74 protein-coding genes (2 of these 74 running past the window's edge) are annotated in these 115,343 nt (G+C 42.6%); 35 read left to right on the top strand and 39 right to left on the bottom strand.

What is annotated here, in order from left to right:
* The 8 genes from KSX81_RS11160 to KSX81_RS11125 all read right to left on the bottom strand — a co-directional run.
* A protein-coding gene (locus KSX81_RS11160; protein WP_217725751.1) for a DEAD/DEAH box helicase crosses the window boundary here: on the bottom strand, positions 1–1,835 show its 5' portion. Its footprint begins 103 nt before the window's first position; the window shows 1,835 of its 1,938 coding nt (coding positions 1–1,835); its start codon is at positions 1,833–1,835; the stop codon falls past the left edge of the window.
* Positions 1,836–1,950: 115 nt separating this feature from the next.
* A complete protein-coding gene (locus tag KSX81_RS11155; RefSeq protein ID WP_004322548.1) occupies positions 1,951–3,018 on the bottom strand; it encodes a tyrosine-protein phosphatase in 1,068 nt (355 codons plus the stop codon).
* A 165-nt stretch (positions 3,019–3,183) separates the two neighbouring features.
* On the bottom strand, positions 3,184–4,650 hold the full coding sequence (locus KSX81_RS11150) for a glycoside hydrolase family 125 protein (RefSeq protein WP_004298055.1): 1,467 nt from the start codon (positions 4,648–4,650) through the stop codon (positions 3,184–3,186).
* Between the two features lie 35 nt (positions 4,651–4,685).
* On the bottom strand, positions 4,686–5,849 hold the full coding sequence (locus KSX81_RS11145; RefSeq protein WP_004298056.1) for a glycoside hydrolase family 76 protein: 1,164 nt from the start codon (positions 5,847–5,849) through the stop codon (positions 4,686–4,688).
* Positions 5,850–6,063: 214 nt separating this feature from the next.
* Positions 6,064–7,680, bottom strand: a complete 1,617-nt coding sequence (locus KSX81_RS11140; protein WP_004298058.1) for a DUF6377 domain-containing protein — start codon at positions 7,678–7,680, stop codon at positions 6,064–6,066.
* A 152-nt stretch (positions 7,681–7,832) separates the two neighbouring features.
* On the bottom strand, positions 7,833–8,753 hold the full coding sequence (locus KSX81_RS11135; protein ID WP_004302990.1) for a carbohydrate kinase family protein: 921 nt from the start codon (positions 8,751–8,753) through the stop codon (positions 7,833–7,835).
* Positions 8,741–9,346 (bottom strand): SIS domain-containing protein, encoded by a 606-nt coding sequence (locus KSX81_RS11130; protein WP_004298060.1) that lies wholly within the window; start codon positions 9,344–9,346, stop codon positions 8,741–8,743. Before KSX81_RS11130 ends, KSX81_RS11135 begins: the two co-directional genes overlap by 13 nt.
* 6 nt (positions 9,347–9,352) lie before the next feature.
* A complete protein-coding gene (locus KSX81_RS11125) occupies positions 9,353–9,886 on the bottom strand; it encodes a TIGR00730 family Rossman fold protein (protein ID WP_004298061.1) in 534 nt (177 codons plus the stop codon).
* A gap of 105 nt (positions 9,887–9,991) precedes the next feature.
* Here KSX81_RS11125 and KSX81_RS11120 point away from each other — a divergent pair, with 105 nt between their 5' ends.
* From KSX81_RS11120 to KSX81_RS11110, 3 genes are all read left to right on the top strand, one after another.
* Complete coding sequence (locus KSX81_RS11120; RefSeq protein ID WP_004298062.1) at positions 9,992–11,212, top strand: M16 family metallopeptidase; 1,221 nt, start codon at positions 9,992–9,994, stop codon at positions 11,210–11,212.
* Between the two features lie 85 nt (positions 11,213–11,297).
* Complete coding sequence (locus KSX81_RS11115) at positions 11,298–12,866, top strand: ATP-binding protein (protein ID WP_004298063.1); 1,569 nt, start codon at positions 11,298–11,300, stop codon at positions 12,864–12,866.
* Between the two features lie 13 nt (positions 12,867–12,879).
* Positions 12,880–13,977 (top strand): SGNH/GDSL hydrolase family protein, encoded by a 1,098-nt coding sequence (locus KSX81_RS11110; RefSeq protein ID WP_004298064.1) that lies wholly within the window; start codon positions 12,880–12,882, stop codon positions 13,975–13,977.
* 106 nt (positions 13,978–14,083) lie between these two features.
* Here KSX81_RS11110 and KSX81_RS11105 read toward each other — a convergent pair whose 3' ends face one another.
* The 7 genes from KSX81_RS11105 to KSX81_RS11075 all read right to left on the bottom strand — a co-directional run bounded on the left by KSX81_RS11105 (position 14,084) and on the right by KSX81_RS11075 (position 24,388).
* The gene (locus KSX81_RS11105) at positions 14,084–14,983 is read right to left on the bottom strand and encodes a glycerophosphodiester phosphodiesterase family protein (RefSeq protein WP_004298066.1); all 900 of its coding nucleotides are present in this window, start codon (positions 14,981–14,983) and stop codon (positions 14,084–14,086) included.
* Positions 14,984–15,049: 66 nt separating this feature from the next.
* Positions 15,050–16,015 (bottom strand): glycerophosphodiester phosphodiesterase family protein, encoded by a 966-nt coding sequence (locus KSX81_RS11100; RefSeq protein WP_004298068.1) that lies wholly within the window; start codon positions 16,013–16,015, stop codon positions 15,050–15,052.
* Positions 16,016–16,085: 70 nt separating this feature from the next.
* Positions 16,086–17,756, bottom strand: coding sequence for a PQQ-binding-like beta-propeller repeat protein (locus KSX81_RS11095; protein WP_224440830.1), 1,671 nt, complete (start codon positions 17,754–17,756; stop codon positions 16,086–16,088).
* Between the two features lie 29 nt (positions 17,757–17,785).
* Positions 17,786–19,180 carry a RagB/SusD family nutrient uptake outer membrane protein gene (locus KSX81_RS11090; RefSeq protein ID WP_022199965.1) on the bottom strand — a complete coding sequence of 465 codons (1,395 nt, stop codon included), beginning with the start codon at positions 19,178–19,180 and terminating at the stop codon, positions 17,786–17,788.
* A gap of 10 nt (positions 19,181–19,190) precedes the next feature.
* Positions 19,191–22,436 (bottom strand): TonB-dependent receptor, encoded by a 3,246-nt coding sequence (locus tag KSX81_RS11085; protein WP_004298072.1) that lies wholly within the window; start codon positions 22,434–22,436, stop codon positions 19,191–19,193.
* Between the two features lie 294 nt (positions 22,437–22,730).
* Positions 22,731–23,672, bottom strand: coding sequence for a FecR family protein (locus tag KSX81_RS11080; RefSeq protein WP_128858141.1), 942 nt, complete (start codon positions 23,670–23,672; stop codon positions 22,731–22,733).
* A 149-nt stretch (positions 23,673–23,821) separates the two neighbouring features.
* Positions 23,822–24,388 (bottom strand): RNA polymerase sigma factor, encoded by a 567-nt coding sequence (locus KSX81_RS11075; protein WP_004298079.1) that lies wholly within the window; start codon positions 24,386–24,388, stop codon positions 23,822–23,824.
* Between the two features lie 394 nt (positions 24,389–24,782).
* On the opposite strand from KSX81_RS11075, the gene KSX81_RS11070 reads away from it, so the two are divergent.
* The 4 genes from KSX81_RS11070 to KSX81_RS11055 all read left to right on the top strand — a co-directional run bounded on the left by KSX81_RS11070 (position 24,783) and on the right by KSX81_RS11055 (position 30,039).
* The gene (locus KSX81_RS11070; protein ID WP_008648950.1) at positions 24,783–25,406 is read left to right on the top strand and encodes an HU family DNA-binding protein; all 624 of its coding nucleotides are present in this window, start codon (positions 24,783–24,785) and stop codon (positions 25,404–25,406) included.
* A 257-nt stretch (positions 25,407–25,663) separates the two neighbouring features.
* Positions 25,664–26,764 (top strand): AraC family transcriptional regulator, encoded by a 1,101-nt coding sequence (locus KSX81_RS11065; RefSeq protein WP_022199964.1) that lies wholly within the window; start codon positions 25,664–25,666, stop codon positions 26,762–26,764.
* Positions 26,765–26,973: 209 nt separating this feature from the next.
* Entirely contained in the window at positions 26,974–28,647 is a 1,674-nt protein-coding gene (locus KSX81_RS11060; RefSeq protein ID WP_004298086.1) for a leucine-rich repeat domain-containing protein, read from the top strand.
* Positions 28,648–29,154: 507 nt separating this feature from the next.
* Positions 29,155–30,039: a D-isomer specific 2-hydroxyacid dehydrogenase family protein gene (locus KSX81_RS11055; RefSeq protein ID WP_004298088.1), complete on the top strand. Its 885-nt coding sequence runs from the start codon at positions 29,155–29,157 to the stop codon at positions 30,037–30,039.
* Here the strand turns inward: KSX81_RS11055 and KSX81_RS11050 are convergent.
* The gene (locus KSX81_RS11050; RefSeq protein WP_004298089.1) at positions 30,022–30,810 is read right to left on the bottom strand and encodes an aspartate dehydrogenase domain-containing protein; all 789 of its coding nucleotides are present in this window, start codon (positions 30,808–30,810) and stop codon (positions 30,022–30,024) included. The genes KSX81_RS11055 and KSX81_RS11050 overlap by 18 nt on opposite strands.
* A 278-nt stretch (positions 30,811–31,088) precedes the next feature.
* On the opposite strand from KSX81_RS11050, the gene KSX81_RS11045 reads away from it, so the two are divergent.
* The 20 genes from KSX81_RS11045 to KSX81_RS10950 all read left to right on the top strand — a co-directional run bounded on the left by KSX81_RS11045 (position 31,089) and on the right by KSX81_RS10950 (position 65,466).
* Positions 31,089–32,738, top strand: a complete 1,650-nt coding sequence (locus KSX81_RS11045) for a DUF6377 domain-containing protein (RefSeq protein ID WP_004322527.1) — start codon at positions 31,089–31,091, stop codon at positions 32,736–32,738.
* 218 nt (positions 32,739–32,956) lie between these two features.
* Positions 32,957–34,129, top strand: a complete 1,173-nt coding sequence (locus KSX81_RS11040) for a glycerophosphodiester phosphodiesterase family protein (protein WP_004322526.1) — start codon at positions 32,957–32,959, stop codon at positions 34,127–34,129.
* A 31-nt stretch (positions 34,130–34,160) separates the two neighbouring features.
* On the top strand, positions 34,161–37,157 hold the full coding sequence (locus KSX81_RS11035) for a SusC/RagA family TonB-linked outer membrane protein (protein ID WP_004322525.1): 2,997 nt from the start codon (positions 34,161–34,163) through the stop codon (positions 37,155–37,157).
* A 13-nt stretch (positions 37,158–37,170) separates the two neighbouring features.
* Positions 37,171–38,946, top strand: a complete 1,776-nt coding sequence (locus tag KSX81_RS11030; RefSeq protein ID WP_004298096.1) for a RagB/SusD family nutrient uptake outer membrane protein — start codon at positions 37,171–37,173, stop codon at positions 38,944–38,946.
* Between the two features lie 55 nt (positions 38,947–39,001).
* Positions 39,002–40,453 (top strand): right-handed parallel beta-helix repeat-containing protein, encoded by a 1,452-nt coding sequence (locus tag KSX81_RS11025; protein ID WP_004322524.1) that lies wholly within the window; start codon positions 39,002–39,004, stop codon positions 40,451–40,453.
* Positions 40,454–40,472: 19 nt separating this feature from the next.
* The gene (locus KSX81_RS11020; protein ID WP_004298099.1) at positions 40,473–41,366 is read left to right on the top strand and encodes a fimbrillin family protein; all 894 of its coding nucleotides are present in this window, start codon (positions 40,473–40,475) and stop codon (positions 41,364–41,366) included.
* A gap of 18 nt (positions 41,367–41,384) precedes the next feature.
* Positions 41,385–43,535, top strand: a complete 2,151-nt coding sequence (locus KSX81_RS11015; RefSeq protein WP_004298101.1) for a fimbrillin family protein — start codon at positions 41,385–41,387, stop codon at positions 43,533–43,535.
* Positions 43,536–43,592: 57 nt separating this feature from the next.
* Entirely contained in the window at positions 43,593–44,495 is a 903-nt protein-coding gene (locus tag KSX81_RS11010; RefSeq protein WP_004322521.1) for a glycerophosphodiester phosphodiesterase family protein, read from the top strand.
* A gap of 17 nt (positions 44,496–44,512) precedes the next feature.
* Positions 44,513–47,020 (top strand): family 20 glycosylhydrolase, encoded by a 2,508-nt coding sequence (locus tag KSX81_RS11005; RefSeq protein ID WP_004298104.1) that lies wholly within the window; start codon positions 44,513–44,515, stop codon positions 47,018–47,020.
* A 123-nt stretch (positions 47,021–47,143) separates the two neighbouring features.
* Entirely contained in the window at positions 47,144–48,787 is a 1,644-nt protein-coding gene (locus KSX81_RS11000) for a DUF6377 domain-containing protein (RefSeq protein ID WP_004298106.1), read from the top strand.
* 209 nt (positions 48,788–48,996) lie between these two features.
* Positions 48,997–52,002 (top strand): SusC/RagA family TonB-linked outer membrane protein, encoded by a 3,006-nt coding sequence (locus KSX81_RS10995; protein WP_004298107.1) that lies wholly within the window; start codon positions 48,997–48,999, stop codon positions 52,000–52,002.
* The gene (locus tag KSX81_RS10990; protein WP_004298108.1) at positions 52,002–53,537 is read left to right on the top strand and encodes a RagB/SusD family nutrient uptake outer membrane protein; all 1,536 of its coding nucleotides are present in this window, start codon (positions 52,002–52,004) and stop codon (positions 53,535–53,537) included. The genes KSX81_RS10995 and KSX81_RS10990 overlap by 1 nt, the downstream gene beginning before the upstream one ends.
* 31 nt (positions 53,538–53,568) lie before the next feature.
* Positions 53,569–55,059: a glycoside hydrolase family 30 protein gene (locus KSX81_RS10985; protein ID WP_044919071.1), complete on the top strand. Its 1,491-nt coding sequence runs from the start codon at positions 53,569–53,571 to the stop codon at positions 55,057–55,059.
* A 22-nt stretch (positions 55,060–55,081) separates the two neighbouring features.
* Positions 55,082–57,079, top strand: coding sequence for a DUF5125 domain-containing protein (locus tag KSX81_RS10980; RefSeq protein ID WP_004322519.1), 1,998 nt, complete (start codon positions 55,082–55,084; stop codon positions 57,077–57,079).
* Positions 57,080–57,259: 180 nt separating this feature from the next.
* Entirely contained in the window at positions 57,260–59,512 is a 2,253-nt protein-coding gene (locus tag KSX81_RS10975) for a glycoside hydrolase family 3 C-terminal domain-containing protein (RefSeq protein ID WP_004298111.1), read from the top strand.
* A 419-nt stretch (positions 59,513–59,931) separates the two neighbouring features.
* Positions 59,932–60,336 (top strand): hypothetical protein, encoded by a 405-nt coding sequence (locus KSX81_RS10970; RefSeq protein WP_004298116.1) that lies wholly within the window; start codon positions 59,932–59,934, stop codon positions 60,334–60,336.
* The gene (tnpB, locus tag KSX81_RS10965; RefSeq protein WP_004296723.1) at positions 60,324–60,674 is read left to right on the top strand and encodes an IS66 family insertion sequence element accessory protein TnpB; all 351 of its coding nucleotides are present in this window, start codon (positions 60,324–60,326) and stop codon (positions 60,672–60,674) included. The genes KSX81_RS10970 and tnpB overlap by 13 nt, the downstream gene beginning before the upstream one ends.
* 86 nt (positions 60,675–60,760) lie before the next feature.
* The gene (gene tnpC, locus KSX81_RS10960; protein WP_004296722.1) at positions 60,761–62,326 is read left to right on the top strand and encodes an IS66 family transposase; all 1,566 of its coding nucleotides are present in this window, start codon (positions 60,761–60,763) and stop codon (positions 62,324–62,326) included.
* A gap of 969 nt (positions 62,327–63,295) precedes the next feature.
* Positions 63,296–63,784, top strand: coding sequence for a hypothetical protein (locus KSX81_RS10955; RefSeq protein WP_004298120.1), 489 nt, complete (start codon positions 63,296–63,298; stop codon positions 63,782–63,784).
* 233 nt (positions 63,785–64,017) lie between these two features.
* Positions 64,018–65,466: an ATP-binding protein gene (locus KSX81_RS10950; protein WP_004298122.1), complete on the top strand. Its 1,449-nt coding sequence runs from the start codon at positions 64,018–64,020 to the stop codon at positions 65,464–65,466.
* Between the two features lie 92 nt (positions 65,467–65,558).
* Here KSX81_RS10950 and KSX81_RS10945 read toward each other — a convergent pair whose 3' ends face one another.
* From KSX81_RS10945 to dapB, 4 genes are all read right to left on the bottom strand, one after another.
* Positions 65,559–66,197: a WbqC family protein gene (locus KSX81_RS10945; RefSeq protein ID WP_004298125.1), complete on the bottom strand. Its 639-nt coding sequence runs from the start codon at positions 66,195–66,197 to the stop codon at positions 65,559–65,561.
* Between the two features lie 80 nt (positions 66,198–66,277).
* The gene (gene lepB / locus KSX81_RS10940) at positions 66,278–67,219 is read right to left on the bottom strand and encodes a signal peptidase I (protein WP_217726085.1); all 942 of its coding nucleotides are present in this window, start codon (positions 67,217–67,219) and stop codon (positions 66,278–66,280) included.
* Positions 67,220–67,261: 42 nt separating this feature from the next.
* Positions 67,262–68,746: a signal peptidase I gene (lepB, locus tag KSX81_RS10935; RefSeq protein ID WP_004324267.1), complete on the bottom strand. Its 1,485-nt coding sequence runs from the start codon at positions 68,744–68,746 to the stop codon at positions 67,262–67,264.
* Between the two features lie 35 nt (positions 68,747–68,781).
* Positions 68,782–69,546, bottom strand: a complete 765-nt coding sequence (dapB, locus tag KSX81_RS10930; protein WP_004298130.1) for a 4-hydroxy-tetrahydrodipicolinate reductase — start codon at positions 69,544–69,546, stop codon at positions 68,782–68,784.
* 83 nt (positions 69,547–69,629) lie between these two features.
* Between dapB and KSX81_RS10925 the strand changes: the two genes are divergently transcribed.
* Together KSX81_RS10925 and KSX81_RS10920 are read left to right on the top strand one after the other, a co-directional pair.
* A complete protein-coding gene (locus tag KSX81_RS10925) occupies positions 69,630–70,913 on the top strand; it encodes a DUF2851 family protein (RefSeq protein ID WP_004298132.1) in 1,284 nt (427 codons plus the stop codon).
* A gap of 111 nt (positions 70,914–71,024) precedes the next feature.
* Positions 71,025–71,585: a hypothetical protein gene (locus tag KSX81_RS10920; RefSeq protein ID WP_004298133.1), complete on the top strand. Its 561-nt coding sequence runs from the start codon at positions 71,025–71,027 to the stop codon at positions 71,583–71,585.
* A gap of 82 nt (positions 71,586–71,667) precedes the next feature.
* On the opposite strand, the gene KSX81_RS10915 is transcribed toward KSX81_RS10920, so the two are convergent.
* From KSX81_RS10915 to KSX81_RS10895, 5 genes are read right to left on the bottom strand one after another with little or no spacing between them, the layout of a single operon-like run.
* Positions 71,668–72,183, bottom strand: a complete 516-nt coding sequence (locus KSX81_RS10915; protein WP_004322513.1) for a DUF1573 domain-containing protein — start codon at positions 72,181–72,183, stop codon at positions 71,668–71,670.
* A 38-nt stretch (positions 72,184–72,221) separates the two neighbouring features.
* Entirely contained in the window at positions 72,222–74,375 is a 2,154-nt protein-coding gene (locus KSX81_RS10910) for a DUF4838 domain-containing protein (protein WP_004313845.1), read from the bottom strand.
* Positions 74,350–77,319, bottom strand: a complete 2,970-nt coding sequence (locus tag KSX81_RS10905) for a hypothetical protein (RefSeq protein ID WP_004298137.1) — start codon at positions 77,317–77,319, stop codon at positions 74,350–74,352. The genes KSX81_RS10910 and KSX81_RS10905 overlap by 26 nt, the downstream gene beginning before the upstream one ends.
* Before the next feature lie 30 nt (positions 77,320–77,349).
* Positions 77,350–78,825 (bottom strand): glycosyltransferase family 2 protein, encoded by a 1,476-nt coding sequence (locus tag KSX81_RS10900; RefSeq protein ID WP_004298138.1) that lies wholly within the window; start codon positions 78,823–78,825, stop codon positions 77,350–77,352.
* A 5-nt stretch (positions 78,826–78,830) separates the two neighbouring features.
* A complete protein-coding gene (locus KSX81_RS10895; protein WP_004298140.1) occupies positions 78,831–80,003 on the bottom strand; it encodes a HEAT repeat domain-containing protein in 1,173 nt (390 codons plus the stop codon).
* A 325-nt stretch (positions 80,004–80,328) separates the two neighbouring features.
* Here KSX81_RS10895 and KSX81_RS10890 point away from each other — a divergent pair, with 325 nt between their 5' ends.
* From KSX81_RS10890 to KSX81_RS10875, 4 genes are all read left to right on the top strand, one after another.
* A complete protein-coding gene (locus KSX81_RS10890; protein WP_217726084.1) occupies positions 80,329–81,699 on the top strand; it encodes an LruC domain-containing protein in 1,371 nt (456 codons plus the stop codon).
* 115 nt (positions 81,700–81,814) lie between these two features.
* The gene (locus KSX81_RS10885; protein WP_004322512.1) at positions 81,815–82,507 is read left to right on the top strand and encodes a DUF6250 domain-containing protein; all 693 of its coding nucleotides are present in this window, start codon (positions 81,815–81,817) and stop codon (positions 82,505–82,507) included.
* 35 nt (positions 82,508–82,542) lie between these two features.
* The gene (locus KSX81_RS10880) at positions 82,543–85,614 is read left to right on the top strand and encodes a chondroitinase family polysaccharide lyase (protein ID WP_217726083.1); all 3,072 of its coding nucleotides are present in this window, start codon (positions 82,543–82,545) and stop codon (positions 85,612–85,614) included.
* Between the two features lie 602 nt (positions 85,615–86,216).
* Positions 86,217–87,224 carry an IS110 family transposase gene (locus tag KSX81_RS10875; protein WP_004307071.1) on the top strand — a complete coding sequence of 336 codons (1,008 nt, stop codon included), beginning with the start codon at positions 86,217–86,219 and terminating at the stop codon, positions 87,222–87,224.
* On the opposite strand, the gene KSX81_RS10870 is transcribed toward KSX81_RS10875, so the two are convergent.
* From KSX81_RS10870 to KSX81_RS10830, 9 genes are all read right to left on the bottom strand, one after another.
* Positions 87,206–88,126 carry an IS3 family transposase gene (locus KSX81_RS10870; RefSeq protein ID WP_004322510.1) on the bottom strand — a complete coding sequence of 307 codons (921 nt, stop codon included), beginning with the start codon at positions 88,124–88,126 and terminating at the stop codon, positions 87,206–87,208. The two genes, KSX81_RS10875 and KSX81_RS10870, sit on opposite strands and share 19 nt — an antisense overlap.
* Before the next feature lie 35 nt (positions 88,127–88,161).
* Positions 88,162–88,542: a transposase gene (locus KSX81_RS10865; protein WP_004322509.1), complete on the bottom strand. Its 381-nt coding sequence runs from the start codon at positions 88,540–88,542 to the stop codon at positions 88,162–88,164.
* A gap of 313 nt (positions 88,543–88,855) precedes the next feature.
* Positions 88,856–90,091, bottom strand: a complete 1,236-nt coding sequence (locus KSX81_RS10860; RefSeq protein ID WP_115484896.1) for a DcaP family trimeric outer membrane transporter — start codon at positions 90,089–90,091, stop codon at positions 88,856–88,858.
* 54 nt (positions 90,092–90,145) lie between these two features.
* A complete protein-coding gene (locus KSX81_RS10855) occupies positions 90,146–91,090 on the bottom strand; it encodes a tRNA-dihydrouridine synthase family protein (RefSeq protein ID WP_115484893.1) in 945 nt (314 codons plus the stop codon).
* 144 nt (positions 91,091–91,234) lie between these two features.
* A complete protein-coding gene (locus KSX81_RS10850; protein ID WP_004298363.1) occupies positions 91,235–92,335 on the bottom strand; it encodes a DUF5017 domain-containing protein in 1,101 nt (366 codons plus the stop codon).
* Positions 92,336–92,365: 30 nt separating this feature from the next.
* Complete coding sequence (locus KSX81_RS10845; protein ID WP_004324280.1) at positions 92,366–94,138, bottom strand: RagB/SusD family nutrient uptake outer membrane protein; 1,773 nt, start codon at positions 94,136–94,138, stop codon at positions 92,366–92,368.
* 27 nt (positions 94,139–94,165) lie between these two features.
* Positions 94,166–97,324, bottom strand: coding sequence for a SusC/RagA family TonB-linked outer membrane protein (locus tag KSX81_RS10840; protein ID WP_004298361.1), 3,159 nt, complete (start codon positions 97,322–97,324; stop codon positions 94,166–94,168).
* A 159-nt stretch (positions 97,325–97,483) separates the two neighbouring features.
* Positions 97,484–99,019, bottom strand: a complete 1,536-nt coding sequence (locus KSX81_RS10835; protein WP_004298359.1) for a sulfatase-like hydrolase/transferase — start codon at positions 99,017–99,019, stop codon at positions 97,484–97,486.
* A gap of 292 nt (positions 99,020–99,311) precedes the next feature.
* Positions 99,312–103,370, bottom strand: a complete 4,059-nt coding sequence (locus tag KSX81_RS10830; protein WP_217725834.1) for a two-component regulator propeller domain-containing protein — start codon at positions 103,368–103,370, stop codon at positions 99,312–99,314.
* Between the two features lie 112 nt (positions 103,371–103,482).
* Between KSX81_RS10830 and KSX81_RS10825 the strand changes: the two genes are divergently transcribed.
* The gene (locus KSX81_RS10825) at positions 103,483–104,124 is read left to right on the top strand and encodes a carbohydrate-binding family 9-like protein (RefSeq protein ID WP_004298355.1); all 642 of its coding nucleotides are present in this window, start codon (positions 103,483–103,485) and stop codon (positions 104,122–104,124) included.
* Positions 104,125–104,285: 161 nt separating this feature from the next.
* Here KSX81_RS10825 and lpxA read toward each other — a convergent pair whose 3' ends face one another.
* From lpxA to KSX81_RS10800, 5 genes are all read right to left on the bottom strand, one after another.
* Positions 104,286–105,056 carry an acyl-ACP--UDP-N-acetylglucosamine O-acyltransferase gene (gene lpxA / locus KSX81_RS10820; RefSeq protein WP_004298353.1) on the bottom strand — a complete coding sequence of 257 codons (771 nt, stop codon included), beginning with the start codon at positions 105,054–105,056 and terminating at the stop codon, positions 104,286–104,288.
* An 18-nt stretch (positions 105,057–105,074) separates the two neighbouring features.
* Positions 105,075–106,466, bottom strand: a complete 1,392-nt coding sequence (locus KSX81_RS10815) for a TolC family protein (RefSeq protein ID WP_004324284.1) — start codon at positions 106,464–106,466, stop codon at positions 105,075–105,077.
* Between the two features lie 11 nt (positions 106,467–106,477).
* The gene (locus KSX81_RS10810) at positions 106,478–109,909 is read right to left on the bottom strand and encodes an efflux RND transporter permease subunit (RefSeq protein ID WP_004298349.1); all 3,432 of its coding nucleotides are present in this window, start codon (positions 109,907–109,909) and stop codon (positions 106,478–106,480) included.
* A gap of 16 nt (positions 109,910–109,925) precedes the next feature.
* Entirely contained in the window at positions 109,926–111,101 is a 1,176-nt protein-coding gene (locus KSX81_RS10805) for an efflux RND transporter periplasmic adaptor subunit (RefSeq protein ID WP_004298346.1), read from the bottom strand.
* A gap of 183 nt (positions 111,102–111,284) precedes the next feature.
* Positions 111,285–114,392 (bottom strand): glycoside hydrolase family 2 TIM barrel-domain containing protein, encoded by a 3,108-nt coding sequence (locus KSX81_RS10800; protein WP_004298344.1) that lies wholly within the window; start codon positions 114,390–114,392, stop codon positions 111,285–111,287.
* Positions 114,393–114,876: 484 nt separating this feature from the next.
* Between KSX81_RS10800 and KSX81_RS10795 the strand changes: the two genes are divergently transcribed.
* Positions 114,877–115,343, top strand: partial view of a SusC/RagA family TonB-linked outer membrane protein gene (locus KSX81_RS10795; protein WP_004298342.1) — the start only. The gene runs 2,659 nt beyond the window's last position; the window shows 467 of its 3,126 coding nt (coding positions 1–467); it begins with the start codon at positions 114,877–114,879; its stop codon lies beyond the right edge, outside the window.

The following is a 115,343-nucleotide window of genomic DNA, read 5'->3' as shown; positions in this document are numbered from 1 at the left end:
GCATCAGAGTATCCCCGATCAGCAGCACGACTAGGTTTATCTTTTTTTGTTGACTTTGAGTCTTTTGCAGAAGCATCTTTCGGTTTTCTATCCTTATTCTCATAGCGCGGTGCACGTTCGTCGCTTTTGCCGCCGAATCGTTTATTTCCCTTGCGCTCATTTGAACCGTTTCCACGTCCTTTTCCGCTTTCTTCACCGGCGCCGGCAATCTCAACAACTACCTTGCGTCCGTTCCATTTAGCCCTATTCAGCGCCTTGATTACATTTGTCGCTTCCTTTTCCGGTACCTCAAAGAAAGAATAGTTCTGCATTAGGTCAATGCGTCCCAACTCGATACGTCCCCGTGTGTTGCTGTTCAATAAGCCGATAAGGTCGCTGGGGAAGAAACTGTCTGTTTTACCCAAATTGATAAACAGGCGGTTAAAGCCCGGTGCAGCTTGGCGGCTTCTTTTTTCGAAACCACCTTCTTTGCGGTCACCCCGTCCGGTACGTTCTCCTCTGATGTCAGTCGGTACTTCTATTTCTGCACGGTTGCGATAATACTCGGCGAAACGGTTGAATTCGTGAGAAACCATTCGTTTAATCAGGTCCTCTTTGCTCAACCATTCCAGTTTACGGTAGATTTCCGGCATAAAGTCAGCAATCTCTTCCTCGTTTACTTTTACTTTTTCGAGATCATCAATAACCTTAATCAGCTGCTTCTGACAGATTCCTGCTGCTGTTGGCATTTCTCCGACAATGAATTTTTTGCTGATAATCCGTTCGATATCTCTCATCTTTCCTTTTTCACGAAGATTGATGATGGCTATGGAAGTTCCTGTCTTTCCGGCACGTCCTGTACGTCCGCTGCGATGTGTATAACTCTCTGTATCGTCTGGTAATCCGTAATTGATAACATGTGTCAGATCGTCTACATCAAGTCCGCGGGCAGCCACGTCAGTTGCCACGAGCAGTTGCAAATTGCGGATGCGGAATTTCTGCATAACAGCATCCCGTTGTGCTTGAGAAAGTTCACCATGCAAAGAATCGGCATTGTAGCCTTCTTGCATTAATTTGTCGGCAATTTCTTGAGTTTCTTTACGGGTACGGCAGAAAATAATACCGTATATTTGTGGGTAGTAATCGACGATACGCTTTAAAGCTTCGTATTTGTCCTTAGCCTGTACGGTATAAACAACGTGTTTAACGTTGTTGGTGCTTTCATTCTTGCGGCCAATAGTGATTTCTTTCGCATTGCGTAGGTAATTTTTGGAAATGCGTGCGATTTCCGGACTCATTGTTGCGGAAAACAATAGGGTGTTGCGCTCCTGCGGTACATCAGCCAGAATGGCGTTGATGCTTTCTGTGAATCCCATATTAAGCATTTCGTCGGCTTCATCCATTACCACATTGTGGATGGTAGATAGAGATACGGTTTTGCGCTCCATCAGGTCCAGCAGGCGTCCGGGGGTAGCTACAATGATGTGTACCCCTCGTTTGAGGCTGCGTATCTGGCTGTCAATGGAAGAACCACCATATACAGGTAATACTTTTAGTCCGTCAATGTATTTGGAATAGTCATTCAAATCTCCTGCTATCTGGAGACAAAGCTCGCGGGTAGGGCAGAGGATAAGCGATTGTGGAATTCTGTTTTTTACGTCAATCTGTTGGAGCAAGGGCAAACCGAATGCGGCTGTTTTACCTGTTCCTGTCTGTGCAAGAGCTACTACATCATTATTTTCTCCTAAAAGGTACGGAATCACTTCTTCTTGTACCGGCATGGGATTCTCGTATCCCATTTCTTCAATTGCTCTACGTATCTCCGGAGAAACGCCAAGCTCTTCAAATGTCTTCATTAAATCTCTGTATATCTTTTATTTCGGCTGCAAAGATAGTTAATTTAGTTGATAATGAATGATTGATAGTAGATAATTATTATAGACGCCACCCTATTTTATCACTTATCAACTATTAATTATCAGTTAATAAGATGCTGCGTAACTGTTCAATTTCTTCTGCAGAAAGTCCGATTCCCTTTTTCAGATAGGTCTGTACGCTCCCGTATTCAGCCTCAATCTGTTCTTTGGCAGCGTTCAGGAAATCTTCTTTTGCAGAGTAGATGGTTGTAATGGCTTCTTGCGAATTGACCGATAACTTATATGCATATTGAGAAGCTTTGGGAATATTAAAATAGTCATTACTCAAACGATAGTCTTCCATAATGACGTCTTCGTTGACTCCAAGAGCGGCAAGCAATAAGGCGGAAACGACCCCTGTACGCCCTTTCCCGGATGTACAATGAATCACAACCGGATAATGAGTACGGTCGAGAAGGACGGTGAACAGCTTTTTGAATTCCTTTTGGTAGTTTATAACTAATTCCCGATTCATTTGTTCTACCAAACGATAAATAGTGTCACTTTTTATCTTCTCTTCCTGAATTCCTTGCAGAATTTCTTCCATGTTCCCTGTGAGAATAGGGATATGTATGATATTAAATTCATCATCATGCAATTGCGGGTAGTTGTGGCGTTCATTTTCAGAACGTAAGTCTATGATTGTCCGTATCCCCATATTCTTAAGTTCCTGGCGTGAGCAGGGAGGAATGCTGTCTATTTGTGCGGAACGGTATATCATTCCCCAGCGAAGAGATTTGCCAGTACCGGCAGATTCATATCCTCCTAAATCACGGAAATTCTGTATGCCGGGGATATTAATGTTGCGGGTAGCCACTTTGATTCGGTATTTGTTATTAAATACCATCAAGTAGTAATAGCGTTGGGACGGATCATTGGTTACGATGGTCATTTTACCACTGGAAATGTTGGTTATTGCAATGGGAGAATTTTCCGGAATAGTTTCAGGAGAAGTGGAAGTGTATACTTTTACCTGCCCTTTTAATATTGGTGCTGTTTCCCATTTGATAATACAGTTTCCTACGTTGTTTTCTTCACATACCACAGATATAGCAGGTGATGTGCCGGAACATGATGGGAGCACTAATAAAACAGTAAGCCAGCTTAACAGGTTTTTATACATAGTTTCTTTGCCTTGAATCGTATACTGCAAAGATAAGAATTACCCGAAGATGTGGTAATTCCTTTGCGATAATTAGCCAAAGTTAATAGTAATTTACGTGTTAAAAAAGGGCACATCTTCTGATGGAAGAGTGCCCTGAATGAAAAATTGTATAAATCAGCTTTATTAGATGCTGTTCAATAAATCAGTTTTTCCTTCATTTATTAACTTTAAAATTAGTTCGCCGAACAAGGTATTTTGCCATGCAAACCAAGCACGGGTGAAGTTATTGGGATCATCTTTGTGAAAAGATTCATGCATAAAGCCTGTCCCTGCGTCTGTGTTGATTAGCATTTTTACACACTCCTTGATCTCCTGGTCGTCCTGACTGGTAAATGCTTTCATCATGATACTCATAGGCCATACCATGTCATAGCCGATGTGAGGACCACCAATTCCTTCTCCTGCTTTTCCTTTGAAGAAATAAGGATTATCCTTGCTCCATACAAAACGGCGTGTATTCTGATAGATAGGATCGTTAATATCTACATCGCCAAGATAAGGCATTGCCAATAAACTTGGTACATTAGCATCATCCATTAAAAAATGATTTCCGAAACCATCTACCTCAAAAGTATAAATTGTACCATATTTAGGGTGATTGTAAGTTGCATATTTTTTTAGTGCAGTCTCTACTTCTTTTGCCAGATCTGTACATTGTTTTGCCATTTCTGCATTTTGATTTACAGTATTCAGAATTTCAGCAGCTTTCTTTAACGAAGAAACAGCAAAGAAATTAGACGGCACGAGAAATTGCAAGGTTGTAGCATCGTCAGATGGACGGAAGGCTGAAACAATTAGTCCGACAGGATTCACAGGAGCACCTAAACCGTTGTTGTTTAATGTATCGAGTGCACGTTCCGTTTTGCGTTGAAATTTATAAGGTCCTACTCCCTCCTTACGTTGTTGCTCCTTAAAAGTAGACAGGATGTTGGTGATGGCTTGTATCCATTCACTATCAAAAATACTGGCATCACCGGTCTCTTTCCAATATTGGTAGGCCAGACGTAGTGGGTAACATAGAGAATCTATTTCCCATTTTCTTTCATGTAATTCCGGTTTCATATCGGTCAGGTCGGACATCCAATCTCCTCCCACAGCCCCATCATTGAAAGCATTGGCGTATGGATCGATATTTATACATTTAAATTGTCTGCGTATCACTCCTTCGAGCATTTTCTTCAATTCCGGGTCTTTATTCGCTAATTGTATATAAGGCCAAACCTGTGCTCCTGAGTCACGTAACCACATGGCATGGATATCTCCTGTGTAGACGAAAGTATCAGGCTTACCGTCTGTTGTACGGTAATGAACTGTTGTCTCAAGGGTATTTGGAAAACAATTCTCGAACATCCATGCCAATTTTTGATTAGTAAGTAGCTTTTTCACCCTGATGATTTCTGCTTCCACGGCTTTTGATTTAAAAAGCCGCTTGTTTACGGGTGGACGATTACTTTTATAAGCGGCAATTTCAGCTGCTTGATTGACCACATTGGTATGATCCTTAGCCAGGATAAGTTCTGTAGCTTTGGCAGGACCTCCCATTAATAGGGTGGTCGTGATGATACATATTCCGATATTTCTTTTCTTCATATCTCTATTGTTTTTAAGAGGGTTATTAAAAGTGATTATTGTAAATCGATTCCGCCTAGTCTTCCATACATTTCTATGAAAGCAGCTTGTGTCAAGAGCCATTTTTTCTCGTTTTTATCTGTGCCGCTCCAATCTGTCTGGAACAAGCCTCGTTCATCTCTGGCATGATGCCATGCGTAATCAAGACTTCTCTGGAAATCGGTTAGATAAGTCTTGTTATGGTCTATCTGATAAAGTTCAATAAAGCCTCTAAGCATAACGGCTGTGAACCAAATATTTCCTTTTTTCAGTAATTGGAATGTTTGTCCGTCTGGAGAGGTGAACTGAGTGAAGAAGTGCTTGTGACACGCTTCTGCTATATTTTGTGCATCTTCCAGATAACTTTTCTGTTTGGTAATTTGATAGAGTAGGGCAGCTGCCTGCATCATTTGTCCACTGTTATAGGCAAATTTGGCACGACCGGTTTTCTTGTTGAGTGAGATGTTGTCAAAGTATAGATGATCTTTTGAGTCTTCCAGGTTCTTTTTAGTCCATTCGTATAACTCTTTTCCTTCTTTTAAATAGGCATCATCTTGAGTAGCTTGAAATAGTTTGAGAGCGAATACGGCTCCCGGTGCATTAGAACAAGTATTTTTAGATTCCTTCTTTTGTTCGCACCAGTAGACTCCTCCGCCGAGTACGTCATCTTTACCACTAAGGATAAACTTCCATATTAGTTTAGCTTTCTCCAGATAAGCTTGTTTTCCTGTCATTCGATAAAAATCGGTAAAATCGATACCTAACCAGACGTTATCATCATAAAAACGATCGGAGAGAGGTTGGCTGCTGATATAAGATGAGTAAGCGAATGGTTCTCTTCGTGTGTCGAAGTATTCTTCCAATCCTGGTAGTACTTTGTTTTCCAGAAGCTTTTTATACTTCTTATTTCCAGTGCTCTCCAGTAATGCATTTACTGCAGAGAATGTACCCGAATACGGCCAAAGGTAGGAATATTCATTGCGTCTTTTTGCTTGTTCTTCTGATGCTAGATAAGTTGCCTTACTGTCTTGGTCAAAAGGATAATTCTCACGTAAAAGACAGGTGTTGGGTGCTGCATAGTTTTGGTAAAGAGCATCCAAAGTTTGCTGTGCTTTTTCTATGTTAGGATTTGTGTTTGCAATGGTGAAAGCACAAATAACATTAAGTAATAGGCCGTTCATAATTTTTTATTTAAGTGGTGTTTATATAAATAGTAATTTGAATTAGTTCGCAGGTTTTATTGTGACCCTACAAAAATACCTTATTTCGGTTACTTTTTAAAAGGGGAGTGAGCAGATTGTAAATGATTGTTTAGGGTATGTTGTTGATAATCAGGGAATATTTGGTCAGGGAATCTCTGATAAATGTAAATGATGCTGTATGATTAATGCACTGTTATTCCCGGATTTGTTGTCCGATTCGAGCTACTTTTTCTTCAAATTCATTCCGGTCTCCATTTGCTTTGATCCGCATTTTTGAGCGGTAATTATAGATGGTCGATAATGAGTACTGTAAGAAATGAGCTATTTTCACACTGTCTGTAATTCCCAGTCGGATAAGTGCGAAGATCCGTAATTCGGGTGTTAAGAGTTTGCCGGGTCCTGGAATGATTGCATTTTCCGGTAAAAGCAATGCGTTAAAATCTTCGACGAAATTCGGAAAGAGATTCAGGATTGCTTTGTCGAAGTTATTATAAAATTCAGCCAGATCTTCTTCTGTATTGAGAGAGGAGTGGAGGAAAGAGGTTACTTTCTTTATATCTTCACTTTTGGCTATTTTGAGTGCTCTTTTCTTAAAATTGGCAATTTTACTGATATAACTGGTATATTGTTCCATATACAGCCCTACATATTCTTCTTTGATTTTATTGTTATCTGCCAATATTGAGTTCATTTGTTGTATTTCGTAAAGATGATAAGACAAACTCTCATTAGCTTGTTCCACTTTACCTTTTTGTTTTTTCAGTTGTACGGACAGGATGAATAGCAGAATGCAGACAATGCATAATGCAATGAGCAATGCCGTTATGATGATAAATTTATGTTTCTCCTTTTCTTGAAATGCCTTATCTATGAAAAGATACATATCTGAGGCTTCGATGGTGTTAATTCTCGCATTACATAGGATAGCGTCCTCCATTGCATTTTTCATATATTTAGATGCCCGGTCTATGTCCCCACTCTCAAAGATTAGTTTGGCTAATATTTTTAAAGAGAGGTTTTCTCTAGCTCCATTTAATACATCAGAAATGGCGGATATTGCGAAATACTTAATCGTATTCTCATGATCATTTTTACCTTGATAGGCAGATGCCAGAGAATATGCTATGATTCCGGCATTTCTTGAATAGGGTGTATAACTTTGATAAGTGCTGTCCAGTATATGAATAGCATCATCATACTTTTTATGGAAAAGAAGAGTTGGTGCGGTTATAAAAGCTCGTACGTTTGATGGGACTTCTTTGCATTGGAGCAGCGAATCGCGATATATTTGTGCTATCAGATCATTTTCTTGTGAATCGTCCTCGTTGGAAGCAAAAGCTTTCTGGTGATTGTAGATCGTGACTTGTCCGAGAAAATATTCAGCTTTGAGTTTAGGAGATAGTTGCTTTTGTTGCATCGAATTGGTAATTGCCAAAGCTTCTTTGAAAAAGCCCATCGAAGATAATATTCTTGAATAATCCAGTTTAGCTTCAATTAAAAGTTCTTTGTCATTACTTTCTTGAGCGAACCTGTTCATGTGGATGGCATAGGCTAAAGCGGAATCTTTTTGGAAAGATGAATACTCAAAACAAAGAGACTGTGCTGTCCCAACTTTCTTTCGAATATCCCTGGATTGTCTTAATATTATTTTCAGGCTGTCTATCTGTCTTTGCTTTTGTTGGGTATAACTAGCTTTGTTTTGTAGAGATTTATCTAATACTTTTAACAATGTTTTTACTTCATCGTTTGCTTTTGCTGGTAAACTGATGAAGATAAAGATTATCAATAGAGGTAAAATAAATCTTTTCATATATTAAGTAAGATTGCTTATTGAATATGGTTGTTTGCAAAGATAAGGAAATCCATATTAAGTTAAGGTTGACAGATTAACTTAATATGGATTTTATGAAAATAGGGATTTCGCTGGATGAATTACTTATATCCAAATCCTTATTTGTAATATCACTTGTATTTTTGTGCAAACTCCACCGAAACCGAATTGCTGAAACTTCGGCAAACTTCAGCTGCGAAGTCTTTCCCGCATTGGATTATTTTATCCCAGATCTCTTCATTCAAGTTATTTAGATCGCGGTATCGGACATCGTATTTGAGTAATCCGTAGATCAGCCCTGCATTGAAGTTATCACCAGCTCCAATAGTACTGACTGCTTGTAATGGTTCTATCGGATAATCTTTATTGACCAGATTAGTGCGTAACGCTACCTTTTCCGCACCTGCAGTACAGATGAACCGGGGACAGTAGAATTTGATTTTATCCTTGTAAATCTTGTCTATATCCTGCATGTTATACATATATAGAAAATCCTCTAAAGAACCGCGTACAATATCCGCATATTCCAGATTTTCAATAATGGTCGGAGCCAGTTTCATGGCTTCATTCTTGTGTGAAGAACGGAAATTCGGGTCATAATAGATGATGGCTTTCTTTTCACGTGCCTGATCTAGTAATTCGAGAATCTTCTCCCTCAGAACCGGATTCAGTGCGTAATAAGAACCCACCATGACAATGTCGTCTTCCTCTAGTTTCGGAAACAAAACATCCAGACGTTGCTTCGGGTAGTCTTTGTAGAAGATATATTCGGCATCACTCTGCTCGTTCAGGAAGGCTAAAGATACGGGTGATTTTCCATCCGGGAATACATTTACATGATCGGTTGGAATATGATTCTCACGCATGAACTGCAGGATAATATTGCCTACACGATCATTTCCGGTTTCACTGATGAAGCCGACGTTTATTCCCATTCGTCCCAATGAGACAATACCGTTGAATACAGAACCTCCCGGTACGGCTGCGGAAGGCTGGTCACCTCGAAAGATGATATCGAGGATGGTCTCTCCGATACCGATTACTTTTCGCATAGTGATCTTGATTTTTCTCCCAGATAACCGCCATGGTGACGTTTTGAATATTCAGCGATAGTAAATCCTGTTTCCTTCATGGTTTGTACTACCAATATATCTCCGATCACTGTCATGGCAGTAGTGGATGTAGTAGGAGTCATCCCTAACACACAGACTTCTGCAGGCTTGCCGGTACTTAGACAGACATCCGATTCTTTTGCCAGCGGACTATCCGGATTTCCGGTGATAACGATAAACTTCAGATCCGGGTCCAGATTATGGGCTAAGCGGGTTAATTCCACAATCTCACGTGTCTTGCCAGAGTTAGAGATCAGCAGGAGTAGATCGTTTTTTTGTAAGATACCCAAATCCCCGTGTTGCGCCTCGCTGGGATGCAGAAAGACGGATGGAATACCGGTGGAACAGAAAGTCGTAGCAATGTTCATAGCAATCTGCCCGGCTTTTCCCATACCGGAAGTTACCAGTTTTCCCTTTTTCTGATGTATTTGTTCTACAATCAGTTTCACCGCTTTTTCATAAGCGTCTGTTACGGGGATGTTGAGCACAGCTTGTGCTTCCTGTTGCAAAAGTTGTTTGATGGAGTCTATCATATAGGATCAGTTTATTTTTTCTTTTAATTCATTTAATGTGTTTGCTACTTCGTAATAGGTTGAGAAAGGCTGTCGTGCAAAACCTTTGTTCTCCAGGGTGTGGAGTGCTTTTAATAGCTCGTCGTAAAAACCATATTCATTGTAGAAAATGACCTTCTTCCGGTGATATCCGATAGAGGCAGCGGCTATTACGTGGAAAATCTCATCAAGAGTACCGACGCCTCCGGGGAGTGCAACCAATACCTCCGACTTCTCCGTTATGATATCTTTGCGGTCACTCAAGTTACGGGTATGAATTTCTTCATCTAACAGACTGCTTACCTTGCCATTCTCTTCCAGTTTGGCAGGAACTACTCCAATGACCTTACCGCCATTTTCTTTCACGGCACGAGCTATGCATTCCATTAATCCGAGGCTGGCTCCTCCATATATCAAGGTTTTGCCTGTCTGCCCCATCCATTTGCCTATTTGGCTGGCGCTTTCGAAGTACATTTTGTCAATGTTATCGGAGGCGGAACAGAATATTCCTATCTTTTCCATATACGTTGTTGCTGTTATAGTCCACAAATATCTGCAATTTTCTATAAACAGCAATAAGTTTTATTGTATTTTTGTGGCATTAATTCAATAAGGAAGTATAAAACGATGCAAGGTAACGAATATACATTGCCAAATGGCCTGCGTATTATCCATGAACCAACCCTCTCAAAAGTAGCTTATTGTGGTTTTGCGATTGATGCCGGAACCCGTGATGAGGCAGAGAATGAGCAGGGAATGGCCCATTTTGTAGAACATCTGATTTTTAAGGGAACGGAGAAGCGGAAAGCCTGGCATATCCTCAACCGGATGGAGAATGTAGGTGGTGACCTGAATGCTTATACAAATAAGGAAGAAACTGTCGTCTATGCCGCTTTCCTGAAAGAACATCTGGAACGTGCGCTTGAGTTGTTGGGGGATATTGTATTTCATTCAACCTTTCCGCAGCATGAGATAGAAAAAGAAACAGAGGTCATTATCGATGAAATCCAGTCGTATGAAGATACTCCGTCGGAACTGATATTTGACGATTTTGAAGACATGATCTTCCGCAATCATCCATTGGGAAGAAACATTCTTGGTAAGCCGGAACTTCTGCGAAGTTTTCGCACGGAAGATGTTCTATCGTTTACCCGCCGTTTTTACCAACCGGGAAATATGGTGTTTTTTGTTCAGGGGCAGTACGAGTTCAAGAGAATCATCCGCCTGGTAGAAAAATACCTGTTGGATATTCCTGATGTGAAGGTAGAGAATCGGCGTACACCTCCGCCTCTGTATGTGCCGGAACATTTGACGGTGGCTAGAGATACGCACCAGGCACATGTCATGATCGGTAGCCGTGGCTATAATGCGTATGATGACAAGCGTACTGCACTCTATCTGCTGAATAATGTCCTTGGAGGTCCCGGAATGAATAGTAAACTGAATGTGTCCCTTCGCGAACGCAGAGGACTGGTCTATAATGTCGAATCCAATCTGACTTCCTATACGGATACGGGAGCTTTCTGTATTTATTTCGGGACGGATGTGGATGACATGGATACTTGCCTGAAATTGACCTATAAGGAATTGAAGCGGATGCGCGATACAAAGATGACTTCTTCCCAGTTGGCGGCAGCGAAAAAGCAGTTGATCGGGCAAATCGGAGTAGCGTCCGATAACTTTGAGAATAATGCGTTAGGGATGGCGAAAACATTCCTTCATTATCATAAGTATGAATCATCCGAGCTTGTTTTTAAGCGTATAGAAGAGCTAACAGCAGAGATGTTGTTGGAAGTTGCCAATGAGATGTTTGCAGAGGAATACTTATCTACGTTGATTTACAAATAATTGATTGACAGATTTGCTTTCATTGCCAGAATTCGTATTTTTGTAGCAGATACGTATGTGATAACAATCTAATAGTAGAAATTGTATGTTGGTGACGGGCAGAAAACTCCCTATCGGGATTCAGACTTTCGAAGATATCCGCAATGACGGATACTTGTATGTAGATAAGACCGCATTGATGTGGACTATAGCAAACATCGGTAAACCTTTTTTTTTAAGCCGTCCGCGCCGATTCGGAAAGAGTTTGTTAATTTCTACGTTTGAAGCCTATTTCAAGGGACGGCGTGACCTTTTCACGGGACTTGCCGTGGAACAATTAGAAAAGAAGTGGGAAGAATATCCCGTACTGCATCTGGATTTGAATGCCGAGAAATATGATTCACCGGACAGATTGGATGCTATTTTAAGTAACCAGTTAACTCAATGGGAAGCTATATATGGCAGGGGAGAAGATGAAACCACTTTGTCTTCCCGCTTCTTGGGTGTCATTCGTCGTGCCTCCGAACAAGCAGGCAGGGGTGTTGTAGTCCTGGTGGATGAGTATGATAAGCCCTTACTACAGGCTATTCAGAATGAACCGCTTCTCGATTCTTACCGTTCTACTTTGAAAGCTTTCTACGGTGTGTTGAAGAGTGCAGACCGCTATCTTCGTTTTGCTTTTCTGACAGGTGTCACCAAATTCTCGCAAGTAAGTGTGTTTAGTGATCTGAACCAATTGAATGACATCAGTCTGAATTATGACTTCTCTACTCTTTGTGGAATCACCCGCGAAGAACTTCTTGCTAATTTTGAACCGGAGATTGCGGCTTTATCACAAGCGAATGATATGAGTACGGAAGAAGTTGTAGAAACAATGACCCGACAGTATGACGGCTATCATTTTCATCCTAATGGAGAAGGAGTGTTCAATCCGTTCAGTGTGCTGAATGCGTTTTTTAGTAAAGAGTTCGGCAATTACTGGTTTCAGACCGGAACTCCTACTTTCCTTGTGAAGTTATTGAAAGAGAGCGATTATGATCTTCGCTTGCTGATGGATGGTATAGAGACAGCTGCTTCCGCTTTCACTGAATATCGTGCTGATAGGAAAAATCCTATTCCATTGATTTATCAGAGTGGTTATCTGACTATTAAAGATTATGACAGAGAGTTTAGACTTTATCGTTTAGGCTTTCCTAACGACGAAGTACGTTATGGCTTTCTTAACTTTTTACTCCCATTTTATACGGCAGTCACGGATGAAGAACGAAGCTTTTATATAGGTAAGTTTGTTCAAGAACTACGTACAGGCAATGTTGACGCTTTCATGCACCGCTTTGAAGCTTTCTTTGCAGATTTTCCTTACGAGTTGAATGACCAGACTGAACGTCATTATCAAGTCATCATATATTTAATATTCAAACTGATGGGACAATTCACGCAGGCAGAAGTACATAGCTCACGGGGACGTGCAGATGCGGTTGTACGAACCCCGAAGTTCATCTATATTTTCGAATTCAAGCTGAATGGGACTGTTGAGCAGGCCATGGAGCAGATTGAAGAAAAAGGTTATGCTTTTCCTTATACGGCAGAGGATCAACAAGTGATAAAAGTTGGTGTAGAGTTTAGCGCAGAGAAACGAAATGTAGAGCGCTGGATGGTAGCGAAAGAAATTTAATATAAAATTGATTATGAAAAACTTAATACGAAATGTCTGGGTTTGCTTGGGGCTGATGGTGCTTCCCTTCACAGCCTCCGGACAACAAAAGGATAACATTACCTATGTGCCGGCTCAAGAGCTTTTACTGGTAGGCAAAGCAACTACCGAAGGCGAATACTTCCATCGGGTAGATACAGCCAAGTATCGTACAATGCCTCCCACAGTGAAGAAACTATTCACAAACTCTGCCGGTCTGGCTATCTCTTTTACAACGAATAGCCCCGTCATAAAAGCCAAATGGATGGTTCCTGATAATTACCAGTTACCCAATCTGACCAGAGTTGCTCAGAAAGGTCTGGATTTATATATCAAACGGGATGGAAAATGGCAATTTGCCGGAGTAGGGATACCGGGTGGTGTGACTACGGAAAAAGTGCTTGTTGATAATATGGGTACGGAAGAGAAAGAATGTTTGTTATATCTGCCTTTATATGATGAACTGAAAAGTCTGGAAATAGGTGTTTCTTCTGATGCACACATACGTAAAGGAGAAAATCCGTTCAAAGAAAAGATAGTGGTATACGGGTCCAGTATTTTGCAGGGAGCATCTGCCAGTCGTCCCGGGATGGCTTATCCGGCTCGTTTGTCCCGTAGCAGCGGATATAATTTTATCAATTTAGGATTGAGCGGAAACGGCAAGATGGAGAAAGAAGTTGCCGAGATGTTGGCGGATATTGATGCGGATGCTTTCATTCTCGATTGTATTCCTAATCCTTCTCCCAAAGAGATAACCGACCGGACTGTTGATTTTGTAATGACGTTGCGCCAGAAGCATCCGGATACGCCTATTATTGTGATACAGACATTGATACGTGAAACAGGTAATTTCAACCAGAAAGCTCGTGAGAATGTAAAACGACAGAACGAGGCCATCGCTGAACAGGTAGAAGTATTGCGAAAGAAGAATGTCAAGAACCTGTATTTCATAAAAGAAGATCAATTCTTGGGAACAGACCATGAGGGGACTGTAGATGGGACCCATCCGAATGACTTGGGATTCGACCGAATGTTGAAGAAATATAAACCGGCTATCAGTAAGATTCTGAAGATCAAATTCAAGGCTGAATAACAGGAATGAAAGATTATAACAGAGACAGATAGAAAAAATAAAGGTCAATTCATGGGGGTGAATTGGCCTTTTTCTTTTGCAAATGTGTTAAGTTGCTGTTGGTATTTTATAGTTTCCTTAAACCTTTATCTTCTAAGTATTTGATTAATTCTTGGGGACGATCAGTTTGTATCATAGTTGCCTTATGTTCCAGTATCCATCCCCAATGCTTATCTTTACCTTCTAATAGGGCGTTTTCGTCATCATGTCCACCGCATAGACTATCCCATAGAGTATTCATCCATACCCGGCTACCAGATTGTACAATTTTATCAATAACCTTTAAATTTGAAGTCTGTTCGTCTTTGAAGCAGAGTTCATAGGCTATTGGCGTAAAGTCTTTAATAAAACTTTCGGTCGCTTTTATATCTTCTTCTTTCCATAAATGAATGATAGGCATATAGAGCATACTGGTATTGGTTCCATATTCCTCTTGAACTTTCTCGACAGGATACCTTCCTTTTATAATCACTTGTTTTTCCATTCCACATTTTCGAATGATGGGAAGAATCTCCTTTATATATGTTCCGCCTTTATCTATATTGACCAGAATACGATCTTTACATGTCATTAACGCTTCTTCTAAAGTGGGTATGGATCGGCGGGTCTTTATACCGTTTCCACTTTTCAGCACAAATTGTTTTAGTTCTGTTGTCGTATAGTTTTTAATGGCGCCTTTTCCTGTTGAAGTGCGGTCTAGCGTTGCGTCATGCATACAAATAAAGTTGTTGTCTTTGGTTTGCTGAATGTCAAGTTCAACCATGTCTGCTCCCATAGCGATGGCATTCTCTATACATTGTATGGAGTTCTCCGGAGCATTCCTCCAGTCGCCACGGTGAGCTATAACAAATACATATTGAGAATTCTTGTCGTGAAGATTCCTCAATAGTTTATCAATTCTGGATTCTGCTTCAGCAGATAATGAAACCAGAAGAACTGATAATAGAAATATAATTTTCCTTGTCATACGTGCTTTTCTTAAATAAAATGTTTTGATCTATATTGGGTACCTATGAAAAACTATCCTATAAAGTTATCTTAATCCTTTTTCTTTTAAATAAGAGTTGACAAGATCAGAGTAATCAGTTTGCACAACTTCTATTTTGTTATCTATAAAAGTTTGAAGGTGCGAATATTTACTATTCAGTAGATCGCTATCCCAATCTAAATGATTGGCATAACCTACTAACTTGGCATCTTTAATAGCTCCCATTAGTTCAGTGAGAGATGCATTGTCTATTCCGAATTGTACCATTTGTACTTTACTGTAATATTTGGCGAGGACTTTTACTTCTGCCGCAGTGGATACCCATGGAAAAGGAATGGCTCCAGGGTTAATAGTATTCATTTCTTCAATATATGATGTACTGGAACCAGTATAATAGCAAACCTGGTCGATCATCCCTTTTTCTGCAACCGTTTTAATGATTTTACCTAAAAGACCCTTCTCTTTTACATCGACACAAACATAGATTTTGCCTTTCGCAGCATCCAATACTTCCTCAAGTGTAGGCACTTTGTATTCAGTGATACCTTTAGAACCTTTTAAAAAATATTGATAAAGAGTTTGATAAGTCATATTGGCTACAGCACCAGTTCCGTTTGTTGTAGCATTAATGGTTGTATTGTGCATATTTACGATTACTCCGTCAGAAGTTGCTCTAGGGTCTATTTCAATCATATCGGCACCGACTTCTATTGCATATTGGATAGCGGGAATAGAATTTTCAGGAATTCCGTCACGTATTCCCTTATAGGTGTTGCTACGATGAGCGCAAGTCCACATTTTCAGACTTGTGTTGCTGGAAAGATTCTTTAAGTCGGTTGTTAAACTTTTAGTGTCAGGTTCTTCACCTGGGTCCTCCGGGTCTTCATTATCATCCGGAGGAGTCGGCTGATTTTTGTTTTCATATTCATCATTGGAAGAGCCGCAACTGGTACACATTACTTGCCCGGATACAAGTAAGATGATTGCCAAAAGAAAAAATACTTTCTTCATAGTCTTTTTATTTTATTTATTAGATAATGTAGGATAGGCTATCGAAATAACCTATCCTGTTTGATTTGAATTATTTTACTGTAGCAGTGTGTTGAGCGTCTTTTGCACGCATCGGCCAGCCTGTTGTTGGTAATCCTTTCACATATTTGGATGACAGGGCCACTAATAAACTTTTCGATTCATCTTGGGTGTTAGTAATGGCCACATAGATAGTCCCGTCTGCATCCACTACCGGTGAACTCCAGAATTTGCCTTGTGTTGCAGCCCATTCGGATGCATAAGCACTTTCACTGTTAGCAATTGCTCCGGCCACATCAAGTACGGCAATAGCGTCAGTACCATTTGCGTCAAGGATATAGAAATTACCACGTTCCGTACCGAACAAGATATGTCCATCCTTATCAATAACAGGAGTACTGCTAACACTTTCTGATATCTCATATTGCCATTTGATAGTTCCACCTGCTGACAATGCAACAATTCCGCCAGGCATATCTCCCTGACTTTTCAATGAGGCATATACAGTGCCATCTGTGCCGATAACGACTCCTCCCTGATCTTGTTTGCCGGTATTCTCAATAGGGGTAGTCCAACGTACACTACCGTCACTGGCAACGGAATAGATGGTAGTAGTCAGATCAGATGTATAAATCATGCCATATACATTTCCTTCATTGTCTATGGCCATTGATGCATGACAGCCGCTGTTCAAACCACTGTCAAATGCTCTCCATGCCCATGGGCTGAAAGTATTGTCATCTTTAGCCATAGTAGCTTTTGCTACACCAAACATTCCGTAGTTGGTACACATGATATACATCATTCCTTGTTTGGAGATAACAGGACCTGCATAAACACCTCCGGCAGGACCGCTGGTACCATCTGCGTTAGTTAAATAGCTAACACGGTTTCCTGTTGTTTTGTCTACCGCAATCATTGAACCGGTGCTTCCCCCATTACCACAGTATACATATTTATCATCAAATGCTGGTGACACACTACGCATTTTGGCATTGGCGGCGTTACCTTTATTCCAAAAACCGGTAGTCGGATCATTGAAAGTAATCCATTTCTTATTTCCATCAGGATTGATAGCAAATAGTTTACCATTGCTTCCGTCACCTGTGCCAATGTAGATTGTACCATCCGTATCTACAGACGGTGTCATGTTTGAGCCTCCTGTTGCCTGCGCTCCCCAAGATGGATCAGTCATGTCGAATGACCATTTTTCAATACCTGAAGTTACATCATAACTATGTAATATGTGGTCATTACTATTGATGTAAACCGTTTTTTCATCAGGAGAAAGAGCGGCGGAATTGGAAACTAACTTGGCTAAATGAGTGGAGGAGGTCCATAGTAATGTGAGGTCTCCTTTTTCTACTACTTTATCGGTAATTTCAATTGTTTTCCGGTAGAGGTTCGATCTTCCACTGCTGTCGGTTATGGTCAAACTAACAACAAATATACCTTTCTCATTGTACACGTGCTTCGGGCTTTCTTCGGTAGAAGTCGTTCCGTCCCCGAAATCCCATACATAAGTAAAGTTGCCACTACCTCCATAAGATGCGTTAGTGAATTGTATTTCACCTTCTATTTGCCCTCTTTCGGGAGCGATTGAGAAAGTTGCGGAAGGAATATCTTTCCCGGCATTGTCTTCGTTGCTGCATGCGGCAAATAATAAAAGACAAACAATATATATGAACGGACATATCCGTACTTTATTTTTAATAGTTGTCATACACATAATAATCATTTAAGGTTTTGTTATTAATTTCCTGTATATCCCGCATATCCGGGATTTTGTGGGTAGGCTACCGTACCGGCCATGTCAATCTCATCTTGAGGGATCGGATAATACATCAGATAAGTACGACCATCAAGTGTTTCTAGCAATTCTAAGCGATTTGTACGTTTGATGTCCTGCCAGCGCATACCTTCAGCATAAAATTCACGACGGCGTTCGTCCAAGATCAATGTCTGATATTCTTTGTCCGATAGAGCTTTGATTGCTGCTTCACTTGGAGCGGTAGTATATCTTTTTTTCATATATTCCACTAATGCGGCGGCTCCGTTCGTTTTTCCGAGAGCTTCGGCTTTTACCAGATACATTTCTGAAATACGGGAGATTACTACCGGTGTGCAGGTATAATCTGACGTTTCCGCCAATTGATAAGTCCCATTCGGATATTTGATTACGCGGTTGGCATCTTGGCTGGTGAATGTGGCTTTTAACCGTACGTCTCCTTTGCGTGAAAGAGTATTATCATCAGCAAAAAGACTACTATAACACCAATCAGATGGAGCATAATTCCATGAACCGTCCGTGTCATTAACGTATAATGTGAAGTTTAGAGGACTGGATGCTCTTGAATTATTAACATAGGCAAATATAATTTCCGGACTTGAACTTCCTGCAACCCAATTTTTAGAGAAATCCATAGCGGTGGATGCGAGCGAGAAACTGGAATTAGCTAATACTGCTTCTGCATAGTTTGCAGCATCCGTCATCTTGTTCTGGAAAAGAGCTACACGTGCAGCAAGTGCATTTGCTGCGTCAGAAGATACGTACCATTTGGAATCTGCTTTTGACAGTAAGCGGATAGCTTTACCCAAATCTTCTTCGATGAATGTCCATACTTCAGCTTCCGGAGAGATAGGAACCACCTCTTTTGAACGTTTACGCAGGATGGGGACATTTCCATAATGAGAGGCCAGACGATAATAAATAAATGCACGGAAATAGTAAGAGACACCACCTACTTTTTTCATAAGAGCACTTTCTTTATTTTCGGAAGCTTCATAAGTTTCTACGAGAAAATTGACCTGATGCAATGTTGTAAATGAGTTTCTCCAAAAGGAGAGAATGTTAATTGCCTGATTGGTATACGAGGGAGACATTTCGCATGGGTCTGTAATTTGACCTCCTCCGGGACCTGCTTTGAAATTTTCCCCTTGTATATCATCCAACCACCAGAAAGTGAATGTATAATTTTCCATAGTGGCGTATACTCCATTTAATAGCTTTTCGAGATCATCATCCGTCAAGGCTGATTGAGGAATTGCATGTCGGGGGCTGATGTCGTCCAGCCAGTCAGAACAGCTCGTGCCGAGTATAGTTATGGTCATTAAAACCAGAGTGAATAATAGTTTTATATTTTTCATATCGTTAGTTTTAGAAGTTAATGCTTGCACCTATGATAAAACTCTTTAATGTGGCTTGTTCTCCGAAATCTGCTCCGTAGCTGTTGCCTGTCGGATTACTTTCGTATGAGAATTCCGGATCATATCCGGAATATTTGGTCAGTGTAAAAAAGTTGTCGAGAGAAACAAAGATGCGAGCTCCCGTTACATGTATTTTTGACAACAGAGAATGAGGAAGGCTATATCCCAATGTGATGGTTTTGAATTTGAAATAAGAAGCATCTTCCAGATAACGGGTAGAAACAAGATTGTTTCCGAAACCGCCGGTGAACGTGCCTGCCAAAGTAGGGCGTGGAACAGTGTTGCTAGTTCCTTCTCCCCTCCAGTAATGGTTGGCGGCATATTTTGATATGTTATAGAATTGTTCCGAATCGACCAGTGTGCCATTTTTGTAACCTTTGATACTGCTGGACGCCAAGCCGAGATGTTCCGTACCTTCTGTTCCCCCGCAGCCTTTCCATGCTGACAGGATTTTACCTCCGGCTGCAAATTGGCAGAAAATGGATAAGTCGAAGTTTTTCCAGTTCATAGTCGAAGTGATACCACCATAAATGTCAGGTGTAACCTTTCCTACATACATGCGGTCATCGTCTGTGATGTCTCCGTCATTGTTGTAGTCAAAGTACTTACAATCACCAGCACGTACTCCTTTTGCGTAGAGTTTGCTTGGTACTTCCTGGTCGGTTTGATAAATACCATCCTGACGCAACATATAGAAAGCACTAACCGGTTTACCTACCATTAAAGCATGCATTACTTTACCGGTATTGGCACCACCACCGTTGATTTTCATATCAAGTACTCCATCCAATGACAACAGTTTGTTTTTTGTATAGGAGAGGTTAGTAGCAAGCTCCCATTTAAAAGGACCATCGAATATTTTACCGCTCACCATCACTTCCAATCCTTTGTTCTCCAGCGAGCCGATATTGGCTGTCCGGGTAGTATATCCTGTTGTAGCAAGAGTACTGATATTATAAAGTAATCCGCTTGTCTTTTGATAGTATCCGTCTACAGATAGCGCCAGTCGTCCGTTGAATAGCTCTGCGTTGATTCCGACATTCACCTGATTAGCTTTCTCCCAGATAAGATCCGCAGCATCTGCTCCGATTTTAAAACCGGATGAACCATTATAGGAATTTCCTCCCGAAGTTACTAATGACATAGCTGCCCAGTTACTGATACCATCCATACTGCCAGTCTTACCCCAACTGGCTCGTAGCTTTAAGTCATTCAGTGGCGTGCCTTTAGGGAAAAAAGGTTCGTTGATAATCCGCCACGCGAAAGAAGCAGAAGGAAATGTTCCATAACGTTTATCTTTTGAGAAACGTGAAGAACCGTCACGACGCATCGTTACATTTAAGATATAGCGATTATCCCAATTCAGGGCGGCACGTCCGAAATAAGATTCGAGTGCATATGCATTATATCCGATACTACCTGCGTAGATGTTAGAACCGGAATTTATCAGACCGAAGCTGGAAGAAGGATAAGCACCGTTTGCGTAATTATCACTGTAAGCTCCAAAAGTTTCATAGTTATACTCTTCGTATGAGTGACCAAGCATGGCTGAATAAGTCAGTTTATCCCAACTATTTTCATACGAAATTACGTTGTCTATAACATATCGGTAACTTACATTTTTCTGTTCGCTAAGTGCACCCCATCCTGCATTTTTGGAACGTGCGTCATGTTTCTCTGAAATTGTTTTCTTTTCTTCATCAAGAATACCGTATATGCTGAATGAGGGAGTGTATTTGAGTCCTTTGATAGGAGTAATATCAAAACTAAGGGCAGCTACTCCTTGTTTCTTATGTACAGTCCAGTCTTCTTCATTAATCAGCATAACGGGATTATGACGACATAATTCTGTTGACATCACTGTATAGCCTCCATCTTCCCGATAAGCTCCAATCCATGGTTGTTCTTCACGGGCAGTACGAATCACTTTCAAACTGGTAGATGACTCTTCCACTTTATCGAAACGGCTGTAAGATCCTGTGAGATTCAGATTCAGTTTAAACCATTTGTTCAGCTGATGAGTAAATTTTGCCCTTAGGTTGGTTTGCTGGAATCCGCTGGTACGGATGATACCTTGTTGGTCGTTAAATCCCACAGAGGTGAAAAAGGTAGTTTTCTCATTACCTCCCGAGAGATTGATAGATGCCATAGTAGAGTGTGCTATATCACGTTGAATGAGTCCGAGCCAGTCTGTTTCGGTAATCCGGTCGGGGATAAAGAATGATTTTGTGTCCTTCTTCTGCACATTCCAATTATCTACGGCTGCTTGCATAGTACGAGTATATTCTGCTACATTTGCCATTGGTATATCGTTGGCAATCCATCCAAGGCTGTGGCGTACACTGGCATTTACGCGTGTTTTACTGTTGGTGTTTCCCGATTTTGTGGTGATGATGACAACACCGTTGTTAGCTCGCGAACCATAGATGGCAGCAGCTGAAGCATCTTTCAATACGTCCATGCGTTCGATGTCGTTGGGGTTTAGCATAGGCATTGATTCACTGGGAACTCCATCGACCACATACAATGGGGTGCTGTTACCTGTGATGGATGCAATACCGCGTACCCGTACACTCGGTTGTTCACCGGGGGTACCGCTGGCAGAGGCTACATTTACACCAGGAGTACGACCTTGCAGCATTTTAGCTACATTGTAGTCACTGCCTTGGTCCAGATCATCCACTTTCAGGCTACTGATAGAAGTAGTTACTAGTTTTTCGGACTGGGAGCCATAGCCGACTACAACTATCTCATTTAATGCAATGCTACTTTCTTTCAAATATATTTTCAGATTGTTTTTATTGCCGGCTTTCACTTGTTGTGAGTCAAATCCAATATAAGATACTGTTAGTGGTTGGTTAGGATCTGCTACAATGGTAAAGTTTCCGTTAATATCTGTAATGACTCCGGTTCCTTTTCCTTGCATGACATTGGCGCCAATAATAGGAATTCCACTTTCATCTAGTACGGTTCCTTTAATCGCTCTCTTTTCATTACTTCTTTGTTCTGTCTCCTGCTTTACCAATACGATGGTGTTGTTGGTAAATGAATAAGATATATTCAAAGGAGTAAATACCTGTGAGAGCGCTTCGCTGATAGGTTTCTTTGTGCAGCTAATTGTCACTTTAGTCTGATCGTTAAGAACATGATTCCGGTATACAAAAGTATATCTCGTTTGCTGTTCTACTTGTTTCATGAAAGTTTTTACCGTGCCATTTTTGATATGAATGGACACATTTCCTTCTTGGGCAAACACTCCCGAAGGGAATAAAATTATAGCAGCGGATAAAATGGTAAAGTTTCTAAAAATAAGGCTGTTCCGCAGTTTCCTTCTCAATAAAAATGTTAACTTTGTGATATTCATAGTTGATAATGTTTTGATGTATAAAATTTTATCGACTTCCATACAACCAAAGGATTGGGCGATTCTTTGGTTGTTCTTTTTTGATTTTAACTACTATGTGTTTTCCATAAGCTCCTTTCTTTTAAATTAGTAAATAGTTATTATATCTTTATGTATCTCGTACTTAAATCCGTATTGTATGCTTAAGGATCTTATGACATTCTGTATACTTTCGTTTCGGAAAGATCCCGATAGTAAATCTTGTGCGATTTGCTTATGATGCAATCTGATTTCCACCCCATACCATCGTTCTATCTGGGCTATTACATCAATTAATGGTGTGGATTCAAAGATGAGGTAATTATCTCTCCATCCGGCTTCAACATGGGCATCCGCTTTGCTTATTCGTAGTGTTCTGTCCATAGCGGAATAGGTCGCCTTTTGTCCAGGTGAAAGCGTATATTCATGGGGAAGTGAACCACCTGATATTCTGATTCGTCCGCTAAGTAAAGACGTTTCTACAATGTCTTTTTTATAGGTCTTTACATTGAATGAAGTTCCTACTACTTCAATTTGCAGATCGTTGATTATTACCTTGAATGGGCAATCGGGATTCTTGGCAACATCGAAAAAGGCTTCTCCTGATAGTTTGACGAGGCGTTGCTTGGAGTTGTTTACATCATATTCCAGGTTTGTAGCCGCATTTAGATGTACAAATGTACCATCAGGGAGAGCCATTTCTGCTTTACTGCCAGCTCTAACTGTTACAGCAACCATTTGACTTTCCGGGTTATTCATCCATGTATAAAGTCCAAAAGAGGATGATAGGATGATAGCGATAATGGCAGCATATTTCATATATTGCAGCCAACGGCGTCTCCAAATGATTTGTTGTAGTTCCTTTCGAATTTGCTTTTTCATCATAGGAGGCATCTTTATCTCTACTGTGTTGTCTTCCATATCTATCATGGTATTCCATAACTCTTCGTCAGGTATGTTGTTGAGTTCATTTCTGAACTTTCCAATATCGAAAGAGGTGATTCCTTTTTCGATGTACTGGCAATATAACTTTTTAAATTGTGGACTCATATTATTGGTGTTTCTATAGGTTATACGTAAATACATAAAGGGAGTACTAGACTTTTTTTATGTTGTAGAGCATAGAAAAAGTTAGGAATAGTAGGTGTTTGTAGAGTTTTGTGGAGTTTTAATTATTCCTACTGAAAGTGTTATTCTTGTTACAGGAAGAAAATAAAGAGAATATTATATTTCATCATTTCGCTGCGAAGAATCTTCAGGGCGGAAGTCAGATAGTTTTTCACCGTTTGTTCGGAGAGATCCAGTTGTTCGGCTATTTGCTTGATGGGGATATGTTTCTCCCTGCTTAATTCATAAATCTCGTGTTCCCGTTGTGACAGAACTTTCTTCGATTGTTGAAGTTGTTGCAGGAATTCGTCGTACAATAAGATATCTTCCGGCGATACGTCAGTTGCCTGGTTCTCGCAATACTCCATAAAGTCTTCGAATTGCAGTTCGTTGACTTGTTTGCGGAAATAATCGATTACCTGATGTTTGGCAATAGTGAAAATAAAGGCTTGCAGATTGCCGAAGCTATTCAACTGGTTACGGTTGTCCCATAGGCGTAAAAAGGTATCCTGAACAATATCCTGTGTCAGGGAACGATTTTTTAGTTGTTTAAGAACAAAGCTGTAAAGTCGGTCGGCATAGGCTTCATAAATCTGTGTAAAAGCCTGGTAGGAGCCGTTGCGTAGTTCTTTTATGCACTGTATTTCGTCTATTTTCATCCTTTCTGCAATAGAAGTAGGTCGGGCAAATGTACTGAAATAATTTAGAAATCAACAAATCTATGTGAATAAATAAAGAGAAACCGATGTCCGGTAGTTGGCAGATGAATTTTATTTTGCAATCATATTACAATCATATATTGAGCTTTATTGTGCCGTCTCTTGCTTTCCGCTAATTAATTTTGTATCTTTACTGTTTTTTACCCTTGTAAAGACAGGTGGTCACCTTATGCAGTGATAAATATCACCTTATAAGGTGACATTAGGCTGTTTACAAAGTGACTATTGTCCCGTTACAACCGGACAACTACCCGAGTGCATAAACAATGATAAATCTCTGCACTGAAAATCTTTATTTTCTGCACTGAAAAGTCTTAAATATAACAATAAGATTATGGCCTTTTACAATTTAAAGAAGAAGCCTGCCTTGACTACTAAGGAAGGAGAAACGGAAACAATGTATGCCGACATTGTTTACAGTGGAACGATTCCGGCAGAACGATTGATCCGTGGTGTTGCTAAAAGAACTGGATTTAAGGAAGGAGTGATAGAAGGTATCCTGATGGAACTGAAAGACGATGTATTGCAATATCTGGGTGAAGGATACCGCGTCGAATTGGGAGAGTTCGGTTTCTTTTCAGCCAAAGTGAAAGCTTCCCGATTGGTAGCAAATAAGAATGATATTCGTTCTGAATCCGTAGCTTTCAACGGGGTGAATTTCCGTGCTTCCAAGAGTATGCGTGTAGGTATTCGCGGAGATTTGGAGCGTAGAAAGTGTGTCGATTTCAACACTTCGCGTAAGTGGGACAGAGACAATCTGAAGAAACTCGTCCTGCAATATATCGGAGAGCATGGCTTCATCACAAGAGCCACTTATACGCAACTTACAGGACGCCTGAAGAATACTGCATTGGACGATCTTAAATCTTTTGCAGCCGAAGGCATTATCAAGCGAGAGGGACGGGGTAATCAGATGCATTTCATTGCACCGCCACGAAAGGAACCGGATGGCGAGTAGTGAAATCTAACGGAATATCGATGGAAACCTTTGTCGTACAAGATTGGAGATTGGGAACAGAACAGAGAAATGAAGAGGTAGTATCTACCCGAATGGATTGAATCAGTGCAAAATGTGGTATAAGTATGATGTATGGCTAAAAAAATACAGTACCTTTGGCTGTGAATACAGGTAAAACGGTGATGAGGTGTATATGAAACAGCCTTACAGTGGATTTCTCGTCCGAATGTTGTTTGACCGATAACACAAACTATAATATGTTGGATATCATATACTACTTCAATATCTTCGGTTGTCTGACGATGGGGATGGCTCTACTGTTGATTCAAACAGCCCCACAGCTGATAAACCCGCACTACCGCAATGCCAAACGATTCCTGGGTATTGCATCGATTATCGTGGCTCTGTGCAATGCGCTTATCCTTTACAACAGGGTGCAGGAGAGTGTTGCCGAGATATTTGCAATGCCTGTGCTCGTTGCGGCACAGTTGCAGGCGGCGCTTTTTACTTTTATCGTACTGATACTTTTTCATTCACCATACGTTTGCCGGCGAAATATTTTGCGACACCTCTGCCCGACATTGTTTTTTGTGGGACTCTATCTATTAACGATACTTCTATTTCCTGATGTGAGGATCTATTCGGTGGATGAGTATATAGCGAATATCACGAATCCGGTTCTTTTGTTAAGAACTGTATTTGCGGCTACTTATCTGACGCAGATCGTGATTTACGTCCGTTTATTCCGGCGTGAGCAACGGAATTATATGGCCAAGATTGAGAACTATTTCTCCGACACCGGCAAATATGAATTCCGGTGGGCTTCGAGACTGTTCTACGAGGCTGCCTGTATCGGCATTGCCGTTCTGGTGTTCAGTATATTCCCTGCCCCGTTATTCGACGGAATAATTACGGTGGTGGTTACAGTGTACTACTTTAACTTTGGAGTGAGGTATATCAACTACCAATACAAACTTTACTATGAGGCTTTGCCCGCGATAGAGGAGAAGGAAGAATCGCAGCCGACAAAGGAGAGTGAAGGAGACAGGGAACTGGAAGATGAAATGGCAAAACTATTATTGTATCTCCAGCAGGGTGTTGTGCTGGGCGACTATGCCGAGGCTCTGCATATCCCGGAACGGAAACTATCTGTATTCATCAATTCGACTTACGGGGTGAGTTTCAAACGTTGGGTGAACAATAAACGGGTAGAATACGCCACAGAGCAAATGGCGAAACATCCGGATTATACAATGGAGAGAATTGCCGAGCTTTCGGGTTTTGCCCACAAAAGCCATTTCTGTAAAATCTTCCGGGAGATAACAGGGGGATCTTTTACCGAGTACAAAAATAGATAACACCTCCAAGCTGTTGTATATTGGGTGATACAGCTTGTTTAAACATATAATAAACCCACAAAAAAACACTTGTGTTGCACGTTTCGACGTCAGATATGCGTAAACATGCACCAATCATCCAAAATTTTCATTATATTTTTGCTGCGTAGGGCATAAACCGCTCTGCGCTTTTTTGTTTTCCCATGAATATTAATCAAATATAAAACAACATGAAAAAGATTTTTTCTTTGTTAGTGCTATGTGCAACAGTAGTCTTTGCTTCGTGCAGCAAGGACGATCCGGTAACGGATCCCGTGCCGGAAGGTATCGTCGTCACCACCTACGACGCCCTGCTCAACGCCCTGCAGACGGGCGGCACCTCGGCCGATGCCCCGACACTCATTACGCTGGGCGGCAACATCACGATACCTGCGGGAGGTGACTACGACACCCCTCCCATGAACGGCAGCGGCCACTTCAAGATAGACGGCGGGCACCACACCCTCACTTGGGATAACACCGCCAGCAACCGCCACCTCCTCGGCAATTTCAGCCCCGACGCCGGTGCCGTTTATATCGAACTCACCAATATCAATCTGGACCGACAAGATATGAACGCCGCAGTATGTGTTTACAACGGCAAGATTACGCTGGGCAAAGACGTGGCATTGAGTGGGCAAGATGACAACATGATTCTGGCTAACGGCGAGAAAGCGGAATTGGAACTGGGTGACGGCTGCGAATTGTCTTACGAGACAGGCAGCAGTCCGTGCTGTGTAAGCGTCTGGTATGGTGCCACCCTCGTGCTGAACGGGGGAAAGACCGCTGCCGGGGCTTACATAGGCCTGGACTGCAATTTTTACCCGGCCGTCTCCTATCCCCTTATCTCCGTTCCGAAAGCCCTCACGGGTGATGTGCACCTCCTTCTCAAAATGATCGGTACAACCCCCGTCGCCCAAGGCATTGGCAATTACCAACTGACGCAGGCGGACTGCGACCGCCTGATAGTGAATCCGGAGTCAACGGTCGGCGTCTATGCGGGATGGGGTGGGAAGTACGACGGCAACTTTGAACTTCACCTCGACCCTGCGGCGGATTATCAAATCAAGCTGCGCCTGAAAAATTTCACACCCCCTACCTCCGGCACTATCGACGTGACCGGCATGACCGACGTCGTGGCGCGGGCAACCATCTGTGCAGCCCTCGAAGCAGGCCACACCGAAATCGAGCTGAAGGGCGAACTTTCCAAGATAGGAATGGGCGGGCAGTGGGGTGTATTTGCCGATAATACGCAAATCACGAAATGCGACCTCACCGAAGTGACGGGCTGGGGTGCAACGCCAACTTTGCCCGAACTCGCCTTTAAGGATTGCACCGCCTTGCAGGAGGTGACGCTGCCCGATGGCGTGCAGGTAATTGGAGAGTATGCCTTTATCCGTTGCGCCGCGTTGACTACGGTGAATCTTTCGCAGGTCACCCAGATTGATGAAAGCGCATTTCGGGGATGCACTTCATTGAAGACGCTCACTTTGGATAATGTGGCAGCGATAGGCCTGGATGCTTTCTACGGATGCACGGGCCTCGAAACGCTCAAAATACCGAAGTGTACTCGGTTCGGCAATTATATCGTAACGGGCTGCAAAGCTCTCACCCGGATAGAAGCCATCGCAGCCGGAGATTTCGTTCACATAAGTGATGGTAGCAGCATAGAGCGCACCGCCGTTTTTCACAACAGAACCGCTCATTCCGGAGATAACGTATTCAATCCCGCCAAGTGCGACCTCGTGCTGAACGCCGACAAGCAAGAGGGTGGCGGGGCCGTCCCCACAGTCTCCGCCAACAATGAATGGACTGTGGCGCAGTACGGCGGCCTCATGAGATGGAAGAGTATCACGCCACCGTAATCCGCGCCTTTCCTGAAGTTGAACTTCAAGGCGGTCTGATTTATTTTTTGAAATCCAATTTTATGCCTGATGCGGTTGACGACATATGTTGTCGTAAAAAGATTATATCTTAATTAGTAGTCGATTAAAAACGCTCTGTCATCGGCAGATTACAAAATAGATCTCCGCCCAACTTACAAAAAGGGTCCCCACTGTCAAATTGCAGGGATCCTTTTGCTTTATACAATTTACTCCGCATGACTTAGGAAAGCTGTCCTCTGTCAAAAGGAAGATCATCGAATAACGGAGTTTTTTTATTGTCGAATTGTATAAAAACCGGTCGTGAGTTTGTTTCCTGAGAGAATTTTGTTACTTTTGTATTCGAAAGAGTTACTTGAAGATACAACTCTGCAAATCGCTAAAATGCGCACAGTTACCAAATTGTTATCTCTCAATTCCCCAAATTATGCAAAGTGTTTATTCTTCAATTGGTTATCTTAACCGCGAATAATCTAAAATAAAAAAACGATGTTTCAGAAACTTGTAGCTATAGAGCCGGTCAGTCTGGTTCCGTCGGCCGAAAAAGCGTTGTATTCATTTGCCGGTCAGGTGGTGATGTATCCTGATATACCCGCGAATGATGATGAAATCATTGCCCGTATCGGAGATGCTGATGCGGTGCTTTTGAGTTATACCTCCCGTATCAACCGGTATGTACTCGAGTGTTGTCCGAATGTGAAATACATTGGAATGTGTTGCTCACTCTATTCTCCCGAAAGTGCCAATGTCGATATTCGCTATGCTAATGAACGGGGTATCACGGTGACAGGTATCCGGGATTATGGTGACGAGGGAGTAGTGGAATATGTAGTCAGTGAGTTGGTGCGCTGTTTGCACGGCTTTGGACAGGAATCGTGGGAGCAGTTGCCTCGTGAGATTACCGGATTGAAAGTCGGAATAGTCGGACTGGGTAAGTCTGGCGGCATGATAGCGGATGCCTTGAAATTCTTTGGTGCTGAAATTTCATATTATGCCCGCAGTGAGAAAGAAGCGGCTACTGCCAAAGGATATCGCTTTTTGCCATTGAGGGAACTCCTGGCAGAGAGTGAAGTCATTTGTTGTTGCCTGAATAAAAATACGATTCTGTTGCACGAAGAGGAATTTAAGCAGATGGGTAACCGGAAGATCTTATTCAATACCGGTTTGTCGCCGGCATGGGATGAGGCTGCTTTTACTGAATGGCTGGAAGGTGATAACCTTTGCTTTTGTGACACGATAGGCGCATTGGGGGGTGAGCAACTTCTCAATCATCCGCATGTACGTTGTATGCAGGTGTCTACTGGCCGCACGCGTCAGGCGTTTGACCGCCTGAGCGCAAAAGTACTGGCCAATCTGTCAGAATACAATGGGTGAAGCGATATTAATCAGGGTGCTCACTACTGACCACCCTGCAATATCCGATGTGGCACTATAAATGTCTACTACGGCATGCACCTGGTCGTTCTTGATTTCTACTCTTTGCGTATCTCCCACAAATCCGGGAGTAGACTGTATGGATACCTGCATGTTCTCCGGACCGACAGAAGCCCGTGAGGCGGCAACTGTAACATTCACTTTGGTTGGAAAGAGGCGAATAGCTTCCGCAGCACTACCGGAGAAAACAGTACGTTGTTCCGTTTGCAAAGAATCATCATAAACGGGAGTTCCTTTGAGTCCATTAGGACCTTTTTCATTGAAGAAGCGGGCCGTCGTATTTCCCATCAGAGAGGCAGTTCTTAAAACGTCGAATCCACCGGTAGCTCCGGATGCGATATAGACCCGTGTACCATTTGCTCTGGCGGTTTCTGTCACTTCTCGATAGAAAACTTCATCTGCCAAAGCACCGATAGACAAGGTAATGACAGACGTTCCGTTTTTCAATGCCGGCAAAGCCAATTCCCGCATAGCGGCAGGAGAGGCCGATTCTACCAGATAATCTGGTTTTAATGCCAATAACTCTTCCAATTTGGCACAAGCAATGCAAGGTTTGCCATGTTGCTGCATTTTATTTACGATGTGCGCTGCTTTTGATGCCGTACGCGAATAGACACCTACCAGATCATAATCTGGTAATGAGCCTTTGACAACTGCATCCGCAACGATTTCTGCAAGTCGTCCACATCCTACAATGACTAACTTTTTCATGCAACAAAGATAATACTTTTATTGGTAAGAGCTTCGGTTGGTAATATGGTATTTATTTTCATCAGGTATGTATCCGGGAATGGATTTGTCTGATAGAGTAAGACTCATTTTTATTAATGATAATGTAACATATACTCTGTTTGGCTCCTGTTTTTTCTTTATAATAGATTACTTGTTCCTTTAATTTATGAGCCATTTATAGTTAGGTTACGAAGATTTTCTATACATTTGTCCGGTTAATCTCTATCATCTCATACTCACTAAAGTCTATCCGCCCAATGAAAAAGAACTGTCTACTCTGCTTTTTGCTCTTCTTTTCCTGCCATTCAGCTTTAGCTGGTGAAAGCTTGGACTCATTGTTAAATGTGCTTGATAAAACGATTAAGGAAGCCGATACTTATGTGCAAATTAAAGAGAATAAACTCCATGAACTGAAAAAAGAAGCACGAAAGACACCTCCCTTTTCTGTCGAACGCTATAATCTGAATAACGATATTTATCTTGAATATAAAGCATACAGTTCCGATTCTGCACTCCACTATCTGAATGAAAATATGCTGTTGGCACGCCAGTTGAATGACAAAGAGCGGGAACTTAAAATTCAATTGGAGCTATCCTATCTGTTATCCTCCATCGGAATGTATATGGAAGCAGCGGATATACTTAACTCGATTGATCGTCAGACATTGCCATCGTCTCTTTTGGGACATTACTATACTTGTTACGAGCATGTATATTTCGAAGCAGGAGCGGCACAACCCCGATATAAGATGTTTGCTTCCCGCTATGTGAAATTGAGCCATGCATACCGTGATTCCATGCAGATCACTTTAGATCCGTCCTCGGCTACATACCTGTGGTTGCGTGAGACTCAACTAAGAGAAGCCGGAAAATACGATGAGGCTCTTGAATTCAGTGACCGCCGGCTCGCAGAATCTTCTTTCGGAACACCTCAATATGCACTGGTAGCCTATCAGCGTTTCCGTCTTTTTGAGAGCATGGGCAAGAAAGACGAGCATTTGTATTATCTGGTACTTTCAGCCATATCAGATGTTCGTTCCGCCATTAAGGAGCAATCTTCTTTGATGGTATTGGCACAGGAACTGAATAGTAAAGGAGATTTGAAACGTGCCTATGACTATATCAATTTCTCATGGGAAATATCACAATTCTATAAAACGCGGTTGCGGAGCTGGATGAATATCACCCCGCTTTCTATGATAAACGGGAATTATCAGGATATTATCAAGCAACAAAACCGGGAATTACTGATCTATATTGTGTGCGTAGCCTTGTTGGCATTACTGTTGGTGATTGCATTAATCTATATCTACCGACAGATGAAAGCCCTTTCCATCGCCAAAAAAGGATTGCAGGAAGTAAACGAACGGCTCTTCTCGTTAAATGAAGAACTCGAAGAAGTGAACCGTCATCTTCGTTCCACCAATCTGGAACTTTCCGAGTCCAATCTTATTAAAGAAGCCTATATTGCCCGTTTCTTCAAACTGTGCTCTGTATATGTAGACCGTTTGCAAGCGTACAGAAAGCTGGTAAACAAGAAACTGCAACGCGGACAAGTGGCAGAATTGCTCAAAATGACACACCTTAGCAATGACATTGTAACCGTTGAGGTGCAAGAATTATATGCGAACTTTGATTCCGCTTTCCTGCATCTCTTTCCTAATTTTGTGGAATCTCTCAATGCCTTATTATTACCTGACGAACAAATCGTTTTGAAACCGGATGAATTACTGAATACCGAACTGCGTATTTTTGCTTTGATACGGTTGGGAATAAAAGACAGTTCGCAGATTGCGGAACTTCTGCATTATTCGGTGAATACAATCTATAATTATCGTTCGAGAGTAAAAACAAAAGCACGTGTTTCACGAGACGATTTTGAAGATTTGGTGGCAAAAATCCGTTAATAAAATCTGTGCCCAATCTACCTTTTAATGTGAGCTTGTTTAGAAATAAAATATTAATAATCAGGTGGTTATTTCTTTGAGAGAATTGTAGATTTCCACTTATATTCCCTTTGCTATTTTTTATCGGGGCATTTCCCTCTATTTTTGTCATAACCGAACGGAACGAACAGGTTCCGCCTTCGGGAGTTCCTTTTTTATTAACCTTTATAGAAATACAAATGAAAAATGAATTACTGCATTTTTTTGTTCCGGAAAAAGGAAGAAGAACAAAACGCCAGCCGATAAGCTGGTTATGCTGTTGGGCTATTCTATTGGGAATAGTTTGCAACGCTTGCTCTGACGATGATCCTGTGAAAAAGAATCCTTACCTGCAAGTAAGTACCCGTGCCCTGCTGAAAGAAGTGGTGGAGGTCAAATTCAACAACATTGATGGAAATACCGATATTACTGTCGATTTTGGTGACGGGACGGTCAAGGAGGGAAAGGCTGCTAATCCCATCACTTATGCCTATACCCAAAGTGGTGACTACACACTGCATGTTACGGCAGGTCAGTATGAGGTGCAGAAGAGAATCCGCATCTATAATCTGTTGGCGTTGACGGAGGCAATGAAGCAATTCAGAGAGCCGGACAACAAAAAAGTGTGGGTCATGACGCACCGTGCGCACACGTCGGACAGGACTGTTCCCGAAAATTCAGTCTCTTCCGTAGAAGATGCCATTGATTCGGGCGCTGAAGTGATCGAGTGTGATACTCACGTGACAAGCGACGGAGTGGTAGTGGTATGCCATGACCAGACCATCAATGCCACTACGAATGGCACAGGCGACATCACGAAAATGACCTATGCGGAATTACAGAAGTACAACCTGAAAGACCGGAATGGCCGGGTGACTGATGAAAAAATGCCTACTCTGGAAGAGTTTCTGAAAGCAGGCCGAGGTAGAATCTATTACAATCTTGACTACTCTCCGCGCACGGCGACCTCGCAGCAAGTGGTGGATATTGTAATGAAACTGGATATGATGGAATCGGTATTCTTCTACTGTAACAGTGCGCAGAAAGCGGAAGAAGTATTGGGCATTACTCCTAAAGCGCATGTATATACATGGACAGGAAGTCATAAACCGATGATGGGGCTACCGGGCAATTACTTTGTGCAATACAGCTACCTGACAAACGGGAAAAGTACTCCTTTGGGAAGTTCAATCAATGACGGAATGTTGGCTACGGTAAATATGCTTCCGGCAAGTGGCAGTAACGTATCAGAATGGACACTGAACGAGGGCTATCTGGATGAACTCTTGCAAATCTATCCGATGGTATGTATGATACAGACCGATTTACCGGACTTGTTGATTCCGGCCTTACAGGCAAGAGGGCTTCGTTAACTTTATCATCTAATATAAAAATCATCTATTTATGAGAAATATTCATTTCAAAACGTGTACCTGTCTGTTAGGTATATTGCTGATGCTGTTTTCCGGCATCCAGGCAAGAGGAGCTTCTTTAGAAGTGCAGCAGGAACGCAAGATATCCGGTACGGTGGTCGATGAAAAGGGTGAACCTGTCATCGGAGCTTCGGTGGTAGTTATAGAGACAAAACAAGGTACCATTACCAATATCGATGGTAAATTCCAGGTGAATACCCCGCAGAACGGACATTTAAAAGTCTCTTATATCGGTTATGAAACACAAGAAGTGGCTGTCAAAGACCGGCAATTACTGAAAATCGTGTTGAAAGAAGAATCCACTGCTTTGAATGAAGTGGTAGTGGTGGGTTATGGTACGATGAAACGGAAAGAAATGACCTCGGCTATTTCGCATGTCGGTGCGAAAGACCTGAATCAAATCTCCAGTCTCGATGCTTCCATGCTGTTGCAGGGAAAAGTATCCAGTGTGTCTGTTTCCAATACGGCTTTGGCCGATCCGAACAGTACGGGAAGTATCCAGATTCGTGGTATATCTTCGCGTAATGCCGGGCTAGGTCCGTTGATTGTTGTAGACGGAGTGCCGGGAGGGGATATGACAAATATCAATCCTGCCGATATTGAATCGATCGATGTGTTGAAAGACGGTGCCGCTTCCGCTATTTATGGTACACGCGGTAGCAATGGTGTAATCCTTGTGAATCTGAAAAAAGGAACCCGTGACGGGGAAGTGCATACTACTTATAGTGCTGCCGTCACCTTCAATAAAGCAAAGAAAGAGCTGGACATTATGAATGCGGAAGAATATCGTGCTTACCGCACGGTTTCCAATCCACTTTCCGATATGGGAGCAAGTACGGACTGGTTTGATGCCGTTACCCGTTTGGGAGTGACACACATGCACACGTTGACCTTTTCCGGAGGTAATGCGAGAACCAATTATCGTGTAACAGCCGATTATCGTAAAGCGCAGGGAATTGACTTGCGTTCCGACCGTAGGGAATATGGTGCGCGTGCTACCATCAGCCACACAACGAAAGACGGCCTGTTTACCTTTGCGGCTAACATGACTCCCCGTGTCATCGACCGGAACAAGTCAGCCAGTGTCTATGGCAGTGTCATCAAGAATAATCCGACAATGCCGGTTTATGATCCTGAATCAGCTAACGGATACTATCGTTTTCCGTCCGGAGGTGACAGCTCGAATATTGTCGAACAATTGAATGAGGAAGAGAATGGCACAGAGATTAAATTGCTGGAATGGAATGCTACTGCTGCCGTTAATTTGCTGCCGTTGTTCAATCCTAATAATCCGAACATGGTCTTGAAATCACAGGTTACTGTTTCACAGTATCAGGTAGATAAGTTCAATGGATGGTTCATCCCGTCTACCTATGGTCCTAATGTCAATTCGGGGGTTGCCGGAAAAGCGAGCCGTGACTTTGATAAAAACACCAACAACAATCTTGAATGGGTGACCAACTTCTCTACACGCATCAAGGATCATCAAATCCGTGCAATGGTGGGGTATAGCTATAATTATGGGGTAAGTTCGGGTATGGGAGCCGAAAACTGGGACTTCTCTTCCGACGGATTGACGTATAATAATCTGGGTTCCGGTCTGGAAGCAGCCAAAGAAGGAAAAACCATGATGAGTTCTTATAAAAATGACCATAAATTAATCAGCTTCTTCGGACGTGTCAATTATGATTGGAAAGAGCGCTATTTGTTCACTTTCTCTTTACGTCACGAAGGTTCCTCCCGTTTCGGTGAGAATCATAAATGGGGTAATTTTCCGGCTGTATCTGTCGGCTGGCGTATCTCGGATGAGAAGTTTATGAAAGGACTCTCATGGATTGACGATTTGAAGATACGTTATGACTATGGGGTGACAGGTAATCAGGAAATAGGTAATTACCAGTCTTTGGCTACTTATAAAGCTTATGGCTGGTATCAGTATGGCGGCAACAACTTCCATGTATGGGGACCGAGTAAGAATGTCAATTCGGAACTTCGTTGGGAGAAGGGACACAATCAGAATATCGGTTTGGACTTCTCGCTCTTCAAACACAAAGTGACCGGTTCATTTAACTATTTCCACCGTAAACAAAGCGATTTGCTCGGTAGCTATTCCGTATCGGTTCCGCCCAATTTGTTCTCTACCATCTATGCCAATGTGGGTACATTGCGCAATACCGGTTTCGAGCTTGATATAACTGTAAATGCTGTCCGGACAAAGGATTTCACTTATAGTTTTACTTTAGTGGGAGCCACTAATAACAATAAGTTTGTCAGCTTCTCTAATGATGTATACAAAGGGCAGAAATATTACTCCACCTGTAACATGGCGAATCCTAACAATCCGGGATATTTGCAACGGATTGAAGAGGGAGAACGTATCGGTAACTACTTCACCTACCGTTATGCAGGAGTCGATAAAAAGGGTGACTGGCTGATTTATGACAAGAAAGGAAATGTGATTCCTGTAGCGCAGGGTACGGAAGAAGACAAGGCGGTGACCGGAAACGGTTTGCCGAAATTCACCGGTTCTATGACGCATAACTTCACTTACAAGAACTTCGACTTGACTGTTGCCCTCCGCGGTGCTGCCGGGTTTGATATATTCAATGTGCACGACTTTTATTTCGGCTTGCAGAGTATGAGTACCAACCAGCTAACGACTGCCTATTCGAAGAATTCGCATATCACGACGGGTAAGAATGTGATTACCGACTATTTCATTGAATCGGGTGATTACCTGAAGATAGACAACATCACTTTAGGATATACCATGAACCTGAATAAGAAGTATATTGAGAAGATACGTTTGTTCGGTACGGCCAACAATCTTTATACATTCACGAAGTTCACAGGTGTAGATCCTTCTACATACGAAGTGAATGGACTGACACCGGGTACTTTCGGAGGAGGATACAACTATTATCCGTCTGCCTTCCAGTTTATTTTAGGTTTACAAGTTAGTTTTTAAAAAAAGAACCATTATGAAAATAACAAAATATATCATAGGATTGAGTATGATGGCGGGCACAGTGTTAGGCTTACCGTCTTGTACGGATCTGTCGGAAACGGTGTATGACCAGGTGATGTCCAAAAACTATTATAACACGAAACAGGATGTTATCAACGCTGTTTTCCGTCCCTTTGAGCACATGTATTGCTGTATCTGGATACGCCATGAGAACGAGGAACTTCCGGCAGATCAGTTGATTACTCCCACTCGTGGCACTTGGTGGTACGATGGAGGTTTGTGGGAAATGTATCACCGTCATCAATATGATGATATCAATCAAGGCGACTGGTTGAGCGAATGGGAAAACTTTTATGTAGGTATCGGCCAATGCAATATGGTATTGGATGACTTGAACCAATTGAATCCGTCCAATTTTGGTTTGAGTGACAGTGAATTTGAAAGTTTTAAAGCGCAGTTGCGCTGTATGCGTGCCTGGGGCTATCTCCGTCTGTTGAATACCCATCGCAACTGTATTCTGACTACTACATCAGACCAGGCTGTGAACGAATTGCCGGAAAACCGGAAACAAGTCTCTCCGCAAGTAATGTTCGATTTCATCGAGAGTGAATTGAAAGACTACTGTCTGGCAGCTTTGCCCTCCAAGAGTGGACAATCCGGAAACGGTAGCCAACAGGGACAGTTTACGAAAGCTGCTGCGGCATCCTTATTGGTGCGTCTCTATCTGAATGCGGAGGTATGGATCGGTCAGGCGAAATGGCAGGAATGTATCGATATGTGTAAACGTATCACGGGAGGAGAGTTCGGATATTATGCGATTGCGGATAACTGGTATGAACCTTTCGACTGGAACAATGAAATGTGCAATGAGGTGATCTTCGGTTTTCCCGGTTCTTACGGGCTGACCAGCTGGCATCTGCAAAATGACAGAAGAACGGTTTACGGACGTGGTTTGCCTTATGGTAGTGCGTATTATCTGAAAATAGAGGGAAATGGCGAACGGAATCCGAAATACGCGCTTTCACCGAGCTATGACAATCAGCAGCCACGAGAACTGTTCGACTATGGATTGGGAATGGTTACCCGGAAGTTTGCTAAGTATCAGGGAGACATACGTTATAAGCAATATGTAAACACTGGTAACAATACCCGTGAAGGTATGTTCTTTCTCGAAGGTAAGATTGCCAACTCCGCTGTCAGCGGAGGATATGCTAAGAATCCGGACAATCAATATGTGATTTATTTGCGTGACCAGGTCGGACGATTCGAAGGGAATGCAGAGTCAGGCTATATCTCCAATCCGGCTTATAAGGAATCTAAATTGGGTAATGGTGACTTCAACTCCGGACTTTACTGTGTGAAGTATCCTTTCTATCCGTTTACCGGAGGTTATTATATTGAGTCCGACTATACAGAGATTCGTTTGGCAGAGATTATTTATTCTCAAGCTGAAGCTCTTCTCCGTCTCGGACAGGCGGGTGAGGCTGGTAAATTGTTGAACAGCGTGCGTAAGCGTAACTACGAAAACTTTACAGCAAATATCGCTTACCAGCCGGAAGGCAACGTGGTACTCGATCGGAAAGAAATGCTGGATGAGTGGGGACGGGAATTTCTGGCGGAAAGCCGTCGTCGTACAGACTTGATTCGTTTCGGCAGGTATCAGGAAGCATGGTGGGACAAACCACGGGATGCGGACAATCATTATGAGCTGTTCCCCTTGTCGCAGACACAACTGGAACAGAATGAATACCTGAAACAGAATCCCGGTTATCCGGATATTGCCCGGTGAAATCGGTGAATTTGCGATTATTCTTATCTAATGTACAAGTTAAAAAAGAAAGAAAATGAAAAATAGTTTATTCATAATATCGAAGCTATGTATGCTGGCTTTCATTCTCCTGTTGGCACAGGGATGCCAGGAAGACTATGAGATGATAGACCCGCCGCTGATGACCGACTACGACGATGATCTGGACGAAGAAGTGATTATGCAGAAAGGGCTGGAGAGTTACTTTGTGACTCAATTCGGTGAAGGTGAGATGGATGGTAGTTCCTGGGAACAGGCGTTGGATGTGGCTGGTTTCCGTAAGCTGTTGAGCGGTTCTGTCGATCTGTCCAAGAGTACGATTTACATGAGTCAGGGGAAATATGTCATGTCCGAAGAAAGTGGACTTGGTGTAATCGTTCGTAAGAATGTAAAGGCGATTAAGGGCGGATATAGTCAGTTTAGCGAAGGGACCGATGTTTCGGCACGTGATATAGATACATATGTGACTGTTATCAGCGGCGATGTGAACGGAAATAAACAGGCGGATGCCGGTGATTGTGGTTTGTTATTGGTGAAGAAAGGGCATATTACCATTGAGGGAGTTACTTTCCAATATGGATATGTTTCTGAAGCGGATGCCAGTACAACCGAATGTGGTAGTGGAATTTATGTGAGCGGCGGTGCCGGTGATACTTCCATCGAGTTGACCGACTGCGTGATTAGAGATTGTACATCAGGAGTAACGACTTCTGCCAAGCAGGGTGGTCCGGCAGTCTTTGTCTTGTCGGGACAGGTACGGCTGAATAATGTGAACTTGCTGGATAACACGGCTGTCGGTCGTGGAGGAGCTGTTCGTTGTAATAGCAAGACAGCGGTGGTGTTTATGAATGGTTGTCTGCTGAAAGGTAATTCTCATAACGGTTCGTGGGGAAATGGTATTCAGATGTCGGAAGGACATATCTGTATTAACAATACCACGTTGATAGATAATATGGGGACAGGTGCCGCTTTGAACGGAGGAGGAAGTATCCTGCTGACCAATAATACAATCATTGGAAATACGAGCGATAGTCATGGAGCAGTACGTTGTGAGACAGGTGTCGGCGGTGATACGAAGTTTATTAATAACCTATTGCTCTCTGAAAATCCTTCGGCTCCGAGCTTTAATCTGAACGGCAGCAATTTTGAAGCCTTTTCGAAGGGATATAATGTGTATCAGCGCGTGACGGGAATAACGATGAGTGCGTCCGATACGGCTTATCCCAATCCGGTGAATGGTACGCTGGATGAAAAGGGAGTGTATGTGTGGGATCTTAATCAGATTGGTTCGGTAAAAGGATATGCTACCAAACAGGCGGTGATAGAAGTTGCGAAAAGTTTTAATCCGGTGGCTTCGCCTATTGCTAATTTGGGAGAAGTGTTTGTGGAATGGGTCGGTGAAGATGCTTTCGGTATAGACCAACGCGAAGTGACTCGTAATGCGAACAAGATGCAAGCCGGTGCTTATGATGCGGTTCTGACAAATTAAATTCTAAAACGACTGTAACATGAAGAAGATATTTTATATGATAGCTTTGGGTATCGGACTAGCCGGATGCTCAAACAACGAGGATGAGTTACTATCAATGGGCAGTTTCCCCGAAGATCATGTCATCCGCGTCATTACCGAAGTGAATGAACCTCTGTCACGTGCAGGGTATGACGCCATGAATCTGGAACGTTTCGGATTAATGATCCGTAACAGCGAAAATGCTGCTTATAACTATCATAAACAAATGATTGGTTCCGGCAGTTCCTGGAGTACATCCGACGGTCAACAGATGCTTTGGGATGCAGAAAGAACACCTGTGACGATGATAGCGTATGCGCCATTTATGAGTGAAGCTACTCCGGATGCTTCGTTGACGGTCAATGCGTTAACCAACCAGTCTACCGAAGAAAATGTGAAATCCTCCGATTTCCTGTTGATGAAAGCAACAGTTGACCCGGAGCAGGATTTGACGGCGGATGGGAAACTGAAAATCTCTTTGAATCATGCCATGAGCAAGCTGATTATAAAAATCACGGTCAATGGTACGACGGATGCTTCCATGAGTAAGTTAGGAGATATGGCCATCAATGGGGCTGTTGTCAATGCCACTTGTGATTTGTCGGCAGCGGCTCCGGTAGTTGTTCCTGCTGCGGATGCGGTAGTGGCAACTGTGGCTCCCTATAAAGGGACGGAATCCTGCGAATGTATCCTGCCTCCGCAAAAAATAGCAGAGGGTTTCTCTGTCAATTTCAGCTATGACGGGAAACTGTATATCTGGACTGCAAAAGAGGCCATTGAACTGGAGAAGGGCGTGGAACATACCTTAACTCTCAATGTAAACACAACAGTCCGACTGGCTGCTAAGGTGGCCAGAAATTGGGCAACCGGGCAACTTATCGACCGGAATTAAAGAAGGAGGAGATAAACTATGAAGATTACAAAACTGATATTGGCTGCGTATCTACTAATGAGTATGGCGGCTTGTGATACGGATAAAAATATAGCTGTATACGGTGAAGATTCCGGTGCTATTCAGATTGAAGCCGCTATTAATACTGCCTTTACCCGCAGTAATCCCGGTGCGGCGGGAGATCAGCAGAAACAATTTAATGAGGGTGATGAAATTCAGTTAAGTTGTGAGGATGGGTATCTGAATTATGTACTTGCCGGAGGAAAATGGGTGCCGACCGATAACTATTATTTGAGATGGGGTGCAGAGCCGGTGACTTATTCGGCTTTCTATCCAGTGGTAAGTGGAGCCAGTACGACTAATTTTACGCTTCCCACGAATCAGCAACGTCTCGAAAATCTGGCTAAAGCAGATTATATGACGTGTACTGTGGAGAATGCAACAGACGATGGTTCCCGTATTCTTCGTTTGGGCATGAACCGGAAAATGGCAAAAGTAATCATGACGCTTGCAGATGTAGGCGGACAAGGTAAGGTGCAGGGGGTAAAGATCGGTTCTTATCAGGGATATACGAATGGCGAAGTGGTATCGGGTACTTCTTTGATATCGCCGTTCATTACAGTTCCCGAAGGTGGTAAGGCAGGACAGAACGGTTGCACTTATACTGCCATCGTAGCCCCCGGAAAAGCCGGGACAACCGATACGTTTGTCTCCTTGAATTATTTGGGAGAAGATTTGGTATTACCCGGTATCCCGGAATTGAAGCCCGCAAAGTGTTATGAATTCACGCTGAAAGTGGAAGGTTCGATTATAACCATTAGTGAACCCATTGTTTCTCCGTGGGATAGCGGTACTTTGCCGGGAGGAGATGCGGAAGAATTGCAGCTTGCGGCTTACTACGTAAAAGAACAGCCTGCCGGAAACGCAACCGGTATGGATTGGGATAATGCAATGGGAGTGGATGCGCTGCGCAACTTATTACAGACGAATGGTAACAGCGACATTTCCAACGCTAATGCAGTCAAACTGGATGGCAAGAAGATTTATGTAGCTGCAGGCTCTTATGAGATGGCGAAAGAAAATTCCGGCGTGAAGATAGAATATAGCGGTTATAGCAAGCAAGTGGAAATAACGATTGAAGGCGGATATGATCCTTCAAGTACGGGAACGGACTTGACTAAGCGTGACGTTCGTAAATATACGACTGCTTTTGTCAGAAATAGCGGCAGTGGAGCGTCAGCAACATCCAACTCTTTATTAGTGCTGGGTAATCAGACAAATATTATTTTCGACGGTTGTACTTTCAACGGACAATATGGATTGAGCGATGCAGGAAGTGTCCGTGCCGTATTTGTTGCGGCAGGTGGAGGTGATGCAACCCTGCAACTGAATAATTGTGTCATCAAGAACTTCAATCGCGGAAGCGATGGTGGAACAGATGGTGGAGCAGCCGTTAAAGTATCAAAGGGAAGAGTCCTGCTAAATGATGTAGAGATGGTGAATAACAAGGCGACAGGGCGGGGAGGAGCCATCACTACCACCGCAGCAAACAGCTTCCTGTTTATGAATAATTGCTTGTTACATGAGAATTATGCACCGACCGCTTGGGGAACTGCCATTCATGCCGGAAATGGATATGTCTGTATGAATAATGTAACCGTACTTGGTACCACCGCTACCGGAGGAAATAGTATCACAGTCAATGGAGATGCCTATTTTATGCTTGCCAATACTACCATTGTTGGAAATTCAGGTAATCCGAACGGTGTCTTCCGTGCAGGGAAGAATGCTTCCCTGGTGGTCAACTCTTTATTTGCCAAAGGAGCCGGAAACAGGACGATTTATGCAGGTAATATCACTTCCGGAGGATACAATGTCTATCAGGCGGCGGATGCAGGTTGGGGAGCTGTTGCTACAGACACAGACTATTCATCCCAAACTCTTCCCGCTGCAACTTTGACCGATGGTGTTTACCAATGGACGGTAACCGGTACTATTGATGAATTTGCGACGAAGCAGGCTGTGATTGATGCGGTGAAATCTTTCGATGCAACTGTGGGACAGCAATTTATCAATTGGGTGGGCGAGAACGGCTTTGGAGTAGACCAACGAGGAGTTGCCCGTAATGTCAACAAGATGCAGGCTGGTGCTTATGATGCCGGGTTGTAGCAATAAAGTAATAGGTCGTTGAACAAAATTGAGTAGAAAGATTAAATAATGATAGATATGAAGAAAAGCAAGTTTATAGTGCTTTTGTTACTTTTCTGTTTGCAGCCAGGTTTCCTGGCTGCACAACGGGCGGAGGCCATCCGCAAGGATGTATTGAATCCGCACCTGGATAAAGTATTGGTGGTGGCGCACCGTGGAAATTGGAGTATTGCCCCCGAAAACTCCCTGGCGGCTATTGATAGTGCTATTCGGATGAAAGTGGACATTGTAGAGATTGATATCCGTAAGACGAAAGACGGTCAGCTGGTGCTGATGCATGATGATACGGTAGATCGCACCACCAATGGTACAGGAAAAGTGAAAGATAAGACATTGGCTGAAATAAAGCAACTTCGGTTGAAAGATAAAGACGGCCGTCTGACGGAACATACGGTTCCTACTTTGGAAGAAGCTTTGCTGGCTGCCAAAGGCCAGATAATGGTTAACCTGGATAAGGCTTACAGTATTTTTGATGATGTGTATGTTATATTGAAGAAAACCGATACTGCCGATTTAGTGATAATGAAAGGTGCTCAACCGGTGGAGACCGTGAAGCGGGAGTTCGGCTCTTATCTGGATAAGGTAATCTATATGCCCGTCGTAACGATTGATGAGGAGAAATCGATGAAGGTAGTCGAGGACTATATGGAACAGTTGCATCCGGTTGCTTTTGAGTTGTGTTACCGGAATGTATCAAGTCCGGTACCTGCCCGGATGGAACGCAGGCTGGCAGGGAAAAGCCTGATCTGGTATAACACTTTGTGGGCTTCTCTGGCAGGAGGGCATGATGATGAGGCTGCCAGGAAAGACCCGGATGCAAGCTATGGGTATCTGATAAACAAGTTGGGAGCAAGAATCCTCCAAACAGATAGTCCGGCTTTTATGCTCGATTATTTGAGAAGTAAAGGATGGCATGACTAATCACTAAGACTAAATTTATGAACGATATAAAGTTTTCTTTATGGGCAGCGGGATGGTTGCTCATCCTGCTCCTTGCAGGCAGTTGTAAGTCAGCAAATGAATCGAGAGCTCCGGTTGCTTTAACCTGGGAAATGGGAAGCTACGATGGGAATGGTAAATATTATGAGAATTCTTTTGTATTGAAGAATGTTTCGGATGCTCCTATAGGAAAGGATTGGGAGATTTATTATTCGCAGTTTCCCCGTTCGATCCGGCAGGATGCTTCGTCACCGGTTAGGGTAGAGGAAGTAAATGCGACCCTTTTTAAAATATATCCGGGAGAAGGATTTATTTCACTGGCTCCGGGAGATTCATTGAAAGTGATATTCCAGTGTGACGGAGAAGTGCCGAAGAATTCACATGCACCCGAAGGGAGTTATTGGGTCAGTCAGTCGGGGGCGTTGAAAGGTAAGCCGCTGCCTGTGACGTTGCATACCATTCCATTGCCTGTTACGGAATGGCAAAAGACGGCCGCACGGAAGACGTACGAAACCAACCTTCGTTTACTGAATGTGGAAACTCCGGAGTTCCGGACGACGGATATCATACCTTCCGTAAAGAAGGTGCTTGCTACCGGAGGAGAAACGGTGTTGGAGAAACAACTATCTTTGACTTTCCATGAAGATTTTGCCAATGAAGGAAAACTGTTGAAAGAGAAGCTCACCGCATGGTATGGATTGGAAGTTGTGTCGGAAGCACCGGTTACCATTGTCATGGATTATCTCTCTGACAGGAAAAAGGCAGTCAATGAGGAATATTATGAACTGTGCATTGACGGTCAGCAGATCAGGATTAGTGCCGCTACTCCACATGGAGTTTTTAATGGTACACAGACTTTGTTAGGATTGCTGAAAGGGCAGGAAAGCCCGTTCCGGTTGGAAGCAATGTCTATACAGGATTATCCGGACTTATTATATCGGGGACAGATGCTCGATATTGCCCGAAATTATACAACGGTGGATAACTTAAAGAAGCTGATTGATATGCTCTCTTCTTACAAACTGAATGTGCTCCAGTTCCATTTCTCAGATGATGAAGGCTGGCGGTTGGAAATTCCGGGATTGGAGGAGTTGACTGCAATCGGATCGCGGCGGGGACATACAACCGATGAAAAAGACTGGCTGTATCCGGCTTATGATGGTGGATATGATCCGTATGCCGCAACATCAGGAAATGGTTATTATACCCGGGAGGAATTTATTGATTTATTACGATATGCGGCGGAAAGACATGTGCAGGTAATCCCGGAAATAGAATCCCCCGGTCATGCACGTGCGGCGATTGTGGCAATGAATGTACGTTATAAGAAATACATCGATACCGATCCGGAGAAAGCGAAAGAATATCTTTTGAGTGACTTGCAGGATACTTCCCGATATGTTTCGGCACAAGCCTATACGGATAACGTTATGAATGTAGCCTTGCCCTCCACTTATCGTTTTATGGAAAAGGTGATTCAGGAAATAGTGGCTATGTATAAGGAAGCCGGTGCACCGTTGACTACCATTCATTTGGGAGGTGATGAAGTGGCTAAGGGTGCATGGATGGGATCTCCTTTATGCAGGGCGTTAATGGAAGAGCAAGGCATGGAAAAGGCGCATGACCTGGCCGAATATTTCATTACCCGGGTAGTTGATTGCCTGCAACAGCATCATTTGTCTTTTAATGGCTGGCAGGAAGTAGCTTTGGGGCATCAGAAAGACACTCATGCTTATTTATCCCAACGGGCAGCCGGTATCAATTCATGGAAGACTGTTCCGGAATGGAAAGAGGATGAGATTCCTTATCAGATAGCCAATAACGGTTATCCGGTCATTCTCTGCAATGTGAATAATTTCTATCTGGATTTGGCTTATGATGCTCATCCCGATGAACCGGGACATTTCTGGGGAGGATATGTGGATGAATCCAAAGCATTCTCCATGCTTCCGTTCGATGTCTATCGTTCCTCACGTACGGATATGGCAGGCAATCCGGTGGAAATCAGTTCCGTGGGAAAAGGAAAAACGACATTGACCGCATCCGGCAGGAAACAAATAAAAGGGGTACAGGCACAATTGTTTGCCGAAACAATTCGAGGATTTCAATGGGTAGAATATTATACATTCCCTAAAGTGATGGGATTGGTAGAACGTGGCTGGAATGCGCATCCGGAATGGGAAACCCTTTCCGGTGCAATGGAGCAGCAAGCCTTTGACCGCGATCTGGCACTGTTCTATGAAAAAATCAGTGTAAAGGAAATGCCTTGCTGGAGCCGGATGGGGATAAACTTCCGTTTGCCTCATCCCGGACTCTCCATTCAGGATGGACTTCTGTACGCGAATACTTCTATCGAAGGAGCACAGATACGCTATACGACGGATGGGACTGAACCGACGGTTGATTCGGAATTATGGGAGACTCCTGTAGCCTGTCAGTCTGCGGTTGTAAAAGCAAAACTGTTTTATAGGGATAAGCAAAGTGTGACTAGCTGTTATTGGCAGTAATTAGTGGAATAGTATAATAGATTTACTTTTAATTTCTAGCCGTTTTATTCTTTAAAATACGAAGATTTTCTCTACATTTGTCTTTATTAGTCTTGTAATCTTCTATTAAAGTTTAATACTCCGATGAAAAAAAAGTACCTGATATTTCTTTTGCTTCTCTCTTTTCCACTATATACCTGGGCTGATAAGACTCTGGACTCACTGTTGAATGTGCTTGATTTGACAATTCAGGAACATGAGACTTATGTAGCTCAACGTGAATCACGTATCAGACACCTTAAAGAGTTGACACACGAGATAGAAGCAAGTTCTGCGGAGCATTACAATCTGAACAGTCAGATATACAAAGAATATAAAGCCTTTATCTGCGACTCTGCAATCCACTATTTGAATGAAAATATCCGGATTGCAGAGCGCTTGCATGATACAGACCGGAAGATAGAAAGTCAGTTGCAGCTTTCATTATTATTATCTTCAACGGGAATGTACACGGAGTCTATTGATGTTTTAGAATCAGTAGACCGACAGAAAGTTGTCTCCCGTTTAATTGCTGATTATTATACTTGCTTTGACCATGTGTATGGTGAATTGAGCGTTTATACCCAGGATAAAACCCTTTCGGGACGTTACTGGAGTATCTCGCAGGCATATAGAGATTCTTTATATGCTATATTGCCCCCAGAATCGGAAGAGTACCTGATGATGCGTGAAGCATCACTTCGCGATCAACACCAGTATGAGGAAGCCTTAAAAGTGAATGATCTCCGGCTGGCAGAAATAGAAGTAAATACTCCACAGTATGCATTGGTCACTTACCATCGCTCTTTGATTTACAAATACAGTAATGATAGTCTGGGAGAGAAACGAAATCTATGTCTTTCTGCTATATCGGATATCCGTTCTGCTATTAAAGATCATGCTTCGTTGTGGATGCTTGCCCAACTACTTTATGAAGATGGTGATATGGAACGTGCGTACCAATATATGCGCTTTTCCTGGAATGCGACAAAGTTCTATAATGCCCGTTTGCGTAGCTGGCAGAGTGCTGACGTGCTTTCATTGATTGATAAAACCTATCAGGCAATGATTGAAAAGCAGAACGACCGTCTTCAACAGAACCTGCTGCTTATCACTGCACTGTTGGTGTTGTTGATTGTAGCCTTAGGATATATCTACCGTCAGATGAAAAAGCTGGCGGATGCAAGAAATCATCTTCAGGTAGCCAATGGACAGTTAAACGGATTGAATGAGGAGTTGAGGCAAATGAATAGTTGCCTGTCTTCCACCAATATTGAACTTTCGGAGTCCAATCAGATCAAGGAAGAGTATATTGCCCGTTTCATCAAGCTGTGTTCTACTTATATCAACCGTTTGGACGCTTACCGGAGGATGGTGAATAAGAAAGTATCTGCCGGACAGATTGCGGAATTATTAAAGATAACGCGTTCGCAGGATGCTCTTGATGAAGAACTGGAAGAATTATATGCTAACTTTGATACAGCTTTTTTGCATCTCTTCCCTAATTTTGTGGGGAAATTCAATGATTTATTGCAGGACAATGAACATATCCTGCCGAAAAAAGATGAGTTATTGAACACTGAACTACGAATCTTCGCTTTAATACGTCTGGGTATTGAAGACAGTTCGCAAATTGCGGAATTTCTTCGTTATTCAGTGAATACAATCTATAATTACCGGGCGAAAGTAAGGAATAAGGCCCGTGGATCGAGAGACGATTTTGAGATTTTAGTACGAAAAATTCGCTGATTAAGACTGTAAACTAACCACTTTTTTGGATATGTTATATGTGTGTAAATGGTTGATAATCATTTTGATGATGTTTTGTGTCATCCACTTATTGACCCCTCCCTGTTAGCTCACTTTAATTTCTTTATACTTTTGATCTGTGCTTCGAAGGTAATGAGAACAGCTATTACGGACGAGCATCTATTATTAACTTTAAAATTTTAGTACGCATGAAAAAGAACAAGCGAAAAATCCTTTCGGGGAGTCGCAAGATTTTCTTTGCTATCTTGGCAATGTTTTTATCTTTGAGTGCATCTGCACAGCAATTTACCGCGTCCGGTCAGGTCCTGGATGCTCAAAAAGAACCACTAATTGGTGTTAGTGTACAAGAAAAAGGTACATCTAACGGGGCAATTACCGATTTGGATGGTAACTTCACATTAAACGTTAAACAAAATGCCATTTTGATATTCTCTTACGTGGGCTACAAATCACAGGAGATAAAGGCAGCCCGCCAGATGAAGATCACACTTCAAGAAGATAATGAAGTGCTCGATGAAGTAGTGGTGATCGGTTATGGTTCGGTGAAGCGGAAAGATGTGACTACCGCTATCTCTTCCGTATCTACCAAAGATTTGGATATGCGACCTATTGTGTCGGCAGGACAGGCCATTCAAGGTAAGGCAGCCGGTGTTTCGGTGATTCAGCCTAACGGTACGCCGGGAGGTGAAATGTCTATCCGCGTACGTGGTACTACCTCTATGAATGGTAGTAATGATCCGCTGTATGTGGTGGACGGAGTGCCTGTAGACAATATCAAATTCCTTTCTCCGAACGATATTGAAAGTATGCAGATTTTGAAAGATGCTTCTTCAGCATCTATTTACGGTTCGCGTGCTGCCAACGGAGTCATTCTTATTACTACGAAAGCCGGTGCTTCCGGAAATGCAAAAGTTTCTCTGACAGCCCAATTCGGATTGAACAAAGTGGCTGATAAAGTGGAGTCCTTGAATTCGGCACAATATAAAGAACTGCAGGATGAAATCGGACTGGTATCTTTGCCGGATGGATTGCCTGACCGCACCGACTGGTTTGACGAAACGTATACGACCGGAAAGACTCAGAATTATCAGGTAGCTGTATCCAATGGTAACGAGAAGATGAAATACTATCTTTCTGCAGGCTATCTGAAAGAACAGGGAGTGTTGGACATCTCTTATTACAAGCGTTACAACTTCCGTGTAAACCTTGAAAATCAGGTCCGTAAATGGTTAACGATTAGTGCCAATATCTCTTACTCAGACTATACAAGTAATGGAGGTGGAGCAATGGGAACAGGTGCGAATCGTGGTGGTGTTATTCTGGCTGTTATCAATACACCAACTTATGCACCGGTATGGGATGCTTTGAACCCAAATCAGTATTACAATAATTTCTATGGAGTCGGTAATATTACAAATCCATTGGAAAATATGGCACGTGCGAAAAATAACAAGGATAAGGAAAACCGCTTACTGGCATCGGGTAATATATTGTTGACTCCATTCCCGGAGCTGAAGTTCAAGTCTACTCTTACTCTTGACCGTCGCAATGCCGTTAATACCACTTTTCTTGATCCGATTTCTACTGCCTGGGGACGCAATCAGTATGGTGAGGGCTCGGATAATCGGAATATGAACACAGTTTTGACATTTGATAATGTGCTGACTTATAATAAAAATTTCAAGAAACATGGCTTGGAAGTAATGGCTGGTTCGTCATGGACGGATTCAGACTATTCAAATAGTTGGATCAATGGCTCTCACTATCGTAGCGACCTGATTCAGACATTGAATGCTGCCAATAAAATATCCTGGGATAATACAGGTACGGGTGCGTCTCAATGGGGGATTATGTCATTTTTCGGACGTGTAGCTTATAACTTCGATAGTAAATATCTGCTAACAGCTAATCTTCGTGCCGATGGCTCTTCTAAATTACATCCCGATCATCGTTGGGGCGTATTTCCCTCATTTTCTGCTGCCTGGCGTATTTCTTCGGAGAAGTTCATGGAGAACCTGACATGGATTGACGATTTAAAGTTGCGCGGTGGCTGGGGACAAACAGGTAACCAGTCGGGTATTGGTGACTATGCATATTTGCAGCGTTACAATATTGGTCGTATCGAATGGTTCAAGAAAGGCGGTGAAGGTGATTCGACTGATTACGCAAATGCTGTTCCTACCATTAGTCAGGCAAATTTACGTACATCTGATTTGACATGGGAAACCACGACACAGACCAATATAGGTCTGGATCTGACCATATTGAATGGACGGTTGACGTTTAATGCAGACTATTATTATAAGAAGACCAAAAACATGTTGATGAATGTATCATTACCTGCTGGTGCCGCGGCAGCTACGTCTATTGCCCGTAACGAGGGTGAAATGGTAAATAAGGGTTTTGAGCTTTCTATTAGTTCGAAGAATCTTCGTGGAGGAGCATTTACATGGGATACAGACTTCAATATTTCTTTTAACCGGAATAAATTGACAAAACTGGAATTACAGAAAGTTTATTACGATGCTAAAACAGCAGATGTGGTGAATGATTATGTGGTACGTAATGAACCGGGACGTGCTTTAGGAGGTTTCTACGGTTATATAAGTGATGGGGTAGACCCTGAAACTGGTGAATTGATGTATCGTGATTTGAATAATGATGGCAAAATATCATCTTCTGACCGTACTTATATCGGTGATCCGAATCCAGACTTCACTTATGGTATGACTAATACGTTTTCATGGAAAGGCTTTAATTTAAGTATCTTTATCCAAGGTTCTTATGGTAACGATATTTATAACGCTTCGCGTATTGAAACGGAAGGAATGTATGATGGCAAAAATCAGTCAACCCGTGTCTTGAACCGATGGAAGATTCCGGGTCAAATTACAGACATGCCTAAGGCTAATTTCAAATTACTCAATTCTACCTATTTTGTAGAAGATGGTAGTTATCTAAGATTAAAGGATGTTTCCTTGTCATACAACTTTAAAGGTAAACTGTTGAAGAAATGGGGAATTACCCGCCTACAACCTTACTTCACGGCTACTAACCTGCTGACATGGACCAGCTATTCGGGAATGGACCCGGAAGTAAACCAATGGGGAAACAGCGGTACGGTACAAGGTATCGATTGGGGTACTTACCCCCATTGCAGATCATACGTGTTTGGTATTAATGTTGAATTCTAATGAAAGGAAAGATTATGAAACTAAGAACTATATTTTATGGATTAACCTCTGGTTTGCTATTGGGGCTTTCTTCCTGTTCGCTGAATTATGAGCCATTAGACACCTATTCGGATGTGACGGAAGGAGTGACAAGTGATGGTACGAAAATTGTATTCAAGGATAAAGCGGCAGTTGAAAGCCATTTGACAACGCTTTATAATCAAATGCGTGACCGTCAGGAACACTGGTATGTGGATTTACTTCTTATTGCAGAATCACATGCCGACAATGCCTATGCAGGAACTACAGGAGCAGAAGTTGTTCCGTTTGAGAATAACTCTATTGAAGGTTCAAACTCTGTATTGGAACGGGACTGGAACCGGTATATGGAAGACGTTGCCCGCGCTAATATCTTGATTTGTAATATTGACGCAGTGACAGATAATTCGTTGACTACTGCCGAACGTGCTCAATACAAGGCAGAAGCAAAGATATTCCGTGCCATGATAATGTTCGACATGGTACGTCTGTGGGGGGATTTTCCAGTGATTACCACCGTAGCAGAAGATATTACCTCTGATAATATTGAGGATGTATATCCGCAATATTTCCCAGAACAGAATACGGAACTTGAAGCTTATCAGCAGATTGAAAGAGATTTATTGGACGCTGTGCAGTATGCTCCGGATAACACACCGGGGAATAAAACTTTGTTTACCAAATCTGTAGCCCGTACCTTATTGGCTAAGATTTACGCCGAGAAACCTTTACGTGATTATACGAAAGTTATCCAATATTGTGATGAGGTGAAAGCTGACGGTTTTGATCTGGTGGATGATTTCAGTGATTTGTTTGGGATGAATGCTGCGGGAACAGATGCGAAGATGCGTAATACGAAAGAATCGATTCTTGAAGCACAATTTACTCCCGGAGCAGGTAACTGGTGCACATGGATGTTCGGTCGTGATTTGGTAAATTGGAATAACAATTTCACATGGGCGAAATGGGTGACTCCATCACGTGACTTGATTAGTACTTTCAAACAGGAAGGGGATGAAGTTCGTTTCAAAGAATCTGTTGTTTATTATGATTGTGGTTGGAGCAACTATTATCCGTCTGATAATTATCCGTTCATGTATAAATGCCGTTCGGCGAATAGCAGCATCATTAAATATCGCTATGCCGATGTACTGTTGCTGAAAGCAGAAGCCCTGATCATGCAGGATACACCTGATTTGGAAGGAGCAGCCGATATTATAGATGAAGTTCGCGATCGTGCCAAATTGGGAGCACTTTCTTCTTCTACCCGTTCAAATAAAGATGCATTGCTGAATGCTTTGCTTAAAGAACGCCGGTTGGAACTGGCTTTTGAGGGACAACGCTGGTTCGATTTAGTCCGTCTGGACAAGGTAGAAGAGGTGATGAATGCTGTGCATGCGAAAGATTCAGGACGCAAAGCGCAAGTTTACACTTATGATAAGAATTCCTACCGTTTGCCTATTCCACAATCGGTAATCGACGCGAATGATAAGATTCATCAGAATCCGGGTTATTAATTCAACTAAAAAACATAGAAAACTTAAGATTATGATAGACATGAGAAATATAGCATTGACTTTTTTAGGATGTTTCACCATATTAGCTGCATGCAGCAACAGTGACGATGCGGAAAAACCTGTGGCACCCATTCCCACCGGAGATGTGACTATTTATTCCACCACCAATAGTCTGACTCGCGATTTGACTCGTGATGCCGTTAATTTCAGTTTGAAAGATAACTTGGCGCCTACTTCCATTACATTGAACCCGACTGAACAATATCAGACAATGGACGGCTTTGGCGTAGCTATCACAGGTGCTACCTGTTTTAATCTTCTGCAAATGAAACCGGAAGACCGCCATGCTTTCCTGACGGAAACGTTCTCTGATGACAAAGGCTTCGGATTTAGCTATATCCGTATCTCTATTGGTTGCTCGGACTTCTCATTGAGTGAATATACTTGTTGTGATAAGAAAGGTATTGAAAATTTTGCTCTACAGAGTGAAGAAAAAGAGTATATTCTGCCTATTCTGAAAGAGATTCTGGACATCAATCCTTCTATAAAAATTATTGCCGCACCTTGGACATGTCCAACATGGATGAAGGTGAAAAGCCTCACAGACCTTACTCCATTTGAGTCATGGACAAACGGTCAGCTCAATCCTGCCTATTATCAGGATTATGCCACTTATTTTGTAAAATGGGTGCAAGCCTTCAACGCTGAGGGTATTGATATCTATGCCGTAACTCCACAGAACGAACCGTTGAATCGTGGTAATTCCGCTTCACTTTATATGAGTTGGGAAGAACAGAGAGACTTCGTAAAAACAGCACTTGGTCCTAAATTCAAAACAGCCGGATTAGCTACGAAGATTTATGCATACGATCATAATTATGATTATAGCGATATTGAAACAGAAAAGAACTACCCCGGTAAGATGTATGAAGACCCGGCTGCTTCCCAATATCTGGCCGGAGCTGCTTATCACAACTATGGCGGCAACCGCGAAGAACTTTTGAATATGCACAAAGCTTATCCTGAAAAAGAACTTCTTTTCACGGAGACTTCTATCGGAACCTGGAACAGCGGACGCGACTTGTCGAAACGATTGCTGGAAGATATGAAGGAAGTTGCATTGGGTACAATCAATAACTGGTGTAAAGGTGTTATCGTATGGAACCTGATGCTTGATAATGACCGTGCTCCTAACCGTGAAGGCGGTTGCCAGACTTGCTACGGAGCAGTGGATATCAGTAATAGCGACTATAAGACAATTATCCGTAACTCACATTATTATATCATCGCTCATCTTTCAAGTGTAGTGAAACCAGGAGCCCTACGTATCGGTGCCACAGGTTATGCCGACAGCAATATCATGTATTCTGCTTTCGAGAATCCGGACGGAACATACGCTTTTGTCCTGATGAATAACAATGAAAAGACCAAGAGAATAACCTTTAGTGACGGCAAGCGCCATTTTGCTTATGATGTTCCTGGCAAATCTGTGACTTCCTATCGTTGGGCAAAGTCGGAATAAGAACCTTAAAACGATCAAAACAATGAAAAAAAATATTTATATCATATTAGCTATGGCAGGAATATTATCCATGAATTCCTGCAGTGATGACGAATTCTTGCCCGGTAGTCCGAGTATGGAAATCAAAGCGGAGAATGCAGATGCTCTTTTTGGTGACAGTCTTCCGTTTACGATTAAAGCTTCGGACGTGGATGTACCTCTTTCTACCTTGAAAGCACAGCTTTTTTATGGAGAAGAACAAGTGTCCGAAACGGTCATCCGTACAAAGACAAGCGGAAACGATTATACTGGTAAAATCTTCATTCCTTATTATGCTAATATTCCTAATGGAAAGGCAACCTTGAAATATATTCTTCAGAATATTCACTTTACTACAACAGAAATGACGAAAGAGCTCGCTCTGGCACGACCGGACTTTCCCTATCTGACATTAGTGGATGAAGAGGGAAAAGAGTACCGGATGGAACGGCAATCCATGTACCAGTATAGCGTGACAGGAGATTTTTCTCAAAAGATGAAGGCATATATCAAAACTCCGAAAGTGGGAGAGAATGGCAACGAATTGACTTTCGGTTGGGACAATGGGACGATTGAAACCGGTTCAACTAACTCTATCTCTTTTTCTAATACGGAACCGGGGAGCTATGCTATTAAATTTAATACGTTGACTTATGAAGCAGAGCCATTTGCTAAATTGAAGGTGAACGGTGAAGACATGGAGCTGGTAGAGAATGATATTTATGCAATCAAACTCGCTTTGAAGAAGAATGATATTCTAACGTTTGAAGGGGTACCTGATTATGATAATTGGTGGATAGATCAGGATTATTTTGAGAAGCAGGAAGATGGAACATTGAAATTCCTTCCGATTGATGGAAGTTACCAAATAACGGCAAATGGTAAACTGAAATATTTCTCTGTCATTGCTTTGAAGAATGGTGAGGCTGCCAAGTTGCAGGAAGATGGAACAGGTGCTATCTGGGCTATTGGAACAGGAATCGGCAAGCCATCGGTTGCACTTTCTGAAGTAGGATGGACTCCGGAAAACGGTCTGTGCATGCCGCAGCTTACTGCGAAAAAGTATCAACTGACATTCATAGCCGGAGTAACAATGAAAGTGGATGATATCAACTTTAAATTCTTCTATATCAATAAATGGGACAATGGCGAGTTTAAAGGAGATGCTATTTCTACAACGAGCGAATTGGTTAAAATCTCTTCAGACGGTAACCTGGGACTGCAAGAAGGACAGAAGTTCGAAAGAGGAGGCATTTACAGATTTACAGTTGATGTAACAAAAGGCAATACCAAGGCTGTGTTGACAGTGGAGAAAGTAGGGAAGGTAGATTTACCCGCACCGGATATCTTCTTTGGTAATAGTAAGATGGAGGTGACAGATACTGATATATATAAGTCGGATCAGGTGTTTACACGTGGTCAAATGATAACTGTCACTGGCATTGATAATTTGAATGAGTGGTGGATTGATCCTGACTTCTTTGAGAAACAAAGTGATGGGACATTGAAGTTTCTTCCTATTAATGGAGATTATCGGGTGACAGCTAATGGTATCTTGAAATATTTCTCTGTAATAGCTTTGAAAGATGGTAAACCGGCCAAATTACAAGATGACGGAACAGGTGCAATTTGGGCTATCGGGAAAGGAATCGGTAAACCTTCTGTTACATCTTCCGAAGTGGGCTGGGAGACAGGTAAGGCTCTCTGTCTGGCACAAGTTGCTCCTAAAAAGTATCAGCTAACCTTGAAAGCCGGGGAAACACTGAAGACTAGTGGTGACTGGGAGGCGATTAGTTTTAAGTTCTTCTATCAAAATGATTGGGGAGGAGAATTCAGTAATTATGCAAGTAATACTTTAGTGGAACAGCTTAAACTTACAGGCTCCGGAAACTTGGAAATGCAGGATAATAAAGCATTTGAAGAAGGAGGTGTTTATCGATTTACCATTGATGTCACGAATGGTAATGCTAATGCTATTCTGAAGGTTGAGAAAATAAATTGATCTGAAGATTGATATCGGATTTTTATTGAAACTATCCTGAAAGGGTGTAATAGTACCCTTTCAGGATTCATCTTAGACTGAATAACGTAAAAAACATTAATAAACTCATCCGCAACTAGGAAATATTCCCCATTTGAGAGTCTATATAAATAAAGTATGAACTTATTTCTTATATCATAAATGAACATGAAATTCAAAGCAATGTTACTTGGCTTGTCTGTGATAACTGCGCTGCCTGCCTTTGCGCAGAAGCCGGTGTATCTGGATACTGGTAAGCCTATTGAAGAGAGAGTGAAAGATGCATTGAACCGGATGACCCTTGAAGAAAAGGTGAAGATGATTCATGCACAGTCTAAATTTAGTTCGGCAGGCGTTCCCCGCCTCGGAATTCCCGAAGTATGGGCTACCGACGGTCCTCACGGTATCCGTCCGGAAGTGTTGTGGGATGAATGGGATCAGGCTGGATGGACAAACGATTCCTGTATTGCCTATCCGGCACTGACGTGTCTTTCTGCTACATGGAATCCCGAAATGTCGCATCTTTATGGAAAAAGTATCGGTGAAGAGGCACGTTACCGCAAGAAAGACATCTTGTTGGGTCCCGGTGTGAATATCTACCGTACTCCCTTGAACGGACGTAACTTCGAGTATATGGGAGAAGACCCGTATCTGTCCGCCACTATGGTGGTGCCTTACATCAAAGGTGTACAAGAGAACGGGGTAGCTGCCTGTGTGAAGCATTATGCCTTGAACAATCAGGAGTTCAACCGTCATACCACCAATGTGCAATTGAGTGATCGTGCTCTTTATGAAATATACCTGCCTGCTTTTAAAGCGGCTGTCCAGGAAGGTGGAACATGGTCGATTATGGGCTCTTATAATCTCTATCAGGGAGAGCACGCCTGTCACAACAAGCGCCTGCTTCGAGATATTCTTCGCGATGAATGGGGCTTTGATGGCGTCGTAGTGTCCGACTGGGGAGGTGTGCACAACACCGAACAGGCTATTCATAACGGCATGGACTTGGAGTTTGGTTCTTGGACGAACGGACTGTCTGCCGGAACGAGAAATGCGTATGATAATTATTACCTTGCTTTTCCTTACCTGAAACTGATAAAAGAGGGTAAAGTAGGAACAAAGGAACTGGACGAAAAGGTTAGCAATGTCCTTCGTCTGATTTTCCGTACTTCAATGGACCCGCACAAACCATTCGGCTCTTTAGGTTCTCCCGAGCACGGGCAGGCCGGACGTGAGATAGCTGAAGAAGGAATTGTGCTGTTGCAGAACAACGGTAACGTATTGCCTATCGATTTGAATAAAGCGAAGAAAATCGCAGTGGTCGGTGAAAATGCGATAAAGATGATGACTGTGGGCGGTGGTAGTTCTTCTTTGAAAGTGAAATATGAGATTTCTCCATTGGATGGACTGAAAAGCCGTGTGGGTTCAAAAGCGGAAGTGGTGTATGCCCGTGGATATGTCGGCGATCCGACAGGAGAGTATAACGGTGTGAAAACCGGTCAGGACTTGAAAGACAACCGTTCGGAAGATGAACTGCTCGCTGAGGCTTTGCAAGTGGCTAAAGATGCCGACTATGTTATCTTCTTCGGTGGCTTGAACAAGAGTAATCATCAGGATTGTGAAGATTCGGACCGTGCTTCTTTAGGTTTGCCTTACGCGCAGGATAGAGTGATAAGCGAACTGGCAAAGGTGAATAAAAACCTGATTGTTGTCAATATCTCCGGCAATGCAGTGGCTATGCCTTGGGTGAATGAAGTGCCTGCTATTGTTCAGGGTTGGTTCTTGGGTTCGGAAGCCGGAACAGCTCTTGCTTCTGTATTGGTGGGAGACGCTAACCCTTCAGGGAAACTTCCTTTCACCTTCCCTGCAAAACTGGAAGATGTAGGTGCTCATAAACTGGGCGAATATCCCGGTAATAAAGAAGAGCTGGCACAGTCTAAACATAGAGGGGACACCATTAATGAAATCTATCGGGAAGATATTTTCGTAGGTTATCGCTGGGCGGATAAAGAGAAAATCAAACCGCTGTTCCCGTTCGGACACGGATTGAGCTACACTACTTTCGCCTATGGAAAACCCTCGGCCGACAAGAAGACAATGACAGCAGATGATACCATCTCTTTCACGGTCAATGTGAAGAATACAGGCACTCGTGAAGGTCAGGAAGTTGTTCAGCTTTATATCAGTGATAAGAAATCCTCTCTCCCTCGTCCGGTAAAAGAGTTGAAAGGTTTCCAAAAAGTGAAACTGGCTCCGGGCGAAGAGAAAGCGGTAACGCTGACGATTGATAAGAAAGCATTGAGCTTCTTCGATGATGCCAAGCACGAATGGGTGGCCGAACCGGGCAAATTTGAGGCAATCATCGGTAGTTCATCCAGAGATATTAAAGGTATTGTACCATTTGAGTTGAAATAGGTAGATGTTTGGTTAGAGATCTTTTTTTAGGAGATGAAGGCGGTTCCGGGTACAGGAGCCGCCTTCTTTGTTTATAGTCGGGATAGAACTTACTACCATTCACCCTTAATTTGTATTATCTTCCCATATAGGAAAAAGTAGCTTTAAGTTTGATGAGAAAAGGATAAAATCCAATTTGTCCACAAACTGTGGACGATTTGCCAGTTCCGTACAGAATCGAATAATTTTTCCCACTGGATATTTATTTCCCACCTTTTCAACTCCCCTTTCACCTTTTCTCTGTTTCCTCGATGAATAAGGAGTTTACGGGTGAAGGGCAACAACTTCACTATCTCTTCACCAGGTAAGCGTCTCCGCGATTCTATCTTGTCGCCCTTTTTTCATTCTTATATTTTTGCTATGTATAAAAATGAAGCATTATGGATTTAGCAGAAAATCGATTTGGAAAAACTTGGAAACATTTCCTTGAAGTATTGAAAGTAGACTACAATTGTTCTTTAGCCGATGTTTGCCGCGATCAGCATACCACTTTTGGTGGTATGAGTTCCTGGATGTCCAGACGGGGCTATAGCGTTAAACAAGCCAAGGCAGATGTGGTCCGTGATTATTATGGCGGCGTTGAACCCTCCCAACCGACAACTTCCTCTCCTTCATTCACTCAAATAGCACCCGCCATGTTGTCGGAAGAAGAGTTTAGTCTTGCCGGGATCACAATCACCTTTAACAGTGGAACCACCATTTCGGTCAAACGGGCCACACCCGGTGGTGTTATTAAAATGTTGCGCGATTACGAAAGAACGGAGGGAGATCCATGTATTCTCTAACATCAGCCAATCGATACTATCTGTACCAGGGCTTTGTTCGTATGAACCTTGGCATTGACGGTTTATTCAAAATTATACGATCGGAAATGAAGGACTTGTCTCCCGTTTCCGGAGATATCTTTTTATTCTTTGGTAAAAACCGACAAAGTGTAAAAATACTGCGTTGGGATGGCGATGGCTTTCTTCTGTACTACAAGCGCCTCGAAGGTGGAAGTTTTGAGTTACCGACATTTAACCCCAATACAGGTAATTACGAGATTTCTTATCAGGTTTTGTCTTTTATCTTAAATGGAGTGTCATTAAAGTCTGTACGGTTGAGAAAGCGTTTTAGGATCTAATTCAACATTCTGATTATTAGATATTTGCGCTAAAGATATCATCCGGTTTATTTGGCCAATTCGTTGATTTTTTATATCTTTATGCCATGAAAAAGGATGAGATCATAGAGTTATTGAAGGAACAAATCAAGGGATTACGAGATGACAACAACAGACTCTTGGACCAAATAGATGCTTTGATAAAGGAGGTTTCTTCCCTTAAAGAGGCACTCCTTCAAAAAGGCGAATCTCTTAGCAAGCAACAGCGCCTTACTAAGGGACTCGCCAAACTTGTATCCAACACATCCGAACAGCAACAGGCTCCCCAATCTGCCATATCCGAAGAGGAGCGGCAGAAGATAGAAGCGGAAAAAGCAGATAAGCGTAAAGCAAGAAAGAACAATGGGGCCAAACGTGACATGCATTATGAGATGGAGGAAGAAGAACATGTCGTTTATCCCGATGATCCCGATTTTGACATCAATAAGGCCCGGTTGTTTACCACTGTTCCCAGAATATGCGTCCGCTATGAATGTGTACCCATGCGCTTCATCAAGCATGTCTACAAGATACACACCTATACGCAAGAAGGTCGCCTGTTTGAGGGAAAAACACCGGCTTCGGCCTTCTTGAATTCCAGCTATGACGGTTCATTTATTGCCGGATTGATGGAATTACGTTATATACAATCGCTACCTGTTGAAAGAATCATCAACTACTTCGAGAGTCATGGCTTTACGCTGAAGAAACCTACGGCTCATAAGTTGATAGAGAAAGCCTCAAACCTCTTCGAAAATCTTTATAAGTGCATCCGGCAGACAGCTTTGAGTGATCCTTATAAGGCAGCCGATGAAACCTATTACAAAATACTCGTCCCAGAAAAGAACAGCAAGGGAAAAGGAGTCAGGAAGGGATACCTTTGGGTGGTTGTCGGCATAAACACCAGGATGATATACTTGCTCTATGATGACGGCTCCCGGTCTGAAAGAGTTATTCTTAACGAATTAGGCAGTTGCAAAGGTATCATACAAAGCGATGGTTACTCACCTTACCGGAAGCTCGAAAGCGATGCTTATCCCAATATCACACGCATCCCGTGCTTGCAACATATAAAACGGAAATTTATAGATTGCGGTGAGAAGGAGCCGGATGCAAAAAGAATCGTGGAGCTGATAAACGCACTTTATCAAAACGAGCATAAGCATAAAGTTGGGGTTGAGGGATGGACGGTAGAACAGAATCTTATGCATCGAAAAAAGTATGCGCCGGACATACTCGGAGAAATAAAAGATGTGCTTGATGAAATAGAAGAACGGGGGGATTTATTACCTAAGAGCGAACTGCAGGAAGCCATTACCTATCTTCGCAATGAGTGGAATGCAGTGGTGGACATCTTTAATTATGGTGACACTTATCTGGACAACAATATGGTTGAACGGATGAACCGGTACATATCCTTATCTAGAAAAAACTCATTGTTCTTCGGCAGCCATAAGGGGGCCGAACGAGGCGCCATACTCTATACGATAGCACTCACTTGTAGGATGCATAAAGTGAATCTATTTGAGTATCTCACGGATGTGATAAACAGAACAGCCGAATGGCAACCGAACACACCAATTGAAAAATACAGGGAACTGCTTCCTGACAGATGGGAAAAGGCTAATGACTAAAAAGGGATCATTAGCCTTTTTATTTTAATACACTATATAGAATCGCGGAGACGCTTACTTCACCAGTAGCGATTAGTTTCAAGAATTGTTTCAAGGCTTGAAACAATCCGTTTCTCGGTGTGAAACACTTCGTTTCCCTGCTTGAAACACTTTGTTTCAAGGCTTGAAACTAATTGCGAAATAGCTTTATTAATCTTGCTCAATGGTGTACGAGTTTGAGGCAGTCATCGGTAGTGCATCCAGAGATGTGAAAGGTACTGTGCCGTTGTTTTAAGTATTAATATTTGAGTTATAGGCTATTAATACTTTGTATCTAGGTTATTAATACTTGAGTTGTTGGATATATATACCCAAGACGTAGGATATATATATCCAACGTGCAGGATATATATGCCCAATACATTGGATATATATACCCAACAAATTGGATGTATACACTCATTTATATGATGTAAGCATCTCCACAGTGCTATCTTGTCATTTATCCCTCGGCTTTTTATCTTTGTGAAGGAGGTGAAAGATGGTTCTTTCTGTATTTTACATCCTCTTTCACCATAAGATTTTGATTTATAGTCATTCAGCTAAAGGTGAAACCGGTGAACCTTCAAAATGAATCTTATAGTTGCAAGTAGGCTTTAGAAAGTTCTGTCTTAAGCTTATTGCTGTAAACTTCAATTAATACTGATTTTCTTTTCTCTTTTCTGATTTTATATTCTATCTTTGCAATGCTCTTTATCAAAATCCACAGCAGGGAAACTGCTGTATCTAGTGTGGCAAGCTTTTTTTATGCTTGTCCCATTTTCCTATATGGCGGTTTCGCACCCCCATGTAGGATGTTAATGCACCTACTGCCTGTTGTGGATGGTGAAGAGCAATGGGACAGGCGGAACCGCTTCTTTTATTCCTTAAAACTACCTTTCTGTATCGCCCCATTAAACTTAATTTATTCACCATTTAATTAAAATTCTTATGGAAGAAGTTTTAAGCAATCAGCAGGCCCGTCCGGGGGACGCGACGCAACTCATGCACGTTATCTTTTCATCCGATGATGAAATGATGGCTTTTTATCTGACTCTCAATCGTTTTATGAATCCTGAAAGCTATCTGGTGGAACGAACAGACCGAAAGAGACTGGAGGATTTAGCTAATACGCTTTATAGTAATGTGGCGGCCTTTGAAGCCATCCGTACTTATAAGTCGATAAGTGTGAAAGAGGTGATTAGAGGATTCGGCGCGCACATGATGAATACGCAAATCTCCAATACCAATCGTTTCCAGAGTGCTGATGCAGTGGGAACGTTAATGAATTGTATACTGAATACCACTAAAAACAGTTGGCAATTTAAAAAAATGGATCGGAATAACAATATACATCTTCAGAATGTACGATACTTATTGAATCGGTTGGATGCGGCAGAATCTAATGAAGAGAAGAATCGTGAAGAAGTAGCGGTATAAACAGCTTTATAGAGCTCATTTAGTGATTATGGTTTAGTTGAGAGTATGATACGGGATTATAGTATTATGATGTATGATGCTATCGCTAAACCTTAATCACCTTTTAAGAAGATAAAGGTGGTTTCATTTTTCAATATACCTATTGTGTGAACTGTCTTGGTAGGGAAGTAACTTGTTTCTATGCTACTATCTTACAAAAAAAAGAGTACTTTTGTGAATCAATAATATATGGTATGAAAATAGATAATCTTGAAGATATAAAAAACCTGATTGTTCAGACTGAAAATGAACAACTGGAATTTAAAGAAACCACCGGACAGTTGGAGCGAGGAATGGAAACACTTTGCGCTTTCCTTAATGGAGAAGGTGGAACGGTTTTATTCGGTGTTACTGACAAAGGGAAAATAATCGGACAAGAAGTTGCTGATGTAACTAAAAGGTGTATTGCGGAAGCTATTAACAGATTGGAACCAACAGCCACAGTGCAAGTTTCTTATATACCTGTTTCAGATAGCAATAAAAAGATAATAGCCCTTTATGTCGATGATTCAAGGTTAAATCGTCCGTTTTGCTATAAAGGTCGTCCTTATTATCGTGTAGAAAGCGTGACGTCAATTATGCCGCAAGCGGTGTACAACCGATTGCTGATGCTTCGTGACGAAGCGAAATACCGTTGGGAATTGTTTGAAAACACCAAACTCTCTATACAGGATATGGATGAGAATGAGATTTTAAAAACGGTGAGGCTTGGAATAGAATGTGGTCGTCTACCAGAGAACACGGGGAACAATGTTGCCGTTATTTTAGAGAGATTCGGGTTGCTGGCAAATGGTGTATTAAACAATGCCGCAGCCATACTGTTTGCTAATCGGGAACTGATAGAATATCCACAATGCCTCTTGAGATTGGCACGTTTCAAAGGAACGGATAAAATGATCTTTATGGATAATCAGCGCGTGCAAGGTAATCTGTTCAAATTGCTTGATGCAGCAATGGCCTTTATATTTAAGCATCTTTCTCTGTCGGGTACAACCGAAGGGTTGGAACGAGAAGAGCATTTGACGATTCCTTATAAAGCTATACGGGAAGGGGTTGTCAATTCGCTTTGTCATAGACAACTTCGAACTCCTGGCGGCTCTGTAGGAATAGCTATCTATGATGATCGTGTGGAAATCGAAAATCCGGGTACATTCCCTCGTGATTGGGATATGGAAAAGATGAAATCCGAACATTGTTCAGAACCACAGAATCCTTTAATTGCCAATGTGCTTTACAGACGTAAATTATTAGAGAGTTGGGGGCGTGGTATAAGTTTAATGACGAAAGAATGTCAAAAAGCAAACTTGCCAGAACCGGAATTTGAGTTATCTAATGGTTTTGTGAAACTTATTTTCCGATATGGGGAGGATAACCGCATAAGTACCGTACAAGTACCACATAAGTACCACATAAGTACCATACAAGTTCAGACTCTATTAAATGTTATTGAGTATAGCACATATTCCGTTAAGGAAATGATGGAACTTTTAGGCTTGAAAAATCGTAGTTACTTTTCAAAAGAATACTTAAGACCCGCTATTGAAATAGGAGTGCTAGAACCTATTTTCCCGGAGCAACTGAGAAGTCCAAAGCAGAAGTATCGCCTGACTGAAAAAGGAAAGTCTTTAATAAAGAAAGGATAACAAATGACAAGAAATGCAGTAATGGCATTACTGTGAGATATTCGGTAATTATAAAGACTTATGTAACTTTACATTCCGATAGAAAAGTGAGGTCATTGTTTGCCCAGTACCAACAGACTTTCCGGTCCCATATTGAACAACAGGTCTATGATACTCAAATTAGGCAGGAAACCCAGTTTGGACTCAAAAACCTGATAGTAAGGTTGTGGGACAAATTCTGTATCTACTTCCCTGAAATCCTTTTTCGGATGAATTACTTCCCGAAAATCGGATTCTCCGGGAGCAAACTCCATCTTATATTCGGAAGTGCGCTCAATGGTGGGGTGAATATCAATCAACTCACAGACCATCCGGCAGAGTTCTTCGTTGAAATCGATTAAAAACTCGTATTTCTTTTCATAGAAGGGGCGGAAGTCGTCCTTGTAGTACTCAAAGAAAGGAGTATTGTTGTAGGCCGATTCGATGGCGTTCCAATGTAGATGTCTCCAGTTGCCGTGGTCGGAGATGCGGATATCTTTCATCGGACACTTCAATGTGTCGGGTTTTACGGTTGGGATAGAAAGGGCTAACTCACCCGATGGGCCGGCAATGGTGCACCGGTTGCGGTAGGTTTGTTTTATATAGTGGTCGTATTGTTCTACAAATACCTTGTCATAAGCCAGTAGTTTGGTATAATATTCAACGGGAGCGAGATAGGCTGAAGATAAATAAGCGATGTTCATTTCTTTCATTTTAATTCGTTTAGGAGGCTCTGTTATTAAGGATATTATGAGATATTATGAAGGGGGTGTTTCTTTTATGATCCGGAAGATCATTTCACTGTTCTGAAGAAACGCCTCCATCGATATCCGTCAAACAACCCTGTTTCTTTTTCTTTGGAGAACCAAATAATGGAGGCTTTTCCGATGATATGGTCTTGCGGGACAAATCCGAAGAGCCGTGAATCGGAGAAGTTGACGGTATTGTTAGACCCCATCCAATAGTAATCTTTGGTGAAATAACAGTGTTGTGTGGGTTTTCCGTCCACGTAGAGAGTGTCGTTCTTTATTTCTGCCTGTTTGCCTTCGTGCATCACGAGGGTATTCCGCAGCAAGGTCATGTTCCAGGGATAGACCCGGATAAATTTCCCTTTTCCGGGGACAATCAGCGGATTTGGTTCGGCATCTTCTTTGTTTGACAAAGGTTGGACGAAACTCTCTTTCCCATTCATGGCCTGTTCTAACAGATAATATTCGTAACGGCTGAAACTGCGCACATGGGTGCTGTCATTACTTCCCATCAATCCGTCGTTGGTGATGGAAAGGGTATGCATGAGTGACGTAATCAGATTTTCTTTTGAAGCGGGATACGAATAAAGTCTTTTCTTATCCGGATTGAATCGTGCCTCCGGAGAAATAACGGAGAAAAGAGAATCGACCAATAATGTATCGCCCGGCACTCCGAGGCAACGGCTGATATAGATTTCCCGACGGTCGATGACAGGTTGCCGTATTCCGGCAGGATTATTGAATACTACGATGTCTTGCCGATGCACGGGACTCTCGCACCAGCGGTGATAAGAGAAAAGCGACATGAAAGGAACCCGCAGCCCGTAACTCCATTTGTTGACCAGGATACGTTCACCCTGAAAAATGGAATTCTCCATGCCGGTGGAAGGGATAAGGCAGGACGTGAAAGCAAATCCCCGGAGCAGAAGCACTACGGCTACTGCTCCGGCAAATGCTAGTATCCATTTGAATTTACGAATGTTCATCAACTTTTATCACCTTATCACTCTATTCTATCCGTACACTTATCAGTCTACCCACTTGAAGAGGCGGTTCCAGCGAATCTTGCCGTCGAACCATCCACGGTCTTTGTCAAGCGATAGCCATACAACAATCGGTTTGCCCACTACGTGATCTTCGGGTACAAAACCCCAATAACGGGAGTCGGCGGAGTTGTGACGGTTGTCACCCATCATCCAGTAATAATCCATTTTGAAGGTATACTCGTTGGTCTTTTCACCATTGATGTAGATACCGTCCGGTTTCACTTCCAGCTTATTGCCTTCGTAGGCTACGATGCAACGCTCATAGATAGGCAGGTTGTCTTCTGTGAGGGTAATGGTAGCTCCTTTGGCAGGAATCCAGATCGGACCGTAATTGTTGCGGTTCCATTTGGTATAAAGATTGAGCGGATACATCTGTCCGGCATAATCTTCGGGTTCCATTACTATTTTGCTGATTAGCTTTTTGTTGCCCAAAAGCGTTTCATACATCTTCTTGGTTAGCGGGAAATGATATACCGGGTTTAGTTTGCCTTGTGCATTCCGGCTGTCCAGTCCCATTTCCAGCAGTCCGCTTTCCCAGCCGGAGTCTTCTATCAGCATGGTGTCGTCCTTGCTGATACCCAGTTCACGAAGCATATCTTCGGGAATGTACGGACCAGTGGTCTGTACGAAATAGTTGAATTGCAGGTTTTCGGGGTTCTCAATCGCTTTACCGTCAATCATCACCTGTCCGTCTACAATCTGAAGGGTGTCACCGGGCAGGCCGACACAACGCTTCACATAATTCTCGCGACGGTCTACCGGACGCCAGAGGACTTCTCCGTAAGTGCGCGGGTTGTTCATTATCTGTTTACGTCCGGCAGCATAGTACAAATCATAGATGGCACGTTGCTGGGCGCGTGTCAGACTATCCATTTCAATCTGTTTGGAATAGATACGTTGTCCTTCGCCGTAAGCCAGCGTATAGAAGTCCGTTGTCTGTTGGTAGTTCACTGCTACCGTATCTCCTGCGGGGAAGTTGAAGACAACAATGTCATTCAGTTTCACTTTGCCGAAGCCCGGTACCCGTTTGTACTTCCATTGTGGCCACTCGATATATGATTTAGTATTGAAGACAGGTAGTGTATGTTGTGCCAACGGCATGGAAAGGGGAGTGTTTGGTACGCGGGGACCGTAACTCATCTTGCTCACATACAGGAAGTCGCCCACCAGCAATGATTTTTCCAATGAAGAAGAAGGAATCTGATAATTCTGGAAGATGTAGATATTGACGAAGTAGACAGCAACCAACGCAAACACGATGGCGTCTACCCAGCTCATGATACTGCGGACAGCTGGATTCTTCGACTTCTTCCAAAAAGACCAGGGAATTTTCTTTGTGATATAAATATCGAAAATGAAAGGAACAACAATCAATCCCCACCAACTCCGTACCCAGATAAGGAAGATGAGGTAAAGTAGAATAGCAGTGGCACATTTGATCCATTGTGCGCGTGTGGCTTGTCTCATAATGTTATATTTGTTTAGAACTAGCTTCTGATATTTTAGTCATTCAAGAACGGGAATAAATCACTCATACCCAAAAAACCTTCGTGTGTGGCAGTATATTCGGCTGCCAATACGGCTCCCAATACAAACCCGCCGCGGCTCTTGGCATCGTGGGTGATAGAAATGGTGTCTACATCGGACTCATAACGGATGGTATGAAGTCCGAAAACTTCACCCTCACGGATGGAACTGATAGGAAGTTCGTTAGGAGCACAATCGTTGGTTCCGCTAATGGTTCCGTCCGGCGCAAGGAAAGTTCCTTTCACCCATTTGTCTTTACGGTCTATCTTTTCCAGAATACCTTCCGCCAGTGTAATGGCTGTTCCGCTGGGGGCATCCAGCTTGTGGATATGATGTGTCTCGCTCATGGTGACATCATAAGCAGGGAACTGATTCATGATTTTAGCCAGATACTTGTTGAGAGCGGAGAAGATGCTGACTCCCAGGCTGAAGTTGGACGACCAGAAGAGTGTTTTGCCCTCTTCCGTGCAGAGCTTCTTGATTTCTTCGCCGTGCTCGGTCATCCATCCGGTACTGCCCGATACCAGTTTCACACCGGCTTTGAACGCTTTCATATAATTGCTGTAAGCTACCATCGGATTGGTAAACTCAATGGCCACATCGGCCGATTTGAATGCTTCCGATTCGAAGTCATCCTGATTATTGATGTCAATGATGCAGACGATTTCATGTCCGCGACTACGGGCAACCTTTTCTATCTCTTTGCCCATCTTTCCGTAACCGATCAGTGCTATTTTCATTGTTTTCTGACTTATATTCAAAATAATAGTCGCAAAGATAAGATTTTTATTACATTTGCAGCGCACATTAACGTCTTGTTAACATGGAACATCTTCTCCACTACGTGTGGAAACATAAATTATTTCCCCTGAAAGTACTGCAAACCACCAACGGCTTACCGGTAGAAGTGATTGACCCCGGTCTGCAAAACCCCAACGCCGGTCCCGACTTTTTCAACGCGAAACTAAAGATTGACGGCGCCTTATGGGTGGGAAACATCGAAATACATACACATTCTTCCGACTGGTTTCGCCACGGACATCATTCTGACAAAGCATACGACTCTGTGATTCTCCATGTAGTGAGTGAAGCAGATACGGAAATAACCCGTACCAACGGTGAACAGATACCGCAACTGTTACTGACTTGCCCGGAAAATGTGCGATTGCATTACCATGAACTTTGTGTAGCCGATCAGTATCCGGCTTGCCATCCCATCCTTGCCTCTCTTCCCAAACTTACCATTCATTCCTGGCTGACCGCTTTGCAAACAGAACGTTTGGAGCAGAAAGCCCGATTAATCACACAGCGTCTCGCGCTTTGTAACCGTAATTGGGAAGATGCATTCTTTATCACCCTTGCCCGTAATTTCGGTTTTGGCTTGAATGGGGATGCTTTCGAAACGTGGGCGGGATTACTGCCGTTTCGTGCGCTGGATAAGCACCGGAATGATTTGTTTCAGATAGAGGCTTTTTTCTATGGTTTGGCGGGATTGTTGGAAGAAACGTTTCTGAAAAAGGAACAGGAAGACGAGTATAGTCTCCGTCTTTGCAAGGAGTTCCGTTATTTGCAGCGGAAGTTTGAAATCGGGCAGGGGATGGACGCTACGTTATGGCGTTTTCTACGGCTTCGTCCGGAAAACTTTCCGCATATTCGCTTGGCGCAATTAGCTTATCTCTATCAGAAAGGGGATAAGTTGTTTTCACGTTTGTTGGAAGCGGAAACTCTGGCGGATGTGAGAACCTTGCTGGATGCCCGTACGTCTCCCTATTGGGAAAATCATTATTTATTCGGGCGACCGTCTTCACAAAAGGAGAAGACGATGGGAGAGCGTTCCAAGGATTTGATTATCATTAATACAGTGGTTCCTTTTCTTTATACATACGGTCTGCATAAGACAGATGAACGAATGTGTGAACGTGCCGGACGTTTTCTGGAAGAATTGAAGGCGGAGAGTAATCATATTATCCGCTCGTGGAGCGATGCCGGGCTTCCGGTTGTCAGTGCGGCGGATAGTCAGGCATTGATACAGTTGCAAAAAGAGTATTGTGATAAGCGAAAGTGTCTGTACTGTCGCTTCGGTTATGAATATCTGAAACATACATAGATTCGGGAAATTGATTATATAGACGCAAATATTTAGTTCTTAAAATAACCAAGATGCCAAACTTGTCATTATCTTTGCGCCGTCAATTAAACTCTTAATTTGTATAGTGTTATGAGAGCTAAAAAGTTTGTATGCTGCTTGCTGGCTATGCTGCTGTTCGCCGGTGTTTCGTTTATCTCCTGCGGTAATAGTTCCAAGGCAAAAGCCGATAGTGAACTGACTACGCAAGACGGTGAAGATTTCAAATCATTTCTGGATAAATTTACTTCCAGTGCAGCCTTCCAGTATACTCGTGTCAAGTTCCCATTAAAGACCCCGATTACTTTATTGGCAGATGACGGCGAAACCGAAAAGACGTTCCCTTTCACTAAGGAAAAATGGCCGTTGCTGGATAGCGAAACCATGAAGGAAGAACGTATCACCCAGGAAGAAGGGGGAATCTATGTCTCCAAGTTTACGCTGAATGAACCGAAACACAAAATCTTTGAAGCGGGCTATGAAGAGTCCGAAGTGGATTTGCGTGTCGAGTTCGAATTGCAGGCTGACGGGAAATGGTATGTGGTGGATTGCTATACAGGCTGGTATGGATATGACTTGCCGATTGGGGAGTTAAAACAGACTATTCAGAATGTGAAAGAAGAAAATGCCGCATTCAAAGAAATACATCCGTAGAGATAAGTATCAATATCAAGTATTAAGTATCAAGTATTAGCCAGTCATTTAATACTTAATACTTGATACTTAATACTTATTATTAGGGTTCTCCTACATAATATCCTAGTTCGGATTCTTTTCCGTCTACCATTTCCCTGACAATGCCGTTTTTAGTGTTGAAATCCTGATAGAGTTCTTCATAATCACGTGTATAATCTGCGTCGGGGACTACGTTAACATCAAATTTTAGTTCTGCTTTTCCATTTGGGAGCATATTGCCGAAAATCCGGATGCGGTGAACAACTTCGCCTACATTCTTGATGCTGTTGTAGGTTGCTTTGAATTGCCTGATACCGTCTTCGGGAATGATGATATGCGAACTTTTATCCAGAATGATACAGCCACAGGAAGGTTGCATTTCTGAAATGATTAACGGAGCGTCTCCCGTGTTGGTGATGGTAAACATGATATCGAGTTGCTGACCTTGCTTGATAGGGTAATAGTGTCTGACGGAATCTTTTATCGTCATGCTGGTGGGACGTACTTCCTTTCTGCACCCTGTAAAGTAGAGCGGAAGTGCCGTCAGTAGTAAAATATAGAATATAGATTTATTCATTGTTGCCATTTATTTTTGTTATATCACTTTTTCAGCATTTAAGGGATGAATGCAATTTCATCGATACCCATTTGCGTTCCCGGCTTCTTTAAACAACTGATTTTTATGCTTAATTGTTCTGTTCCGTTCAAGTCTGCCGGAACGGTGGCTTTCATCATTTCTCCTTTTTCTGGGGAGTCTTCCGGTTTTAAGTCTATTGTTTTATAGGCTACTCCGTCTTTCAACAGTTGAACTTGCTGTGGAGCATAGATGCGATGGCGGGGAAGATTCAAAAAACTGATATAGAATGTTCCTGATGCATTGAGTCCTTTAACCGGCAGGTTGATGGTACATTCTTCTCCCGGAATGATAACCCAACCGCAATGATAGTCTCCGGGTAAACCGTGAGTGCCATCGGTCAGTTTCTTTGAATCATTTTTATTTAGTTTAGGGGTTGCGGAAGGATGCATTCCCAGAAACAAACTTTTCTTTATGTCGGAAGCAAGTATATATTGTTCCCATTCCTTTATATAATAGTCAATCTCATAAGCTGACTCATTATAATATCCCATTCCGGCAAATGCTTGATGCTCTTTGAGCTGGGTGACCCATTTACGAGCTTGGGGAAGCGGTTGAATATCCTTTCCATTCCGCTTGGCATATCCGTAAGCGTCGAAACTGTGGTCACGTGCTAATTCCATGCGCGTGAAAGACAAGGCGGTCTGGAGCTCGTGCAGCTTTTTGCGCTCTTTCCCTTTTGCTTCGGATACAAAATCTCCCATTTCATCATAGAATTTGATAAACTTCTCCGGATAGAGGAATCCTTTTTCCGATTCTCTGATACCGGCGTAAAGTCCGAGCCGCTTTCCGGATTGGGCGTTGTTTTCTAGCTCTGTGTAGTAATCGTACAGCCATTTTTTGGATACCGGGTATTCCTGATTGAAATAGCTTTTAATTAACTCATCAACCGGAAGCTCCGGGTTGATAAGAAGGGCTGATAATACAAAAGTCCTCATTTCATCGAAGGAAGAATAGCTGTAACCGCTTCCGTTGAAAAATATGCCGCTGGCTCCGTGTTGTTTGAAAAGTTGGAGTCTTTGCTGGGCTATCTTTAATATGGGGAAAGGAGTGAGGTAGTCGTCGAAGTTGTTGATATAGTCCCATATATAGATGTTGTTCGTTACTTTCTTCCAGTTGTCGAGTTGTTCCGCAAATTTCTTGTCTTGCTCGTCCTTGCCGTCTGTCCGGCGGAGCGGGTAGTCGATAGCGCTGACAATTACCCCGACGTTAGGCGGGAGCTGCTTGTCTGTGACTTGTTGCGTAGTCAGGTAGGAAGTCGTAAAGAACGTGTGTTTGGGAAAACGCTGCGACAGGCGGAGGATCAGTTCCGTAACGGCGGGAGTTGCGTTCTTCTCTGTATTTCCCAATGCGGTGCAGGTGGCACACGTACAGGCGTACGGAGTATCATCCGGTGCGATTACAAAACGGAAATTCCCCTTTTCACCGAAGTTATCTACGATGTAACTTTCTATCTGGCGATACATATCCTCGGAAGAGAAACACAGTTGTGAGTCATCTGTCTTCCCGTGAATGGTGGCATATACTTTCTCTGCATCTTTTCCCAAGACTTTTCGCAGGTTGTGTCCCCATATTCCCCAGCTGTCATCAAAGTTGTTCAGGCCGATAACGCCTGTATGATCGGCGTTCAGGCCGTATGGAGAATAAATACTTTGATAGTCAAATGCAAAAGCTCCGCAAGTATCGTTGAGATTGATAAGGGCGGGAGGAAGATCCGAACCGTCTATACGCGGGTCTTCTTTGCTGATCTTCTTTATCAGTTGGTATTGCAGCCATAACATTTGTTTGTCGTCACTTGCGGTCAGTCTGATATCAGAGCCTTTGCAGGCTACTTTGAATCCTCTCTGCAATGTTGGGTCTATCTGTATGATGATGCGCCACATGTCCATTTCGGAAACGCCAAAAGCTACTATTTCATCGTCGTTTGCACGCTTCTTGAGATGTTCGTACAGGTATTTCGCCCACCGGGTGTCTCTGTCGGTCGGATCCTCACCAATGGTGACGAGATACCCTTCTTTAGATGGGAACATCTCCGTGCGTGCCTGCATACGGCAGCCGGATAAAAGGCAGCAAATACATATCATTCCTGCCAATACAGGGCCAAGCGTATCAGAATGAAATATAAACTTGTGCATAGATGTTATATAAGTTTTTATAGCGTGTCGATATGGATTCTATCTGGTTGGACGGACTTGTCCCTCGCACCGTATTGGTTTGGTTATAATAGGTGTTCCAAGTGCCCATCAAGCCTATGGTAATGTTGGGACTGACCATATACTGACCTCCCAATCCCACCATGGTATTGGTGTGAGAGAAAGAGCCGGGCAGCGCATAGTCCAGTACGGCCGTTTCCGGTGCCGATCCGATGCTTGCCATGGCGTTGATATTTGTCTTTGTATCGCTCGCCGGGAAGTATTTGGCGCCAATCTGCGCATTGTAATAGAAGTTAGAGTTGAAGAAGTGCATATCGATCTTCGTGTTGAGACGAACCACTTCAATGGTCTTGGCTAATTCTCCGCCTACAGTGAGTAGGTTAGTCTTTGACTCATTCCAACCCGTAAACAGATAGCCATTGTCTCCGGTGCCACCTGCAAAGAATTCATCGTTCCATTCATAACGCTTTGTGTAGGCGGCTACCCGTCTATAACCCACATGCGCACCTATTTCCCAATCATTCTTGAGATAATGCCGTAAAGCGACATCAGCCGTTATGTCCGGGAAGTATTTGGTCGCAAAGGCTGCATTGGCCGTGAGGCTCCACTTCGGTGAGAAGTGATGCGTCCACTCACCTTGTACCTGAATGCCGACTCCTCCCGGTGTCTGCTCTTCCGCTTCCATGCTGTCGCTTGCCGAGCCACTTCGCCCTGCATAGTTGAGACGTCCTGTATAGCTGTTCTTCTGGCCTTTTCGGGTATATTCGGCTGTTGCAACAGAGGTAATGATATCTTCTTCTCCGTAGCGTGCACGGAGATAGGTCAAAGCAATCTCATTCTTGAGCATCATGCTTCTAAGGCCCGATAAATGTCGTTGGAAAGAGCGATATTCCATGATGGATGGCTCGTAGTACTTTTGGTAATAATAGGCTGAATCCGCTTGACGGTTGGCTTCATATACCACTCCCTTAGTGTACTTCAATGATTTGTTCTGACTGTCATAAAGCAAAGCTGTATCAAGAACAGCGAGAGCCTTTTCCGGTTCTTTGGCCTTTGTCAGTTGCAGGGCACGGTATTCACTGCTCTGTGAGAATGCGCCTATAATCTCTTTGTTGCTCGGGTATTTGTTGAGTATCGGCTTCAGGAATTCCAAAGAAGCTTCGTATCTCTTGTCACGTTCAAGCACGGTAGCTCTTTTAGCCTGATAGAATGGTTCTTCAGGATAATAATTGATTCCTTGTGCTGTATATTTCTCGAATTCATCGTATTTTCCGAGTAAACCGGACGAATTGATGGCATACCGTAATCCGAGATCGCTTGATGGATTCAGGCTAATTAGCTTAACAGATTCCTCGTATGCTTTCTTCGTAGCTCCGGCTTCCATACATTTCTTGATGTACGGCACTGCTAGTTCCTCGTACCCGATAACATAGAAAATGCGCATATCTTCATCACTCTGCTCGATGGCAGATAGATACAGTTGCAAAGCCTCTTCGGTTTTATCCATTTTATCGAGAATAAATGCCCTTTTCAACGTGCCGTTTTCGTAATCAGGGAAGTGAAGAGTGATGGTGTCCAATGTTGCAAGTGCTTCATTGTAACGTTTCATATTGATATAGCAACTCAAGGCTTTTTCCCATGCGGCACCGTTCACTTCATTGTCGTCTACATGTTTTTGAGAAACGAACAATACGTGCGGCAATGCTTCTGCGTACAGACCAAGTTCCATCAGTTTTTCAGCTTTCTTCATGTGTTGTGCGCTCATGGCAAGCGTAATATCATAATCATCAGGATACATCTCATACATCTTTTTCAGCGTTGAATAGGCAAGATCATCCTCATTCATCTGGCGATAAAGCATATATTCTTTATAAAGAATTCCTTTATCATTGTTGCCATATTGTTTTTTAGCTTCTCTGATATAGAAGAGTGCGTCATCGGTATATCCCCGGGTGACGGAAGTGTTCAGCAGGTAGTCTAATGCTTCCTTGTTCTTATTACCTCCTTCGTAGGCCATGCCATATAATACATAAGGATCCCGCTGCTTCTCTGCTCGGGCAGCCTCCATTAACAGGTCGTTATACATACGCCGTATGGCAGGGCTGTTGTTTCTTCGCATTTGCTCGCGTATAAACACCAGAGCTTCCGGATAACGTGCCAATTCACTAAGGATACTCGCCCTTTTGACGATAAGCGCACCGCTTCCCGGTATGGCAGCCAAACCGTTGGATGACCAGCCTAGAGCAGCTTCCCGGTTTCCTTCCTGTAAATGCAGGTTAATGATGTCCAGATAATATTCTTCGTTTTGAGGAGATACTTTGATGAGCTCCGTCAGCTTTTCGATAGCCTCTTTTCGGTTACCACCTTTTTTCATTTGCTGGTAGCCTACCTCCATGCTGTAGATATAATCCTTCCTTAGAATCGTATCGTTCGGGTAAATCTGATTGATTCGTTTCAACAGACGATCTGCTTCCACATCGTTGTTCTGCTTGCGGTACAGTTCAATCTTTCTTCGCCATAAACCTCTCCAATACGGATTCACTTCCAGCAACTCATTAACGTAACAAATAGCACTGGAATAATTCTCGGTGATATCTTCTACATCTACCAGCAGATGTTTGGCATTGACGTTGTTGTAATTGTCATCTATCGCTTTGACAAGATGATAACGCGACTGGTCATAGTTCTTTTCGTGGAACCAGTATTTTCCCATGAGCCATTCAAGGTCAGAAACATTCGGGTATTTCTGAAGGCCCTCCTCCAACAGCTCTTTCCCTGCTTCCCATTCCTCGTTCGCAAAATGCTCCTGTACAATCTGGGCATATTGCTCCGGTGTCTGGAATCCGTTGTCGGTCCCGGAGGAAGAGGTTATCAGTAAAAACAGACAACCTAATATGGTGATCTTATGGAGAAATTCTCTGTTCATTCTATCTTGTCTTTAATCTTTCTTTCTTGTTTAAATCGTAGCAGGTTCGGGCTTCATTGCCGTTATATCAGTACCGTCTGCACTTTCTTCTTTCTGCTTGAATCCCTTACGTTCCATGTTCTTCCACTTGAAGTCTCTATTGGTCAGATAACTGAGGTATCCTCTCAATGAACAGAAAGTGATGATGGGATGATAGAAGATAGGCTCTAATATGGACGCAATGATAATCCACAGGTATTCATATCCTCTTTTATATAGCATCCCGACATAGTAGTCGTAGGTAATAACAACGATGGAAAGGAACTGGCAGAACGTATAGATCGTCAGGTAAATCATCCATGCCGTGTTCCAGTTGACTGCTCCTGTAAAGGCCAGATAGATAAATACTATCAAACCGACGAGCTCGATGATCGGCGCCAGAAACTCAAAAACGAACATATAAGGCAGAGTTAACAGTCCCATCTGTTTATACGTCTTTTTGAAAATCATCTTACGATGGATATTAAGTGTCTGGAACAATCCCCGTGCCCAACGGGTACGTTGCCGGTAAAGCATTGCCAGGTTGGGAGGTCCTTCCGTCCAACAACAAGTATCAGGAATCTGTACGATCTTATAAGGACGGGAGAAGTCGCACATATATCCTACCATGCGGGTGATGAGGTCCATGTCTTCGGCAAAAGAGGGGGCATCGTATCCTCCGGCTGCAATCGCTACCGAACGGTCGAAAAGACCGAATCCACCGGAAACATTCGGCATACCATTGATTGCGGACCATCCCATCTTACCAATCAGATAGGAACGCATGTATTCCAGATTCTGGAAAAGTGGAATCGGTGTACGGGGAGTTCTAACGTCTATGATTTGTCCGTCTTTCACGACGCATCCGTTAGCCATCAACATCGTTCCGCTGACTGCAATTACTTGTTTTTCTGAAGATATAATGGGCGAGATACAACGATAAAGAGCATACTTTTCCAAAATGCAATCCACATCCGTGCAGATAAAATAAGGATGAGAAGCAACGTTGATACCCGCATTGGATGCATCCGCTTTAGTTCCTCCATTTTCTTTGTCTACAACGATGAGTCGGCTGTATTTCGGGTTGGAGGATTTGAGGAGTCTTCGGAACGGTCTGGTTTTGATTCGCTCGATATAAGCATAGGGCACTTCTACCAGTTCATAATATTCGGTCATCTTTTCCAATGTACTGTCCGTACTTCCATCATTTACAATAACCACCTCGAAAAGCGGATATTCCAATGCAAGCATGGAGTTCACATTATCAATGATTGTCTTTTCTTCATTGAAGGCAGGAGCAATTACCGAAATGCCCGGTGTATAGGGGGATTCCTTGATTGTTTTCCGCATATAGCTTTCCACATAGTAATCCTTTCTCCGTTTTAGAGAAATGAAAGAGAGGAAGGCGAATGTGACGAAGAATATCGCCAGCATGCTCGTATAAAAGAATACGAAATAATTGAAGAATGTAAATATTATATCTCTCATGTTCTCTAGTTTAACTGGTTGATTAACGGATGCTTGGTGTGGGCAAACAATATAGCTGTGTGGGAATCTGCTTTTCTTTCCAATTGATCGAATGTTTTCCTTCCCATTGCACTATACTCATAGAGGGCTTTGAGTATGACTCTCTTGGTTCCCCAGTTATCTGCTTCATCATAAGCATTGTAAAGAAATCCTAAAGCCTTATCGGTCTTTAGATCCGCAATAGCCGAAATGATTTGTCGTTTGACTTCTTCCGGTTGTACATTATACATTTCAATCAGCTTAGGTTCAACCTCTTTGTATTTTAGTTTACCTAAAGTCTTGATCGCTTCACCTCGTATTTCCACAGAACGGGCATTGAGTTGCTTCGCGAGAATTGGGGCACTTTCGGTTTCATTATATAGCCGGATTTCGTTGATAAAGAATATCTTAACGTTTTCTTCAGCTGAAGTATTCACCCATTTAATAAAGGTGGGTGTGTTATATCCCACTTTCTTACGGTGCTCCAAGATAGCGTGTAACTCCATCATGTCCCATTGCCTTAACTTCATGCCGATGTCTTCGTCGAAGAAGCGGAACGGGTCACCCTGGCTTAACCACATATAAGTATAGCGTGCCGAGTTTCTTAGTTCTAGTTCACGATGATAGAGGAAACGCACCAATACCGCTTCAGAGGCATAGCCATTGATGGACTGAATAAGTTTCAGAGCTTGTATCTTTGATCTTTTGGAACCGAATTGAAGTTCGCGTTCAAGGAAACGTGTGATTTGGAATACGGTTTGAATCGTTTGATAGTTTAGTTCATTGATCTCATCTTCATGCACACTCTTGATTTCTGTTAATAGTTGAGTGATAATGCGTAACTCGTTAGGTTTCGGGCGCTTTTTCGTATCATATTCTAATCTGTCAGCTATCTCTTCTTCACTCAATGTGTTGGAATCTAGTGAGATAGATTTCATTTCTTCATAATACTTATCAAATGCTTTATTGTATTTCCGCTTCTCTTTTCGCCTTTTAAATATACCATATATAATATGGAATAGGAGAAATAAGTACGCAATAATACAAAACATTACAGCAATTGAGCATATTCTTATGATTAAAGGATAGCCAATAAACTTGTAATATATCCAATAGAAATAATATTCTATGTAATCTATACCATACAGTACTTGATCCATTTCCCTTGATATATTTATATATAGAACTTGTATATTCGGAATAAAAGTTCTATATTTGTTGTATTGAATGTTCTGTCTAATGCAAATATACGAAATAACTTGTATATATTATCCATTGTTCATGAACAGGCTTTTTGAGCCCTATTTTAGCTCTTGTGATTATTCTCGATGGAAAGGATTGAAATTACAAATAAAGGCAAGCAAAAAGCTATTAGGCGTTAAATATATTTTTGATAAGTTAACAAATGGAGCCTGAAAATAAGTGTGATAAGCCAGGTTCTCATGCGAAACAAAAACAAACAATAAATTTAAAAATTAAATTAAGATGAAAATTAAAAGTTTGATGTATGTCCTTATGGGGACAATGTTGGTTACTACTTCCTGCTCTGATAATGAGTTGGAAAAAGGTAACGATGGTTCGGGAACTGTTGACCCGGTAAATGCTTCTACACTTGTGAATGTATATTCCGATAAAAGTGGTTCTGAAGCGAGTCTGCTTGTGGGAGATGTATTAGTGAAAGATTCCCGTACTCTTACGTTGAATGTTCCTGCTGCTTGCGAGAAAGTGTATATGAAATACAATACAGTTTCGGGAACAGAGGCTACAAAAGAATTTGCTTTGTCTCCTGTTAGTCGTGGTGTAGATCAGAGTACTGGTTTCAATTTTGAAACAAACCGTCTGGCATCGGTAACTCTTGCGCTTCCTGAAGATGCAGTGCAGCCGACAAATGAAACGGACCAAGGCTATCTTTTCTATCATAACACAGGTGTGGTGATGTTCGAAGATGGTTGGCCTATTCAACTGGATTCATGGTATGATGAAGATTTCAACGATGTTGTATTCGAGTATGACTTGAAGGTGACTGAATGTCATAGTCAACAGATGATGGAGACTGTAGGAGGTAAAGAAGAATTGTTGTTGACTTTGGATGTTCGTGCTGTAGGTGGTATATACCCGACTGTGTTAGGTGTTGTACTGGATGGTTTGAAAAGCGAGTATGTTGATCGGATTACTGCAAGCCTTATACTAAAAGGTGGTCAGGGAACAATGACAGACTTAGCTAAAGAGGAACTTTCTACAAAAAATATAGTGAAAGTTGAAAATAAAAATTGGAGTTGGAGTAATGATACTCGCAAAGAACCGCGTTTCGCAATATTGACAGTGGATAAAGCACAAGCGGAAGGAACTGTTATTACACTGGATGGTTTAACTTCTTTGATGGATAATAATCAGGATATGTTTCAGGTAACACAAGGAAAAGTAAGAGAAGGACTACCTATGTTGCGTGCTGAAGTTAGACTGATTGGTAAAGAAGGATTAACTGGAGCTGAAAGAGATGCTCAGCTTGCAGCATTTAGAGAGTTGATTTTAGATACTAATAGACAGAATTTCTTTATTAAGGTGAACGGTGGTAAAGAAATACACATGAGGGGTTATGCACCGACTTCTGCTTACAAAGCAGAATATGAAGCATTGGTTGCGGGTGACACTACACTGGATGCAAATGTTTATTATTCAAATACCAAAGGTTCCACTTGGGGAGTTAAACTTCCGGTTGGCACACGTCATGCTTATGAACGTGTACCATTTAGAGAAGCATATCCTGATTTTACTAAATGGGTAGATAGTAAGGGTGTTTCAAACCAGAAATGGTATGAGAACTTTGTTGATGAAAAAACTATAAGATATTGGTAATGCAAATTATCAGTCAATACGTTATTTGAGTTATTTTGTACAATTTGAACCCCTCTTTTTTCGAAAAGAGGGGTTTCTTTGTATTCGGAAGAATAATCTTTAAACTAATACCGTAATGACGAAGCGATTTTTTATAGGCTACAGTTTGATTACTTTTTTTCTCTTAAATAGTGTGGTGCTTTTGGCACAGCACAAAGCTTCTTTTGTGCAGCAATGGAAAATAGAAGATGCATCCCATGCTTTGCAAATAATAGAAAGTGCAGATACATTAGAATTGATAGTTCCGGACGGACTGACTATGTGGTATCGGCAACGATTGACGGGCGATTATGAAATAAGTTATCGTATTTGTATGGTGATGCAAGGTGGAAAGTATGACCGCTTGAGTGATCTGAACTGCTTCTGGGCTGCCAATGATCCTAAATACCCTGATGATCTTTTTGCCCGTAGTCAGTGGCGTGACGGCATCTTTAAAAACTATAACACATTAAACCTTTTCTACGTTGGATACGGAGGAAATGATAACTCAACGACCCGTTTCCGTCGATACAAAGGAGAATATTATGGAGTGGCAGATGACAAGGTGAAACCTTTATTGAAAGAATATACCGATGCCTCTCATTTACTCGTCCCCAATCAATGGTATGAGATTCGGATTCGAGTGGAAAAGGGAATCACAACTTATTCTGTGAATGATGAAGAGTTGTTCCGCTATACCCTTGCGGGTAGTGAAGGTGACGGATACTTCGGTTTACGTCTTTTGCAGAATCACGTACTCTTTACAGATTTTAAAGCGACTATACTTTGACTTATATACTGAAAACCTAATAAGACTATATTTCCATGATGAAACAACCTTTTACTAAATTTGGAGTGACAACTCTGTTTTCTCTTTTGTGTTCAGCATTCCTTCATGCACAAGTTGTAACAGATGAACGGATGTTTTCTTTTGAAGAACCGCAAATACCGGATTGTATCACCGCTACCCATTCCCGCCTGTCGGTATCTGATCTGCATTATAAAGATGGAAAACATTCGTTGGAATGGACATTTGAACCGGGTGGTATATTGGAACTCAAGAAAGACCTGAAGTTTGAGAAGAAAGATCCGACCGGCAAGGATTTATATCTTTCGGCTTTTATTGTGTGGGTTTATAATGAAGTTCCCCAAGATGCGACCATTGAGTTTCAGTTTCTGAAAGACGGCAAACGATGCACATCTTTCCCTTTTGGTATTAATTTCAGTGGTTGGCGTGCCGCATGGGTTTGCTATGAACGTGATATGCAAGGCACACCGGAAGAAGGCATGAATGAACTCCGGATTATTGCTCCAAATTCAAAAGGAAGCCTTTTCATCGATCATTTGATTACGGCTACTAAAGTTGATGCACGTCAACAGACGGCCGATCTGCAAGTTCCTTTTGTCAATGCCGGGACCACCAACCATTGGCTGGTTGTCTATCAACACTCGCTTTTGAAACCGGATATTGAATTGACTCCTGTAGACGATAAGCAAAGAGCAGAAATGCAACTGTTGGAAAAGCGTTTTCGTGATATGATCTACACGAAAGGAAAAACGACTGATAAAGAAGTAGAAACCATCCGCAAGAAATATGATTTCTATCAGATAACTTACAAGAACGGCCAAGTATCGGGAGTACCTATTTACATGGTACGTGCTTCAGAAGCTTATGAACGGATCATACCAAACTGGGATAAAGATATGCTGACTAAAATGGGAGTGGAAATGCGTGCTTATTTCGACCTGATGAAAAGAATTGCCGTTGCATATAATAATGCGGCAAATCCGGTGATTCGGGAAGAAATGAAGAAGAAGTTCTTAGCAATGTACGATCACATAACCGATCAGGGGGTAGCTTATGGTAGTTGTTGGGGAAATATCCATCATTATGGCTATAGTGTTCGCGGTCTGTACCTGGCATATTTTCTGATGAAAGATGTGCTTAGGGAAACCGGGAAACTTCAGGAAGCCGAACGTACGTTACGTTGGTATGCGATTACTAACGAAGTATACCCTAAACCGGAAGTTAATGGAATTGATATGGACTCTTTCAATACACAGACCACAGGACGCATTGCCAGCATTTTAATGATGGAAGATACACCGGAAAAACTACAATATCTCCGGTCTTTCTCCCGTTGGATTGATTTTGGTTGCCGTCCTGCATTGGGATTATCCGGTTCGTTTAAAGTAGACGGAGGTGCTTTCCATCATCGAAATAACTATCCGGCTTATGCTGTGGGCGGACTCGATGGAGCAACCAATATGATTTATCTTTTCAGCCGGACGGAATTTGCTGTTTCCGAGTTAGCTCATGAAACAGTGAAAAATGTACTGTTGACCATGCGTTTCTATTGCAATAAGCTGAACTTCCCTCTTTCCATGTCCGGTCGTCATCCGGATGGAAAAGGTAAACTGGTTCCTATGCATTTTGCTATGATGGCTCTAGCTGGTTCTCCCGATGGAAAGGAGGAATATGATAGTGAAATGGCTTCTTCTTACCTCCGTCTGATTTCAGACCCAAGTATTGAAAATGACTCTCCCGAATATATGCCTAAGGTTTCAAATGCTGAAGAACGTAAGGTGGCAAAACGTCTTGTGGAGAAAGGTTTCCGTCCGGAACCGGATCCGCAGGGAAATATAGCGATGGGATATGGTTGCGTCTCTGTCCAACGTCGTAGCAATTGGTCGGCTGTGGCACGCGGACATTCCCGTTATCTATGGGCGGCAGAGCATTATCTGGGAGCAAATCTATACGGTCGCTACCTGGCACACGGCAGTTTGCAAATATTGACTGCTGCACCGGGACAGACAGTAACTCCCGCCACTAGCGGCTGGCAGCAGGAAGGTTTTGACTGGAACCGTATTCCGGGAGTGACATCTATTCATTTGCCATTGGAGCAATTGCAGGCTAAGGTGCTCAATGTGGATAGTTACTCTGGAATGGAAGAGATGCTTTACTCCGACGAGGCTTTTGCCGGTGGTTTGTCTCAACAGAAGATGAATGGTAATTTCGGAATGAAGTTACATGAGCATGATAAGTACAACGGATCACATCGGGCACGTAAATCTTACCATTTCATCGATGGAATGATTGTCTGTCTTGGTTCGGATATTGAAAATACAAATACGGAGTTCCCGACAGAAACGACTATCTTCCAATTGGCAGTTACTGATAAAGCAGGGCATGATTATTGGAAAAATTATCAAGGAGATAAGAAAGTATGGGTGGACCATTTGGGAACGGGTTATTATGTTCCAACTCCCATCCGGTTTGAGAAGAACTTTCCTCAATACTCGCGAATGCAAAATACAGGAAAGGAAACAAAGGGTGATTGGGTTTCTTTGGTTGTAGATCATGGAAAGGCACCGAAAAACGGAAGTTATGAATACGCTGTTCTGCCTCAGACGAATGAAACTCTGATGAAGAAATTTGCAAAGAAGCCCACTTATAAGGTATTACAGCAAGACCGGAATGCACATATTGTAGAGTCCGTTTCCGAACAGATCATTTCTTATGTGTTGTTTGAAACTCCTGAAACGACATTGCCGGGTGGTTTATTACAACGTGTGGATACTTCCTGTCTGGTTATGATTCATAAAGGATCTGCTGATAAGATTAAGTTGACGGTGGCACAACCGGATTTAGCTTTGTATCGCGGTCCAAGCGATGAAGCGTTTGATAAAGATGGGAAACGCATCGAACGTAGTATCTATTCACGACCATGGATTGAAAATGCCAGTAGTGAAATACCTGTGACTGTAACGATAAAAGGGCAATGGAATGTAGAAGAAACTCCGTTTTGCAAGGTGATTTCTTCTGATAAGAAGCAAACAGTTTTGCAGTTCAGTTGTAAAGATGGTGCTAGCTTTGAAGTGGAGTTAAGGAGATAAAAGTCAGACAATAGGAGATCATTTGCTTTTCCTGATAGGGGAACACTAGTTTCTCTTGGAGAAACCATAGTTTCCATGCCGTTGAAACTATTGTTTCTCGGTGCTGAAACTACAGTTTCCCAATGCTGAAACTTTAGTTTCCCGGTACGAAATGTACTGTACTGGATTTAGTTGACAACTTCGCTTGTTATACCTAAGTTAGTTTACTCAATATTTTTTAAAACCTAAATAAGTTTACTTGTCCCTTTGTAATTCCTGTATAAGTTGTCATTTTAGATATTTTGCAAAATTATGTATCTTCTCTTATAAGTGCAAGACTTCGGGCTGTAAACTTTCATTAAATAACAAAAACTCTTCGCTCGGGGATCGCCCTAGCGGCAACCTTAGATTTGCAGCATCAAAATATTTATCTTTGAATTGATATTGAAAGGAAAGCAAAAGGAAAACCATCAGCGGCAATAGAAGTCAAGTCTAAGTCCCTATTCGGTCCTTTTGCTCCTTCCTTGAACTCAAACCCATATAAGAATTTCAGTAAACCTGTTTAAGGTTATTAGGTCAAGTTCAGGTCCTTTCTTTTTTGTTTAATGTTCAAAAACAAAAGTATGAAAGTTTTTTATTTAGGAGTTGATGTGAGTAAGAAAAAATTGGATTTATGTTTAAGGAGTAACGGTAAGGACATCCTTTATGATGTTATTCCTAATGATCTATCCTCTATTAAATCTTGGTTAACAAGAACGTTTGAGAAATTTTTCCTCTCTGAGGACAGTTTGGTTGTCTGTGCGGAACATACAGGGCAATATACCTATCCTTTGGTCTGTGCAACAAAAAGTATAGGAGTCTACTTATGTTTGGAAGATGCAGCTAAAATAAAATATTGTCATGGAATACCTCGTGGCAAAAATGATAAAATAGATGCCTGCCGAATAGCAATGTATGCAGAAAGATATAATGATTGCCTACAACCGTATACCGCATCAGAGCTTATAATACAAAAACTCAAAAACTTATCAACAGAACGCAGTATGCTTGTTGCAGATAGGGCTAAATATCAATCCCAGCTAAAAGATCAGGTAGACTATATGGAACACTCAATATATATTGCTAAATGCAATAGAGTTGAAGGGATTATCAATACATTTACGGATTACATAGCACAAATAGACCTTGAAATAAAAGAACTTATAAATCAGGCACCTGTCATTGCTCATCAAATGGATTTACTCATGTCTGTGGATGGAGTTGGGGAACGTGTTGCACTGAAGATGATCATGGAAACAGATGCTTTCACTTCTTTTACTGATCCCAGGAAGTTTTGCTGTCATGCAGGAGTTGTTCCGTTCGTCTATGTGTCAGGAAGTAGCCAACGTTCTAAAAATAGAGTATCTAATAGGGCTGACAAGAGCATCAAGCATTTGCTACATATGGCGGCACTATCTGTTTCACAAGTGAAAAATAGTCCATTGAAGAAATATTATGACAGAAAGGTCGAAGAGGGAAAAAATAAGATGTCGGTTCTGAATGCAGTTAGAGCGAAATTAGTTACGATTATGTTCGCTGTAATTAGGACGGATGCTTTTTTTTCGAGAAATTATCAAAATTCGCTTGCGTAATCCATAAGAATAGGGGCGGGAGCACCCGTCCCGACGAGCGGGACTTCAACTACCTTTCCCCTGCCGTTACGAATATATTCCATCGGTGTTTTCATTTGTATGCCTTGATGGGGTCGAAGATAATTGTATGCATATATGGCATCGGCTATACGTTTATCCAACTGTTCAAAGCTATCATCTTCGCAGTCAAACAGCCACCCATTCTTGATCGTGTTATTCATCCGTTCAGCCAGGGCATTATGTAGCGGATCTCCACACTGAGTCATACTAATATTGATATGATGTTTCTTGAGCATGCCCACATACAGTTTTGAGCAGTATTGCACTCCCCGGTCAGAATGGTGTATGAGACTACTCAAATCAACATTGTATCTGTTGTAAAAGTCCATAGCCATCCTAAGTGCCTTTAAGGGACCTTCCGCTTCAAGTGTTTTGCACAGTGCATATCCGACTATGGCCCGACTGCCCGCATCGGTAAGAAGAGACAGGTAAGCCCATCCCTGGCACGTGGCAACATAGGTTATGTCCGCTACAACCATTGAACCGAATGTGTCAGCTACAAATTTAGGAGTGACATTCAGCAAGTCCGGATAAATGTAATAATTATGATTGGAATTTGTTGTCTTTGGTCTCACATGCCTGACACGTTGACACAGGCCATTAGCACGAAAAATATTATAGCATTGATCACGCCCAATGACCATCCTGACACCAAACTTGCGGAGGCAGCATGCATAGAGTTCACGCATACCAGCCTTAGGCATAAGTTTACGTAACTCATTACAATACAGCACAATGCTTGATGTGAGGATGTCTATTTCCTTTTTTCTGTTGACATGCTTATAATAACCTTGTCTGGTTATGCCGAAGTAATCACAGAGGAACTGCAGACTGCCGCGCATATGACGGGCAGAGTTCCCCTGTGACAAGGTGTCGATTACTTGGCATCGGAGTTTTTTCGAACCTTGATGTGATAGGTGGACTCCGCAAGATTAATCAATTCCTCACAAGCTTCATGACGAAGACTTTCCTCCTGAAGGGCACGCTGAAGTTTGCGGTTTTCGGCACGCAATGCAGCGAGTTCTTTTTCCAGTTCATTGAGAGACTCATCAGAGGCTTTGCTTAAAGAGGGCTGTTCTGTATTCATAACTTTATCATTTATATGATACTTTTCGAGCCAAAGAATCAGCAGACGTCGGCAAATACCGGTACGCTTAGCAAACTGATACTTCGTTTCGGAAGTCGATAAATACTCACGAATATAAGACATTCGTTCAGATTCTGTGTAAGGAGTGTACTTCTTTTTTAATTCTTCCATGTGAATTTCGAATTTGAGAAGTGTCAACTTATTCAGTACACTACAAAACCTTTGGTTTCAAGCCTTGAAACTAAAAGTTTCCCCACGAGAAACAAAGGTAATGCATTCATGAAATAAATAGGATTGCCTGGAGCTTCCAGAGTGAATACCTCCGCGTTGTGAAATGTAGTTTATCTGTTTCTGGTGACAGCATTATTGTTGTCACACTGCTGTCACCTATTGCTGTCACGGTGTTAATTGTTAATAATCAAACCGTTAAGCAGCAATCGGTGACAGGTGACAGATATATAATTAAAATAATTGTATAGAGAGGTTAGAACATAAACATGGCAACGGCAACAATACGGTTGTTACATACGGCATGGGTATCTTGAATTTTCCCATTGGACGTATTGAGCGAACCATACCATGCAGAGCTTAATGTATATTCCAACCCGAATTTCCAGTGGGGGACATTGTAGGTCAGTTCTGCTCCTGCCGTAACTAATTGGTTAAGGTCTGTTCCTGTTCCATAAAGTTTTGCATCATTTCCTTTGGGAGCATATAGTGCATCACTTGTTCCCAGATTCTTGGCATAGCCTACGAAGATTCCCGGCTTCCATTTCTGTCCGTAGACAACGTTGAACCAAGAGCTGGAGAAACGTATCGGAGTATATTCTTGTTCTCCCGTTTGTTCGTTGACAGACTTGATCCCGAATCCACCCAAACCGGAAGCTTGTGTCAGATTGGATCCTAATACACTCTTCGCAGCGATGAACCAGTCTTTGTTGGTGTATTTCACATGAGCTTCGTATGAAAGAGTTGTGATGCGTTCGTCTACCTTGTATTTATCTGTATTTACTATAGACTCCGTACGTGGTTTCAATGATAACAACTCAATGCCTACGCCGGCCAGCAAACCGCCATTCTTATAATCAGCTCCGACATAAAATTCGGGAATACAGCTTTGCTTCAGATACTTATGTGTTTTCCCTTCCGGTCCTTGTGAAGTATATTGTGATTGCCACACTGCGGCTCCGGTAAGTTGGAAATTCTTGTTTGTATAGCGATAACGAATTTGTGGCGCACGGCTGAAGGGCTGAAACGGTGCTCCTACGGAGAGATTAAGAATCTGCGGAGACACATCTCCGAATAAGGGATGCCAGTTCTGTCCGAGTAATAAAGTTGATTTTCCCCAATCCAGATTCAAATAAGCATGACGAAGGCGAATGACCGAATAAGAAGTGCCTGTGCCGCGGAAGTCGACTTCTACTTTGGCAGATGTCTTGGCTGTTCCCAGTTTTGGACCGGCAACGTCTACTCCAAGGCGCGAATATAAAGTATAGAAGTTACTGTTGGGTGTTGAGTTCAAATCGTTCCCCTCCGGATCACGCACTTTGTCTTTTGGATACATATAAAACAATCCGTCTACGGTTTCTTCGTTAGCACGACTATTATAATAGAAGTCAGTACGAATCTGTCCATAGAATTTGAACTTGAAATCCTGCATTTGTGCGAAACTGCCTGATACGGTTATCAGACAAAGAAAGATTAGAATGTATTTTTTCATAATGTGCATGTTTGTAAACGGGCGCAAAATTACGTAAAATTACTGGTTATCAGTTCATCGTTGATTAAAAAAGACAAGGATTGCCTGATTATATTTGTTGAGACTTGTGCTTTTATGAATTGCTTTCAGTAATTTTCTGTCTGCTTGCGGCATTAAATATTCCCAGAAAGTTTTCATTTTGTTCAGAAGTTGTTCGTCTCCTCCTTCCAACTGTTCTGCATATTGATTGTATACGCATTTGTGCATAGATTGCAATTTTTCTCTCATTTCATCGAACTCGAGTGCACGGTTTTGTCTATACTCCAAAGCTAATGCCGGGTTGGCAAGTAATCCCCGTCCTATCATCATTCCGGCTAGTCCGGGAAACTGTTCCTGAATGCGGTGAATATCTTCTACACTATTGATATCTCCATTATAGATGAGCGGATGCTTGCAGGCATTCTGAAAAGCCTCAAACGCTTTAAGGTCAACTTCTCCTTTGTATTGCTGTTTTCCCAAGCGGGGGTGCATAACCACTTGTCGCAAGGGTAGCTCATTGATAATCGGAGCCAGTTTCAGACATTCTTCCGGATCTTCCCAGCCCAACCTCATTTTGATGGAGAAACTTATTTGCGGATATTCTGTAATCAGGCTAAGTAACGCCTGAACTTCTTCGGGATAAGGAAGAATGCCGGAACCATTGTGGCGTTTAGCCAGCATGGGAAAAGGACATCCCATATTGATGTCGACTTCCTTATATCCCTTTTCAATGAATAGGGATAAGATTTTTTCTGCTTTTTCAAAAGAAGGGGCTATCAGTTGGGGAATCAGATGGGCTACCTGATTATTCCCGGGTTCGATTCCTCGCACATCTCTATGGCGGAATCCGCCTTTTTCGAGTCGTACAAATGGGGTATAATAAGTATCTATACCTCCGAAGCAGGCAGCATGAGCATTACGGTAAAACACTTCGGTGTAACCTTGTAATGGGGCAAAATGAATAGGAAGAGTCTTTGGCATTATTTTTATTTTTGTGCAAAGATACAGAAAAAGTAAAAGAGAGGAACCTCGCGGTCCCTCTCTTTCTGATGTTAAATTGATTAAAGTCTGATTTTTATAAACGTTTTCTATGATTGAAGGTTAGAAAAATTGGGGGATATATTTTTATTCTACAACGTTTATAGTCAGTTCACGTACTACTTGACCACCTTGATGGACGTAGTTTGCATTGTTGGCTACGAAAGTAGCGGTATATGTACCGGCCTCTTCATAGGTATGTGAGTATATCTCCAACGATTGCGAGATATTCTTGATAGCTACACCAGCGTCAGGATCGCAGGAACCGTTAAGGAGGATGGAATTGGAGATAAGCCAAGTATCTCCTTTTGTATACCCTGCTGCTCCGCCACTGGTTACGAAATCGCTTGGCTGGCTAATTCTCCAGAAATAAGGAATATTACCGTCTACAGTAGCATATGCTATTTTATCTGCATATTCTGCGCTTTTCATCTCTTCAAGTGTGAGGTTTTTATTTCCTAATGCTTCCTTCAATTTGGTAAGATGAGTGTTGTTTTTTGAAAGATCATCTAAATTGTAGGTTACATTTAAAGCCGAGAATTCGAAGTTCTTTGCATTAATTGTGGTTGATTTTCCATTGTTGAACTCCAGATTAAGCTGTAAGCCTTTAATATGTATTACAGGCATTGTGCTGCTATTATCAAGAGGGTTGAGGCGGAAAGCAATGCTGATTTCTTTACCCAAGTAAGATATTAAAGGACAAGAATAGTCTTTAGTATCTTTGGTTGCTTTAGGAAGCTCATCTTGGCTGACAAGTTCTGTCCATTCGCAATTAGTAACTGCTTCTTTGTCTTTTTCCACATTGTTGCCACTAATTCCTTCGAATTGATCGGATATTAATATGTGAGTAGAACCTTCGATGGTTTTCGCACTACCATAGTCATATACTACGGAGAAGTTGATTTCACATTTTTCTACGTCTTCCGGTTGCATTTCAATTCTGTTCCGGTGTTTGTATTCGTGCCCTATCTCACCGCTGAAGAAACTGATAAAATCAGGGTCACCATCGAAGCTGAACGTTACAGGGTTTCCTTTCTTTACAGTCACAGTTTTGCCATCGAAGCTGACATTGCTGTCTGTCACCACACCCACTTCCATTGCTGTTTCTTCTTTTAATTCCTTGTCGCATGAAGCCAGGGATAGTCCGGCAAAAGCGATAGTCATCAAACTTTTATATATTATTTTCATGTCCTTTTCTTTTTAAAGTTATTAAGAGAATTACCAACCCGGATTATTCGTCTTGATAGCACCGTTTGATCCTATTTCATTGGCAGGAATCGGGAAATAATTGTAAGACTTCGGAATATTGAAGTAAGTATATACATTGATTCCGAATTTCCAGGATTCGTCAGCCTGTGCCTTGTCCACTTGTTCCTGCATCAGTTTGTAATAGTCTCCCCAACGGATCAGGTCGAAACGACGTGTGTACTCGAAACAGAGTTCCATTGCACGTTCGTCTTTGATCGCTTTGCGGAAGCTCTCTTCATCCAGATTTGCTGCAAGTTTTTTGATTCCTGCACGTTCTCTTACTGCATTGATACATTCATACGCCAAATCATTGGGACCATGGTTGACTTCATTTTCTGCCTCTGCAATCATTAGCAGAATGTCAGAGTAACGGAGAAGAGGGAAGTTGATGGAAGTATCGTTTTTACTCTTCTTGTCTGCTTCATATTCTCTACGATATTTGGCGGCAGCCCTGTTGCGGTTCTTATTGGCATCGTTCTTCGATTCACGATCACCGTAAGTAGACCCCGGCTCTGTTTTACCATAGCTGAAGGATTTATCCCAGTATTGTTGTTCCACTTCATCTCTTTTTCCCTTTACAAATTCACGACCGTCCACCGGAGTACCTTCTCCTGCTGACTGGGTGTAAGTGAATGGAGCAATATTCCAGTTGCAACGGTCAATGTCATCGTTTGCTTCATATAATTCCAGCAGTTTAGGAGTATTCCAGATAAAAGCGTATGCATAGCCCGGATCACCTTTACCAGTGATGGATGCTTTGGAAGAAAGGTCCTTACCCTGAATGCCGATAATATTACCGATTCGACCTTCTGCACGTACATCCGTCGAACGGTTACCTGCAAATTCTACTTCCCAAATACTTTCATTAGCCTTGGCACCATCCTTATTGAGAGCAGTGTTATACTTATCAGAACAAATGTCGATAAAGAAGTCCCAATATTTGGCAGTTAGTGAATGACCCTCATTCTTGACTAACTGTGCATAGTAACTTGCTTTTTTGAAATATTCTGTAATCTCGGCACTAGTCGTGTTGTTAGCCAAACCCACTTCCTTGTCACGTTTAGGTTCACCGGCCCGGAACATATATACACGCGCCAACATTCCCCAAGCAGCCGATTTGGAAACACGTCCCGGTAAATAGTTCAAATCTTGAGCAGATTTGAGATCCTCGGCAGAACCATACATCTCTTTGATGATAAAATCATAAATCGTCTGTTTGTCCGTACGTGGAATGGAGAGGTTATAGGCATCTTCTGTAGAAGTAGTCTTGAAAGGTACATCTCCCCAACATTCTACTAAAGTAAAATAATAGAATGCGCGTAAGAAACGGGCTTCGGCTTTGTACTGCTTGCGGGTGTCGTCGTTCATATCGGGCACTGCATCAATATTTTCCAGAAAAATATTGGCTCTGTTGATGCCGGAGTATAGTGTGTACCATAATGCTGCAACGGCCGGATCACTTGTATTGGCATTGTTACAGATCAACCCACTTTTGTTAGGTCCGCGGTTGGCACCACCATAGTGTCCCAGATCGTCACCTCCTACAAGGTATAAGAATTCATTTCCGTAGAAGGAACTTTGTCCCAGAATGGCATAGGTTCCTGTCAGCCAAGAGGTAGCGTCCGCTTCATTTTTGAAGAAGTTTTCAGGAGTGGTGTATGTCGGGTCTTTTTCCAAGAAATCGCAGGAAGTCAGGTTAAGTCCGACAAGAAGTGATATGATGATTATTTTTATTGTTTTCATATACGTAATTGTTTGAAGGATGATTGATTAGAAACCTAAGTTTATACCAAAACTGATAGAGTAGGCTCTCGGATAAGCGGAGAAGTCCAGTCCCGGAGTCAGTGCGCCTTCACGGATAGATACTTCCGGGTCGTAACCGGAATACCCTGTACATGTCCATAGATTCTGACCGGCAACGAATACGCGTGCATTGTCTATCTTCCATTTTTTGGTCAGTTGTTTCGGCAGTGTATATCCTAAAGATACGGTCTTCAGACGAAGGAACGAACCATCTTCGATAATACGTGTAGAGAACACTTTGTTAGAACCGGAGTCGGTAGCTCTCGGAATATTACTTTCCGGATTTTCCGGTGTCCAGCGGTCTGCGTAACTTGCGTATTGGTTCAAGTCACGTGTTTTATTGCTGTTCTCGAAGAACAGGCGGTTGGCATTCAATACATCGTTTCCATACGACCATTGGAAGAAGATGCTCAAGTCAAATCCTTTGTATTCGAAATTGTTGGTAAATCCACCCGTATGTTTCGGCATACCGTTACCGATCATAGTGCGGTCGTTATCGTCGATGATACCGTCACCATTCAGGTCTGCGTATTTCGGCATACCCGGTTGTGTATTACTTTCGGAAGAGAAATACGGAACATTGCGTTTCAGTGTATATGTATCACCCACTTTGTCGAAATCTTCGTATTTGTATGTACCTTCGTAGATGAATCCGTACATCATTCCCATCGGATAACCCACTTTGGCAATGTAGCTGTATTGAGAGTTATAGTTCTGGTCAAATTTGGCTGCACTCAATAGAGAAGATTGGTTTTCGGCCAATTCTAATACTTTGTTCTTGTTGAATGCGATATTAAAGTTAGTAGTCCATGAGAAATGACGGTTCTTGATATTGGTCGTGTTCAATGTGAACTCGATACCTTGATTGCGTACCTTTCCTACATTCTTCATGGCACTGAAATAACCGGAAGAGGTGGGAAGTGCAGTATTCAGCAACAAATCACGAGTCGTTTTACGATACCAGTCTACGGTTAATCCGATACGTTCGTCCAGGAAGCCCAAGTCCAGACCCAGGTTCCACTGTTCAGTAGTCTCCCATTTCAGTTTTCTGTTTCTTAAGGAAGTAGGCACTGTACCTACACTTGTCAGACTGTTCTCGAACGGATATACACCACTCGGTAGGCTACCAATCGAAATAAAATCCCCAACTTTATCTTTTAATATCTGATATAAAGCGTACGTATCATACTCGCCTACGCGATTGTTACCGGTCAATCCCCAGCTTACTCTTAATTTACCGGAAGAAACAACAGATTTCAATGGTTTCATGAAATCTTCTTCCATGAATCCCCAAGCCAATGAACCGGAAGGGAAATAGCCGAAACGGTTATCACCACGGAACTTGGAAGAACCGTCGGAACGGAAAGAAACCGTTGCATAATACAATGATTTATAGTTGTAGTTCAAACGTCCCAGGAAAGAAAGCATAGACCAGGAACTCTTTAATGATTTGGTCGTACTGGGAGTTCCTTCACTCATTCCTGCCATCCCGAGTGCTTCGTTTGGAATTTGCACTGTCTTGTATGAATAGTATTCATAGTCGGAATTTTGCAGAGTTACACCTACCATACTATTAAAGAAATGCTTCCGTTTGATATTGGTCTGATAGGTTAGAATATTTTCGTTCAACCACGTTGCACGTTGAGAATGGTAGATTTCTGCATTCACCTTATCGGATGATTTCGGATTACCATAACGAGTTTTCGAGTTGTTGAATGTTTCCCCTTTGCGGGTATCGAACGTGTAACCGCCGGAAACTTTCAACTTCAATCCTTTGATAAATTCATATTCTGCGAATCCGTTGAACTGGATATAGTTCGCATACGTCTTGCGATATTCGTTTTTCAAAGACATGATAGGGTTGAAACGATAGTCGTTGGTATTGTTTATCGCGTCGTCCATAATATTGTCCATCAACGAGTTTAATGGTCTGTCCGGTTCTGTCACAGGGCGATATCCCCATACACTATAGAACAGGTTATTCATACCACTGTATGAGTTCTGGGAAGGAGAACCACCGGTAGTTGTAGTACTGGAATAGTTGGTCGTCAGATAGATTTTCAGTTTTTTCTTTTGGATGGTAGTACCCATACGGCCTTGTACGCGCTTGTAGTTTGATTCCAACAAGATACCGTCCTGGTCATAATAAGATAAAGAAGCGTTGTAACGAACTCCTTCCGAACCACCGGTCAGGCTGACATTGTGGCTTTGCATCCATGCGCTGCGGAAGATTTCATCCTGCCAATTATATTGCGGAATATTCCTATAATCTTCCAGTCCCCATTTCTTGCCGTCATAATTCATGAAGTAGGTAGTTTCCATATCTTTGGGACTACGTTCTGCCTGTAGTTTGACGAATTCATAGGCATCCATCATCGGGATCGTTTTGGTGATATGCTGAATACCGAAACTTCCGTCGTATTTAATTTTAGGTTGGCCGATTGTTCCTTTCTTGGTTGTAATCATCACGACACCGTTGGCACCACGAGCACCGTAGATAGCGGTAGCAGAGGCATCCTTCAGGAAGTCGAGTGACTCGATATCGTTCTGATTAATGGCTGCGGCTATGGAGGGGTCTTCCACCGGGAAACCGTCAATGACATAAAGAGGAGAGTTGTCCTGTGTCAAAGAGTTGTTACCACGGATGACGATGTTCATCTGTCCGCCCGGCATACCTTCGCCCGAACTTACGTTGACACCGGCAATACGTCCGCCCAATGTCTCGCCGAAAGAAGCAGTCGGAGTGCTAAGCAGTTCCGCCATACTGGCTTTGGCAACAGAGCCAGTCAGATCCTTCTTGCGTATCTCCTGATAGCCGACTACTACCACTTCGTCCAATGTCTTTGTGTCTTCCTTTAATGTGATAACCATTGGCTTTTGAGTGTCCACCTTCATTTCTACTGTGACATAACCAATGAAAGAAATAACCAATATCGAATTTTTATTGGGCACGTTAAAAGCAAATTTACCGTCAAGGTCAGTGATTGTTCCTTGCGAAGTACCTTTTACCTGGACACTGGCTCCCGGCACTCCTTCTCCTAAGTTATCCTTCACTGTACCTTTAACAAGTACCTGTGCAAGTACAAAAGAAACAGAAAACAGGATCAGTCCGATGGAGGAGAGCATCCTTTTTCTAGTTTGAGTGGATAAATGTTTTTTCATATATTAAAAATTAAGTGATTTTATTGAATCTACGCTTGCAAAGATAGATGGATTGAATATTCTAATATGGATAGAATTATTCAAGATTGGTGCAAAATCATACAATTTTCCTGTTCTCATAAACTATTTTTCTTTTACGGATTCTAGTAATTCAGATAATTCTTTCACTATGTCGGGGTATTGTTTTGATACATTCGTTTTCTCCGATGGATCGGAGGATAAATCGTAAAGTTGAGGCTGTTTGTCGTTGCCTAACTCCATTTTCGTCCAATACTCGATAGCGGGGCCGTCGCTCGGTTCGATGTATTTCCATTGACCTTTTATGATGGCAAGTGTGTTATTGAGATTCTGTTGAACGACATACTCACGGTTTGTATTATTTTTGCCGAGGAGTACGTTCAGATGTTCTTGACTATCGGGAGCAGCTCCTTTACGTAAAGGTTGGTCCAAAAGGGAGGCGAGCGATGCATACACATCTATTTGAGAGAAAAGAGCTTGTTGCTTGTTCGGCTTTACTCGGGCAGGCCAGCGGACGATAAATGGAACGCGTGTCCCCGCTTCGTAAGCACTGTATTTCCCACCACGGTAGATCCCCATCGGAGTATGCCCGTTGAGAAGTTCGTAAGCTTGGTCTTGATAGCCGTCGTCGATAACAGGACCGTTATCGCTGGTAAAGATCAGGATGGTGTTGTCTGCGATGTGGAGGCTGTCCAGTGTGTGCATGATTTCACCGATGGTCCAGTCCAGTTGCAGGATGACGTCGCCACGAGTGCCGAGTCCGCTTTTGCCTGCGAAACGTGGGTGGGGGATGCGCGGTACATGTACGTCTTGCGTACCCATATATAAAAAGAAGGGTTCTTCCTGATGGGATGCAATGAAATTCTTAGCCTTATGGGTGATGATATCGGCTATGTCTTCATCTTTCCAAAGGGCGGATTTTCCTCCGGTCATCCAGCCGATACGGGGAATGCCGTTGATAATTGTATTGTTGTGTCCCTGACTGGGCTTTAAAGTGACGAGCTCCGGATTCTCTTCTCCCGTAGGCCAGTCGCCTACTTTGTGGTCGTAGCTTACGGTGATAGGATCATTGGGGTCAAGTCCTACGACATGTCCGTTTTCTACAAATACACAAGGTACACGGTCTACGGTAGCCGGAATAATAAATTCGTAGTCAAAACCAATGCTTTGTGCGTTAGGGGTAATCCGGTTGTTAAAGTCGGTTCCACCTTTCGGACCGAGTCCCAGATGCCATTTGCCTACTGCACCGGTTGCGTATCCTGCATCTTTCAGCATATCTGCCATGGTGATGCAGGTAGTGTCGATAATGAGTTCAGAGTTGCCGGGAGCGATTCCTGTGTTTTCCTGTCTCCAAGGATACATACCTGTCAGGAGTCCGAAACGGGAAGGGGTGCTGGTGGCAGAAGTTGCATAAGCATTGGTGAATTGTACTCCTTGTCCTGCCAACCGGTCGATGTTGGGAGTGCTCACTTTTGTTGCTCCATAACAACTTAAATCACCAATGCCGAGATCATCTGCAAATATATAAATAATGTTAGGCTTTTGGCTATTCTGCCCATTGTTCTTTTGGGGTGCATGATTGCATCCTGACAGCGTGACGATGCCGGACAATAGGGGAATTAGACGCGAAACGTTTTTCATAATGCTGAATGTTTTAGGAAATAATGTAATGAACACAAAGATAAGCGAATGGAACAAAAAGAATGAGTAGGAATGTACAAGTGAAGTACAAAATAGTACACTTAAGAAGTTACCTTCTTTATTCGGGCGAAGATGTCCGGACTAAAAAACCGTTTATATCATAAATTTAGGCACGGATTACACGGATTAACGCTGTTGTTTTCATACTCATCGTTTTTTAATCCGTGAAATCCGTGTGATCCGTGCCTAATAATATAAGATTATTTTGCAAGAGTGCTTGTATAGTTGCCTGCTAATCTGTTTCTTCTCCGTCCCCTTCTTCTTCGCTCTCTTCTCCTTTACGATAAGCCAGCGGACTGACGTGATAAATCTCCTTGAAACATTTACTGAAATAGCGGGAGGAGGAGAACCCAATCCGGTCAGAGATCTCCGTGATATTCAGCTCCGGGTTATTCCTTAACATGACAGCGCCTTTTTTGAGACGTATGCTTAGGATGAAATCATTCGGGGTCTGGCCTGTAACTGCTTTCAGTTTAGTGAATAGGTTCGTACGTGCCATACCCATTTCGCGGGCGAAGATATTAACGTTGAAATCCGTATTGTCCAGATGACGTTCGATAATGGCCATCGCGCGGTCGAGCATCTCCTTATCCATCGGGTTGGTAGCCAACATTTGGGCAAAAGCCTGTGGTTGTTTGCTGAACTTCTCTTGCAATAGCCGGCGGGAATTAACCAGGTTATTGCAGCGGGAAATCAGAAGATTGGTATTAAACGGTTTCGTGATATAATCATCCGCACCAATCTTCAAACCTTCGATATTGTGCTCTATAGCAGTACGTGCGGTTAATAATACCACCGGAATATGGCAAGTGTTAAAGTCCGTCTTGATCTGTTTGCAAAGTTCCGTACCCGACATGCGTGGCATTACGACATCACTTAAAATGATGCTCGGCATATCCTTCTGTATCATCTCTAATGCTTCTACTCCGTCGGAAGCCGTACTGACTTGATAGAATGTTTCGAAAATACCGACTAACATCTGTTTGATAGATTCATTGTCTTCCACTATCAGCATTTTGGCGTCTTCGATGCGCTTGTTATCTTCTTCTTTCCATTCCGAATCAGGGATTATTTCTACTGAAGGAACAATAGTCTCTGTTTGCTGGATGGTTTCCGTATCATCTTTCGCTATTTGCTCTTCTGTGAAGTGTTCCTTGCCTAGTTTGAGGGTGATAATGAAACTGCTTCCTTTGCCCGGTTCGCTTTCTACCCGGATTGTGCCGTGATGAAGTTCCACAATACCTTTTGTCAGTGCCAGTCCGATGCCTGTACCGGCTCCGGTATTCAGCGAGTTGAGATGTTCGGTCTGATAGAAACGGTCGAATATCTTATCAATTTCGGCAGCGGCGATACCTGTCCCGGTATCTTTTATTTCAATGATGACATGGTCTTTCTCCTGCGATACATTAATCGAAATTGTATCTTCGGCCTTGGTATGCTTCACTGCATTAGACAGCAGGTTGTTTATTACTTTCTGCATCTGCTTTTGGTCATACCATACTTCAATGTCATCCTTCTGTTTGTTGAACTTGAAGTTGATTTGTTTACTGCTCGCATATTCGAGGAAGAGCAGATAATTCTCATACAGGAAGTTAACCAGATTGTGCTGGCTAACTTTGATCTTCATGTGACCCTGTTCCTGTTTACGGAAATCAAGTAGTTCCGTAATCAGTTCCCGTAATTGGAGACTGTTCTTGTAGATTCCCAATACCTTATTATATATGTTAGGCGTAAATGTCTGCACCTGCAACAAAGTTTCCACTTGTCCCACGATCAGCGTTAACGGTGTGCGGAATTCGTGCGAGATGTTAGTGAAGAAACGGAGTTTCGACTGGTTCAATGCTTCGAGGTCTTCAATATGCTTCTTTTCGTACTTCAAAGACTCACGGAGTTTGATGCGCGAATTATAGTTCTGAATAAGATACCATAACAGGCTGATAGTGACAATGGTATAAATCAGGTAAGCCCACCATGTCTCATACCATGAAGGGAGTACGATAATCAGCAGTCTGGCCTCTTTTATTCCTTCCCTCTGTGATTTGATGACAAGGGTATATTTACCCGGATTCAGGTTTGTATAAGTAATCAGCGTTTGCTTCCGGTAAGTATGGTTCCATTCGTCTGAGAAACCCTCCAGGCGATAGAGAATTTCATCTCTGTTGGCAGGGATGAAGTTGGAAGTGGCATATTCGATGCTAAACATCGATTGATTCGCTTTCAGACTGATTTCCGGAGTATGACAGATCGACTGTTCCAGGATGCCGCTTTCATCTCCCGGAACTACTTCTTTTCCGTTGACAAACAGGCGGGAAAGAATGATATTATATGATTTGGGAGTGAAATGTAATTTTTTCTCCCAGAAAGAAATCATTCCCTGAATACCGCCAAGGAATACTTCTCCGTCATGTGTCACAAATAGTGCGTTTTCATTGACGGCAGTCAACGGGAATCCATTCTCCGTACCGTAATTATAGAATTTCTTGCTTGGATAGTTGAACTGTGAGAATCCCTGATTGGTAATCAGCAATAAGTCTCCTTTCTGTATGGACGATTCGCATACTTCGTAGATACAGTCGCTGGATAAACCATCTGTCTGTACATCGAAGTTTTCAAAGTCATCACTTGCCTTACGGTAACGGTCGAGACCGCTTCCGGAGGTGCAGAACCACAGATTACCGTTACTGTCCTGCATGATACTGTTGATATTATTGTTGCTAAGACTGTTCGGATTAGCGGGATTGTGTGGATAATTAGTAAGTTTACCGCTGTCGAACCGGTAAGAATAAACACCCTCCCCGGTAGCCGCAATCCACAATGTACCGTCTTTATCAATGCAAAGACTGGCTATCATGCCAATACCTCTTCCTTCTTTAGTCTCTTTGAAGAGCTGTTGGCAAGCGCCTGTTGCCGGATTGAAAAGACAAACACCGTTTTGTGTGGCGACAACCAGCTTGTCCTTATAAGGTACAATGTCTCGGACGATATCCGAAGGTAGTGAGGTTGGGTCTCCGGCTTTCATTCGGTAGACTGTGAAACGGTTAGTACGCAGGTCGAGTTTGTTCAATCCTCCCAAGTGTGTACCTATCCACATGATTTCATTAGTCCGGTCGTAGTAGATTGCTTTGACATTGTTATGGGAAATGCTATTTTTGCCCTCTTCGTGGCGATACCACCGATAGGTGTTATCCTTCCGGTTATACACATTCACGCCGCCGCCTTCGGTACAAATCCACAGGTTTCCGTCCTTATCTTCAGTCATTCTACCGACGATCGGACTACTTAGACCTTCTTTCTCTGTATCTCCGGTTTTGTAACGGGTATAGATTTCATATTCTGGATTGAAATAGTTGACACCTCCGAAATAAGTACCCAGCCAAATTGTTCCTTGTTCATCTTTGACGATGCACCAGATGGAGGAGTGGGTAAGTCCGTCGGGTTTGTTCGCGTTGGCAGTGTAAAGTTGGAATTTACCTGTGCTCTTTTCATAGCGATTTAACCCGTGAAAGGTTCCTATCCACAGATTTCCTGCATTATCTTCACAGCAACTCCTTACGAAGTCGGCACAAATACTGTTTGGATTTTTAGGATCATGACGGAAGTTCTCAATGGTACTATCTGTTTTTATCCGGTAGAGTCCTTCTTCCCAGGTACAGATCCATAATTCTTTAGACGAATCTTCGTAAATACTCGCGATATTACCTCTTGTGACAGGTTGGGAAATCTTTTTGTCTCCCGATAAACAGTAAAGTCCGTTACTGGTAGTTCCCATCCACAGATTTTTCTTTTCGTCCAGGTGGAGGCAGGAGAGGGTGATATCTTTTCCGGCAAGATGATAGTAGAGATCGAAGTTTCCGGTACTTTCATTATATACAAACACTTCTTCTCTTTTCCCGATATATAATTTCTCGTTGAAATAAATAGCATCCACATTGCCTTGCAGCAACGTTTTGAATCTTTGTGTGGTCAGATCGAACTCTGCTACCCCGTCCGTACAGAGCAGGTATACCTTCCCGTTTTTGTTTCCGGTGATACGCAGCACTGTATTGCTGAACAAACTGTTCGGATCGTTTTTATTAAGTTTGAAACTTTTGATATCGTTACCGTTATACCGGTTCAGTCCTTCACGCGTGCCAATCCATATAATCCCCCGTTCATCAATATAAAGGCTATTGACAGAAAATTGGGAGAGTCCGTCGTCCGTGGTCAAGTGGCTAAAAGTGATGTTTTGACCTTGTGTGCGGACTCCAGCTACGCTTAAAAATAGCAGAAATAAAAGAATTACTTTTCTCACTAATTTATTTTTTAAGGTGTTTACATCTATGCAAATATATTGTTTTTATTCGATTTCAGTGAACCTTATTAGAAGAAAGTAACTATATTTGTATCATTCAAACGAAAGATATATGAAAGTAAAGAAAATTAGTGCGGCTAACGTGGAGGCTTGTTCGCTTCCTAAACTATTCGATGAAGAAAAAATAGATTTTCAGCCGATCCAGTGTGTCAATTGGGCTGAATATCCTTACAAACCTAAAGTGAGTTTTCGAATTGCTCACACGCAGAACTCAATCTTGCTACATTTTAAAGTGAAAGAGGAGAGTGTACGTGCCAAGTATGGAGAAGATAACGGTTCTGTATGGACTGACTCTTGTGTGGAATTCTTTTCTATACCTGCAGGCGACGGGATCTATTATAATATAGAATGTAATTGCATCGGAACTATCCTGATAGGTGCCGGCCCAGTTCGTAACAACCGGGAACATGCACCGAAAGAAGTGACTGCTCTCGTACAACGTTGGTCTAGTCTGGGTAATCAGCCTTTTGCAGAACGTGTCGAGGAGACAGACTGGGAAGTTGCTCTCATCATTCCGTATGCTGTATTCTTTAAGCATCAGATTGAATCACTCGATGGAAAGGAGATAAAAGCTAATTTCTATAAGTGTGGTGATGAGTTGCAGACTCCTCATTTTCTTTCATGGAATCCGATAGAGATTGACCAACCGGATTTCCATCGCCCCGATTTTTTCGGTACTTTGGAATTTGAATGATGAATTGAATTTCTGGATTTGAAGATGAATCACTAGTGTTGCTGAATCACTGAAGTATCCTCCATTTGTAAAAATATTATCTATTGCGTCATCCATCTATAAAAAAGAAGGGTGACGCTTTTTTTGAGCATCACCCTTTCTTTTTATAGATGTTATATTGTTTATTTCACAATCCCTCTTTCCGAGTTCTTCACGAAATTTACAATATTCTCGATTTCTTCACTCATAGGAACCTGGTCGATAATCTTCTGTACGGCATCCTGAACGCTGAAATTACCCTGATAAATCAAACGGTATGCGTTAGCGATGTGACGAAGGATTCTTTCCGATGTATTGTGATGTTGAGAAAGAACTACAGCGTTTACACCATGATATGTTACCGGATTTCCTGACATGATAACGTATGGAGGTACATCTTTAGATATACGGCAGCCGCTTTGTACCAGTGTCCAGCTTCCGATGTGACAATATTGATGTAAAGTGACATTTCCACTTAGGATAGCGCAATCATCCAACGTACATTCTCCTGCAATAGTGGTGCCGATACCTACCACACAGTTATTGTTGATTTGTACGTCATGGCAAAGATGTACTTTATCCATCAGGTAGTTTCCGTTTCCGATTTTGGTAGCATTGCCGGCAAATGTAGCGCGGCTGATTACTACATTCTCACGAATATCGTTATTATCTCCGATAATCAGGCTGCTTTCTTCTCCAGTATAGTGGAAATCTTGTGGTTCCGCTCCGAGGACAGCATTCTGATGTACCTTGTTTCCTTTTCCCATTTTAGTACCTTGCAGGATACTAGCGTAAGACATGATGACGCAGTCATCCCCGATCTCTACATTCTTTTCAATGTAGGCAAAAGGCAGAACGGTTACATTCTTGCCCAGCTTTGCTTCGGGATCTACGTAAGCTAACGGACTAATCATAATAGTATATGTTTAAAGTTATTCTTCTCTTCCACCACCCAGTGCCTGGTAAAGGCTTACTACAGCCTGCATCCGATCAAAGCAATCGGAAACCTGTGAGATTTGTGCGCTCAAGTAAGCCTGCTGTGCAGACAATACTTCCAGGTAGGTTGAAGTCCCTAAGTTAAACAATTCTTTTGTATCTTCCGAAGCTTTTTTGGCAGATTCTACTTGCATTTGACGAGATTCTACCTTTTCACTCGTCTTTTGGTATAAACTTAGCGCATTGCTGACTTCACTACCGGCATTCAACAGCGTTTGCTGGAAGGAGAGTTTCGCCTGTTCTTCCTGCGCTTTGGCCATTTTCAGTTTAGCGATATTTGCTCCGTGATAAAAGAGAGGCTGTGTCAGTGAGCCGATGGCAGTAGCCAGGAATTTTCCCGGATTAATGATAGCAGAGCCTGCGCTGTTTGTCCATCCGGCAGATCCACTAAGTGTAATTTGTGGATAGAAAGCGGAACGTGCGGAGTTCGTGTTATAATAAGCAGAAGCTAGTGACATTTCAGCCGCTTTTACATCCGGACGGTTGGATAATAATTGGATAGGTATGCCTACTGAAAATTCGGATGGTAGAATTTGCTTTTCGATGGTACCGCGTTGGATATGGCGGGGAGCTTCTCCAAGAAGAGTTGATAGAGAATTTTCCACTTCGCGGATGCTCTGTTCTATTTCCGGAATAGAGGCCATCACTTGTGCATAAGCCGCTTTACTCTGTTCGACACCTGCCGAATTGATATTATACATAGCAGCATTTTTCATTGCTTCCATTGTTTCGGCATTACGCTTTAATATTTCTGCTGTCTCTCTGGTGATTTCCAGTTGGCGGTCAAGCATTAATAAAGTGTAATACAGATTAGCAACATTGGCAATAATCTGCGTTTGTACAGCTTGTTTGTAAGCTTTGGCCTGCTTAACGGCAACATCTGCACCTCGTTTGGCATTTAGCAAGCCTCCAAAGAGACTAATCTCCCAACTGGCGGTTACCGGAAGTGAATAAGTCTTACTTGCTTTACTATTATCAAAACTGCTGATAGTACCTTGTGGGGACAAGGCCAGAGCTGGAACATAGGCTAGTTTGGCTGCCAACAACGGAGCCTGGGCTGCTTTGATTGATAGTATTGCACTCTGCAGGTCAGTATTTTGTTTCAGTCCCGTTTCGATGAGTGACTGGAGTTGCGGGTCGGTGAAGACTTCTCTCCACGGCAGATTACCGAAGTTGGCTGTATCCGAAACCAGTGTATCATTATCCGCTACCGGATCGCGATACAGGCCGGAAGTAGTGATATCTTCGGGTCTGTCATACGACTTATAGATGTGGCAGCTGCTCAAGAGAGCAGTTGCGCACAACATATATAGAATCTGTTTCTTCATATCGAATTTCATTATTTAGCGTATTGTTCAATCTCTGTTACGGCATCTGCATTGTCAATATCTTCCCATTCCATCGGTTTAACTTTCTCTTGCAGATACTGGAAGATAACAAACAAGGCAGGAACGATGAAAATTTGGCAAATCATACCGATTAACATACCACCGATAGAGGCAGTACCTAGTGTACGGTTACCGTGGGCACCTACACCGAAGGCAAACATCAACGGAAGCAAACCGACTACCATCGCCAATGATGTCATCAGAATCGGGCGGAGACGAGCACCGGCACCCAATACAGCTGCCCAAGTGATACTCATACCCATCTTGCGACGATCTAGGGCGAACTCTACGATCAAGATGGCATTCTTCGCCAACAGACCCATCAACATGATTAACGCGATCTGCATATAGATATTGTTTGACATCGTACCCAGAATCATCTTCAATGCTGAAATATTACCGATAGCACTTACACCATTCACAAACAGGAAACTGCCTAACAGACCGAACGGAATGGATAATAATACGGCCAATGGAAGAATGTAACTTTCGTACTGTGCACTCAACAATAAGTAAACGAATACAAAACAGAGTACAAAAATCAGTCCGGTAGCACTTCCGCTACTTTGAGCCTCTTCACGCGCCATACCTCCTAGTTCATACGTATAACCGGTAGGCAGGTTTTCTTGAGCAACTTCGGCAAGAGCCGTCAATGCCTGACCGGATGTATAACCACTTGCCGGAGCTACCATTACTTTCATAGAGGTATAAAGGTTGAAACGACTAATAATATCCGGACCATATACTTTCTCCACAGAAATGAACTGGGCAATCGGGGCCATCTCGCCTGCACTATTACGCACCTTGATATTTTTTAAAGATTCCAGGTTTTTGCGTGATAACGGATCTGACTGAATCATAACACGATACATCTTACCGAAACGATTGAAGTTGGATGCGTACAAACCTCCGTAATATCCTTGCATAGTAGTGAGGATATCGCTCGGGCTGATGCCAGCTTTTTTACAAGCTGCCGCATCAATGTCAATCATGTATTGCGGGAAATTCGGGTTGAAGGAAGTCTTTGCTGAATTAATTTCCGGACGTGCTTCCAATGCTGCCGTATAATCATTAACCACATCGAAGAATTTGTTCAGATCACCACCGGTCTTATCTTGCATATTGACCTCAATATCCGTAGATGCCGAGTAACCCGGGATCATAGGAGGAGCGAAGAACAATACCTGTGCTTCTTTGATAATCTTTTGTGCACGCATATATAAGGAACCGACTACAACGTCTGAATTCTGTATCATGGAACGTTCGTCCCAGTCTTTCAGTTTGATGATGAAAGAACCGTATGATGGTCCCTGGCCACCGATAAAGCTGAATCCGGAAATCATGGTACGTGACAATACCGCAGGATCGGAAGCGATCAGACTGTCTACACGTGCCAGGATTTTTTCAGAACGGTCTTGGGAAGTACCCGGAGGTAATGTCACTGCTCCCATCAGCGTTCCGGTATCTTCATTAGGCACCATACCTGTCGGAGTGGTGTTCATGAAGAATACAAGTATCGCAATGGAAGCGACAACTAATCCCATAGACAACCATTTCTTCTGGATAAAGAACAGTACTCGTTTCTTATAACGTTTCAGGATTGATTCGTATGTATCGTTGAATCTGTTTTTAAACTTCTTCGTACTCATTCCGATCAGTGCCAGAATACTAAGCACTACGAAAATTGCAGTGACTATCGGATTGATACTGAACAAACCAAAGATCATGCCGAGAATGGCAATAAGCGTCAAAGTAAGTGTAATTCCCGGATGCAACATCTTTCCGATAGCTTCGGTATATCTGTTGATCATAGTTGTATGGGCTGCCGTATAGGCTACTTTCATACGTTCTTTCAATGTGGAGTCTTCCGTTGTTCCATCTTCTTTTTTGTGAGGTTTCAGAAGAACGGCGCACAAAGCCGGACTCAAAGTCAATGCGTTCAATGCGGACAGACCGATAGCGATAGCCATAGTCATACCGAACTGACGATAGAATGTTCCTGCTGTACCTCCCATGAAACTTACCGGAACGAATACGGCCATCATAACCAGCGTAATAGATACGATAGCACCACCCAATTCATTCATGGCATCGATAGAAGCCAGACGGGCAGATGTATAACCTTGGTCAAGCTTGGCATGCACACCCTCGACGACCACAATCGCATCATCGACCACAATCGCAATAGCAAGCACGAGCGCACATAACGTCAACAAGTTCAGACTGAATCCTACCAGGGACAGGATGAAGAAAGTACCGATCAGAGCTACCGGAATGGCGATAGTCGGAATCAATGTGGAACGTAAATCCTGCAAGAAGATATACACTACGATAAACACCAGGATAAATGCTTCGATCAACGTCTTCACCACTTCATGGATAGAAGCGAAAAGGAAGTCATTGGCATTCATGGAGATGTTCAGTTTCAATCCGGTAGGCAACGTTTTTGATGCTTCATCCAACAATGCCTCAATATCACTGATGGTTTGTGTCGCATTGGTTCCTGCCATCTGGTATACGATACAAGTCACAGATTTGTGACCGTCTACCCGGTTGGTAAAGTTATATCCCAAACGGTCCAGCTGAATTTCTGCTATATCTTTCAGACGGAGTACTTCACCGTCAGGAAGAGATTTGATAACGATATTTTCAAACTCTTCAGGCTGTTGCAAGCGTCCTTTATAACGGATGGTATATTGGAAAGTCTGGTCACTGCGTTCACCGAACTGTCCTGGAGCAGCTTCGACATTCTGTTCTGCCAGAGCAGCGGAAACATCACCGGGAACGAGCTTGTATTGTGCCATGACATCCGGTCGTAACCAGATACGCATAGAATAATCCTGACCTAAAACGTTGGCATCACCTACACCCTGTACACGTTGAACTTGAGGAATCAGGTTGATCTTAGCATAGTTTTCAATAAACGATTCGCTATAGGTATCCGTCTCGTCATAAAGAGAGAATACTACCAACATGGAAGTCTGGCGTTTTTGAGTGGTTACACCGACTTTAGTTACTTCGGCAGGCAGCAGACCTTGTGCCATAGAGACACGGTTTTGTACATTGACGGCGGCCATGTCCGGATCTGTTCCTTGTTTGAAATATATGGATATATCACCGGAACCCGTGTTTGACGCAGTTGAGGTCATATACATCATGTTTTCTACACCGTTGATTTGTTCCTCCAACGGAGCAATCACGGAATTCAATACGGTCGATGCACTGGCTCCCGTATAGGTGGCTCTTACCGAAACGGTAGGAGGCGCGATGTCCGGATACTGCGTGATAGGCAGTGTCGCCAATCCGATAGCCCCCAGGATGACTATCAGGATAGAAATAACGGTTGATAGTACCGGACGGTTAATAAATCTATCTAATTTCATAATGATTATCTGATTATTAGTTGAAGGCTGTGGCTAAATTACCGTCGTGTTGGTCTTTCAAATGTTGTTGATAGTTTGCTTCTTTTTGCGCCGGTGTGATAGGCTGAACCTTCTGGCCATCTTTCAGGTTTTGTACTCCTTCGATTACGATTTTATCTCCTGAATTCAGACCGGAAGTAACCAAGTAGTCTTTTCCGTTATCCAGATTGAAGATTTTGATTTCTGTATATTTTACCGTGTTGTCCGGTTGCAGAACATAAACGAACTTCTTATCCTGGATTTCTACTGTTGCAGACTGCGGTATAGTGATTACATTCTCCATAGCATAAGGAATCAGAACGTTTGCAGTACCTCCGCTACGCAATACATGTTCCTTATTCGGGAAGATGGCACGGATGCTTACCGAACCGGTAGATTGGTCGATAACGCCTGTGATAGCATCCACTTTACCCTCTATATCGTATGTGGAACCATCGATTAATTGTAGTTTGATAGTCGGTATTTTGCTGATTTCTTCTTTGATAGTGCTACCGGACTTGGTCATTGCCAGCAATTCCTTTTCTGTCATTGAGAAGTATACATATACTTCGTCAATCTCGGAAACAGTAGTCATCGGTGTAGCGATAGAAGGGCTTACCAATGCTCCTACACGATAAGGGATATTGTTGATAACGCCATCTGACGGACTTTTAACCTGTGTGAATGACAAGTTCTGTTGAGCAGTGGTCAGTTGTGCTTTTGCTTGTGCCAGCTGGGCTTTGGTCTGTGCCAGGGAGTTTTCTGCCATTGCCAGGTCATAGTCACTGATGATTTGCTTTTTGTTCAACTCTTTCTTATTGTCATACGTCATCTGTTGAGTGCTCACTGCTGCTTCTGCTGTAGCCACTGCTGCTTTGGCAGTGCGTACAGCTGCTTCGTATTGAGTCGGATCAACAATGAACAACACTTGTCCTTTACGTACAGCTGCTCCTTCGTCTACACAGAGTTTTGTGATGAAGCCTGATACTTGGGGGCGGATTTCTACATCTTGTTTACCTTTGATGGTAGCCGGATAGGCAGTTGTTAAATTAGCGGTCGTCTTTTGTAACTCTTGTACTGCATATTCAGGAACCTTTCCTGTGTCATTGCCCTTATTGCCACAACTTGACAAGAGGGCTACGCAAAATGCAAATAAAACAATTCTACTTTTCATACTTATAAATATCTGTTTTTTAATTTAATGCATTTGTTGCCAGTGTGCTGTTCGTCCATATAGATTAAGGAGGTTAAGGAAGAAAAAGCCGGAAACTAATTCGGTTAAATTAGTTTCCGGCTGCAAAAGTACTTTAAATTCGGTATTCTTGTTCTCTGATACCGTGTTTTTTAACTATGTTTTTTACTTTATTTTATGATATACAGGAGTCATAATAAAACTTAACTCATAATCTTGGTAAGGAAGACGGTATTTTTCCAGTGGAATGGCTCCCCAACTGTTCACACAAGCAAGTCCCGCTTGTGCCTTATCGATACAGAAATTGGTGAAGTCTGCCTTTTCTACTTCCGGTGAGTGACGTTGATCTTTACCGTCACCGTCATCCAATGACTCGATGGTATAATTCAGGGCAGAAGCAGAGAAAGGAGCATCCGATATGAATTGCAATCCGTTACCACTAATGTTCAGAAGTCTCCACCAGCGGATATCCGTTTTGGTTCCGGTTTCCTGCGGGCGGATGTAAGGATAGAATTGTTCTTCCACCGTCTGGCGGTATTTGCCTAACATGGCTCCGTGGTTACGGTCAGCATAGTTCTCTCCCGGACCACGACCGTAGTACTCTACCTCGTTGAAGTTGACAGGCATTCGCATTTGCATACCGAAGCGGAACATGTCAGAAACCTTCTTACTCTTGTCTGCCATCATCTTTTGGGTAACTTTCACTGCTCCCTTGTTGTTAATGGTGTAAGTCAGCGATAATGTTCCGCCAATCGACTTCATGTCATATTCTGCACGAACCACTGCCTGATCGTTTTCAATAGCATGTTTCAGAGAAGTCAGTTTCAGTTCAGGATTCTTCCAGGCAGCGTATTTATGTTGCAGTCCGGCTCCGAAATCATTGTCGGTCGGTGCACGCCAGAAGTTAGGAGTCAGTGCGCTGCCGTCTTCCATCAGTTGCATGCCGTTGACGTCGTAGCGACAAAGGTAACCATTGTGCTTATTGAAGTCCATAGAGAAGTTTTCACCTTTCACAATCAGGTAATTGCGGTCGTTGTCCAAAATACTGGGCACGATAACCGGAATGTTGGAAGCCTGTTGATTTTCCAGTTTCAGTTCCGGTGCTTTGTAGTCGCGGATGCTTAACTGGTCGTAAGCGATAGTCGTTCCTGCCGGCAGCAACGTTTCGGCGGCTTTCAGTTTATAGCTCACATTCAGCAACAATTCCTTGCAAGGACAGATATTCTTCACGTCCAACGGAATTTGCACTTTCACAGTTTGCTGGGGTGCAACTTTCAGGTCGGACACGATGCCTGTTTGCACTACTTCCCCGTTTGCCAGTAATTGCCATTCCATATAATATGCAGAGAGGTCGCGGAAGAAATATTCGTTGAAGATATTGATCTCACCTTTGGCAAGATCTGCAGGAGTAGTCCATATATCCTGATAGAAATAAGCCACTTCGTATGCATGCGGATTAGGCACGCGGTCGGGGCTGATTAAACCGTTGTCGTTGAAATTGTTGTCCGAAGCGTCGTATTTGTTGAAATCACCGCCATAACCATAGATATTTACTCCGTCTTTGTTTTTCCAGTGGCAGGATTGATCTACAAAGTCCCAGATAAATCCGCCCTGATATTTCGGATATTTGCGGATGATGTCCCAGTATTCTTTGAATCCTCCCTGTGAATTACCCATAGCGTGTGCGTATTCGCATTGGATTAACGGCTTTTGGATGTCGCCTTCGCTATATTTGATACAAGCGTCGTAGTCATAATACATCGGGCAGAAAATATCGGTGAATTCGCTGGTTCCTGCTTGTTCATACTGTACGGCACGTGTCTTGTCTTCGTTCTTAATCCAAGTGTAGCATTCCTCAAAGTTCGGTCCCATGCCGGCTTCGTTGCCCAGTGACCAGAAGATGATGGACGGATGGTTGTATCCGCGTTGTACATTGCGTTGGTTACGCTCCATGTGAGCTTTAGCGTAACTCGGGTTCTTTGCCAGTGTCTGATCGCCGTAACCCATTCCGTGAGATTCTACGTTGGCTTCGGCCACTACATACAGACCATATTGGTCACAAAGGTCATACCAACGGTTGTCGTCCGGATAATGACAAGTACGTACAGCGTTGATATTCAATTCTTTCATCACTTTGATATCCTGCAACATACGTTCGAGAGAAACGACATAACCGCCGTCCGGGTCCATTTCGTGACGGTCGGCTCCTTTGAAGAGTACCGGTTGCCCGTTGACGAGTATCTGTCCGCCTTTCAGCTCAATCTTGCGGAATCCTACTTTAACGGGGATTACTTCTACTACGTTGTTGCCGTTTTTCAGTGTAGCGGTCAGCGTGTAGAGATTAGGCGTTTCGGCAGTCCATTTGGCCGGGTTGGAGATGGATAGGGTAGTGTTTAATTTGCCAGAGCCTTTCAGGTCGGCAGTTGCTACACTGTTACCTTGAGTATCTGTCAAGTCCAAGGCAACTGTGCCGCTTCCTTTCAGATCAACGGCTATGTTCAGCGTACCGTCTTTATATTGGCTATCCAAATCTGGAGTGAGGCGAATATCCTGGATGTATTTCTTGTCACGTGCGTAAAGATAGCAGTCACGTCCTACGCCAGAGTAGCGGAAGAAGTCCTGATCTTCCAGATAACTGCCGTCGCACCAGCGGAATACCTGGAAAGCAATCACGTTTTTACCCGGTTTCAGGTAGTTGGTCAGGTTGAACTCGGCTTCCAGTTTGCTGTCCTCGCTATATCCTACGTAACGTCCGTTCACCCAAAGGTACATGTTGGAAGTTACCGAGCCGAAATGTGCAAAAATCTCTTTGCCTTTCCAGTCAGCAGGAAGGATGATTTCTTTCCGGTAAGAGCCTACATGATTGTTTTCTGTCGGTACTTGCGGGGGATTGTTTTTGAATTGGCTTCTCCAGGCATATCCTACGTTGACATAGATAGGATCACCGTAACCGTTCAACTCCCAAACGCCAGGCACCTGAAGGTCATCCCAACCTTTGTCGTTGAAATTAGTTTGATAAAAATCGGTCGGTCGTGCATCTGCATGTCTTACCCAGTTGAATTTCCACGGACCGTTCAGGGTCATGAAATTCGTTGAATTTTCTTTAATGCCGGCTTTAGCTTCATCAGCCGATGCGTAAGCAAAGTAATTAGTGTGCATAGCGGAGCGGTTTACGGAATTCACTTCCGGGTCTTTCCACTCATTGAAGCTTTGTGCTTGAATTGCTGTCAGTCCCAATGCAGCCAAGCAGCAAGAGAGTAGTTGTTTCTTCATGGGTTTTTGTATTAGGTTTGAATTTCGGGAGTCAAAGATAGGGAATAATTTGATTAATAAAGGAGAATAATAAGTCTAATAGGTATGTCAATAGTTCAATTTTAATTTATTTATGAACTATTCAATGGAGTCTGGTAATGGTATGTGGAGTTGGCATAGATTTACGGTGAAAGAAGAACTTGGTAAATTAACTTTTTGAGTATCACCTCTCGAGTATGGTAAAGTCAAGAAGAAACGATGAATAGGCTGTATTTTTCTAGCGTGACATCCTGATACTATGAGTAATACAGCTAATTTTAATGCTTTTTATTTCTTATTTTGTACTATTTTGTCCCTTTTTAGTATGATAATTGTATCTTAAAAACTATTACAATCACTTAATTTGTGGCGAGTGTTTTTAACAAACCTATTTCAAATTCTTAAATTTATTATTATGAACAAACTGACGAGACTAAAAAGATGCAAGAGGTGCATCAGTACGTTAATGCTTATGTGTTGTTCGCTCTTGGCATGGGCGCAAAATACAGTAACGGGAACTGTATTGGATGAATCTAACTTAGAGGTGATTGGTGCCAATGTAAAGGAAAAAGGCACGGCCAACGGTGCTATTACTGACATGAATGGTGTTTTCCATTTAAAAGTAAGCAATCTTCAAAAAGCAGTTCTGCAAATTTCGTTCATGGGATATGAACCTCAAGAAGTGCCATTAAATGGACGCAAACAACTGAAAATTATTTTAAAAGAAACGGCCAATGAACTTCAGGAAGTTACAGTTGTGGCCTATGGTACACAAAAGAAAGAAACTCTGACAGGAGCTATTTCTGCTGTAAACAATGAAGCGTTGATACGTTCGCCGAATGCAAGTGTGGCCAATTCCCTGGCGGGTCAGATTACAGGACTCTCATCCGTCCAGACTAGCGGTCAGCCGGGACAGGAAGACCCTAAGGTGTT

This window comes from Bacteroides sp. MSK.18.37, from assembly GCF_019129155.2.
Lineage (GTDB): Bacteria > Bacteroidota > Bacteroidia > Bacteroidales > Bacteroidaceae > Bacteroides > Bacteroides ovatus.
The sequence above is the reverse complement of the archived record's forward strand: the minus strand, read 5'-3'. Positions and strand labels throughout refer to the sequence as shown.

What these genes read in the sequence shown, in the direction of transcription:
- KSX81_RS10995 (WP_004298107.1), top strand. Translation starts at nt 48,997, where the DNA reads ATGAAAAAGAACAAGCGAAAAATCCTTTCGGGGAGTCGCAAGATTTTC.
- KSX81_RS10945 (WP_004298125.1), bottom strand. Translation starts at nt 66,197, where the DNA reads ATGAAAGAAATGAACATCGCTTATTTATCTTCAGCCTATCTCGCTCCC.
- KSX81_RS11085 (WP_004298072.1), bottom strand. Translation starts at nt 22,436, where the DNA reads ATGAAACAAGTAGAACAGCAAACGAGATATACTTTTGTATACCGGAAT.
- KSX81_RS10815 (WP_004324284.1), bottom strand. Translation starts at nt 106,466, where the DNA reads ATGAAGAAACAGATTCTATATATGTTGTGCGCAACTGCTCTCTTGAGC.
- KSX81_RS11030 (WP_004298096.1), top strand. Translation starts at nt 37,171, where the DNA reads ATGAAAATAACAAAATATATCATAGGATTGAGTATGATGGCGGGCACA.
- KSX81_RS11090 (WP_022199965.1), bottom strand. Translation starts at nt 19,180, where the DNA reads ATGAAAAATATAAAACTATTATTCACTCTGGTTTTAATGACCATAACT.
- KSX81_RS11150 (WP_004298055.1), bottom strand. Translation starts at nt 4,650, where the DNA reads ATGAAGAAAAGAAATATCGGAATATGTATCATCACGACCACCCTATTA.
- lepB (WP_217726085.1), bottom strand. Translation starts at nt 67,219, where the DNA reads ATGAACATTCGTAAATTCAAATGGATACTAGCATTTGCCGGAGCAGTA.
- KSX81_RS10900 (WP_004298138.1), bottom strand. Translation starts at nt 78,825, where the DNA reads ATGAGAGATATAATATTTACATTCTTCAATTATTTCGTATTCTTTTAT.
- KSX81_RS10875 (WP_004307071.1), top strand. Translation starts at nt 86,217, where the DNA reads ATGAAAGTTTTTTATTTAGGAGTTGATGTGAGTAAGAAAAAATTGGAT.
- KSX81_RS11000 (WP_004298106.1), top strand. Translation starts at nt 47,144, where the DNA reads ATGAAAAAAAAGTACCTGATATTTCTTTTGCTTCTCTCTTTTCCACTA.
- KSX81_RS11110 (WP_004298064.1), top strand. Translation starts at nt 12,880, where the DNA reads ATGAAAAACTTAATACGAAATGTCTGGGTTTGCTTGGGGCTGATGGTG.
- KSX81_RS10895 (WP_004298140.1), bottom strand. Translation starts at nt 80,003, where the DNA reads ATGGATCAAGTACTGTATGGTATAGATTACATAGAATATTATTTCTAT.
- KSX81_RS10915 (WP_004322513.1), bottom strand. Translation starts at nt 72,183, where the DNA reads ATGAATAAATCTATATTCTATATTTTACTACTGACGGCACTTCCGCTC.
- KSX81_RS10920 (WP_004298133.1), top strand. Translation starts at nt 71,025, where the DNA reads ATGAGAGCTAAAAAGTTTGTATGCTGCTTGCTGGCTATGCTGCTGTTC.
- KSX81_RS10825 (WP_004298355.1), top strand. Translation starts at nt 103,483, where the DNA reads ATGAAAGTAAAGAAAATTAGTGCGGCTAACGTGGAGGCTTGTTCGCTT.
- KSX81_RS10800 (WP_004298344.1), bottom strand. Translation starts at nt 114,392, where the DNA reads ATGAAGAAACAACTACTCTCTTGCTGCTTGGCTGCATTGGGACTGACA.
- dapB (WP_004298130.1), bottom strand. Translation starts at nt 69,546, where the DNA reads ATGAAAATAGCACTGATCGGTTACGGAAAGATGGGCAAAGAGATAGAA.
- KSX81_RS10850 (WP_004298363.1), bottom strand. Translation starts at nt 92,335, where the DNA reads ATGAAAATAATATATAAAAGTTTGATGACTATCGCTTTTGCCGGACTA.
- KSX81_RS11040 (WP_004322526.1), top strand. Translation starts at nt 32,957, where the DNA reads ATGAAAAATGAATTACTGCATTTTTTTGTTCCGGAAAAAGGAAGAAGA.
- KSX81_RS11080 (WP_128858141.1), bottom strand. Translation starts at nt 23,672, where the DNA reads ATGAGTCCACAATTTAAAAAGTTATATTGCCAGTACATCGAAAAAGGA.
- KSX81_RS10810 (WP_004298349.1), bottom strand. Translation starts at nt 109,909, where the DNA reads ATGAAATTAGATAGATTTATTAACCGTCCGGTACTATCAACCGTTATT.
- KSX81_RS11055 (WP_004298088.1), top strand. Translation starts at nt 29,155, where the DNA reads ATGTTTCAGAAACTTGTAGCTATAGAGCCGGTCAGTCTGGTTCCGTCG.
- KSX81_RS11020 (WP_004298099.1), top strand. Translation starts at nt 40,473, where the DNA reads ATGAAGAAGATATTTTATATGATAGCTTTGGGTATCGGACTAGCCGGA.
- KSX81_RS11145 (WP_004298056.1), bottom strand. Translation starts at nt 5,849, where the DNA reads ATGAACGGCCTATTACTTAATGTTATTTGTGCTTTCACCATTGCAAAC.
- tnpB (WP_004296723.1), top strand. Translation starts at nt 60,324, where the DNA reads ATGTATTCTCTAACATCAGCCAATCGATACTATCTGTACCAGGGCTTT.
- tnpC (WP_004296722.1), top strand. Translation starts at nt 60,761, where the DNA reads ATGAAAAAGGATGAGATCATAGAGTTATTGAAGGAACAAATCAAGGGA.
- KSX81_RS11060 (WP_004298086.1), top strand. Translation starts at nt 26,974, where the DNA reads ATGAAAAAGATTTTTTCTTTGTTAGTGCTATGTGCAACAGTAGTCTTT.
- KSX81_RS10870 (WP_004322510.1), bottom strand. Translation starts at nt 88,126, where the DNA reads ATGCGCGGCAGTCTGCAGTTCCTCTGTGATTACTTCGGCATAACCAGA.
- KSX81_RS10845 (WP_004324280.1), bottom strand. Translation starts at nt 94,138, where the DNA reads ATGAAAACAATAAAAATAATCATCATATCACTTCTTGTCGGACTTAAC.
- KSX81_RS10880 (WP_217726083.1), top strand. Translation starts at nt 82,543, where the DNA reads ATGATGAAACAACCTTTTACTAAATTTGGAGTGACAACTCTGTTTTCT.
- KSX81_RS10925 (WP_004298132.1), top strand. Translation starts at nt 69,630, where the DNA reads ATGGAACATCTTCTCCACTACGTGTGGAAACATAAATTATTTCCCCTG.
- KSX81_RS11065 (WP_022199964.1), top strand. Translation starts at nt 25,664, where the DNA reads ATGTTGGATATCATATACTACTTCAATATCTTCGGTTGTCTGACGATG.
- KSX81_RS11130 (WP_004298060.1), bottom strand. Translation starts at nt 9,346, where the DNA reads ATGATAGACTCCATCAAACAACTTTTGCAACAGGAAGCACAAGCTGTG.
- KSX81_RS11075 (WP_004298079.1), bottom strand. Translation starts at nt 24,388, where the DNA reads ATGAAAATAGACGAAATACAGTGCATAAAAGAACTACGCAACGGCTCC.
- KSX81_RS10805 (WP_004298346.1), bottom strand. Translation starts at nt 111,101, where the DNA reads ATGAAAAGTAGAATTGTTTTATTTGCATTTTGCGTAGCCCTCTTGTCA.
- KSX81_RS11125 (WP_004298061.1), bottom strand. Translation starts at nt 9,886, where the DNA reads ATGGAAAAGATAGGAATATTCTGTTCCGCCTCCGATAACATTGACAAA.
- KSX81_RS10950 (WP_004298122.1), top strand. Translation starts at nt 64,018, where the DNA reads ATGAAAATAGATAATCTTGAAGATATAAAAAACCTGATTGTTCAGACT.
- KSX81_RS10970 (WP_004298116.1), top strand. Translation starts at nt 59,932, where the DNA reads ATGGATTTAGCAGAAAATCGATTTGGAAAAACTTGGAAACATTTCCTT.
- lpxA (WP_004298353.1), bottom strand. Translation starts at nt 105,056, where the DNA reads ATGATTAGTCCGTTAGCTTACGTAGATCCCGAAGCAAAGCTGGGCAAG.
- KSX81_RS10985 (WP_044919071.1), top strand. Translation starts at nt 53,569, where the DNA reads ATGATAGACATGAGAAATATAGCATTGACTTTTTTAGGATGTTTCACC.
- KSX81_RS11070 (WP_008648950.1), top strand. Translation starts at nt 24,783, where the DNA reads ATGGCCTTTTACAATTTAAAGAAGAAGCCTGCCTTGACTACTAAGGAA.
- KSX81_RS10910 (WP_004313845.1), bottom strand. Translation starts at nt 74,375, where the DNA reads ATGCACAAGTTTATATTTCATTCTGATACGCTTGGCCCTGTATTGGCA.
- KSX81_RS10885 (WP_004322512.1), top strand. Translation starts at nt 81,815, where the DNA reads ATGACGAAGCGATTTTTTATAGGCTACAGTTTGATTACTTTTTTTCTC.
- KSX81_RS11045 (WP_004322527.1), top strand. Translation starts at nt 31,089, where the DNA reads ATGAAAAAGAACTGTCTACTCTGCTTTTTGCTCTTCTTTTCCTGCCAT.
- KSX81_RS11035 (WP_004322525.1), top strand. Translation starts at nt 34,161, where the DNA reads ATGAGAAATATTCATTTCAAAACGTGTACCTGTCTGTTAGGTATATTG.
- lepB (WP_004324267.1), bottom strand. Translation starts at nt 68,746, where the DNA reads ATGAGACAAGCCACACGCGCACAATGGATCAAATGTGCCACTGCTATT.
- KSX81_RS11095 (WP_224440830.1), bottom strand. Translation starts at nt 17,756, where the DNA reads ATGACAACTATTAAAAATAAAGTACGGATATGTCCGTTCATATATATT.
- KSX81_RS11140 (WP_004298058.1), bottom strand. Translation starts at nt 7,680, where the DNA reads ATGAAAAGATTTATTTTACCTCTATTGATAATCTTTATCTTCATCAGT.
- KSX81_RS10890 (WP_217726084.1), top strand. Translation starts at nt 80,329, where the DNA reads ATGAAAATTAAAAGTTTGATGTATGTCCTTATGGGGACAATGTTGGTT.
- KSX81_RS11005 (WP_004298104.1), top strand. Translation starts at nt 44,513, where the DNA reads ATGAACGATATAAAGTTTTCTTTATGGGCAGCGGGATGGTTGCTCATC.
- KSX81_RS10860 (WP_115484896.1), bottom strand. Translation starts at nt 90,091, where the DNA reads ATGAAAAAATACATTCTAATCTTTCTTTGTCTGATAACCGTATCAGGC.
- KSX81_RS10905 (WP_004298137.1), bottom strand. Translation starts at nt 77,319, where the DNA reads ATGAACAGAGAATTTCTCCATAAGATCACCATATTAGGTTGTCTGTTT.
- KSX81_RS11155 (WP_004322548.1), bottom strand. Translation starts at nt 3,018, where the DNA reads ATGTATAAAAACCTGTTAAGCTGGCTTACTGTTTTATTAGTGCTCCCA.
- KSX81_RS10975 (WP_004298111.1), top strand. Translation starts at nt 57,260, where the DNA reads ATGAACATGAAATTCAAAGCAATGTTACTTGGCTTGTCTGTGATAACT.
- KSX81_RS11115 (WP_004298063.1), top strand. Translation starts at nt 11,298, where the DNA reads ATGTTGGTGACGGGCAGAAAACTCCCTATCGGGATTCAGACTTTCGAA.
- KSX81_RS11135 (WP_004302990.1), bottom strand. Translation starts at nt 8,753, where the DNA reads ATGCGAAAAGTAATCGGTATCGGAGAGACCATCCTCGATATCATCTTT.
- KSX81_RS11120 (WP_004298062.1), top strand. Translation starts at nt 9,992, where the DNA reads ATGCAAGGTAACGAATATACATTGCCAAATGGCCTGCGTATTATCCAT.
- KSX81_RS10990 (WP_004298108.1), top strand. Translation starts at nt 52,002, where the DNA reads ATGAAAGGAAAGATTATGAAACTAAGAACTATATTTTATGGATTAACC.
- KSX81_RS11100 (WP_004298068.1), bottom strand. Translation starts at nt 16,015, where the DNA reads ATGAAGAAAGTATTTTTTCTTTTGGCAATCATCTTACTTGTATCCGGG.
- KSX81_RS10835 (WP_004298359.1), bottom strand. Translation starts at nt 99,019, where the DNA reads ATGAAAAACGTTTCGCGTCTAATTCCCCTATTGTCCGGCATCGTCACG.
- KSX81_RS11015 (WP_004298101.1), top strand. Translation starts at nt 41,385, where the DNA reads ATGAAGATTACAAAACTGATATTGGCTGCGTATCTACTAATGAGTATG.
- KSX81_RS10980 (WP_004322519.1), top strand. Translation starts at nt 55,082, where the DNA reads ATGAAAAAAAATATTTATATCATATTAGCTATGGCAGGAATATTATCC.
- KSX81_RS11010 (WP_004322521.1), top strand. Translation starts at nt 43,593, where the DNA reads ATGAAGAAAAGCAAGTTTATAGTGCTTTTGTTACTTTTCTGTTTGCAG.
- KSX81_RS10865 (WP_004322509.1), bottom strand. Translation starts at nt 88,542, where the DNA reads ATGGAAGAATTAAAAAAGAAGTACACTCCTTACACAGAATCTGAACGA.
- KSX81_RS10855 (WP_115484893.1), bottom strand. Translation starts at nt 91,090, where the DNA reads ATGCCAAAGACTCTTCCTATTCATTTTGCCCCATTACAAGGTTACACC.
- KSX81_RS11105 (WP_004298066.1), bottom strand. Translation starts at nt 14,983, where the DNA reads ATGACAAGGAAAATTATATTTCTATTATCAGTTCTTCTGGTTTCATTA.
- KSX81_RS10955 (WP_004298120.1), top strand. Translation starts at nt 63,296, where the DNA reads ATGGAAGAAGTTTTAAGCAATCAGCAGGCCCGTCCGGGGGACGCGACG.
- KSX81_RS10840 (WP_004298361.1), bottom strand. Translation starts at nt 97,324, where the DNA reads ATGCTCTCCTCCATCGGACTGATCCTGTTTTCTGTTTCTTTTGTACTT.
- KSX81_RS11025 (WP_004322524.1), top strand. Translation starts at nt 39,002, where the DNA reads ATGAAAAATAGTTTATTCATAATATCGAAGCTATGTATGCTGGCTTTC.
- KSX81_RS11050 (WP_004298089.1), bottom strand. Translation starts at nt 30,810, where the DNA reads ATGAAAAAGTTAGTCATTGTAGGATGTGGACGACTTGCAGAAATCGTT.